The organism is Pseudomonas ekonensis (genome assembly GCF_019145435.1).
GTDB lineage: Bacteria > Pseudomonadota > Gammaproteobacteria > Pseudomonadales > Pseudomonadaceae > Aquipseudomonas > Aquipseudomonas ekonensis.
The window spans coordinates 445,474-556,245 of sequence record NZ_JAHSTS010000003.1 but is presented as its reverse complement, the minus strand read 5'-3'; the positions used below and the strand labels follow the sequence as shown (position 1 = coordinate 556,245).

Annotated in this window: 107 protein-coding genes and 1 riboswitch (2 of these 108 cut by a window edge); of the genes, 51 read left to right on the top strand and 56 right to left on the bottom strand. The window is 66.5% G+C overall.

All coding sequences use genetic code 11. The features are described 5' to 3' along the window. Positions 1 to 389: the beginning of an EamA family transporter gene (locus KVG96_RS26545; RefSeq protein WP_217894658.1), read on the bottom strand. 445 nt of this gene lie to the left of the window's left edge; 389 of the gene's 834 nt are visible here — the first part of the coding sequence; it begins with the start codon at positions 387 to 389; its stop codon lies beyond the left edge, outside the window. Between the two features lie 229 nt (positions 390 to 618). On the opposite strand from KVG96_RS26545, the gene KVG96_RS26540 reads away from it, so the two are divergent. Both KVG96_RS26540 and KVG96_RS26535 read left to right on the top strand, forming a co-directional pair. After that, positions 619 to 1,788, top strand: a complete 1,170-nt coding sequence (locus tag KVG96_RS26540; protein WP_217894657.1) for an MFS transporter — start codon at positions 619 to 621, stop codon at positions 1,786 to 1,788. A 191-nt stretch (positions 1,789 to 1,979) separates the two neighbouring features. Continuing rightward, positions 1,980 to 3,245: a cation:proton antiporter gene (locus tag KVG96_RS26535; protein ID WP_217894656.1), complete on the top strand. Its 1,266-nt coding sequence runs from the start codon at positions 1,980 to 1,982 to the stop codon at positions 3,243 to 3,245. Here the strand turns inward: KVG96_RS26535 and KVG96_RS26530 are convergent, their stop codons facing one another. Together KVG96_RS26530 and KVG96_RS26525 are read right to left on the bottom strand one after the other, a co-directional pair. Beyond that, complete coding sequence (locus KVG96_RS26530; RefSeq protein WP_217894655.1) at positions 3,246 to 4,133, bottom strand: formate/nitrite transporter family protein; 888 nt, start codon at positions 4,131 to 4,133, stop codon at positions 3,246 to 3,248. It lies immediately after the preceding gene. A gap of 175 nt (positions 4,134 to 4,308) precedes the next feature. Beyond that, a complete protein-coding gene (locus KVG96_RS26525) occupies positions 4,309 to 4,713 on the bottom strand; it encodes an acyl-CoA thioesterase (RefSeq protein WP_217894654.1) in 405 nt (134 codons plus the stop codon). A 198-nt stretch (positions 4,714 to 4,911) separates the two neighbouring features. Further along, positions 4,912 to 5,011: riboswitch (S-adenosyl-L-homocysteine riboswitch) on the top strand. Positions 5,012 to 5,034: 23 nt separating this feature from the next. On the opposite strand from KVG96_RS26525, the gene ahcY reads away from it, so the two are divergent. The 4 genes from ahcY (at position 5,035) to rhlE2 (ending at position 10,575) form a co-directional block, all read left to right on the top strand. Continuing rightward, positions 5,035 to 6,444 carry an adenosylhomocysteinase gene (gene ahcY / locus KVG96_RS26520; RefSeq protein WP_217894653.1) on the top strand — a complete coding sequence of 470 codons (1,410 nt, stop codon included), beginning with the start codon at positions 5,035 to 5,037 and terminating at the stop codon, positions 6,442 to 6,444. Positions 6,445 to 6,626: 182 nt separating this feature from the next. Continuing rightward, entirely contained in the window at positions 6,627 to 7,472 is an 846-nt protein-coding gene (gene metF / locus KVG96_RS26515) for a methylenetetrahydrofolate reductase [NAD(P)H] (protein ID WP_085580772.1), read from the top strand. 222 nt (positions 7,473 to 7,694) lie between these two features. Continuing rightward, complete coding sequence (locus KVG96_RS26510; RefSeq protein WP_217894652.1) at positions 7,695 to 8,507, top strand: substrate-binding periplasmic protein; 813 nt, start codon at positions 7,695 to 7,697, stop codon at positions 8,505 to 8,507. A 223-nt stretch (positions 8,508 to 8,730) separates the two neighbouring features. Beyond that, on the top strand, positions 8,731 to 10,575 hold the full coding sequence (rhlE2, locus tag KVG96_RS26505; protein WP_217894651.1) for an RNA helicase RhlE2: 1,845 nt from the start codon (positions 8,731 to 8,733) through the stop codon (positions 10,573 to 10,575). A gap of 253 nt (positions 10,576 to 10,828) precedes the next feature. Here rhlE2 and KVG96_RS26500 read toward each other — a convergent pair whose 3' ends face one another. The 3 genes from KVG96_RS26500 to KVG96_RS26490 all read right to left on the bottom strand — a co-directional run bounded on the left by KVG96_RS26500 (position 10,829) and on the right by KVG96_RS26490 (position 14,132). Beyond that, the gene (locus KVG96_RS26500) at positions 10,829 to 11,422 is read right to left on the bottom strand and encodes a YceI family protein (protein ID WP_085580779.1); all 594 of its coding nucleotides are present in this window, start codon (positions 11,420 to 11,422) and stop codon (positions 10,829 to 10,831) included. A 31-nt stretch (positions 11,423 to 11,453) separates the two neighbouring features. Then, positions 11,454 to 12,005: a cytochrome b gene (locus KVG96_RS26495; RefSeq protein ID WP_217894650.1), complete on the bottom strand. Its 552-nt coding sequence runs from the start codon at positions 12,003 to 12,005 to the stop codon at positions 11,454 to 11,456. 339 nt (positions 12,006 to 12,344) lie between these two features. Further along, on the bottom strand, positions 12,345 to 14,132 hold the full coding sequence (locus KVG96_RS26490; protein WP_217894649.1) for a flavin monoamine oxidase family protein: 1,788 nt from the start codon (positions 14,130 to 14,132) through the stop codon (positions 12,345 to 12,347). 223 nt (positions 14,133 to 14,355) lie between these two features. Here KVG96_RS26490 and KVG96_RS26485 point away from each other — a divergent pair, with 223 nt between their 5' ends. Both KVG96_RS26485 and KVG96_RS26480 read left to right on the top strand, forming a co-directional pair. After that, the gene (locus KVG96_RS26485) at positions 14,356 to 15,762 is read left to right on the top strand and encodes an adenosylmethionine--8-amino-7-oxononanoate transaminase (RefSeq protein ID WP_217894648.1); all 1,407 of its coding nucleotides are present in this window, start codon (positions 14,356 to 14,358) and stop codon (positions 15,760 to 15,762) included. Between the two features lie 43 nt (positions 15,763 to 15,805). Then, entirely contained in the window at positions 15,806 to 16,525 is a 720-nt protein-coding gene (locus tag KVG96_RS26480; RefSeq protein ID WP_217894647.1) for a 16S rRNA (uracil(1498)-N(3))-methyltransferase, read from the top strand. A gap of 122 nt (positions 16,526 to 16,647) precedes the next feature. On the opposite strand, the gene KVG96_RS26475 is transcribed toward KVG96_RS26480, so the two are convergent. Both KVG96_RS26475 and KVG96_RS26470 read right to left on the bottom strand, forming a co-directional pair. Further along, complete coding sequence (locus KVG96_RS26475) at positions 16,648 to 17,562, bottom strand: transporter substrate-binding domain-containing protein (protein ID WP_217894646.1); 915 nt, start codon at positions 17,560 to 17,562, stop codon at positions 16,648 to 16,650. A 29-nt stretch (positions 17,563 to 17,591) separates the two neighbouring features. Then, entirely contained in the window at positions 17,592 to 18,830 is a 1,239-nt protein-coding gene (locus tag KVG96_RS26470) for a D-amino acid dehydrogenase (protein ID WP_217894645.1), read from the bottom strand. 108 nt (positions 18,831 to 18,938) lie between these two features. Between KVG96_RS26470 and KVG96_RS26465 the strand changes: the two genes are divergently transcribed. After that, positions 18,939 to 19,856, top strand: coding sequence for a LysR family transcriptional regulator (locus KVG96_RS26465; RefSeq protein WP_217894644.1), 918 nt, complete (start codon positions 18,939 to 18,941; stop codon positions 19,854 to 19,856). 15 nt (positions 19,857 to 19,871) lie between these two features. Here the strand turns inward: KVG96_RS26465 and trhA are convergent, their stop codons facing one another. Continuing rightward, positions 19,872 to 20,489, bottom strand: coding sequence for a PAQR family membrane homeostasis protein TrhA (gene trhA, locus KVG96_RS26460; protein ID WP_217894643.1), 618 nt, complete (start codon positions 20,487 to 20,489; stop codon positions 19,872 to 19,874). A 141-nt stretch (positions 20,490 to 20,630) separates the two neighbouring features. Here trhA and KVG96_RS26455 point away from each other — a divergent pair, with 141 nt between their 5' ends. Beyond that, the gene (locus KVG96_RS26455) at positions 20,631 to 21,545 is read left to right on the top strand and encodes a LysR family transcriptional regulator (protein WP_217894642.1); all 915 of its coding nucleotides are present in this window, start codon (positions 20,631 to 20,633) and stop codon (positions 21,543 to 21,545) included. A 47-nt stretch (positions 21,546 to 21,592) separates the two neighbouring features. On the opposite strand, the gene madM is transcribed toward KVG96_RS26455, so the two are convergent. The 15 genes from madM to pilG all read right to left on the bottom strand — a co-directional run bounded on the left by madM (position 21,593) and on the right by pilG (position 38,934). Further along, the gene (gene madM, locus KVG96_RS26450) at positions 21,593 to 22,357 is read right to left on the bottom strand and encodes a malonate transporter subunit MadM (RefSeq protein ID WP_085580799.1); all 765 of its coding nucleotides are present in this window, start codon (positions 22,355 to 22,357) and stop codon (positions 21,593 to 21,595) included. A gap of 1 nt (position 22,358) precedes the next feature. Then, the gene (gene madL, locus KVG96_RS26445) at positions 22,359 to 22,775 is read right to left on the bottom strand and encodes a malonate transporter subunit MadL (protein WP_085580801.1); all 417 of its coding nucleotides are present in this window, start codon (positions 22,773 to 22,775) and stop codon (positions 22,359 to 22,361) included. A gap of 66 nt (positions 22,776 to 22,841) precedes the next feature. Beyond that, positions 22,842 to 23,762: a malonate decarboxylase subunit epsilon gene (gene mdcH / locus KVG96_RS26440; RefSeq protein ID WP_217894641.1), complete on the bottom strand. Its 921-nt coding sequence runs from the start codon at positions 23,760 to 23,762 to the stop codon at positions 22,842 to 22,844. Next, positions 23,759 to 24,382 carry a malonate decarboxylase holo-ACP synthase gene (locus tag KVG96_RS26435; protein ID WP_437180530.1) on the bottom strand — a complete coding sequence of 208 codons (624 nt, stop codon included), beginning with the start codon at positions 24,380 to 24,382 and terminating at the stop codon, positions 23,759 to 23,761. Before KVG96_RS26435 ends, mdcH begins: the two co-directional genes overlap by 4 nt. Beyond that, positions 24,379 to 25,164 (bottom strand): biotin-independent malonate decarboxylase subunit gamma, encoded by a 786-nt coding sequence (gene mdcE, locus KVG96_RS26430; protein WP_217894639.1) that lies wholly within the window; start codon positions 25,162 to 25,164, stop codon positions 24,379 to 24,381. Before mdcE ends, KVG96_RS26435 begins: the two co-directional genes overlap by 4 nt. Continuing rightward, positions 25,161 to 26,012, bottom strand: a complete 852-nt coding sequence (locus KVG96_RS26425; protein ID WP_217894638.1) for a biotin-independent malonate decarboxylase subunit beta — start codon at positions 26,010 to 26,012, stop codon at positions 25,161 to 25,163. The genes mdcE and KVG96_RS26425 overlap by 4 nt, the downstream gene beginning before the upstream one ends. After that, positions 26,005 to 26,304, bottom strand: coding sequence for a malonate decarboxylase subunit delta (locus KVG96_RS26420; RefSeq protein WP_217894637.1), 300 nt, complete (start codon positions 26,302 to 26,304; stop codon positions 26,005 to 26,007). The genes KVG96_RS26425 and KVG96_RS26420 overlap by 8 nt, the downstream gene beginning before the upstream one ends. Then, positions 26,304 to 27,176: a triphosphoribosyl-dephospho-CoA synthase gene (locus tag KVG96_RS26415; RefSeq protein ID WP_217894636.1), complete on the bottom strand. Its 873-nt coding sequence runs from the start codon at positions 27,174 to 27,176 to the stop codon at positions 26,304 to 26,306. Before KVG96_RS26415 ends, KVG96_RS26420 begins: the two co-directional genes overlap by 1 nt. Next, on the bottom strand, positions 27,176 to 28,846 hold the full coding sequence (gene mdcA, locus KVG96_RS26410; RefSeq protein WP_217894635.1) for a malonate decarboxylase subunit alpha: 1,671 nt from the start codon (positions 28,844 to 28,846) through the stop codon (positions 27,176 to 27,178). The genes KVG96_RS26415 and mdcA overlap by 1 nt, the downstream gene beginning before the upstream one ends. A gap of 131 nt (positions 28,847 to 28,977) precedes the next feature. Then, positions 28,978 to 29,448: a chemotaxis protein CheW gene (locus KVG96_RS26405; protein WP_217894634.1), complete on the bottom strand. Its 471-nt coding sequence runs from the start codon at positions 29,446 to 29,448 to the stop codon at positions 28,978 to 28,980. Beyond that, positions 29,441 to 35,332 (bottom strand): hybrid sensor histidine kinase/response regulator, encoded by a 5,892-nt coding sequence (locus KVG96_RS26400; protein WP_217894633.1) that lies wholly within the window; start codon positions 35,330 to 35,332, stop codon positions 29,441 to 29,443. Before KVG96_RS26400 ends, KVG96_RS26405 begins: the two co-directional genes overlap by 8 nt. A 20-nt stretch (positions 35,333 to 35,352) precedes the next feature. Continuing rightward, on the bottom strand, positions 35,353 to 37,413 hold the full coding sequence (locus tag KVG96_RS26395) for a methyl-accepting chemotaxis protein (RefSeq protein ID WP_217894632.1): 2,061 nt from the start codon (positions 37,411 to 37,413) through the stop codon (positions 35,353 to 35,355). A 143-nt stretch (positions 37,414 to 37,556) separates the two neighbouring features. Beyond that, the gene (locus KVG96_RS26390) at positions 37,557 to 38,096 is read right to left on the bottom strand and encodes a chemotaxis protein CheW (RefSeq protein ID WP_217894631.1); all 540 of its coding nucleotides are present in this window, start codon (positions 38,094 to 38,096) and stop codon (positions 37,557 to 37,559) included. Positions 38,097 to 38,106: 10 nt separating this feature from the next. After that, entirely contained in the window at positions 38,107 to 38,472 is a 366-nt protein-coding gene (gene pilH, locus KVG96_RS26385) for a twitching motility response regulator PilH (protein WP_003229091.1), read from the bottom strand. A gap of 60 nt (positions 38,473 to 38,532) precedes the next feature. Beyond that, the gene (gene pilG / locus KVG96_RS26380) at positions 38,533 to 38,934 is read right to left on the bottom strand and encodes a twitching motility response regulator PilG (RefSeq protein WP_085580825.1); all 402 of its coding nucleotides are present in this window, start codon (positions 38,932 to 38,934) and stop codon (positions 38,533 to 38,535) included. Between the two features lie 225 nt (positions 38,935 to 39,159). Here pilG and gshB point away from each other — a divergent pair, with 225 nt between their 5' ends. The 7 genes from gshB to KVG96_RS26345 all read left to right on the top strand — a co-directional run bounded on the left by gshB (position 39,160) and on the right by KVG96_RS26345 (position 45,217). Continuing rightward, on the top strand, positions 39,160 to 40,125 hold the full coding sequence (gshB, locus tag KVG96_RS26375; RefSeq protein ID WP_217894630.1) for a glutathione synthase: 966 nt from the start codon (positions 39,160 to 39,162) through the stop codon (positions 40,123 to 40,125). A gap of 188 nt (positions 40,126 to 40,313) precedes the next feature. Further along, positions 40,314 to 41,213 (top strand): energy transducer TonB, encoded by a 900-nt coding sequence (locus tag KVG96_RS26370; RefSeq protein ID WP_217894629.1) that lies wholly within the window; start codon positions 40,314 to 40,316, stop codon positions 41,211 to 41,213. A gap of 109 nt (positions 41,214 to 41,322) precedes the next feature. Further along, the gene (locus tag KVG96_RS26365) at positions 41,323 to 41,895 is read left to right on the top strand and encodes a YqgE/AlgH family protein (protein WP_217894628.1); all 573 of its coding nucleotides are present in this window, start codon (positions 41,323 to 41,325) and stop codon (positions 41,893 to 41,895) included. After that, positions 41,895 to 42,332, top strand: coding sequence for a Holliday junction resolvase RuvX (gene ruvX / locus KVG96_RS26360; RefSeq protein WP_085580833.1), 438 nt, complete (start codon positions 41,895 to 41,897; stop codon positions 42,330 to 42,332). Before KVG96_RS26365 ends, ruvX begins: the two co-directional genes overlap by 1 nt. A gap of 81 nt (positions 42,333 to 42,413) precedes the next feature. Beyond that, on the top strand, positions 42,414 to 42,917 hold the full coding sequence (pyrR, locus tag KVG96_RS26355) for a bifunctional pyr operon transcriptional regulator/uracil phosphoribosyltransferase PyrR (RefSeq protein ID WP_085580835.1): 504 nt from the start codon (positions 42,414 to 42,416) through the stop codon (positions 42,915 to 42,917). A 27-nt stretch (positions 42,918 to 42,944) separates the two neighbouring features. Continuing rightward, entirely contained in the window at positions 42,945 to 43,949 is a 1,005-nt protein-coding gene (locus KVG96_RS26350) for an aspartate carbamoyltransferase catalytic subunit (RefSeq protein ID WP_085580837.1), read from the top strand. Further along, complete coding sequence (locus KVG96_RS26345; protein WP_217894627.1) at positions 43,946 to 45,217, top strand: dihydroorotase; 1,272 nt, start codon at positions 43,946 to 43,948, stop codon at positions 45,215 to 45,217. The genes KVG96_RS26350 and KVG96_RS26345 overlap by 4 nt, the downstream gene beginning before the upstream one ends. Positions 45,218 to 45,257: 40 nt before the next feature. Here KVG96_RS26345 and KVG96_RS26340 read toward each other — a convergent pair whose 3' ends face one another. Continuing rightward, complete coding sequence (locus tag KVG96_RS26340) at positions 45,258 to 45,689, bottom strand: NINE protein (protein ID WP_217894626.1); 432 nt, start codon at positions 45,687 to 45,689, stop codon at positions 45,258 to 45,260. Positions 45,690 to 45,937: 248 nt separating this feature from the next. Between KVG96_RS26340 and KVG96_RS26335 the strand changes: the two genes are divergently transcribed. Beyond that, positions 45,938 to 46,555, top strand: coding sequence for a C40 family peptidase (locus KVG96_RS26335; protein WP_085580844.1), 618 nt, complete (start codon positions 45,938 to 45,940; stop codon positions 46,553 to 46,555). Between the two features lie 43 nt (positions 46,556 to 46,598). On the opposite strand, the gene KVG96_RS26330 is transcribed toward KVG96_RS26335, so the two are convergent. Beyond that, positions 46,599 to 47,633: a type IV pilus twitching motility protein PilT gene (locus KVG96_RS26330; protein WP_085580846.1), complete on the bottom strand. Its 1,035-nt coding sequence runs from the start codon at positions 47,631 to 47,633 to the stop codon at positions 46,599 to 46,601. Positions 47,634 to 47,689: 56 nt separating this feature from the next. Between KVG96_RS26330 and KVG96_RS26325 the strand changes: the two genes are divergently transcribed. The 10 genes from KVG96_RS26325 to KVG96_RS26280 all read left to right on the top strand — a co-directional run bounded on the left by KVG96_RS26325 (position 47,690) and on the right by KVG96_RS26280 (position 54,669). Continuing rightward, positions 47,690 to 48,382, top strand: a complete 693-nt coding sequence (locus KVG96_RS26325; RefSeq protein WP_217894625.1) for a YggS family pyridoxal phosphate-dependent enzyme — start codon at positions 47,690 to 47,692, stop codon at positions 48,380 to 48,382. Between the two features lie 9 nt (positions 48,383 to 48,391). Continuing rightward, positions 48,392 to 49,210: a pyrroline-5-carboxylate reductase gene (gene proC / locus KVG96_RS26320; RefSeq protein ID WP_217894624.1), complete on the top strand. Its 819-nt coding sequence runs from the start codon at positions 48,392 to 48,394 to the stop codon at positions 49,208 to 49,210. A gap of 24 nt (positions 49,211 to 49,234) precedes the next feature. Then, positions 49,235 to 49,822, top strand: a complete 588-nt coding sequence (locus KVG96_RS26315; protein WP_217894623.1) for a YggT family protein — start codon at positions 49,235 to 49,237, stop codon at positions 49,820 to 49,822. Continuing rightward, complete coding sequence (locus KVG96_RS26310) at positions 49,822 to 50,118, top strand: DUF167 domain-containing protein (RefSeq protein ID WP_217894622.1); 297 nt, start codon at positions 49,822 to 49,824, stop codon at positions 50,116 to 50,118. Before KVG96_RS26315 ends, KVG96_RS26310 begins: the two co-directional genes overlap by 1 nt. 181 nt (positions 50,119 to 50,299) lie before the next feature. Continuing rightward, positions 50,300 to 51,439, top strand: coding sequence for a homoserine O-succinyltransferase MetX (gene metX / locus KVG96_RS26305; protein WP_217894621.1), 1,140 nt, complete (start codon positions 50,300 to 50,302; stop codon positions 51,437 to 51,439). Positions 51,440 to 51,446: 7 nt separating this feature from the next. Continuing rightward, positions 51,447 to 52,067 carry a methionine biosynthesis protein MetW gene (gene metW, locus KVG96_RS26300; protein WP_217894620.1) on the top strand — a complete coding sequence of 207 codons (621 nt, stop codon included), beginning with the start codon at positions 51,447 to 51,449 and terminating at the stop codon, positions 52,065 to 52,067. A gap of 26 nt (positions 52,068 to 52,093) precedes the next feature. After that, positions 52,094 to 52,528, top strand: a complete 435-nt coding sequence (locus tag KVG96_RS26295; RefSeq protein ID WP_217894619.1) for a DUF4426 domain-containing protein — start codon at positions 52,094 to 52,096, stop codon at positions 52,526 to 52,528. Next, complete coding sequence (rdgB, locus tag KVG96_RS26290) at positions 52,525 to 53,121, top strand: RdgB/HAM1 family non-canonical purine NTP pyrophosphatase (RefSeq protein ID WP_217894618.1); 597 nt, start codon at positions 52,525 to 52,527, stop codon at positions 53,119 to 53,121. Before KVG96_RS26295 ends, rdgB begins: the two co-directional genes overlap by 4 nt. Then, positions 53,118 to 54,323 (top strand): radical SAM family heme chaperone HemW, encoded by a 1,206-nt coding sequence (gene hemW, locus KVG96_RS26285; RefSeq protein WP_225927571.1) that lies wholly within the window; start codon positions 53,118 to 53,120, stop codon positions 54,321 to 54,323. The genes rdgB and hemW overlap by 4 nt, the downstream gene beginning before the upstream one ends. 22 nt (positions 54,324 to 54,345) lie before the next feature. After that, positions 54,346 to 54,669 carry a DUF3392 domain-containing protein gene (locus KVG96_RS26280; protein WP_217894617.1) on the top strand — a complete coding sequence of 108 codons (324 nt, stop codon included), beginning with the start codon at positions 54,346 to 54,348 and terminating at the stop codon, positions 54,667 to 54,669. A 131-nt stretch (positions 54,670 to 54,800) separates the two neighbouring features. On the opposite strand, the gene trmB is transcribed toward KVG96_RS26280, so the two are convergent. From trmB to KVG96_RS26260, 4 genes are all read right to left on the bottom strand, one after another. Continuing rightward, positions 54,801 to 55,526 carry a tRNA (guanosine(46)-N7)-methyltransferase TrmB gene (gene trmB, locus KVG96_RS26275; RefSeq protein ID WP_085580866.1) on the bottom strand — a complete coding sequence of 242 codons (726 nt, stop codon included), beginning with the start codon at positions 55,524 to 55,526 and terminating at the stop codon, positions 54,801 to 54,803. A gap of 9 nt (positions 55,527 to 55,535) precedes the next feature. Beyond that, positions 55,536 to 56,330: a thiazole synthase gene (locus KVG96_RS26270; protein WP_217894616.1), complete on the bottom strand. Its 795-nt coding sequence runs from the start codon at positions 56,328 to 56,330 to the stop codon at positions 55,536 to 55,538. A gap of 60 nt (positions 56,331 to 56,390) precedes the next feature. After that, complete coding sequence (gene thiS / locus KVG96_RS26265; RefSeq protein ID WP_217894615.1) at positions 56,391 to 56,591, bottom strand: sulfur carrier protein ThiS; 201 nt, start codon at positions 56,589 to 56,591, stop codon at positions 56,391 to 56,393. 71 nt (positions 56,592 to 56,662) lie between these two features. Beyond that, complete coding sequence (locus KVG96_RS26260; RefSeq protein ID WP_217894614.1) at positions 56,663 to 57,043, bottom strand: DUF423 domain-containing protein; 381 nt, start codon at positions 57,041 to 57,043, stop codon at positions 56,663 to 56,665. Between the two features lie 74 nt (positions 57,044 to 57,117). On the opposite strand from KVG96_RS26260, the gene mtgA reads away from it, so the two are divergent. Next, on the top strand, positions 57,118 to 57,840 hold the full coding sequence (gene mtgA, locus KVG96_RS26255; RefSeq protein ID WP_085580872.1) for a monofunctional biosynthetic peptidoglycan transglycosylase: 723 nt from the start codon (positions 57,118 to 57,120) through the stop codon (positions 57,838 to 57,840). A gap of 103 nt (positions 57,841 to 57,943) precedes the next feature. On the opposite strand, the gene rpoH is transcribed toward mtgA, so the two are convergent. From rpoH to ftsY, 4 genes are all read right to left on the bottom strand, one after another. Then, positions 57,944 to 58,798 carry an RNA polymerase sigma factor RpoH gene (gene rpoH / locus KVG96_RS26250; protein ID WP_085580874.1) on the bottom strand — a complete coding sequence of 285 codons (855 nt, stop codon included), beginning with the start codon at positions 58,796 to 58,798 and terminating at the stop codon, positions 57,944 to 57,946. A gap of 112 nt (positions 58,799 to 58,910) precedes the next feature. After that, positions 58,911 to 59,936: a permease-like cell division protein FtsX gene (gene ftsX, locus KVG96_RS26245; RefSeq protein WP_217894613.1), complete on the bottom strand. Its 1,026-nt coding sequence runs from the start codon at positions 59,934 to 59,936 to the stop codon at positions 58,911 to 58,913. Then, on the bottom strand, positions 59,933 to 60,604 hold the full coding sequence (gene ftsE, locus KVG96_RS26240) for a cell division ATP-binding protein FtsE (RefSeq protein ID WP_085580878.1): 672 nt from the start codon (positions 60,602 to 60,604) through the stop codon (positions 59,933 to 59,935). The genes ftsX and ftsE overlap by 4 nt, the downstream gene beginning before the upstream one ends. Further along, complete coding sequence (ftsY, locus tag KVG96_RS26235; protein WP_217894612.1) at positions 60,601 to 62,223, bottom strand: signal recognition particle-docking protein FtsY; 1,623 nt, start codon at positions 62,221 to 62,223, stop codon at positions 60,601 to 60,603. Before ftsY ends, ftsE begins: the two co-directional genes overlap by 4 nt. A 344-nt stretch (positions 62,224 to 62,567) precedes the next feature. Between ftsY and KVG96_RS26230 the strand changes: the two genes are divergently transcribed. From KVG96_RS26230 to KVG96_RS26210, 5 genes are all read left to right on the top strand, one after another. After that, the gene (locus KVG96_RS26230; protein WP_217894611.1) at positions 62,568 to 63,923 is read left to right on the top strand and encodes a M16 family metallopeptidase; all 1,356 of its coding nucleotides are present in this window, start codon (positions 62,568 to 62,570) and stop codon (positions 63,921 to 63,923) included. Then, positions 63,916 to 65,403, top strand: coding sequence for a M16 family metallopeptidase (locus tag KVG96_RS26225; protein WP_217894610.1), 1,488 nt, complete (start codon positions 63,916 to 63,918; stop codon positions 65,401 to 65,403). The genes KVG96_RS26230 and KVG96_RS26225 overlap by 8 nt, the downstream gene beginning before the upstream one ends. Then, the gene (rsmD, locus tag KVG96_RS26220; protein ID WP_217894609.1) at positions 65,403 to 66,011 is read left to right on the top strand and encodes a 16S rRNA (guanine(966)-N(2))-methyltransferase RsmD; all 609 of its coding nucleotides are present in this window, start codon (positions 65,403 to 65,405) and stop codon (positions 66,009 to 66,011) included. Before KVG96_RS26225 ends, rsmD begins: the two co-directional genes overlap by 1 nt. A gap of 83 nt (positions 66,012 to 66,094) precedes the next feature. Continuing rightward, on the top strand, positions 66,095 to 67,093 hold the full coding sequence (locus KVG96_RS26215) for a hydrolase (protein ID WP_217894608.1): 999 nt from the start codon (positions 66,095 to 66,097) through the stop codon (positions 67,091 to 67,093). A 4-nt stretch (positions 67,094 to 67,097) separates the two neighbouring features. Further along, positions 67,098 to 67,934, top strand: a complete 837-nt coding sequence (locus tag KVG96_RS26210; RefSeq protein ID WP_217894607.1) for an AraC family transcriptional regulator — start codon at positions 67,098 to 67,100, stop codon at positions 67,932 to 67,934. 102 nt (positions 67,935 to 68,036) lie between these two features. Here KVG96_RS26210 and KVG96_RS26205 read toward each other — a convergent pair whose 3' ends face one another. Both KVG96_RS26205 and KVG96_RS26200 read right to left on the bottom strand, forming a co-directional pair. Beyond that, positions 68,037 to 68,891: a sulfurtransferase gene (locus tag KVG96_RS26205; RefSeq protein WP_217894606.1), complete on the bottom strand. Its 855-nt coding sequence runs from the start codon at positions 68,889 to 68,891 to the stop codon at positions 68,037 to 68,039. A gap of 30 nt (positions 68,892 to 68,921) precedes the next feature. Beyond that, positions 68,922 to 69,593, bottom strand: a complete 672-nt coding sequence (locus KVG96_RS26200; RefSeq protein WP_085580894.1) for a TetR/AcrR family transcriptional regulator — start codon at positions 69,591 to 69,593, stop codon at positions 68,922 to 68,924. Positions 69,594 to 69,739: 146 nt separating this feature from the next. On the opposite strand from KVG96_RS26200, the gene KVG96_RS26195 reads away from it, so the two are divergent. The 5 genes from KVG96_RS26195 (at position 69,740) to KVG96_RS26175 (ending at position 74,347) form a co-directional block, all read left to right on the top strand. Further along, positions 69,740 to 71,170, top strand: coding sequence for a coniferyl aldehyde dehydrogenase (locus KVG96_RS26195; protein ID WP_217894605.1), 1,431 nt, complete (start codon positions 69,740 to 69,742; stop codon positions 71,168 to 71,170). Positions 71,171 to 71,198: 28 nt separating this feature from the next. Continuing rightward, a complete protein-coding gene (locus KVG96_RS26190) occupies positions 71,199 to 71,744 on the top strand; it encodes a twin-arginine translocation pathway signal protein (RefSeq protein ID WP_217894604.1) in 546 nt (181 codons plus the stop codon). A gap of 58 nt (positions 71,745 to 71,802) precedes the next feature. Then, positions 71,803 to 73,398 carry a GMC family oxidoreductase gene (locus KVG96_RS26185; RefSeq protein WP_217894603.1) on the top strand — a complete coding sequence of 532 codons (1,596 nt, stop codon included), beginning with the start codon at positions 71,803 to 71,805 and terminating at the stop codon, positions 73,396 to 73,398. Between the two features lie 115 nt (positions 73,399 to 73,513). Then, positions 73,514 to 73,993 carry a pantetheine-phosphate adenylyltransferase gene (coaD, locus tag KVG96_RS26180; RefSeq protein WP_085580902.1) on the top strand — a complete coding sequence of 160 codons (480 nt, stop codon included), beginning with the start codon at positions 73,514 to 73,516 and terminating at the stop codon, positions 73,991 to 73,993. A gap of 102 nt (positions 73,994 to 74,095) precedes the next feature. After that, complete coding sequence (locus KVG96_RS26175; protein WP_009683359.1) at positions 74,096 to 74,347, top strand: YfhL family 4Fe-4S dicluster ferredoxin; 252 nt, start codon at positions 74,096 to 74,098, stop codon at positions 74,345 to 74,347. 123 nt (positions 74,348 to 74,470) lie between these two features. On the opposite strand, the gene KVG96_RS26170 is transcribed toward KVG96_RS26175, so the two are convergent. The 3 genes from KVG96_RS26170 to KVG96_RS26160 form a co-directional block, all read right to left on the bottom strand. Beyond that, positions 74,471 to 74,794: a multidrug transporter gene (locus tag KVG96_RS26170; protein WP_217894602.1), complete on the bottom strand. Its 324-nt coding sequence runs from the start codon at positions 74,792 to 74,794 to the stop codon at positions 74,471 to 74,473. 70 nt (positions 74,795 to 74,864) lie between these two features. Next, a complete protein-coding gene (mutM, locus tag KVG96_RS26165; protein ID WP_085655852.1) occupies positions 74,865 to 75,677 on the bottom strand; it encodes a bifunctional DNA-formamidopyrimidine glycosylase/DNA-(apurinic or apyrimidinic site) lyase in 813 nt (270 codons plus the stop codon). Between the two features lie 12 nt (positions 75,678 to 75,689). Continuing rightward, entirely contained in the window at positions 75,690 to 76,502 is an 813-nt protein-coding gene (locus KVG96_RS26160) for an HDOD domain-containing protein (protein ID WP_170929954.1), read from the bottom strand. Positions 76,503 to 76,784: 282 nt separating this feature from the next. Here KVG96_RS26160 and KVG96_RS26155 point away from each other — a divergent pair, with 282 nt between their 5' ends. The 5 genes from KVG96_RS26155 to ilvD all read left to right on the top strand — a co-directional run bounded on the left by KVG96_RS26155 (position 76,785) and on the right by ilvD (position 83,794). After that, a complete protein-coding gene (locus KVG96_RS26155; protein WP_085580910.1) occupies positions 76,785 to 77,981 on the top strand; it encodes a class I SAM-dependent rRNA methyltransferase in 1,197 nt (398 codons plus the stop codon). Positions 77,982 to 78,423: 442 nt separating this feature from the next. Continuing rightward, a complete protein-coding gene (locus tag KVG96_RS26150) occupies positions 78,424 to 79,497 on the top strand; it encodes a SagB family peptide dehydrogenase (protein ID WP_217894601.1) in 1,074 nt (357 codons plus the stop codon). Then, on the top strand, positions 79,494 to 80,471 hold the full coding sequence (locus tag KVG96_RS26145; protein WP_217894600.1) for a diiron oxygenase: 978 nt from the start codon (positions 79,494 to 79,496) through the stop codon (positions 80,469 to 80,471). The genes KVG96_RS26150 and KVG96_RS26145 overlap by 4 nt, the downstream gene beginning before the upstream one ends. Then, on the top strand, positions 80,464 to 81,696 hold the full coding sequence (locus tag KVG96_RS26140) for an MFS transporter (protein ID WP_217894599.1): 1,233 nt from the start codon (positions 80,464 to 80,466) through the stop codon (positions 81,694 to 81,696). The genes KVG96_RS26145 and KVG96_RS26140 overlap by 8 nt, the downstream gene beginning before the upstream one ends. A gap of 256 nt (positions 81,697 to 81,952) precedes the next feature. Further along, entirely contained in the window at positions 81,953 to 83,794 is a 1,842-nt protein-coding gene (gene ilvD, locus KVG96_RS26135; RefSeq protein ID WP_217894598.1) for a dihydroxy-acid dehydratase, read from the top strand. A 285-nt stretch (positions 83,795 to 84,079) separates the two neighbouring features. Here ilvD and KVG96_RS26130 read toward each other — a convergent pair whose 3' ends face one another. Then, positions 84,080 to 85,135 (bottom strand): HAD family hydrolase, encoded by a 1,056-nt coding sequence (locus KVG96_RS26130; RefSeq protein WP_217894597.1) that lies wholly within the window; start codon positions 85,133 to 85,135, stop codon positions 84,080 to 84,082. Positions 85,136 to 85,374: 239 nt separating this feature from the next. Here KVG96_RS26130 and KVG96_RS26125 point away from each other — a divergent pair, with 239 nt between their 5' ends. After that, positions 85,375 to 86,763, top strand: a complete 1,389-nt coding sequence (locus KVG96_RS26125) for an L-cystine transporter (RefSeq protein ID WP_217894596.1) — start codon at positions 85,375 to 85,377, stop codon at positions 86,761 to 86,763. 131 nt (positions 86,764 to 86,894) lie between these two features. Here the strand turns inward: KVG96_RS26125 and KVG96_RS26120 are convergent, their stop codons facing one another. Continuing rightward, entirely contained in the window at positions 86,895 to 87,407 is a 513-nt protein-coding gene (locus tag KVG96_RS26120; RefSeq protein ID WP_217894595.1) for a dihydrofolate reductase, read from the bottom strand. 85 nt (positions 87,408 to 87,492) lie between these two features. Here KVG96_RS26120 and KVG96_RS26115 point away from each other — a divergent pair, with 85 nt between their 5' ends. Continuing rightward, on the top strand, positions 87,493 to 88,872 hold the full coding sequence (locus KVG96_RS26115) for a DUF2868 domain-containing protein (RefSeq protein ID WP_217894594.1): 1,380 nt from the start codon (positions 87,493 to 87,495) through the stop codon (positions 88,870 to 88,872). Next, on the top strand, positions 88,865 to 90,244 hold the full coding sequence (locus KVG96_RS26110) for a GTPase/DUF3482 domain-containing protein (RefSeq protein ID WP_217894593.1): 1,380 nt from the start codon (positions 88,865 to 88,867) through the stop codon (positions 90,242 to 90,244). The genes KVG96_RS26115 and KVG96_RS26110 overlap by 8 nt, the downstream gene beginning before the upstream one ends. A 9-nt stretch (positions 90,245 to 90,253) precedes the next feature. Here the strand turns inward: KVG96_RS26110 and KVG96_RS26105 are convergent, their stop codons facing one another. From KVG96_RS26105 to KVG96_RS26070, 8 genes are all read right to left on the bottom strand, one after another. Then, positions 90,254 to 90,787, bottom strand: a complete 534-nt coding sequence (locus tag KVG96_RS26105) for a hypothetical protein (protein WP_217894592.1) — start codon at positions 90,785 to 90,787, stop codon at positions 90,254 to 90,256. Between the two features lie 94 nt (positions 90,788 to 90,881). Continuing rightward, a complete protein-coding gene (locus tag KVG96_RS26100) occupies positions 90,882 to 91,460 on the bottom strand; it encodes a phosphonate degradation HD-domain oxygenase (RefSeq protein ID WP_217894591.1) in 579 nt (192 codons plus the stop codon). Beyond that, positions 91,460 to 92,593 (bottom strand): TIGR03364 family FAD-dependent oxidoreductase, encoded by a 1,134-nt coding sequence (locus KVG96_RS26095; protein ID WP_217894590.1) that lies wholly within the window; start codon positions 92,591 to 92,593, stop codon positions 91,460 to 91,462. Before KVG96_RS26095 ends, KVG96_RS26100 begins: the two co-directional genes overlap by 1 nt. Before the next feature lie 157 nt (positions 92,594 to 92,750). Beyond that, positions 92,751 to 93,776 carry a putative 2-aminoethylphosphonate ABC transporter substrate-binding protein gene (locus KVG96_RS26090; RefSeq protein WP_217894589.1) on the bottom strand — a complete coding sequence of 342 codons (1,026 nt, stop codon included), beginning with the start codon at positions 93,774 to 93,776 and terminating at the stop codon, positions 92,751 to 92,753. 39 nt (positions 93,777 to 93,815) lie between these two features. Continuing rightward, entirely contained in the window at positions 93,816 to 95,540 is a 1,725-nt protein-coding gene (locus tag KVG96_RS26085) for a putative 2-aminoethylphosphonate ABC transporter permease subunit (protein WP_217894588.1), read from the bottom strand. Then, complete coding sequence (locus tag KVG96_RS26080) at positions 95,540 to 96,610, bottom strand: putative 2-aminoethylphosphonate ABC transporter ATP-binding protein (RefSeq protein ID WP_217894587.1); 1,071 nt, start codon at positions 96,608 to 96,610, stop codon at positions 95,540 to 95,542. Before KVG96_RS26080 ends, KVG96_RS26085 begins: the two co-directional genes overlap by 1 nt. A 273-nt stretch (positions 96,611 to 96,883) precedes the next feature. Further along, the gene (locus tag KVG96_RS26075; protein ID WP_217894586.1) at positions 96,884 to 97,747 is read right to left on the bottom strand and encodes a LysR family transcriptional regulator; all 864 of its coding nucleotides are present in this window, start codon (positions 97,745 to 97,747) and stop codon (positions 96,884 to 96,886) included. A 15-nt stretch (positions 97,748 to 97,762) separates the two neighbouring features. Next, positions 97,763 to 100,051 carry a heavy metal translocating P-type ATPase gene (locus KVG96_RS26070; protein ID WP_217894585.1) on the bottom strand — a complete coding sequence of 763 codons (2,289 nt, stop codon included), beginning with the start codon at positions 100,049 to 100,051 and terminating at the stop codon, positions 97,763 to 97,765. 84 nt (positions 100,052 to 100,135) lie between these two features. Between KVG96_RS26070 and cadR the strand changes: the two genes are divergently transcribed. Beyond that, positions 100,136 to 100,585, top strand: coding sequence for a Cd(II)/Pb(II)-responsive transcriptional regulator (gene cadR / locus KVG96_RS26065; RefSeq protein ID WP_085580945.1), 450 nt, complete (start codon positions 100,136 to 100,138; stop codon positions 100,583 to 100,585). A gap of 204 nt (positions 100,586 to 100,789) precedes the next feature. Here the strand turns inward: cadR and KVG96_RS26060 are convergent, their stop codons facing one another. The 3 genes from KVG96_RS26060 to KVG96_RS26050 all read right to left on the bottom strand — a co-directional run bounded on the left by KVG96_RS26060 (position 100,790) and on the right by KVG96_RS26050 (position 103,491). Further along, positions 100,790 to 101,761 carry a thymidylate synthase gene (locus KVG96_RS26060; protein ID WP_217894584.1) on the bottom strand — a complete coding sequence of 324 codons (972 nt, stop codon included), beginning with the start codon at positions 101,759 to 101,761 and terminating at the stop codon, positions 100,790 to 100,792. A 50-nt stretch (positions 101,762 to 101,811) separates the two neighbouring features. After that, positions 101,812 to 102,627 (bottom strand): prolipoprotein diacylglyceryl transferase, encoded by an 816-nt coding sequence (lgt, locus tag KVG96_RS26055; RefSeq protein WP_085580949.1) that lies wholly within the window; start codon positions 102,625 to 102,627, stop codon positions 101,812 to 101,814. 81 nt (positions 102,628 to 102,708) lie between these two features. Further along, a complete protein-coding gene (locus KVG96_RS26050) occupies positions 102,709 to 103,491 on the bottom strand; it encodes a sulfite exporter TauE/SafE family protein (RefSeq protein ID WP_085580951.1) in 783 nt (260 codons plus the stop codon). Between the two features lie 131 nt (positions 103,492 to 103,622). Here KVG96_RS26050 and KVG96_RS26045 point away from each other — a divergent pair, with 131 nt between their 5' ends. After that, positions 103,623 to 104,369 carry an NRDE family protein gene (locus KVG96_RS26045; protein ID WP_217894583.1) on the top strand — a complete coding sequence of 249 codons (747 nt, stop codon included), beginning with the start codon at positions 103,623 to 103,625 and terminating at the stop codon, positions 104,367 to 104,369. Between the two features lie 35 nt (positions 104,370 to 104,404). Here KVG96_RS26045 and ptsP read toward each other — a convergent pair whose 3' ends face one another. After that, positions 104,405 to 106,684 carry a phosphoenolpyruvate--protein phosphotransferase gene (gene ptsP, locus KVG96_RS26040; protein WP_217894582.1) on the bottom strand — a complete coding sequence of 760 codons (2,280 nt, stop codon included), beginning with the start codon at positions 106,682 to 106,684 and terminating at the stop codon, positions 104,405 to 104,407. Between the two features lie 22 nt (positions 106,685 to 106,706). Further along, a complete protein-coding gene (locus KVG96_RS26035) occupies positions 106,707 to 107,186 on the bottom strand; it encodes an RNA pyrophosphohydrolase (RefSeq protein WP_085580957.1) in 480 nt (159 codons plus the stop codon). Between the two features lie 143 nt (positions 107,187 to 107,329). Here KVG96_RS26035 and KVG96_RS26030 point away from each other — a divergent pair, with 143 nt between their 5' ends. Next, positions 107,330 to 107,986, top strand: coding sequence for a histidinol-phosphatase (locus KVG96_RS26030; protein WP_217894581.1), 657 nt, complete (start codon positions 107,330 to 107,332; stop codon positions 107,984 to 107,986). 121 nt (positions 107,987 to 108,107) lie between these two features. On the opposite strand, the gene KVG96_RS26025 is transcribed toward KVG96_RS26030, so the two are convergent. Both KVG96_RS26025 and ilvA read right to left on the bottom strand, forming a co-directional pair. Continuing rightward, positions 108,108 to 108,533: a DUF2269 family protein gene (locus tag KVG96_RS26025; RefSeq protein ID WP_217894580.1), complete on the bottom strand. Its 426-nt coding sequence runs from the start codon at positions 108,531 to 108,533 to the stop codon at positions 108,108 to 108,110. A gap of 39 nt (positions 108,534 to 108,572) precedes the next feature. Beyond that, the gene (gene ilvA / locus KVG96_RS26020; protein ID WP_217894579.1) at positions 108,573 to 110,087 is read right to left on the bottom strand and encodes a threonine ammonia-lyase, biosynthetic; all 1,515 of its coding nucleotides are present in this window, start codon (positions 110,085 to 110,087) and stop codon (positions 108,573 to 108,575) included. A gap of 148 nt (positions 110,088 to 110,235) precedes the next feature. On the opposite strand from ilvA, the gene rpiA reads away from it, so the two are divergent. After that, positions 110,236 to 110,772: the 5' portion of a ribose-5-phosphate isomerase RpiA gene (gene rpiA, locus KVG96_RS26015; RefSeq protein ID WP_217894578.1), read on the top strand. The gene runs 138 nt beyond the window's last position; only the first 537 of its 675 coding nucleotides appear in the window; the start codon lies at positions 110,236 to 110,238; the stop codon falls past the right edge of the window.

The following is a 110,772-nucleotide window of genomic DNA, read 5'->3' as shown; positions in this document are numbered from 1 at the left end:
CACAGCAGGCAGGCCATGCCGAACGGGATCAGCAGGATGCCGAAGATCTGCTGCGCCGTGAGCGCTTCCCCGGCGAAGACCAGGGTCAGCGCCAGCACCACCAGCGGCGACAGGCCCCGCATCAACGGATAGACCAGCCCGAGGTCGCCCGCCCGGTAGGCCTGGATCAACAGGTAGCGGTACAGCAGCTCGAACGCCGCCGAGGCGAGGATCCACGGCCAGATGTCCAGCGGCGGCACATTCGCGAAAGGCAACGCCACCGCGACGAACAGCAACGCCACCGTGTCCATGCAGGCCACCACCAGCAGGCGCTCGGCGCTGAACTTGATCAGGGTGTTCCACGCCGCATGCAGCAGGGCCGCCATCAACACCAGAGCCGTCGCCAGCACATTGCTCTCCTCGAGTTCGCCGGCGCTGCGCAAGGGCCGCCGGGCAATTAGTCATATTATTGATTCGCGATGTGTCCGCAGCTGTTTATACTGCACGCGACCACGCCGCACTCGGTTGCGCACAGACCTATTCCAACAATGACTGCCTGACCCGTTCTCCGCCCGAGACCGACCGTCGGCCTGCGCCTGCCTGAACGAAGCGTCAAGACTACAGACAGAGACCTTGCGCATGCCACTCGCCTTGCTTGCACTGGCCGCTGCCGCCTTCGGCATCGGCACCACCGAATTCGTCATCATGGGCCTGCTGCCCGATGTGGCCCGCGACCTCGCCGTGAGCATTCCCCACGCCGGCCTGCTGATCACCGGCTACGCGCTGGGTGTGGTGTTCGGCGCGCCGGTGCTGGCGGTCGGCACCGCCAACATGCCGCGCAAGGCGACGCTGCTGGGCATGACCCTGATGTTCATCCTCGGCAACGTGCTCTGCGCGCTGGCCCCGAACTACGCGACCCTGATGGCCGCCCGGGTGGTCACCGCGCTGTGCCACGGGGCGTTCTTCGGCATCGGGTCGGTGGTCGCCGCCGGCCTGGTGGCGCCGAACAAGCGCGCCCAGGCCATCGCGCTGATGTTCACCGGCCTGACCCTGGCCAACGTGCTCGGCGTACCGTTGGGCACCGCGCTCGGCCAGTTCGCCGGCTGGCGCTCGACCTTCTGGGCCGTGGCCGCCATCGGCGTGGTCGCCGCCCTCGCCCAGTGGCTGTGGCTGCCCAGGCACATCCCGATGGAGCGCGCCGACCTGGCCAGCGAATTCAAGGTGCTGGGCAAGGCCAACGTGCTGCTGGCGCTGGGCATGAGCGTGCTGGCGTCCACCAGCCTGTTCAGCGTGTACACCTACATCGCGCCGATCCTGCAGGACGTCACCGGCATCAGCCCCCACGGCGTGACGGTGATGCTGCTGTTGTTCGGCGTCGGCCTGACCGGCGGCAGCATGCTCGGCGGCCGCCTGGCCGACAGCCGCCTGCTGCCGTCGCTGGTGGGCGTGGCGCTGGCGGTGGTGGTGATTCTGGCGGCGTTCAGCCAGACCAGCCGTTCGGCGGTGCCCGCCGCCATCACCCTGGTGCTGTGGGGCGTGTTCGCCTTCGCCCTGTGCCCGATCCTGCAACTGCTGATCATCGACCAGGCCCATGAAGCGCCGAACCTCGGCTCGACCCTGAACCAAAGCGCCTTCAACCTCGGCAATGCGTCGGGCGCGTGGATCGGCGGGCTGGTGGTGGCCAGCGGCGCGGACCTGGCGGACCTGCCGTGGACCGGCGCCCTGGTGGGCGTGCTCACCGTGCTGACGGCGCTTTTCTTCATTTACCTGCAACGCCGGCGCATCGCTGCGGTCAATGCCTGCGGCTGAAGCACCGGCTGCCCTGTGGCGAGGGAGCGTGCTCCCGCCCGGCGGCAACCTGAATGCGCGGCCGCTGCGTACCCCGGAGCAAGCTCCCTCGCCACAGGGGACTCATGTGCCCCTGAGCGGCGCCGGCCCATCCAACCCTTGCGTCCAAGCATCGGACGCGCCTCTTCCATCCCCCATCCAAAGGACCCCGGATGCTTGAACTCGTTGCTGCGTTTATCTGCCTCACCACCCTCCTGACCTTCGTGAACTTCCGCTTCATCGGCTTGCCGCCGACCATCGGCGTGATGGTCACCGCACTGATGTTCTCCCTGCTGCTGCAAGGCCTGAGCTTTCTCGGCTACCCGGGCCTCGAAGAGCGCGTGCAGCAACTGATCGGCCAGATCGACTTCGGCGACCTGCTGATGAACTGGATGCTGTCGTTCCTGCTGTTCGCCGGCGCCCTGCACGTCAACCTCAACGACCTGCGCAGCTACCGCTGGCCCATCGGCCTGCTGGCCACGTTCGGCGTGCTGATCGCCACCGCCGTGATCGGCAGCCTCGCCTACTACATCTTCGCCCTGTTCGGCTGGCACGTGAGCTTCCTCTACTGCCTGCTGTTCGGCGCGCTGATTTCCCCCACCGACCCGATTGCGGTGCTCGGCGTGCTGCGTACCGCCAACGCCTCGAAACCGCTCAAGACCACCATCGTCGGCGAGTCGCTGTTCAACGACGGCACCGCCGTGGTGGTGTTCACCGTGCTGCTGGGCATCGCGCAACAGGGCGAGACCCCGACCCTCGGCGCCACGGCCCTGCTGTTCGCCCACGAGGCCATCGGCGGCGTGCTGTTCGGCGGCCTGATCGGCTACTTGGCGTACCTGATGATCAAGAGCATCGAGCAGCACCAGATCGAAGTGATGCTGACCCTGGCGCTGGTGATCGGCGGCTCGGCCATGGCCACCGAACTGCACGTCTCGGCGCCCATCGCGATGGTGGTGGCGGGCCTGATCATCGGCAACCTGGGGCGCAACCTGGCGATGAACGACATGACCCGCAAGTACCTGGACGGTTTCTGGGAGCTGCTCGACGACATGCTCAACGCCCTGCTGTTCGCGCTGATCGGCCTGGAGCTGTTGCTGCTGCCGTTCAACTGGCTGCACGTGGCGGCGGCGAGCCTGCTGGCGCTGGCGATCCTGCTGTCGCGCTTGCTCACCGTGGCCCCGGCCATCGTCCTGCTGCGGCGCTGGCGCACGGTGCCGCGCGGCACCATCCGGATCCTGACCTGGGGCGGCCTGCGCGGCGGCGTCTCGGTGGCGCTGGCCCTGGCCCTGCCGCTGGGCCCCGAGCGCGACCTGCTGCTGAGCATCACCTACATCGTGGTGCTGTCGTCGATCCTGCTGCAGGGCCTGAGCATCGGCCGGCTGGTGCGGCACGCGACCCGCGACGAACCGGCACCCGCCGCCGGCACGGCGCACCACTGATCACTTTTTGATCGCCTTCGGGCCGGGCCGCGCGTCCCGGTCCGCAGGCGCCTTCGGACCGCCGCTTTCGCTGCGGATCTGCGCGTGGCTGATCAGGGCGAAGATGCAACTGCCGCCGATGATGTTGCCCGCCAGCGTCGGCCCGGCGAACACCGCCCAGAAATCGCTCCACGGCAGTTCCCCGGCGAACACCAGGTACGACACTTCCGCCGATCCCACCACGATGTGAGTGAAGTCGCCCAAGGCCATGAGGTAGGTGATAAGGATGATGATCCACATCTTCGCGCTCTCCATGGACGGGATCATCCAGACCATGGTGGCGATCATCCAGCCGGAGACGATGCCCTTGGCGAACATCTGGCTGGCGTGGTTCTCCATGACCTTGCGCCCGATCTCGAGGAAGGCCTCGTCGGTCTTGCTGTCGAAGATCGGCAGTTCGAGCATCACGTAGGCCACCAGCAAGGTGCCGCACAGGTTGCCGGCAAGCACCACCGTCCACAGCCGGATCAGGCGGCCGACGTTGCCCACCGTCGGCCGGGTCATCACCGGCAGCACGGCGGTCAGGGTGTTTTCGGTGAACAGTTGCTGACGGGCGAGGATCACCGCGAGGAAGCCTGCGCAATAACCGAAACTGGCGATCACCTTGAACTCGTCGCCTTCGGGCAGGCGCGAGTTGAGCAGGCCCATCCCCATCAGCGACAGGCCCATGGTCAGGCCCGCCGCCAGCGCCGACCACCACAGCGCAGCGATGCTGCGCTCCAGTTCCTGGTCGCCTTGGGTGCGGATGATTTCGTGCAGCACGGCCGCGCGGGGCGGCTGGCTTTTCTCGACTTCGTGCCGTTCCTTGGGCGAAAGGTCTGGGGTCTTGCCGTCTGTCGGAGTGGTCATGGCAGGCAATCCGGTGGCGGGGTTATTTAGCTACGACCCGCGCCGTTCGGGACTGTTCACCGGCCTGGAGAATCTCCGCGGCTGTGCGGCCGCCCTCGCGGGCAAGCCCGCTCCCACAGGGAACATCGCTGTCCTTGCGCAAGCGGGCCTGCCCGCGATGGGAGCGATACCGGCCTTACCGGACCGGCACGTCGTCCTTGAACTGGTCTTTGACGTACTTGATCTCGGTGCGTCCGTGCGGCGCCGGCAGGCCGTCTTCGCCGAGGTTGACGAAGACCATCTTCTCGACGGTCAGGATGCTCTTGCGGGTGATCTTGTTGCGCACTTCGCAGGTGAGGGTGATCGAGGTGCGGCCGAACTCGGTGGCGGTGATGCCCAGTTCGATGATGTCGCCCTGGCGCGAGGCGCTGACGAAGTTGATCTCGGAGATGTACTTGGTCACCACACGCTGGTTGCCCAGCTGGACGATGGCGTAGATCGCCGCCTCTTCGTCGATCCAGCGCAGCAGGCTGCCGCCGAACAGGGTGCCGTTGGGGTTGAGGTCTTCGGGTTTTACCCACTTGCGGGTGTGGAAATTCATCTTCACTCCTGAGCGTCTTGCCGAATGATGGTCGCCATCATGTCAGACCGAACGGTCACGCTCCATGAGCCATCCGCTATGGCCATCATTGGCAATCTTCATTTGGCCGACAGAAACCCTTTGGAAGATCAGTCTAGACGGCTATAATCGCCCCCGTTTCAAAACGGTAACCTTCACGCGCTACCGTTTTCCCGCCACCTGTCCGAGGGGCGCTGCAGCAGGTTCCACCTGTCAGGCTCGGATGGGGCGTTGACCGGCCTTGCGCCGGACACCAAACGCACAACGGCGCCCATTCGCATACATTACGAATGGAGGCTCTTCATGAGCGCTGTAATCACGCCTGCAGATTTCACCGACTACAAGGTCGCCGACATGTCCCTGGCTGCCTGGGGCCGTCGCGAAACCATCATCGCCGAATCGGAAATGCCTGCCCTGATGGGTCTGCGCCGCAAGTACGCCGCCGAGCAGCCGCTCAAAGGCGCCAAGATCCTCGGCTGCATCCACATGACCATCCAGACCGCCGTGCTGATCGAGACCCTGGTCGCCCTGGGTGCCGAAGTGCGCTGGTCGTCCTGCAACATCTTCTCCACCCAGGACCAGGCCGCCGCGTCCATCGCCGCCGCCGGCATCCCGGTCTTCGCCTGGAAAGGCGAGACCGAAGAAGAGTACGAGTGGTGCCTGGAGCAGACCATCCTGAAGGATGGCCAGCCATGGGACGCCAACATGATCCTCGACGACGGCGGCGACCTGACCGAGCTGCTGCACAAGAAGTACCCGCAAGTGCTGGATCGCGTCCACGGCGTGACCGAAGAGACCACCACCGGCGTTCACCGTCTGCTGGACATGCTGGCCAAGGGCGAACTGCGCATCCCGGCCATCAACGTCAACGACTCGGTGACCAAGTCCAAGAACGACAACAAGTACGGCTGCCGTCACAGCCTGAACGACGCCATCAAGCGCGGCACCGACCACCTGCTGTCCGGCAAGCAAGCGCTGGTCATCGGCTACGGTGACGTGGGCAAGGGCTCGGCCCAGTCCCTGCGTCAGGAAGGCATGATCGTTAAAGTGTCCGAAGTCGACCCGATCTGCGCCATGCAGGCCTGCATGGACGGTTTCGAACTGGTTTCGCCGTTCATCGACGGCATCAACGACGGTTCCGAAGCGAGCATCGACAAGGCGCTGCTGGGCAAGATCGACCTGATCGTGACCACCACCGGCAACGTCAACGTGTGCGACGCCAACATGCTCAAGGCCCTGAAGAAGCGCGCCGTCGTCTGCAACATCGGCCACTTCGACAACGAAATCGACACCGCTTTCATGCGCAAGAACTGGGCATGGGAAGAAGTGAAGCCACAGGTACACAAGATCCACCGTACCGGCCCGGGCGCTTTCGACGCGCAGAACGACGACTACCTGATCCTGCTGGCCGAAGGCCGTCTGGTGAACCTGGGCAACGCCACCGGTCACCCGAGCCGCATCATGGACGGTTCGTTCGCCAACCAGGTGCTGGCGCAGATCTTCCTGTTCGGCCAGAAGTACGCCGACCTGTCGCCGGCCCAGAAAGCCGAGCGCCTGACCGTGGAAGTGCTGCCGAAGAAACTCGACGAAGAAGTGGCCCTGGAAATGGTGCGCGGCTTCGGCGGCGTGGTCACCCAGCTGACCAAGCAGCAGGCTGACTACATCGGCGTGACCGTCGAAGGCCCGTTCAAGCCGCACGCTTACCGCTACTAAGAGCGGCTGCGAGCTTCAAGCGGCAAGCAAGGCCACAAGCCGGGCTTGCCGCGCGAAGCCCGAAAGCGCTGCCCCTATTTGTCAAAACAGTGTCAGGCCGCAAGCTTCAGGCACGAGAGACCGGCGCACCTCCGCCGCTCTTACAGCTTGAAGCTTGCAGCTTGTAGCTGGAGGTTCCCTCCATGTCCCAAGAACGTCGCTACAGCTTCGAGTTCTTCCCGACCAAGACCGATGCTGGGCATGAAAAGCTCCTCGCCACTGCCCGCCAGTTGGCCACCTACAACCCCGACTTCTTTTCCTGCACCTACGGCGCGGGCGGCTCGACCCGTGACCGCACGCTCAACACCGTCCTGCAGCTGGAAAGCGAAGTCAAAGTCCCGGCCGCACCGCACCTGTCGTGCGTCGGCGACAGCAAGGCCGACCTGCGCGGCCTGTTGAGCCAGTACAAGGCAGCGGGCATCAACCGCATCGTCGCCCTGCGCGGCGACCTGCCGTCCGGCATGGGCATGGCCAGCGGCGAGCTGCGCCATGCCAACGAGCTGGTCGAATTCATCCGTGAAGAGACCGGCGACCACTTCCACATCGAAATCGCCGCCTACCCGGAGATGCATCCCCAGGCGCGCAACTTCGAGGACGACATCGCCAACTTCGTACGCAAGGCCAAGGCCGGCGCCGACAGCGCGATCACCCAGTACTTCTTCAACGCCGACAGCTACTTCTACTTCGTCGACCGCGTGAAGGCCCTGGGCGTGGACATCCCGGTCGTGCCGGGGATCATGCCGATCACCAACTACAGCAAGCTGGCGCGCTTCTCCGATGCCTGCGGCGCGGAAATCCCGCGCTGGATCCGCAAGCAGCTGGAAGCCTACGGCGACGACACCCAAAGCATTCAGGGCTTCGGCGAACAGGTCATCACCGACATGTGCGAACGCCTGCTGCAGGGCGGCGCGCCGGGGCTGCACTTCTACACCCTCAACCAGGCCGAACCGAGCCTGGCGGTGTGGAACAACCTGAAGCTGCCGCGCTAACGGTCGTCAGCTTCAAGCGGTAAGCGGTAAGCGGTAAGCGGTAAGCGGTAAGCGGTAAGCGGTAAGCGGTAAGCGGTAAGCGGTAAGCGTGACGGGAAATCGCAGTTCGGGAAAACGCCTACGGAAGTTTTCGCAACTGCGATTTTTTGCTTTCAATGCCCGAAACAGAGCTTCTGCCGCCGCTTTCTGGCTCTTTCCCGATTCTCGTCGTACTCTCCAGTCATGCCTTTGATCGCGCAGTTTTTCACCGTGCTGGTTTTCGCTTGCCTGAGCTTCGCCGCCCGGGGCGAGAAATTGCGTATTGTCACCGAGCCCTGGGCGCCCTACGTCTATGAGGACGGCGGCAAGAACCTGGGGCTGGACTACGAAACCACCGCCATCGTCTTCAAACGCCTGGGCATCGAGGTCGAATGGCAGTTCCTGCCCTGGAAGCGCTGCCTGTCGATGCTCGAGACCGGCCAGGCCGACGGCGCGCTGGACATCTTCCACAGCGACGAGCGCGACGCCACCCTGCTCTACCCCAGCGAACCGCTGTCGGTGGTGGAGTTCGTGATGTTCTACGCCAACGCGCGGCCGCACCCGTTCCGCACCCTCGACGAGCTCAAGGGCCTGACCGTCGGCACCTCCCCCGGCTACCTGTACAGCCAGGACTTCAGCGAATCGCCCTTGTTCACCCGGGAACCGGCCCCGACCCACGAGGCCAACTTCGGCAAACTGGTGCGCGGGCGCATCGACCTGCTGATCACCGACCGCCGGGTCGGCCAGCACCTGCTGGACCAGCTGGGCATCCGCGACCAGATCACCGAGAACCCGACGGTCATCAGCCGACAGAGCCAATACCTGGCCGTGCGGCGCAACGCCGGGATGGATCTGCTGGTGCAGCGCTTCGGCGCCGAGCTCAAGCGCTTCAAGCGCGAGCCGGCCTACGCCGAGCTCAGCGCACGCTACGGGGCCGCCCCTGCCGCCGCCGCGCCGCTGGAAAGCGCCAGCACCGCCGGCAAGGCCGTTGAGCAGCAGGAACGCAGCGCACAGTGATTGCTCTGTTATACTCCGGCGTTCCCGCCAGGCTCACGCCCGGACGCCCGGATCCGTAACAGGCCTCCCGACCCGCTACAGCGCAGCTTTTCAGCCCGCGCGAGCGCTCCGGACGAGCCTTCGGATGCGCCGCAGGACCGGACGGGACCGCGTCACCTTAAACGCGGTTCGCGCCAGGCAAGACTCCCATTGGGCCCAGCCCTAACTAAAAACAGGATTACTCATGTCCTTTGCTTCCCTCGGTCTCTCCGAGGCTTTGGTCCGCGCTATCGAAGACGCGGGCTATACCGAGCCTACTCCGGTGCAACAGCGGGCCATTCCCGCCGTGTTGCAAGGTCGCGACCTGATGGTCGCGGCACAGACAGGTACCGGTAAAACCGGCGGTTTCGCCCTCCCGATCCTGGAGCGGCTGTTCCCCAACGGTCACCCGGACAAGTCCCAGCGCCACGGCCCGCGCCAGCCGCGCGTGCTGGTGCTGACCCCGACCCGCGAACTCGCGGCCCAGGTGCACGACAGCTTCAAGATCTACGCCCGCGACCTCAAGTTCGTCAGCGCCTGCATCTTCGGCGGCGTCGGCATGAACCCGCAGGTCCAGGCCATGGCCCGTGGCGTGGACGTGCTGGTGGCGTGCCCCGGCCGTCTGCTCGACCTCGCCGGCCAGGGCAGCATCGACCTGTCCCACGTCGAGATCCTGGTGCTGGACGAAGCCGACCGCATGCTCGACATGGGCTTCGTGCACGATGTGAAGAAAGTCCTCGCCCGCCTGCCGGCCAAGCGCCAGAACCTGCTGTTCTCGGCGACCTTCTCCAAGGACATCACCGACCTTGCCGGCAAGCTGCTGCACAACCCTGAGCGCATCGAAGTCACGCCGCCGAACACCACCGTCGAGCGCATCGAACAGCGCGTGTTCCGCCTGCCGGCCAGCCACAAGCGTGCGCTGCTGGCCCACCTGATAACCGCCGGCGCGTGGGAACAGGTGCTGGTGTTCACCCGCACCAAGCACGGCGCCAACCGCCTGGCCGAGTACCTGGACAAGCACGGCCTGCCGGCCGTGGCGATCCACGGCAACAAGAGCCAGAACGCCCGCACCAAGGCCCTGGCCGACTTCAAGGCCAACGAAGTGCGCATCCTGGTGGCCACCGACATCGCCGCCCGTGGCCTGGACATCGACCAGCTGCCGCACGTGGTCAACTACGAGCTGCCGAACGTCGACGAAGACTACGTGCACCGCATCGGCCGCACCGGCCGGGCCGGCCGCTCGGGCGAGGCGATCTCGCTGGTCGCGCCGGACGAAGAGAAGCTGCTCAAGAGCATCGAGCGCATGACCAAGCAGAAGATCGCCGACGGCGACCTGATGGGCTTCGATGCCAGCGCCGTGGAAGCCGAGAAGCCGGAGGCCCGCGAGCGTCCCGACGGCCGCAACCCGCGCAACGCCCGCAGCCCGCGCGGCGAAGGCCAGAACGGCGGCGGCCGCAAGGACAAAGGCAAAGACAAGGGCAAGGAAAAGGACAAGTCCGCTTCCGGCGAGAAGTCCGAACGCGGCGAGCGTCCGGCCCGTCAGCGCAAGCCCCGCGAAGGCTCCCGCGAGCAGCGCGAACAGCGCCAACCGAGCCAGCCGCCACGGGCAGCGGCTGACCGTGCGCCGGACGAATTCCTCGACGACGACATCGACAACTTCGGCAACCGCGTCGACTACGTGCCGAAGCAGGCCCCGGCAACGGGCCGTGGCCGTCGTCCCGGCGGTTCCGGCCAAGGCCAGGGCTCCGGCGCACCGCGCAACGGCCAGTCCCAGGGCCGCCAGAACGGCCAGCCACGCAATGGCGGCGGCGGATCGCGCAGCGGTTCGTCCCGTGACGGCCAGGGCCGCCGCGACGAGTCGCGCAACCGCCGCCCGAACCGCGACGACGCCTCCCGCGCCGAACCCGCCGTGCAGAACCCGCGCAGCACCGGGCCGAAGATCATGCACAAGGAGTCCAAGGCCGACCGCTTCCCGACCCCTGAGCAGCTCGACCAACTGCCGAGCCGCCCCCGTGGCGAGAAACCGGCTTTGCTGACCCGCAACCGCTGATCTCGCGCCGCTGAAAAAATGCCCTGGTTCGCAAGAACCGGGGCATTTTTGCAAAAGCCATGGGCGATCCTGCCCCTTGAGGGAGCCAGCCTGCTGGCGATGGGGCCGGCATGTCCAAGGCATTTGCCGACTGACCCACCGCTATCGCCAGCAAGCTGGCTCCCACAGGGGTTCTGCGGCGACGGCAGTCATCCGCAAGGCAAAAAAAAGCCCCCGGCCGCGAGGCCGGGGGCTTTTTGCGTATCGGCGAAAGTTACTTCGCTTTCACGCCTTCGAACGAGATGTACAGGTCGACGTTGTCGGACTGCGGGCCCAGATCCATCATCTTGCCGAAATCGGAACGCTTGATGCTGGTGGTGCCTTCGAAGCCGGCGCGGTAGCCGCCCCACGGGTCCTTGCCCTCGCCCAGGAACACGGCCTTGACCACGATCGGCTTGGTCACGCCGTGCAAGGTCAGGTCGCCGGTCACGTCGGCGGTGTCTTTGCCGGCGGCGTTCTTGCCGGTGGACTTCACGCTGGTGGAGACGAACTTGGCGTCAGCGTACTTGCCCACGTCCAGGAAATCTTTGCTGGCGATGTGCTTGTCACGCTCGGCATGGTTGGTGAACACGCTGGCGGTCTTCACGTCGAACTCGATCTTGCTGTCTTCAGGCTTGGCGGCGTCGAAGCTGAACTTGCCGCTGATGTCCTTGAAGGTACCGGTGATGAAGCTGTAGCCCAGGTGGCTGATCTTGAAGTCGACGAAGGCGTGCTGGCCTTCCTTGTCGACGGTGTAGTCAGCGGCCATCACGTTGGCGGACAGCACAGCGGAGCCGATGGCCAGAGCGGCCAGAGTCTTTTTCAACATGCTTTCTTTTCCTTTGAGTCGAGGTTGAACTTCAGGCTTTGCGGCCCAGCATTCGGGTCAGGGTCGCATCACGATCGATAAAGTGGTGCTTCATTGCTGCCAACGCATGGAGGCCGGAAAAAATTACCAGCGCCCAGGCCAGGTACAGGTGAATCGCACCGGCGGTATCAGCCTGGTCCGGTAGTCCGGACACCAGGGCAGGCACTTCGAACAAACCAAACACCGGGATCCCGACACCGTCTGCGGTGGAAATCAGGTAACCGGCGAGCATCACAGCGAACAGACCGACGTACAGAAAGGCATGGCCGAACTTGGCGCCGAGGCGCGTCATGCGGCTGTAGCTTTGCAGCGTCGGCGGCGGAGGGCTGACGAAACGCCACAGCACCCGCAGCACCATCACGCCCAGCAGCACCAGGCCGATGCTCTTGTGCAGGTCCGGCGCGTCTTTGCGCCAGCTGCTGTAGTAATCCAGCCCCACCATCCACAAGCCCAGCGCGAACAGCCCGAAGACCGCCAGCGCCACACCCCAGTGCATGAAGATGCTGACCCAACCGTAGCGCGAAGAAGAGTTACGTAGCTGCATTGCCCAAATCCTGTGAGAACTGCGAACCAAGACTATCGACTTATCTATCGAATTAAAGCGGAAAATTTTGCTTTGAAATATCGAGAAATACGATCAAGAGTCTGTAAGTGGCGAGTTAAGGAAAGATTAAAGGCGAAAGTGTGACGGGATGTTGGCGGGGAGATCAGAGAATTTCACGGCCGGTGCTGGCCCGATCGCCAGCAGGCTGGCTCCCAGAGGGATTGCTGTTCAACTGAACAGATCCGTTCGACTGTAGGAACGAGCCTGCTCGCGATGACGCTCTGGCAGGCAAAAAAAAGCGCGGCCCATGAGCCGCGCTTCTTCATTCAGCTCAAGGCCTTACTGCGCCTTGGCCTCGGTGCTTGCCGCCGGTTTGGCCGCAGGCTTCTTGGCAGGCTCGGCCTTTTTCGCCGGAGCCTTGGCCGCAGGCTTTTTCGCCTCGGTCTTGGCTGCCGGCTTCTTCGCCGCCGGCTTGCTGGCGGCCTTCTTCGCCGGTTCGGCCTTCACGGGGGCCGCAGGCTTCGGCGCTTCCGCCGGAGCAGGCGCGGGTGCCGGGGTCGGCGCAGGTGCCGGAGCTGGAGCCGGGGCTGGCGCAGGCTCTGGGGCCTTCACCGGCTCAGGCTTCTTGTCGTCGTCCGAACCGCCGAACAGGTTGGTGAAGAAGTTGCCCTTCTTCGCCGCCACGGCGCCACCCGCCGCACCGGCCGCCACCGCGGCGGCTGCGGCTGTCGGGCCGACCTTGACCGGCGCGAAGGTTTTGCCCGCCGCGAGGTCTTCGACCTGGCCCGCTGCGCGCTGGCCGGTGCGCAGCGCACCTTCCAGGGTGCCCGGGTACAGGGTGTCGGTGTGCTCGCCGGCGAACGCCACGCGTTGCAGCGGTTGTTCCCACAGGCGCCAGAACTTGCTGATCTGACCCGGGCCGAAGGCCAGGTACGAACCGCCGGTGGACGGGTCGGTGCTGTAGCGGCGGATCTCATAGCCGGTGAACGAACCGCGGGCCTGCGGATAGAACGCATGCAGACGGATCAGCACCTGATCGACCATCTGCTTGTCGCCGAACGCCTGCATCACCCGCGCGTTGTCGCCGGACAGGTTGATCACCACGTTCGCCCCGCCCTTGAGCGCAGGCTCGACCCAGAGCATGCCCAGGCCGGTGTTGCTGTAGATCTCGCCGGACATCCGCGCCTTGCTTTCCCAGACCGGCGTCTTGAACTTGAGCATGATCTGGTCGCGCCAGCCGTAGTTGGTGCCCTTGATCGCCGCCTGATGCTGGGCGTCCAGCGCCGGGGTCAGCTGGATCTTGCTCAGGGCGCGCAGCGGCACCGCCAGCACCACGTAGTCGGCCTGGTAGCCGACCGCGCCGACCTTGACGGTCACGCCGTCCTTGTCCTGGGTGATGGCCGACACCGGCGAGTTGGTCTTGATGGTCTTCAGTTGCTTGACGAAGGCCTGGGCCAGCACCGGGCTGCCGCCGACCAGGCGCGAGGCGCGCAGGTCGCGGTCGGACACGCCGCGGTACACCCGGCTCTGCTGGGCGAAGTACAGCAGCGACAGGCGCGACGGCTCGTCGTAGCGGCTGCGGATCTGCTGGTTGATCAGCTGGCGCGCGGTGGCCGGCAGGTTCTGCTTGTCGAGCCAGCTGGACACGTTGATCTGGTCCAGGGCGTGCAGGGTGTTGGTGGACGCCGGGTTCTGCGGATCGTCGATCGAGCGCGCCAGGTCGTCCAGGGTCTTCTCGTAGCGCTTGAGCGCGTCGCCCGTGGCCGGCTGCTTGGCGGCGAGGTCGGCGGCGGAGAAGTACTCGCCGTCGATCAGGTAGCCCGGCGTGCGCACGAACTCAGGGGCCGGCGTGGTGCTCAGCTTGAAGGTCGACACGTACTTGTTCAGCACCGGCTGGGTCTTGTCGTTGCCGATCCACTCGCTGGTGGCCATGCCGGAACGGCCGCCGATGCTCGGCTTGGCTTCCAGCAGGGTGACCTGCCAACCCTTGTTCTGCAGCTCGTAGGCGGCGGTCAGGCCCGACAGGCCGCCGCCGATCACGATCGCGGTTTTATCCTTGGCCAGCGCCGAAACGCTGAACAGCCCCAACACCACCAGCGCACAGGCGCGCAGCCAACCGACAGACATTCAGCGAACTCCGGAAATACACGGGAAAAAAAGCGGTTTTGCGGGTCAGGCGACCCAGAGAACCGCGAAGAATACGTCAGCCATCAAAGCGCCGCCAGCGGCGTCTATCGCCCCAAGTAAAGTAGCTCAATCGACACAATGGGTTGTCCCGGCGCGACGCATTGCATAGGCTTGCGCGATTGTTTGCCCGCGCCAGGCGCGAGCCGCCCCGAGGAGACCGCAAATGGGCCTGAACGACCAGTGGATGCAGCGTGACCTCCAGGTCCTGTGGCACCCCTGCACCCAGATGAAAGACCACGAACAGCTGCCGCTGATCCCGATCCGGCGCGGCGAGGGCGTCTGGCTGGAAGACTTCGACGGCAAACGTTACCTCGACGCCGTCAGTTCCTGGTGGGTCAACGTGTTCGGCCACGCCAACCCGCGCATCAACCAGCGGATCAAGGATCAGGTCGATCAGCTGGAGCACGTGATCCTGGCCGGTTTCAGCCACCAGCCGGTGATCGAGCTGTCCGAACGCCTGGTGAAGATGACGCCGCAAGGGCTGGACCGGGTGTTCTACGCCGACAACGGTTCGTCCTGCATCGAAGTCGCGCTGAAGATGAGCTTCCACTACTGGCTCAACCGCGGGCAGCCGAACAAGAAGCGCTTCGTCACCCTGACCAACAGCTACCACGGCGAAACCGTGGCGGCGATGTCGGTCGGCGACGTGCCGCTGTTCACCGAGACCTACAAGGCGCTGCTGATGGACACCCTCAAGGTGCCCAGCCCCGATTGCTACCTGCGCCCCGAAGGCATGAGCTGGGAGGAGCACTCGCGCAACCTGTTCGCCGCGATGGAGCAGACCCTGGCCGAGCACCACGAAAGCGTCGCGGCGGTGATCGTCGAGCCGCTGATCCAGGGCGCCGGCGGCATGCGCATGTACCACCCGGTGTACCTCAAGCTGCTGCGCGAGGCCTGCGACCGTTACGGCGTGCACCTGATCCACGACGAGATCGCCGTCGGCTTCGGCCGCACCGGCACGATGTTCGCCTGCGAGCAGGCCGGCATCCGCCCGGACTTCCTCTGCCTGTCCAAGGCCCTGACCGGCGGCTACCTGCCGCTGGCGGCGTGCCTGACCACCCATGAGGTCTACGGCGCCTTCTACGACGACTACCCGACCCTGCGCGCCTTCCTCCACTCCCACAGCTACACCGGCAATCCGCTGGCCTGTGCGGCGGCGCTGGCGACCCTGGACATCTTCGAGCAGGACAACGTGATCGAGAACAACCAGGCGCTGGCCCGGCGCATGGCGTCGGCCACCGCGCACCTGGCCGATCACCCGCACGTCGCCGAAGTGCGCCAGACCGGCATGGTGCTGGCGGTCGAGATGGTCAAGGACAAGGCCTCGAAAGAGGCGTACCCCTGGCAGGAGCGCCGCGGCCTCAAGGTGTTCCGGCACGCGCTGGAGCGCGGCGCGCTGCTGCGGCCGCTCGGCAGCGTGGTGTATTTCCTGCCGCCGTACGTGATCACGCCGGAACAGATCGACTTCCTCGCCGAGGTCGCCGGCGAAGGCATCGACATCGCCACCCGCGACAGCGTCAGCGTGGCGGTGCCGAAGGACTTCCACCCCGGTTTCCGCGATCCGGGCTGACGCCTCGCCACAGGGCCAATATCCAATTTTCCAGAGATCCGACATGAGACTGTCCCGCTTCTTCATCGACGCCCCCCTGAGCCTCGGCGAGCACGAATTGCCCGAAGCCCAGGCGCACTACATCAGCCGCGTGCTGCGCATGACCGAGGGCGATGCGGTGCAACTGTTCGACGGTTCCGGCCAGGAGTTTCTCGGCGCGCTGGCGGAGGTCGGCAAAAAGCGCGTGACGGTGCGCATCGACGAGCAGTTCGCCGGCCAACCTGAATCGCCGCTGAGCATCCACCTCGGCCAGGGCCTGTCCCGTGGCGAGCGGATGGACTGGGCGATCCAGAAGGCCACCGAACTGGGCGTGAACGAGATCACCCCGATCTTCAGCGAGCGCTGCGAAGTGCGGCTCAAGGACGAACGCGCCGACAAGCGCCTGCTGCACTGGCGCCAGGTGGCGGTCAGCGCCTGCGAGCAGTGCGGCCGTTCGCGGGTGCCGGTGATCCATCCGCCGGTGCTGCTGGCCGACTGGCTGAAGCAGACCGAAGCCGACCTGAAACTGGTGCTGCACCCGGTGGCGGAGCCGCTGGTGAGCCACGCCAGGCCGGCGAGCCTGGCGTTCCTGATCGGGCCGGAGGGCGGGTTGTCCGAGGCCGAGGTCGAGCAGGCCAAGGCCGGCGGTTTCCATGCCGCCCGCCTCGGCCCGCGGGTGCTGCGCACCGAGACCGCGCCGGTGGTTGCATTGGCGGTGGCCCAGCAGCTTTGGGGGGACTTCTAAGGCGCCATCGCGGGCAAGCCCGCTCCCACAGTGTTCCCTGTCGTTCACAAGTGTTGCATACGCCACAAATAGCTGTGGGAGCGGGCTTGCCCGCGATGGGCGGCACACGGCCCTGAAGCCGGTCACTGCACCGGATCGCTCACCGGTCTGGCGATGATCGCCTTCAGCTCGCCGGTCATCGGGAACTCCAGGTTCAGGCCCTTGGGCGGGATCGGCTGTTCGAACCACTTGCGGTAGATCCCGTTGATCTCGCCCGACGCGTACAAGTCCCCCAACGTCCCGTTGACCAGCGCCAGGAACTGCGGATCGTCCTTGCGCACCATGCAGCTGTAGATCTCCCGCGACTGCTCCTCCCCCACCACTACCCAGTTGTGGGGATCCCGGGCCTTGGCCCGCTCGCCGTAGAGCAGCGCGTCGTCCATGTAGAACGCCGCCGCCCGGCCCGACTGCAGCATCTGGAACGCTTCGCCGTGATCCTTGGCGCTGATCACGAACATGTCGAGCTTGTGGTCGAGGTTGTAGTTCTTGAGGTAGCGCTCGTTGGTGGTGCCGGCGGTGGTCACCACGTTCTTGCCGCGCAGGTCGTCGAAGTGTTGGATGCCACTGTCCTTGGCCGTCAGCAGTTGGCCTTTGACATAGATGAAGCCGTAGGAGAACGCCACCTGCTTCTGCCGCTCGGCGGTCACCCCGGTGGAGCCGCACTCCAGGTCGACGGTGCCGTTCTGCACCAGCGGAATGCGGGTCTGCGAGGTCACCAGGTTGTACTTCGCGGCCAGGTCCGGCAGCGCCAGCCTCTGGCGGACGCGTTCGACGATCTTGTCCGCCAGCTCCACCGAATAACCCATCGGCTGGCCGGTGTGGTCGCCCACATAGGAAAACGGCACCGAAGCGTCGCGATAGCCCAAGGTGATGCTGTTGGCACCGGCGATCTTGGCCAGCGTGCCGGTCAGCGGCGCTTCGCCGGCGTGGGCCTGGGTTTGGGCTTGAGCGCCGAGCAACAGACCGAGGGTGCAGCCGAGCAACGTGATTTTTTGCATTGTTGTTCTCCGTTGTGGGTGTTCGGGGTTCAGGCGCGGGGATTGAAGCCGTGCAGGTCGATGGACGGCCGGCGCTGGCCGATCAGTTCGCTGAGCAGTTGCCCGCTGGCGCAGGCCAGGGTGAACCCGAGCGCGCCGTGGCCCAGGTTCAGCCACAGGTTGCGGTAGGCCGTGGCGCCCAGCAGCGGCACGCCGGTGGGGGTGGCCGGCCGCATGCCGGCCCACTCCACGGCGGCGTCATAGTCGCCGGCCTCGGGGAAGGTGTCGCGGGCCTGGCGCCGGATCAGGGCCAGCCGCGCGGGATCCACGGCCGGGTCGAAGCCGACGATGTCGACCATCGCCGCCACCCGCAGTTGCTCGCCGATCCGGGCGTAGACGATCTTGCGGTCGTAGTCGGTAATGCTCACGTCCGGCGCCCGGTGTCCCTCGCCGACCGGCACGGTCAGGCTGTAGCCCTTGAGCGGGTACAGCGGCAGGCGCAGCCCCGGCAGCGCCAGCAGCGGGCTGCGGTGGCCGGCGGCGATCACCAGTTGATCGACCGCCAGCGCCTCGTCGCCCAGTTCGATGGCCGTGACCTCTGCGTCGCGGTGACGGAGGCCGGTCACCGTCTGGCCCAAGCGAAACTCACACAGCCCGGACGCCTCCAGCCGCGCCGCCAGTTGCCGGCAAAAGCCGTGGCAATCGCCGACCTCCTCGTCCGGCGTATGGATCCCGCCCGCGAAAGGCCCGTCGGCCAGCGCCGGTTCCAGCTGCGCGCATTCGGCGGCGCTCAGCACCTGCTGCTGCCGGGGGTCGGCCAGGTGACGGCGGGCCTGGGCGAAACGTCCGGCATCGCGGAACGTCACCAGTTTGCCGTTGCGCCGCCAGTGGAACCCGGCGAGGCCATCCTCCTCGCGCCAGGCCTTCAGGGTGCGCTGGCTCAACAGCGCCAGGCGCAACAGGTGTGCGGCGTTTTCACGGTTGACCGAACTGCGGCAGGCGGCCAGGAACGCCGCCATCCAGCGCCACTGCTGCGGATCCAGGCGCGGGCGCAGCTTGAGCGGCGAGTCGCCGCGCAGCATCCAGCCAATGGCCTGCAACGGCACGCCGGCGTCGGCCAGCGGCGCGACGTAGCGGTAGGACAACTGGCCGCCGTTGGCGAAACTGGTCTCGGCGCCGAGGCTGTCGCGGGCTTCGACCACCGTCACCGGCAAACCGTCGCGCACCAACGCATAGGCCGTTGCCAGGCCGATCACGCCGCCGCCGATGATGCACACACGCTGAGCCATGTCCGTCCTTAACCGTTCGTGAAGACAAGGCCGAGGTTAGTGCCAGGTGACAGGCGCCGGACAATGAATAAAGATGCCAGGCCCATAAGCAAAGGTTATGGACTCGCCATGCGCCTACGCCACATCGAGGTTTTCCAGGCCATCCGCCAGACCGGCTCGGTCAGCGCCGCCGCGCAGCTGCTGCACGTCTCGCAGCCGGCGGTGACCAAAGTGCTGCGGCACGCCGAACAGCAATTGGGCTTCGCCCTGTTCCTGCGGGTGCGCGGCAAGCTGCAGCCGACCCCGGAGGCGCTGGAGCTGGAGCGCGAGGTCGACAAGGTCAGCGAAAGCCTGCAAGGCGTGCGGCGCCTGGCCCAGAGCCTGCGCCGCACGCCCGGCCGCAGCCTGCGGATCGGCGCGACCCCGGCCCTGGCGCTGTCGCTGCTGCCGCCGGCCATCGAGGAATGGACGGCGCGCAGTCCGGACATCGCTTGCGAGCTGTCCAGCGCCCACAGCCGCGAACTGACGCAGAACCTGCTGATGCGCGAAGTGGACGTGGCCCTGACCCTGCAACTGCCCGACCATCCGGGGCTCAAGGCCCAGGCGTTGGCGTCGGGGGTGCTGGTGGCGCTGGCGCCGAAGGGGTTCTGGCCGCCGGAGGACGCCGGCCGGCCGTTGCCGCTGACGGCGCTGGCGGACGCGCCGCTGATCGGCCTGTCCAGCGCCGACCCGCTGGCCGCCCGGCTCGACCGGTACCTGGAAGCGGTGGAGCCGCCGCCCCGGGTGCGCATCGCGGTGCAGACCTACTCGCTGGCGCGGGCGATGGTGGAGTCCGGCGCCGGCGTCGCGGTGATCGACCCGTTCACCGCGCTCGGCGCCTCTGCGGCGACCACGACGCTGCGCCCGCTGGCCCCGCCGCTGCCGATCACCCTGTACGCGGTGACCCGCGCCAGCGAACCGCCGCCCCATGCGCTGAGCGACTTGCTGGAGATCTTCAGCCGCCGGGCCCGGGAACAGCTCGGTGGCCCGGGCGCCGCACAAGACTGACCGGCAGGCCGGCGCCTACAGGACGTAGAACCAGATCGCCACGAAGTGCAAAAGGCTCCCGGCGATCACGAACAGGTGCCAGATCCCGTGGGCGTGCCGCAGCCGGTGGTCGAGGGCGAAGAAGATGATGCCCACGGTGTACAGAACGCCGCCCGAGGCCAGCCAGGCGAAACCCGCCGGACCCAGCGCATCGAGCAGCGGCTTGACCGCCACCAGCACGATCCAGCCCATCACCGCGTAGATCACGATGGACAGGATCCGCGCCTCCGAACGCGGCTTGATCTCCTGCAGGATGCCGATCAGCGCCAGCCCCCAGACGATGCCGAACAGCGTCCAGCCCCACGGCCCGCGCAGCGTCACCAGGCAGAACGGCGTGTAGCTGCCGGCGATCAGCAGGTAGATCGAAAAGTGATCGACCTTCTTCATGATCGCTTTCTTGCGCCCGCGCACGCTGTGGTACACCGTCGAGGCGCTGTACAGCACCAGCAAGGTGAAGGCGTAGACCGCCACGCTGACGATCTTCCACGGACTGCCGTCGAGGCTGGCGGTCACCACCAGCCAGATCCCGCCGATGAAGGCCGCCACCGCCCCGACCAGGTGCGTCCAGGCGTTGAGTTTTTCCCCGTGATACATGTGTCGCTGACCTCAGATTCATGACCGCCGCGCGCAAGGCTCGGGCCTTGAGCGTAAAAGCGCAATGTTTCGGTTCGACGCGGGCCTGCGCCTGTCCGGTTAATTGGGCACAATCGACCGATATCAAGAAGAGTCCGCGCCATGCTGATCGACGAAGAATTGACCCTGAAAAAACTCGAGGTGTTCCTCGCCTTCATGCGCACCGGCAACCTTGCCCGGGCCGCCGCCGAGCTGCAGACCAGCAACGTCAGCGTGCACCGCGCCATCCATTCGCTGGAGAGCGCCCTGCGCTGCCCGCTGTTCAAGCACGAGGGGCGCAACCTGACACCGCTGGAAAGCGCCTACGTGCTGGAGGAACGGGCGCAGAAGCTGATCCAGGACGTGGTCGAGAGCGTGCGCCTGACCCGCGAGGCCGCCGGGTTCTCCGCCGAACGCTTCAAGCTGGGCTCCCTCTACTCGCTGACGGTGAAGACCGTGCCGCAACTGATCATGGGCCTGAAGATCCGCCGCAGCGAACTCAACATCGACCTGATCCTGGGCTCGAACATCGACCTGCTCTACAAGCTCAAGAACATGGAGGTCGATGCGATCCTGGTGTCGCTGGACGACAGCGTCAGCGACCCGGACTGCGAACAGATCCCGCTGTTCTCCGACGACATTTTCCTGGCCACCCCGGCCGACTCGCGGTTCGCCCGCCGCAGCGAGGTCGACCTGGCCGACGTGCGCGACGAGACCTTCATCACCCTCACCCAAGGCTTCGCCACCCACCAGGACGGCATCCGGGTGTTCCGCCAGGCGGGGTTCGAGCCGAAGGTGGCGATGCAGGTCAACGACATCTTCACCCTGCTGAGCATGGTCAGCTCCGGGGTGGGCTATGCGCTGCTGCCGGGGAGGATCGCGGCGGTGTACGAAAACCGGGTGAAACTGATCCCGTTGCAGGAAAAGTACCGGTTGCAGCAGCACATCGGCGTGGTGTTCCTCAAGGCCAAGGAACGCGACCCGAACCTGCTGGCGTTGCTGGCGGAATGCCGGATGTACGCCAACCGCCAGGCCTGACACCCTGTGGCGAGGGAGCAAGCTCCCTCGCCACAAAAACAAGCCCGTCAGCCGACGATCCCGCGCACGATGAAGAACAGCACCGAAGGCCCCAGCAGGCAGCCCAGCCCGGTGTGGAACGTCGCCGTCAGCGCGCCGTAGGGCACCAGCCGCCGGTCCGTCGCCGCCAGTCCCGCGGTCACGCCGCTGACGGTGCCGGCCAGGCCGCCGAACACCATCGCCGAGCGCGGGTTGTCCAGGCCCATCCAGCGCGCCGCCACCGGGGTGCCGACCATCACCAGGATCGCCTTGATCAGCCCGGTGGCGATCGACAGCGCCATCACGTCGGACGTCGCGCCGATCGCCGCGCCGGTCACCGGCCCCACGATGTAGGTCACCGCCCCGGCGCCGATGGTGGTCATGCTCACCGCGTCGCGGTAGCCGAAGGCCCAGGCCATGCACGCACCGACGATGAACGGCAGCACCGTGCCCAGCAGCAGCGCGACCACGCCGATCAGCCCGGCCTTCCTCGCCTCGGTGGCCTGCACCTCGAACGCCGTGGCGACGATGGCGAAATCCCTCAGCATCGCCCCGCCCATCAGGCCGATGCCGGAGAACAGGGTCAGGTCCGCCAGCCCCTTCTGCCCGCCCGTCAGCGTGCCGCCGACCCAGGCCAGCACCAGGCCGATGACGATGGCGATGGCCGAACCGTGGATGCGCCCGAACGTCAGGCGCCTGGAGAGGATCACCGACACCCACATGATCACGCCGACGAAGGCGAACGCGGTGACCAGACCGTTGTGCTCCAGACCTTTCTCGATGAGATCCCACATGTCAGCGACCTCCCGCCGGGGCGGCCATCGGGGCAGGCTCTGCCGGCTCGTCGGGCAACGGCTCGCCCTTGTTCGTGCGGCTGATCAGGGCAATGGTGCAGCCGCAGACCACCACCGAGCCGATCGCCGCCAGCACCGCCACCGGGCCGCCGTGCAGTGCGGTGACGACGTTCTGCTGCGCGGCCATCGCCACCACCACCGGAATGTACATGGCGCCCCAGAAGCCGACGCCCATCTCGCAGTCCTTGGTCATGCCGCCGCGCCCGTGCATCCACAGCCGTGCGCAGATCAGCAGGATCATGGCGATCCCGACCCCGCCGACATTGGACTTGACCCCCAGCAGCACACCGAGCAGGTCACCCATGATGACCCCTGCCAGCGTACAGATCGCCAGCAGCGCCACACCGTAAATAATCATTGTCGCAGTCCTCAAGTTGCATCGTCGGATGTTGTTTTTGTTGTTCGAAGCCTGAAGTCGGGTGGTCTAGGGTCGGCGGTCCTCCTCCTCACGCAGCAGCGCCTGCAGGGTGTCGGGCCGGGCGCCGTCGAAGGCGATCACGGTGCCCTGCCCGAACACCCGGCGCGCCAGCCCGGTCAGCACCGCGCCGGGCGGCAGTTCGATCTGCAGCCGCACGCCGCGCTCGTAGGCGCCTTGCACGGTGCCGCGCCAGTCCACCACACGGCACATGTTGAAGGCCAGGTCGTCGCGCAGGGCTTCGGGCCGGAGGACCGGGCGCGCACGGCTGCCGCTCAGGTAAGCGATCTCCGGCGCGTGCACCGGTACGGCGGCGAACGCGTCGGCCAGCACTTGCGCGGGCCCCTCCAGCAGCGGGCAGTGCGACGGCACGCTCACCGCCAGCCGTTTCGCCAGGCCCGCCCCACGACGGCGCGCCAGCTCCGCCACCGTGTGCATCGCGGTGTCGCAGCCGGCGATCACCACTTGGCTGTCGGCGTTGATGTTGGCCAGGTAGACCGGGGATTCGCCGCTGTGCACCTGCGCGACCAAGGCTTCCACGACCTCCGGTTGCAGGCCGGTGATGGCGGTCATGCCGTAGCCCTGCGGATAGGCCTGCTGCATCAGTTCGCCGCGCAGGCTCACCAGGTGCAACGCATCGCCGAAGCTCAACGCCCGGGCCACCACCGCCGCCGGGTAGGCGCCGACGGACAGGCCGGCGACATAATCCACCTGCGCGCCGTCCTGCAACAGTTGCCGGGACGCCGCCACGCCGGCGATCAGCAGGCAGAGCTGAACCGCCCGCGTACTGCGCAGGGCCTGCGGCGAATCCAGCAACGTGACGTCTTCGCCCAGCGCATCGCTGGCCTCGGCCAGCGTTTGCCGAGGCAACGGCCGGAGCATGCCCGGCTGCTGCGCGCCCTGGCCGGGAAACACCAGCAGGCTGCTCACGCCGCCTGCTCCTGCGGGTTCCACGGATCGCTGACCAGGCACGCCCGCTGCGCCCCCTTGAGCAGCACCCGGGCCGAGGCCCCCGCCCACTCACGCAGGGCGACCGCACCGGACGGCGTCTGCAGCTGCAGGTCGACCCGGCAGGCCGCACGCTCGAGCAGCGCCAGCAACTGGCGCGCCTGATGACGGGGCAGCCGTTGCGGCGTGCGCAGGATCAGGTCGAGGTCGCTGCCGACGTGCATCGCGGCAAACCCGCTCGCCAGTTCGAACCCGGCGCTGCCGCTGACGCCCCAGGCCCAGCCGCCGTCGTCGAGCAGTGGCCGAAGCTGCCTGAGCGCCCGCATCGCCGGCAGGTCGCGGGGGCTGTCGAGGTGGCACAGCGCCTCCGGGCTGACCCGGCGCACAACCGCGCCGACCGCCATGAAGGCCGCCCAACGCTGCTCCCGCGCCGCACCGCGCAGGCCGACAGCGACCTGGCCGGGGTCGCCCTCTGCGCGCCGCACCACCACCGGGTGCCCGGCGCGCAGCGACTCGACCGCCCACAACGGCGCCTGCGCCGGCAGTTGCGCCGGGGTCATGCCCCAGAGCAGATCGTGGGGCAGCGGCCAGGACTGGCTCACCACTGCGCCCTCAGCAGCTCGCGCACCCGGCTCGACGCGGCGCGGTTGGCCGCACCGAGGCGCCCGCCCAGGCCTGCCGAGGACACATCGGCGATAGCCTGCTTCAGGCATTCGGTCACCCGCGCCAGATCCTCCGCCGTCGGCTGTTCGGTCTGCGCCACCGACAGGGTTTCCCACAGCAGGCCCAGGCTGGCGTAGCTGTCGATGTCGTAGGCCATCGGCGGCACGCTGGACGCCAGCGCCTCCAGCTCTTCGACGCTGCGCAAGGTCACCCGCGCCGCCGAAGCCTTGCCCATCGCGTGCACCATCACCCCCGGATCGCGCAGGGCGATCAGGCGGTTGGCCTGATAACCGTGGGCCAGGAACGCTCCGGACATGGCCTTGCCCACCAGCAGGGCGATCACCGGGTGCCCGGCCAGGCGCGCCCGGGCATAGCTGTCCGCCGCCCCGGCCAACGCCTGATGGATGCCGAGGGCCTCTTCGCGACGGCCGTAGGCCTGGCTCGGCACATCGACGATGGCGATCAAGGCCCGTTTGTGCGCCTGGTCGCGGTCGGCCACGACAGCGTCATCCACGGCCTTGGCCAGGCCCCAGCCTTCCAGCAGGCCGACCTCGCCCTGGCGGGCCCGGGGGAAACGGTTGTCCGGATCGGCCACCACCGTCAGCAGGCGGCCCAGCGCAATGTCCGCCACCCGCAGCGACGGCGGCAGCCCTGCAAACGCCGGCGCCCCGCCGCTCAATGCGTTGAACCAGTTCAGGCCCCGCAGGGATATTCCGCTCATGAACGCTCTCCTCGATACAGGTCGCGAACCACCGAAGGTTCGATCTGCGCCTCGGCGTCCAGGCTCGCCAGACGCTGCAAAAACCACTCGGCGCGCCGGCTGCGCGGTTGCGCCGGCAGGCCCTGGTGCAACAGGTCGGCGACCTGCCCGCGAATCTGCGCCACGTCATCGGCCACGTAGCGGTCCGCCAGCCCACTGGCGAAACGCTGCTCGCCGCCGGTCAGGCTCCAAATGAACGGCCGGTCCCGCGAGTCGTACTCCGCGATGCCGGCTTCCTGCTCGATCACCTGCGGCCCGTTCAGGCCCAGCCGGGCTTCCCGGGTCACCAGCAGATAGCTGCACAGGCCGGCGGCGATCGACATGCCACCGAAGCAGCCGACGCTGCCGGCCACCACGCCGACCACCGGCCGGTGCTGCTGCAGATCGACAATCGCCGCGTGGATGTCGGCGATCGCCGCCAGCCCCAGGTTGGCCTCCTGCAGACGCACGCCGCCGGTCTCCAGCAGCAGGACGGCGCGGGTCGGGATGCCGTGGCGGTTGTCCTCGGCGGCCAGCTCCAGCGCACCGGCGATCTTCGCCCCGCCGACCTCGCCGAGGCTGCCGCCCTGGAACGCGCCTTCGATGGCGGCGATGACCACCGGCAGGCCGTCGAGGCTGCCCTTGGCGATCACCACGCCGTCGTCGGCCTGGGGGACGACGCCCTGGCGCTCCAGCCACGGCGACATGACGCGCTGGAACGGGTCGAGCAGTTCGCGGAAAGTGCCGGCGTCGAGCAAGGCCTTCGCCCGTTGCCGCGCACCGAGCTCGACGAAGCTGTGCTTGTTCAGCAGCGTTGCGCTGTCAGTCATGGCCGATCTCCTCGAAGCCTTGTTCCAGACGCAGGCGCACTACACCGGGGGTGGCGCCGAAGTCGTGGATCTCGATGTTCATGGCCGGCGGCACCGTGCCGTCGAACATCCGCGCGAACAGATGCCGCCAGCGCTGCCCGCTGCCGTTGACCGAGGTCTGCACGCTGATCGACAGCGTGCCGGCCGGGCCCGGCTCGATCAGCACCTCCAGATCGCCGGAGCCGACGCAGCCCACCAATGCACGTCCGCGCGGCGGCTGACCGGCGGGGAACTCAAACGATAGGGTTTCCATCAATACGCTCCCTGAAGGATGCCGCCGTGACCGATCCGGTCGAGCAGCAAGGTGGCGGCGAGCAGATCGGCGGCGCCGCCGGGCGAGGCATTCAATGCGATGAGTTGCCGGTCCAGCGCCTGCAGATGGCGGCGGCCGGCCAGGCTGGCGCTGCCGCCGCCGTCGAGCACGGCCCGGGCCCCGCGCTGCATGGCGTGCAGGCCGGGTTCCCCGGCGCGGTACAGCACGCAGGTGTCGGCCAGGCCGGTCATGATCGCCAGCAAGGCGTCGAGCCTGGCGTTCTGCTCGCCATGGCCTGCGGCGCGGCTGCGTTCGAGCTGCGGCAGGCCGCGCCCGGTGACCGCCGGAAAGCCCAGCTGCGCTTCCTCGCGGGCACCGCGGGCGCCGTAGCGCAGGGCGACCTGGGCGCCATGGCTCAACGGACGCGGTGCATGGCGGTCCTCCAGCAGCGCCAGGCGCGCGGCGCGCAGGGCGACCGCACCGGAACCACTGGATTCAGGCGCCAGCGCTGCGGCCGTCACCAGCAGGCCCAACGCCCAGATCGCGCCGCGGTGGGTGTTGACGCCGCCGGTGGTCGCCAGCATCGCCTGTTCGCCTTCGCGGCCGATGCGGCCGACGGTTTCGCGCAACGCCAGGTCGATCGTTCCGGCCTCGGTGGCGGCTTCGGCCATTGCCTTGAACGCCGGCCACAGCGCCAGCGCCGAGGCGTGCATCAGCCCCAGGTGCAGATCGGTGTGGGCGCCGTTGCCGCGACGGTCGACCAGGGCCGGTTTCGGCGACAGGTCGGCCTCGTCGATCAGCGCATCCACCGCCAGGTCCGCCAGGCGCTCGGCCAGGCTGACGGGTTTCGCTTGCGGATTGAGTGCGTGCATCACCAGCTCCTGAACTTGGCGGGCGGGTTGTAGAGGCCGCCGGACCACTCGACCAGGTCGGCCACGCTCTTGGCCGCCAGCAGTTCGCGGGTGGCGTCCGTGCGGCGGATGCCGAGATCCTCGGGCAGGGCCACGAGGCCTTCGCGGCGCAGGCGCTCGGTGTCTTTCGGGTCATGGCGCAGGCCGATGGCGGTGACCCCGGCCACCGCCGCGATCATCGCCCGGCGCTCGTCGAGCGAACGGGCCTTGTACAGGTAGGCGATGCCTTCTTCGGTGAGCAGGTGGGTGACGTCGTCGCCGTAGATCATGACCGGCGCCAGCGGCATGCCGCTTTTCTTCGCCACGTCCACGGCGTCGAGGGTCTCGACGAAGGTCGGCTTGCCGCCCTCCTGGAACGTCTCGACCATCTGCACCACCAGTTTCTTGCCCCGCTCGAGCATCGGCTGCGCCGAATCGGTGTGGCGCATGTCCAGCCAGGCCGGGGTGCCGTGACGGCGGCCGCGGGGGTCGTGGCCCATGTTCGGCGCACCGCCGAAACCGGCCAGGCGCCCGCGGGTGACGGTGGAGGAATGGCCGTCGCCGTCGACCTGCAACGTGGCGCCGATGAACAGGTCCACCGCGTATTGCCCCGCCAGTTGGCTGAACATCCGGTTGGAGCGCAGCGAGCCGTCGCGGCCGGTGAAGAACACGTCCGGACGGGCGGCGATGTACTGCTCCATCCCCAGTTCAGTGCCGAAGCAATGCACGCTCTCGACCCAACCGCTTTCGATGGCCGGAATCAGGGTCGGGTGCGGGTTGAGCGTCCAGTTGCGGCAGATCTTGCCTTTAAGGCCCAGAGACTCGCCGTAGGTCGGCAGGATCAGCTCGATGGCGGCGGTGTTGAAGCCGATGCCGTGGTTGAGCGACTGCACGTTGTGTTTTTCGTAGATGCCGCGGATCGCCATCATCGCCATCAGCACGTGCACCGGTTTGATGTGCCGGGGGTCGCGGGTGAACAGCGGCTCGATGTAGAACGGCTTGTCCGCCACCACCACGAAATCCACCCAGGAGGCCGGAATGTCGACGCGGGGCAGTTCGCTGACGTCGTCCACCAACTGGTTGACCTGGACGATGACGATGCCGTCGCTGAACGCCGCCGGCTCGATCAGCGCCGGGGTGTCCTCGGTGCTGGGGCCGGTGTAGATGTTGCCGGCGCGGTCGGCCATGAAGCCGGCCGAGAGCACCACGTTGGGCGTCAGGTCCACCACCAGCCGTGCGTAGAGCTCGATGTAGGTGTGGATCGCGCCGATCTCCAGCAAGCCGTCTTCCAGCAGCTGGCTGATGCGCAGGCTCTGGGTGCCGGCGAAGGAGAAGTCCAGCTTGCGGGCGATGCCGCGCTCGAACAGGTCCAGGTGCTCGGAGCGGCCGACGCTGGGCATGATCATGTGCAGGTCGTGCAGCTTCGACGGGTCGGCCTTGGCCAGGGCCCGGGAGAGGAAGTCCGCCTGCTTCTGGTTGTTGCCCTCCAGCACCACCCGGTCGCCTGGCAGGATCAGCGCTTCGAGCGCCGCGACGATCCGGTCGGTCGGCAGCACCGCACCGTCGGCCAGGCCGCGCACCCGGTCGAGGCGGCGCCGCTTCTCGTCACGCCGCCGCGTCCAGCGCGGGTCGGGGGTCATTGTTGTTGTCATGCTCGCTCCACGGGGTTCGCTGTCGTGGAGCCAACCTTAGGAGCGGGCGGTGGGGAGCATCAATCAAGCAGCACGGCGAATCGTTACGGTCAGCGTAATGGTTGAGGCCGTGGGTGCCGCAAGCGTCCGGGTCAACCGGTGAGCCCGGCCTCCACCAGCAGCTTCTCCAGCCCCAGCAGATCCGGCACTTTCGCCACCTGGTCGCCCACCTGCACCGCCGCCTGTTCCAGCGCGCACAACGGCACATCCACATAGCTCAACTGGCTGTCGAGCTTGCACGAGCGCGGGATCCCCTGCACCAGCAGGGCCATGAAGCGCAGCTGCGGCAGGCCGCCCAGGGCGTTGAGGACCACGATCCGCGCCCGCTCGCCGATGACGATCCGGTTGCCGCAGGCCGACTCGAAGCTGAGCAGCGGAATCTGCCGCTCGCGCCAGGTCACCCGGCCCAGGTACCACGGTGGCGTGTCGAGGTCGAAGGCGCCGGCCTGGTAGTCGATCAGCTCGGCCACCGCCACGTTCGGCAGGATCAGGTTGCGGTCGGCCAGCGGCAGCAGCAGCCCGGTGAGCTGGCTGGTGCGCGGGTTATGACGCCGCTCATGCATGTCTCTTGCTCCATTGGGCGATGCTGTCGAGCAGCACCGACTCCTGATACGGCTTGCCGAGGTATTCGTTGACGCCGATGGCCATGGCGCGGTCGCGGTGCTTCTGCCCGGTGCGCGAGGTGATCATGATGATCGGCAGGTGCTGCAGGCGCTCGTCGCTGCGCACCCGGGTCGCCACTTCGAAGCCGTCCATGCGCGGCATTTCGATGTCCAGCAGCATGACGTCGGGCAGGTGCTCTTCCAGCAGCAGCATCGCATCGACCCCGTCCTTGGCGGTGAGCACGTTCATGCCGTGGCGCTCCAGCAGGCGGCTGGTGACCTTGCGCACGGTGACCGAGTCGTCCACCACCAGCACCAGCACCGGCCGCTGCGGTTCGCTGTCGATGTCCGGCTGCGCCGGCCGTTGCGGCAGGCGGGCCTGCATCGCGCGGATCGGCGCCAGCAGGTCGAGGATCAGCACCACCCGGCCGTCGCCGAGGATGGTCGCCCCGGACACCCCCTGCACCGCCGCGAACTGCGGGCCCAGGCTCTTGACCACGATCTCGCGGGTGCCGGCCATGGCGTCCACCTGCACCGCCACATGCCGCTCGTTGCACTGCACCAGCAGCACCGGCAGCGGCAGGCTCTGGCCCAGCAGCTTGGGCCGGGGGACGGTCTTGAGCAGTTCGCCCAGGTAGCACAGCTCGTAGCGCTGGCCGGCGTACTCGTACACCGGCGGGTCGAGCCGGAAGTGCCCTTCCAGTTCGTTCGGCGGCACCCGCACCATGCCGTCGATGGTGTTCAGCGGAATCGCGTACTGATCGTCGCCGCACTGCACCATCAGCGCCCGGTTGACCGACACCGTGAACGGCAGGCGGATGCGAAAGTGCACCCCCTGCCCCGGCACCGAATCGATGCTCATGGTGCCGCCCAACTGGCGCACCTCTTCGTGCACCACGTCCATGCCCACGCCGCGCCCGGAGATCTGGGTGATCTTCTCGGCAGTGGAGAACCCCGGCTGAAGGATGAACTGCAGCACGTCGCGGTCGCTGATCTCGGCGTCCGGCGCCAGCAGGCCGCGCTTGACCGCCTTGCGCCGCACCGCGTCCAGCGGCACCCCGGCGCCGTCGTCGCGGATGTCGAAAACGATGTCGCCGCCCTCCCGGGACAGATCGAGGGTGATTTGCCCCTGGGCCGGCTTGCCCGCCGCCAGCCGCACGTCGGCAGGTTCCAGACCGTGGTCGACGGCGTTGCGCAGCATGTGTTCCAGCGGCGCGGCCATGCGCTCCAGCACGTTGCGGTCCATCTCGCCCTCGGCGTTGCCGACGGTGAAGGCCACGTCCTTGTCCAGCTCCTCGGCCACCTGACGGACGATGCGCTTGAGGCGCGGCAGCATCCGTTCGAACGGCACCATGCGCGTGCGCATCAGCCCTTCTTGCAGTTCGGAGTTGATCCGGCCTTGCTGCTGCAGCAGGTTTTCCGCGTCACGGGTGCGCCGGTCGAGGGTCTCCTTCAGGTCCAGCAGGTCCGAGGCGGACTCGAACAGCGCCCGGGACAACTGCTGCAGCTGCGAATGGCGATCCATCTCCAGCGGGTCGAACTCTTCGTAGCCCAGCCGCTCGTTGTCCACCTGCTGACGGCTGAGGATGCGCCCCTGGGTCTCGGTGTCGAGGCGGCGCAACTGGTCGCGCATCCGTTCGATGGTGGTTTCCATCTCGTTGAGCGCCACCTGCGCATCGCTGACCTGCTGCTCGATCCGCCCGCGGACGATCGAGGTTTCGCCGGCCAGGTTGACCAGGTCGTCGAGCAGTTCGGCCGACACCTTGACCATGTCCGCGCCGCTGTCGGCGGCCGGAGCGGCGGGCTCGGCCTTCACCGGCGCGGCCGGCACCGGCGCAGTGGCCTGCGGCGCCGCCGGGTGGCTGAAGTCGCGGATCGCATTGATCAGCCGGTCCGCCGGCGGACACGGCTGCCCGGCGCGCACCGCGTCGAGCATCTGGGCCAGACGGTCGTGGCTGCGCTGCACCAGCGCGAACAGTTCGGCCCCCGGCTGCAAGGTGCCGGCGGACACGCGTTCGTAGAGGTTCTCCAGCTCATGGGCCAGGTCGCCGATGGGGCCGATTTCCACCATTCGCGCGCCGCCCTTGAGGGTGTGCAGGTCGCGCAGCAGGGTTTCGACCTCCTGGCGGTTGCCGGGGCCGGCCTGCCAACGGCTCAGGGCCGCGCCGGAGCTTTCGATGATGTCGGAACCTTCGTCGAGGAACACCTCCAGCAGCTCCGGGTCGTGCCCGGCGCCCTCCTCGTGGACGGCCGCCGGGGAGGCCTCGGGCTCGCCTTGGCGGAACCGGCGCAGCGCCTCGATCAGTTCCAGGGCCGGGCCCGGCGGCTGTCGGTCGTGCAGTTGGTCGAGCTGCAGCGCCAACCGCTCATGGCACTGGCGCAGCAGCTGCCCCAAGGCGTCGCTGTGGCTGTGACGGCGCTCCGCCAGGCCTTGGTAGACGGTTTCCAGTTCCTGGGCCAGATCACCGACCGCATCGACCTCGGCCATCCGCGCACCGCCCTTGAGGGTGTGCAGATCCCGTTGCAGCGACGGCAGCGGCGCCCCGTTGGCAGGATCCGCCAGCCAGCGGCGCAGGGCTTGCCCGGCGCTGTCGAGCAGGTCCACCGCCTCTTCCAGGAAGATCTCGACGATCTCGTCGTCCGGCCCGCTGACGGCGGCCTTGCTCAGTTCGGCGGTGGCGCTGCCCAGCTCGCGGATGCTCAGGGTACGGCTGCCGTCGCTGCGGATCAGGCCCATGGACGCCGGATCCAGGCTCTGGTCGAGCAATTCGTGCAAGGCGCGGATGCGCTGGGGTTGCGGGGTGATTTCCTGGCCGGCGGCCAGTTCGTCGAGCATGTTGATCAGTGCTTCGTGGGCCAGTTGCGCCTGCTCGAAGAACCCCTCGCTGACCGCCAGGCTGCTTTCCTCGACGGCGCCGTAGAGGTCGAGCAAGGCTTCGCACAGTACGTCCACCGGCAACAGGTCGGCCAGGTGCGCGGCCTCGCCCAGGGTGGTCAGCTCATCCAGCAGCGCGCTCAGTTCCTGGCGTTCGCCGGGGTGCTGCTGCCAGCGCTGCAGGAGGTTTTCGGCGTCGAGCAGGATGTCCATGCCCTGGGCCAGGAAGTCGTTGATCAGTTGCGGATCGCGCTTGACCCGCAGCCCGCCGCTGGGCCCGTCGAGGATCGACGCCAGCCGTTCGGCCAGCAAGGTCTCGGTGCGCTTGATCAGCGATTGCGCACCGACGATCGGCGCCAGCGGATCGCTGCCCAACTGGCGCAGGCCGATGCGCAGCAGCCCTTCGGCCTCCAGCAGCAGCTCCACTTCGTCCAGGTCCAGCGCCATCTGGTGGGCCTTGAACTCCCGGGCCAGGTGATCGAGCGGCGCCGCCAGTTCGGCGATCGGCAAGACGCCGGCCATCGACGCGCTGCCCTTGAGGGTGTGCAGCGCGCGCTGCAATTCGTCGCTGGCCGGCAGCGGCACATGCTCGGCCGCCTGGTCGAGGAAGCGGTTGAGGCTGGCCAGATGGGTTTCGGCCTCGTTGCGGAAGATCTCCAGCAGCAGCGGATCCGTCGCGGCGGTGTCCTTCACGCCCGGGGCGGCCGGCGGCGCATCACCCCTGGCCAGGGCATGGGCCCGGGCCGCGAGCCGGTCGACATCGCTGCGCTGGCGCTGGGCGTTGGCGGCGAATTCGGCGATCAGCTCCGGCAGCAGTTGCAGGCAGTCCGTCAGCACCTGGCCCACCGCAGGCGCGGGCTCGACGCTGTGCTCCAGCACGCGGTTGAGCAGGTTCTCCACGGCCCAGGCCAGTTCGCCGAGGATCAGCGCCCGCACCATGCGGCCACTGCCCTTGAGGGTGTGGAAAGCCCGGCGCAGTTCGCTCAGGGCCGCGCGGTCGCCGGGATCGGCCGACCAGCGCGGCAGGTACTCGCCCAGCACATCGAGCACCTCGCCGGTCTCCTCGAGGAACACCTCGCGCAGTTCGTCGTCCACCGGCGCTTCATCGGCGGGCGGCGGCAGCAGGCTTTCGGGGGTGGTCTGCGCCGGCGGGTTGACCGCCGACACCGGGCTGGCCAGCACCTCGGCCAGCGACTGGACGATCCCGGGATCCTCCAGGGCCTGGCGGTCCTGCAGCGCCTGCGCGTCAACGGGGCTGACCACGTCGGCCAGCACCGGCACATAGGGTTCGTCAGGGAAATAGCCGAGCTTGGCGAGGCTCTTCTGCGCCACGTCCAGCAAGGGTTCGGTGGCGGCCTGCGGGTCGTCGCCCAGGCGTTCGAGGCAGTATTCCAGGCTGGCGATGGCATCAGCCAGGCTGTCGAGCTGTTGCCAGCCGGGCTCGTGCGGGTCGAGCAGCAGGCGTTCGCGGATGAACCCGTTGCAGGCCTCCACCAGGCTCGCCGCCCGGCTGAGCGGGATCATCGCCAGTGCGCCGCGCACCTGGGTCAACAGCTCCGGCAGCGGCTGCAGCGGCTGGCGGTCCCAGTCGGCCTCGATGTAGTCGACGATCATGTCCTTGGCCTGCTGCAGGCAGATGCGCGCTTCCTTGATCACGATCTGGTGGATCTGCGTCAGGTCCGTGGTGGGCAGGCGGCTGTCGTCCGGATCCTGCGGCTCGACCGTGCCGACCATGCCGGCCAGGGTCGCCTCGACGTACAGCAGGGCGCCGGCGACGTCCATCAGCGTGGCGTCGTTCGGCGCGCGCTGGCCCTGGGCCAGGCCGAGCACCACCGCCAACTGGTCGATGATCACCTTGCGCGGCTGGCCGAAGCCGAGCACCGCCAGGGTGTCGGCGATCTGCCGCAGCGGCGCCAGCAGGCTGTCCAGGTCCGCGACGTGCTGGCGGTCGCTGCGCACGAACAGGTCGAGGCGCTCCTTGACCCGCACCAGCTCTTCGCACAGCGCCACCAGCACCGAGCGCATGGCATCGCGGTCGGGGCCGGCCAGGCGCGCGCGTTCTTCATCGACCATCGCGCTGTCGGGCAGCGCGTCGTCCAGGGAGTAGCGGTCTTTCATGGTCAGCATCTGCCCGGTGGGATGTTCGGCTTTGGCGATGTAGAACAGCAGGCTCTTGAGCAGCTCCGGCGGGGGCGGCCGGTTCAGGGCCGGCATGCCTTGGTCGAGCAGGCGCTTGAGCTGCTTGTCGGCGTCCTTGAACAGGCTGCGCAGGGCCGGGCTGTTGGCGATCCGCCCTTCGCGCATGCCCTCGACCAGCGCCGAGGCGACCTGCCACAACGGGCTGAGCGGCGCGGCGCCGCTCAGCGCCTCAAGACGCAGGAAGACCTTGGCCAGGTAACCCAGGTGCGTCTGGTCGTCCTGTTCGCGCAGCAGGCCGACCAGGGCCATCTGCAGCGTCTGGCGCAGTTTGCGCAGCACGTTGGGCAAGTCCGGCGGCTCGAGCGCTTTGAGGGTCTCGGCGTCCAGCGGCGGGCTGTCGGGCAACTGCGGGCTGAACAGGCTGGTCTCCGACAGCAGGCTTTCGCCCCGGGCGCTGCGCAGGTCGTTGAGCAACGGCAGCACCACCAGCGGCAAGTCGCGCCGGGCGCCTTGCACGCGGTCGAGGTAGAGCGGCAACTGGCCGATGGCTTGCAGCAGCAGGTGCAGGGCTTCTTCGCGGTGGCTGACGCGGCCCTCGCGCAGGGCTTCGACCAGTTGCTCCATCTCTTCGGCCAGCAGCGCCGCACCGTAGAACTCGATCATTTGAAGGCTGCCGTGCACCTGATGGATGCAGGCCAGGCACTCGTCCAGCCCGGGGACGGACGACGGTTCGTCGAGCACCGCCTCGACGGCCTGGTGCGCCAGCCTCAGGGTTTCGGCGATCTCGCCCTTGACCCATTCCAGGGCCACATAGTCGTGCCGGTCGCCCATGACCGCTCCGTCCGCCAGCCTCACGCTTTGTCCGTTGCCGGCGCCGGCGTCGCCGGCAAGGTGAAGCCGGACACCGAACGGCGCAGCTGGCTGGCCATTTTCGCCAGGTTGCCGATGCTGTCGGCGGTGGCGGTGGAGCCGGACGAGGTCTGCGAGGTGATCTGCTTGATCACGTTCATCGTCAGGGAGATCTGCCCGGCCGACGAAGTCTGCTGCTGCGCCGCGTTGGAAATGCTCTGGATCAGCGCGGCGAGGGTCTTGGACACGCCTTCGATCTCTTCCAGGGCCACCCCGGCGTCCTGCGCCAGGCGTGCGCCGCGCACCACTTCGGTGGTGGTCTGCTCCATGGAGATGACCGCTTCGTTGGTGTCGGCCTGGATCGCCCGCACCAGCGTCTCGATCTGCCGGGTGGCGGCGGAGGAACGCTCGGCCAGGCGCTGCACCTCATCGGCGACCACCGCGAAGCCGCGCCCGGCGTCACCGGCCATCGAGGCCTGGATCGCAGCGTTGAGCGCGAGGATGTTGGTCTGGTCGGCGATGTCGTCGATCAGGCTGACGATGTCGCCGATTTCCTGGGACGACTCGCCCAGGCGCTTGATCCGCTTGGCGGTGTCCTGGATCTGCTCGCGGATGTTGTCCATGCCGTGGATGGTGTTGTGCACCACCTCGTTGCCCTTGTTGGCGATGTCCACCGAACGCTCGGCCACCGCCGACGACTCGGCGGCGTTGGCCGACACCTGGTCGATGGACTGGGCCATGTCGCTGATCGCGTTGGAGGCTTCGGCGATCTGCTGGGCCTGATGTTCCGAGGCCTGGGCCAGGTGGATCGCGGTGGCCTGGGTCTCCTGCACCGCGGCGGCGACCTGGCCGGCGGTGAGGTTGATGGTCGCCACCAGGTCGCGCAACTGGTCGACGGAATAGTTGATGGAGTCGGCGATGGTGCCGGTGAAGTCCTCGGTCACCGAGGCGGTCACTGTGAGGTCGCCGTCGGCCAGGTCTTCGATCTCGTCGAGCAGGCGCATGATCGCGTTCTGGTTGCGTTCGTTCTTCTCGGCGGTCTCGCGCAACTGGCGGTTTGTCTCGCGCACCATGACCATGCCGATCAGGATGATCGAGGCCAGCGCCAGCAGGCCCAGCACATAGCCGCCGATGGTGTCGGTGCTGCGCCCGCCGGCCAGGTTCTCGAAGCGGCTGGCCAGGTGCGAGGCTTCGTCGAGCAGGGTCTGCGACAGGCTGAAGATGTTGGTGGCCGACTCGCGCACCTTGAACAGCTCCGGCGAGGTTTCGAGGATCTCGTCCACCGAGCCGGAAACGAACTGGAACAGCTCGGCGATCTCGCCCAGCCGCGCCCGGGCGTCGCGGTCCTCGACCTGGCTGATCTTCAGCGAAGGGTTGCCCTGGAGCATGCCGTTGAGCACCTGGCCGAACCGGGTGGCGTCGCGGCCGAAGGCATCGGCGGCCTGCTGCGAGTTCTCGTCGCCGGACAGCACGGTGTTGACCGCCCCCAGGATCCGCTCCGCCAGCAGCGACTGGCGCTGGGCCATCGCGACCTGCCCCGCCGGGGCGCCGCGCTGGAGCAGGATATCCACGACCTTTTCGTACTCGATCTGCAGTTGCGGCACGGTTTCGGCCAGGGTCGCCGCCACCTGGTGCAGGGACAGCACGGTCTGTTCGCTGGAAAGGATGGCGTCGGTGTTCTTCAGCAGGCGCTCCCAGTCCAGCTGCACGGCGCGCATCTCCGGGCGCACGGTAGACGGCGCGGGCGGCAGGCCGGTGGCGGCGTCGCCCTTCTTCAGGTAGCCCCAGCGCTGGGCGAAGTCGTTGCGCGCATCGCTCAGCAGCTTGAACGCGGCGGCCTTGCCGGCGGCGGCTTCGGTGGCGTTCTTGGCGATGCGCTGGGACAGCACCCGCAGCTCCCCGGCGTGGCCGATGTACTGCTTGTCGTAGTTGGCCTGGGTGTTGAGGTACGCGAAGTTGGCGAACAGCAGCATGATGAACACGATCAGCGCGATGAACAGCACGATGATCTGCGAGCGGCTGCGCGAGCCTTCTGCGGGCATGCCTGGTTTTGCTTTTGTCATCGGTCCTCGCCTGTCTGAAGCCCACCGAAGCCCCTGTGGGAGCGAGCCTGCTCGCGATTGATCGGTAACGCGGTGTGCCCGGCACACCGCGGCGGCTGAATCGCGAGCAGGCTCGCTCCTACATGGATTCTCTGTTGTTGCGGCTATATTGCGATGTTCATGAAACCCGGGGACTGCGCCAGGGCAAACAGGCTGAACACCCGCCAGTCCTGTTCGCGCCGGAAGTGCCCCTTGAGAAACCCGGCCTTGGCGCCCTGCCGCTCGCTGATCGGCAGCGGCTCGAAGCTGTCCTGCTCGAAATGCTGCAGCCCGAAGACCTCATCGACCAGCAGCCCGGCGAACACCTCCCGGTGCTCCACCACCAGCACCCGCCGCTGCTTGCGCAACGGCGACAGCTCGTGGCCGAAGAAACCGCACAGGTCCATGACCGGCAACAGCCGCCCGCGCAGGTTGGCGACGCCCTTGACCCACGGCTTGACCCCCGGCAACTGGGTGAAGCGCGGTTCGGGAAGCACTTCGCCGATCTCGCCCATGGGCGTCACGTACCAGTGCTCGCCCAGGCGGAAGCCGATGCCGCTCCACAGGTCCCGGCTGGGCGGCGGCGACGGCAACTGCGCCGCCAGCGACCGGCAGCGCTGATCCATCTGCCACAGCAGCTCGAACGCGGTCAGCGACCCGCTCATGGCTGCGCGCTCAACCGGCCAGCACGTTGTTCAGGGTCTTGATCAGGGTGTCTTCCTCGACCGGCTTGGTCAGGTAGTCCTTCGCGCCCTGGCGGGTGCCCCAGACCTTGTCGGTCTCCTGGTCCTTGGTGGTGATGATGATCACCGGGATATGGCTGGTCTCGGCATCCTTGGTCAACTGGCGGGTGGCCTGGAAGCCGTTGAGCCCGGGCATGACGATGTCCATCAGCACCGCGTCAGGCTTCTCCTGACGGGCCAGGGCCACGCCGTCGGCGCCGTTTTCGGCCTTGAGCACCTCATGGCCGTGCTTTTCCAGCATGCCGGTCAGTTTGTACATTTCGGTCGGCGAATCATCGACGATCAGGATACGAGCCATGGTCTTCCCCATTTTTCTTGTCGACGCCCGGCCCGCTGGCCGCGCGTCCTTGTACGTGTCTCACTGCAGCACTGCGGCAAAGCCCGGCACATGGGCCGCTATCGCGTCGAGCAGCTCTTCCTTGCTGAACGGCTTGGTCAGGAATTGGTCGGAGCCGACGATCCGCCCCTTGGCCTTGTCGAACAGCCCGTCGCGGGACGACAGCATGATCACCGGCGTCGCCTTGAACGCGCTGTTGTTCTTGATTAAAGCGCAGGTCTGATAACCATCCAGACGCGGCATCATGATGTCCACGAAAACGATGTCCGGATGGTTGTCGACGATCTTGGCCAATGCCTCGAAACCGTCGACCGCCGTGATGACGTCGCACCCTGCGTTTTTCAGCAAGGTCTCGGCGGTGCGGCGAATCGTTTTCGAGTCGTCGATCACCATGACCTTCAAGGCGCTGGACTGCTGTTCCATAAGGGGGCTCTACCGTCGCCTTTGCGAATCAATATGTCCGTTTTGCGATGACTGCCGGCTGCAAACCCTTGCCGTTCAAGGGCCAGCCCGGTATGGCAGCCTTTTTAGCACAGTCTCCCCATGCAATCTATCGACGGGTTTTCCCTTGACCGCAAACCCGCCCGGCGCCACTCTGACGCCACTTTTTGCGTACCGTTCCGGTAGCCCATTTTCGAGGAAAACCCCATGAGCGTTCGCGTCGGGATTGTGATGGACCCCATCGCCAGCATCTCCTATAAAAAGGATAGCTCGCTGGCCATGCTGCTGGCCGCGCAGAAACGCGGCTGGGAACTGTTCTACATGGAGCAGCGCGACCTGTACCAGGCCGAAGGCCAGGCCCGGGCGCGGATGAAGCCCCTGAAGGTGTTCGCCGACCCGCAGAAGTGGTTCGAGCTGGGCCAGGAGCAGGATTCGCTCCTCAGCGACCTGAACGTGATCCTGATGCGCAAGGATCCGCCGTTCGACATGGAGTTCGTCTACTCCACCTACCTGCTCGAGCAGGCCGAAAGCGCCGGCGTGCTGGTGGTCAACAAGCCGCAGAGCCTGCGCGACTGCAACGAGAAGCTGTTCGCCACGCTGTTCCCGCAGTGCACGCCGCCGACCGTGGTCAGCCGCCGCGCCGACGTGCTGCGCGAGTTCGCCGCCCGGCATGGCGACGTGATCCTCAAGCCGCTGGACGGCATGGGCGGCACGTCGATCTTCCGCCACCGCGCGGGCGACCCGAACCTGTCGGTGATCCTGGAGACCCTGACCGCCCTCGGCACCCAGCAGATCATGGGCCAGGCGTACCTTCCGGCCATCAAGGACGGCGACAAGCGCATCCTGATGATTGACGGCGAGCCGGTGGACTACTGCCTGGCGCGGATCCCGGCCCAGGGCGAGACCCGCGGCAACCTGGCGGCCGGCGGCCGGGGCGAAGCCCGCCCGTTGACCGACAAGGACCGCTGGATCGCCGCCCAGGTCGGCCCGACCCTGCGCGCCAAGGGCCTGCTGTTCGTCGGCCTGGACGTGATCGGCGAGCACCTGACCGAGATCAACGTCACCAGCCCGACCTGCATCCGCGAAATCGACAACGCCTTCGGCACCGACATCGGCGGGCTGCTGATGGAGGTGATCGAAGGTAAGCTGCAAGCGGTAAGCGGTAAGCGGTGAGCTGCAAGCGGTAAGCCGCAAGCGCCAAGCGCCAAGCGGTAGCGGTAAGCCGCAAGCACCAAGCGGTAGCGGCAAGCGGCAAGCGGCAAGCCATGCAGCTTGTCGCTTGAAGCTAGTAGCTTGCAGCTAAAAACCAACATTGCGTTATGATGCCGAGCCCGTAAAAACGCGATGTTGGTTTTTTTCGAATGACACTTCCGTCCGATCTGCCCGTAGAACTCGCCCACACCGGCGTGCGTCCGGTCGATCGCCTCGGATTTACCCTGTTCCTGGCGGCGCTGATCCATTTGGCGCTGCTGCTGGGCGTGGGCTTCACCATGGTCGAGCCCAAGCAGATCAGCAAGACCCTGGAAATCACCCTCGCCACCTTCAAGAGCGAGAAGAAGCCCGCCAAGGCGGATTTCCTCGCCCAGGAAAACCAGGAAGGCAGCGGTACGCTGGACAAGAAGGCGATTCCCAAGACCACCGAGGTCGCGCCGTTCCAGGACAACCAGGTCAAGAAGATCACCCCGCCGCCCGCCGCCAAGGCCGAGGTGAAGGAAGCCGCGCCCAAGGCCGCCGTGACCACGGTCGCGCCGAAACCGCAGAAGGCGCCGACCAAAAAGGAAGAGACCAGGACCGAGACCCGGCCGGCGGTCGACGCGCCGACGTTCGACAGCTCGCAGCTGTCCAGCGACATCGCCAGCCTGGAGGCGGAACTGGCCCACGAACAGCAGCTGTACGCCAAGCGCCCGCGGATCCACCGCCTGAGCGCCGCCTCGACCATGCGCGACAAGGGCGCCTGGTACAAGGACGAATGGCGCAAGAAGGTCGAGCGCATCGGCAACCTCAACTACCCCGACGAAGCACGGCGCCAGCAGATCTACGGCAACCTGCGGCTGATGGTGTCGATCAACCGCGACGGCTCGCTGTATGAGGTGATGGTGCTGGAGTCCTCCGGCCAGCCGCTGCTGGACCAGGCCGCCCAGCGCATCGTCCGCCTGGCCGCGCCGTTTGCGCCGTTCACCGGCGACCTGTCGGACATCGACCGGCTGGAAATCATCCGCACCTGGAAATTCGCCCGGGGCGACCGCCTGTCCAGCAACTGACCGTGGGCTTCACGGCCGCTGCGCAGCCGGGCGCAAGCAAGCGTCATCGCCACCGGGGATATGCATCCCCGGCTTGTCAGTTCGCCCCTTGACCGCCACACTAGCGCACATGAAAAACGTCAGCCCCAGCTACCTCAAGCATCACTTCCTGATCGCCATGCCGCACATGGCCGACCCCAACTTTGCCCACACCTTGACCTACATCGTCGAGCACACGGCCAATGGCGCCATGGGGCTGGTGGTGAACCGACCGCAGGAGCTGAACCTGGCCGACATCCTGGAGCAGTTGCGTCCGGACATCGAGCCGCCGGCGCGCTGCCAGCACGTGCCGATCTACATCGGCGGCCCGGTGCAGACCGACCGCGGCTTCGTCCTGCACCCGGCGGGCCAGACCTTCCAGGCCACGGTCGAGCTGGACGGCCACCTGGCGCTGTCCACCTCCCAGGACGTGCTGTTCGCCATCGCCGACGGCGTCGGCCCGCAACAGAGCCTGATCACCCTGGGCTACGCCGGCTGGGAAGCGGGGCAGCTTGAGGCCGAACTGGCCGACAACGCCTGGCTGACCTGCCCGTACGACGCCGACGTCCTGTTCAACACCCGCAGCGACCTGCGCCTGGAAGCCGCCGCCAAGCACCTGGGCATCAACCTGAGCCTGTTGACCAGCCAGGCGGGGCACGCCTGATGGCTTTGCGCCTTATCCTCGGCTTCGACTACGGCACCCGCTCGATCGGCGTGGCGGTCGGCCAGGTCATCACCGGCCAGGCCCGCGAGCTGTGCACCCTGAGGGCGCAGAACGGGGTGCCCGACTGGAACCAGGTCGAGGCCCTGATCAAGGAATGGAAACCCGACGCCGTGGTGGTCGGCCTGCCGCTGAACATGGACGGCACGCCCAGCGAGATGTGCGAGCGCGCCGAGAAGTTCGGCCGCCGCCTCAACGGCCGCTACAACCTGCCCTTCTATACCCACGACGAACGCCTGACCACCTTCGAGGCCAAGGGCGAGCGCATGGCCCGCGGCGGTCAGAAGGGCAGCTACCGCGACAACCCGGTGGACGCCATCGCCGCCGCCCTGCTGCTGCAGGGCTGGCTCGACGAAAACACCGCATTGTTTGAATCCTGACAAGCGCTTCGGCGCTTTTCTTTTGGCTACGACCCGGGCCGCCGTCCACACGCGCCGGCCCGCCCCCGAGAAGGAGCAACCATGAGCCTGCCCAATCCCGCCGATCTGATCAGCCAGATGGCGACCCGCCTCAAGGCGCACCTGGACGCGCGCGGCATCGGCGAGCCGCGTTTCATCGGCATCCGCACCGGCGGCGTCTGGGTCGCCCAGGCCCTGCTCAAGGAACTGGGCAGCGATGCGCCGCTCGGCACCCTGGACGTCTCCTTCTACCGCGACGACTTCAGCCAGAACGGCCTGCACCCGCAGGTGCGCCCCTCGGCCCTGCCCTTCGAGATCGAAGGCCAGCACCTGGTGCTGATCGACGACGTGCTGATGAGCGGGCGCACCATCCGCGCCGCCATGAACGAACTGTTCGACTACGGCCGCCCGGCCAGCGTGACCCTGGTCTGCCTGCTGGACCTGGACGCCGGCGAGCTGCCGATCCGCCCGAACGTGGTCGGCGCCACGCTGAAGCTGGCCGCCCACGAGCGGGTCAAGCTGTCCGGCCCCGAGCTGAACCTCGAACTGCAAGACCTTGCCTTTTAATCCGCCCTATTGAGAGTCCCCTTCGCGATGACGCCTCTAGACACCAAGCGCCCGCTGCAGCTCAATGACCAGGGCCAGCTGCGCCACTTCCTCTCGCTCGACGGCCTGCGCCGCGAGCTGCTGACGGAAATCCTCGACACCGCCGACTCGTTCCTCGAAGTCGGCGCCCGGGCGGTGAAGAAAGTCCCGCTGCTGCGCGGCAAGACCGTGTGCAACGTGTTCTTCGAAAACTCCACCCGCACCCGCACCACCTTCGAACTGGCGGCCCAGCGGCTGTCGGCGGACGTGATCACCCTGAACGTGTCGACCTCGTCGGCCAGCAAGGGCGAAACCCTGCTCGACACCCTGCGCAACCTGGAGGCCATGGCCGCCGACATGTTCGTCGTGCGCCACGGCGACTCCGGCGCCGCGCACTTCATCGCCGAGCACGTCTGCCCGCAGGTGGCGATCATCAACGGCGGCGACGGCCGCCACGCCCACCCGACCCAGGGCATGCTCGACATGCTGACCATCCGCCGGCACAAGGGCAGCTTCGAGAACCTCTCGGTGGCCATCGTCGGCGACATCCTGCACTCGCGGGTGGCGCGCTCGAACATGCTCGCCCTCAAGACCCTCGGCTGCCGGGACATCCGCGTGATCGCGCCCAAGACCCTGCTGCCGATCGGCATCGAGCAGTACGGCGTGAAGGTCTACACCGACATGGCCCAAGGCCTGAAGGACGTCGACGTGGTGATCATGCTGCGCCTGCAGCGCGAGCGCATGACCGGCGGCCTACTGCCGAGCGAGGGCGAGTTCTACCGCCTGTTCGGCCTGACCACCGCGCGCCTGGCCGGGGCCAAGCCCGACTGCATCGTCATGCACCCCGGACCGATCAACCGCGGGGTGGAGATCGAGTCGGCGGTGGCCGACGGCCCGCACTCGGTCATCCTCAACCAAGTCACCTACGGCATCGCGATCCGCATGGCCGTGCTGTCCATGGCCATGAGCGGACAGACCGCCCAGCGCCAATTCGAGCAGGAGAACGCCCAGTGAAGCTCAGCATTCTCGGCGCACGCGTCATCGACCCGGCCAGCGGCCTGGACCGCGTCACCGACATTCACGTCGAAGCCTGCAAGATCGTCGCCCTCGGCGCCGCGCCGGCGGGGTTCGCCGCCGTGGAAACCATCGACGCCCAAGGCCTGGTGGCCGCTCCGGGGCTGGTGGACCTCAACGTCGCCCTGCGCGAGCCGGGCTACAGCCGCAAAGGCACCATCGCCAGCGAAACCCGCGCGGCGGCGGCCGGCGGCGTGACCAGCCTGTGCTGCCCGCCGAAGACCAGACCGGTGCTCGACACCTCCGCCGTGGCCGAACTGATCCTCGACCGCGCCCGCGAGGCCGGCAACACCAAGGTGTTCCCCATCGGCGCCCTGAGCAAAGGCCTGGACGGCGAACAACTGGCCGAACTGGCGGCCCTGCGCGACGCCGGCTGCGTGGCGTTCGGCAACGGCCTCAAGAGCTTCGGCAACACCCGCACCCTGTGCCGGGCGCTGGACTACGCCGCGACCTTCGACCTGACGGTGATCTTCAACTCCCAGGACCACGACCTGGCCGACGGCGGCCTGGCCCACGAAGGCGCCACCGCCAGTTTCCTCGGCCTGCCGGGCATCCCGGAGACCGCCGAGACCGTGGCCCTGGCCCGGGACCTGCTGCTGGTGGAGCAGACCGGCGTGCGCGCGCACTTCAGCCAGCTCACCAGCGCCCGGGGCGTGGCGCTGATCGCCCAGGCCCAGGCCCGCGGCCTGAAGGTCACGGCGGATGTGGCGCTGTATCAGCTGATCCTCACCGACGAGGCGCTGATCGACTTCAGCAGCCTCTATCACGTCCAGCCGCCGCTGCGCACCCGCGCCGACCGCGACGGCCTGCGCGAAGCGGTGAAGTCCGGCGTGGTCACGGCGATCTCCAGCCATCACCAGCCCCACGAGCGCGACGCCAAACTGGCGCCGTTCGGCGCCACCGAACCGGGCATCAGCAGCGTCGAGCTGTTGCTGCCGCTGGCGATGACGTTGGTGGAGGACGGTCTGCTGGACCTGCCGACCCTGCTGGCGCGCCTGAGCGCCGGCCCTGCCGAGGCCCTGCGCCTGCCGGCGGGCAAACTTGAGGTGGGCGGCGCGGCGGACATCGTGCTGTTCGATCCGAAGGCGTCGACCGTGGCCGGCGAGGCCTGGCTGTCGAAGGGCGAGAACTGCCCGTTCATCGGCCACAGCCTGCCGGGCGTGGTGCGCTACACCCTGGTGGACGGCCGGGTCAGCCACCAGGCGTAACCCGGCGGCGAGGGAGCTTGCTCCCTCGCCGCCATTCGCTTCACTGGAACGCGCTGCGGTTTTGCTGGTTACGCAGCGAAACCTGATCGTTCAGCGTCCAGAAGTCATACAGCACCCCGACGAAGAACAGCCCGCCGGTCAGCAGGTACAGCAATCCGCTGATCCACTTGCCCTGGTACATGCGGTGCACGCCGAACACCCCGAGGAACGTCAGCAGGATCCACGCCACGTTGTATTCGATGGGGCCGGCGGTGAAACGCAGGTCGGCCTCGCGGTCCATCGCCGGGATCAGGAACACGTCGATCAGCCAGCCGATGCCGAGCAGGCCGAAGGTGAAGAACCAGATCGTCCCGGTCACGGGCTTGCCGTAATAGAAGCGGTGGGCGCCGGTGAAGCCGAAAATCCACAGCAGATAGCCGATCACTTTGCTGTGGGTGTCCTGGTTCGCACCAGGCGGTTGATAGCGGTTCATGAAGACCTCGATTCACGCAATAGATAAATATTCTTTAATTCTTTGTGACTTTTTTACAGGTAGCCGACGTACGGCAAATGCTACCGTGTTCCCCGTCAAAGCCTTATAGCACCTGACTTCTGTCCGACAATGGCGTCCATTTGCCGCTTGTTTGGTTCCGTTGCCCCCTGTTCGAATCGACCAACGGCCTCGGAAGGGACAAAAAAGCTGTTATAAAGTTGCGCGCTAACACACAAGAGCCCTGCCTAATGCGTCCATTTTTCAAGACATGGCTGACCATTTGCCTACTGATGCCACTGGCCGCCCACGCCACCAACCGTGAGCAACGACTTCCCAACGTCAACGGCTACACCCCCAAATCCCATGCGTCTGCTCCGTCGAACAAGGGCAAGCAGAGCAAGCACACCACGCTCAGCAGCAACGGCCACAGCAAGGTCGTGCCGCCGATGGCGAACAAGGAAAGCAGCAACGTCCTGAGCCGCGCGGTGAACGTCCTCGGCACGCCGTACCGCTGGGGCGGCAGCAGCCCGAGCAAGGGCTTCGACTGCAGCGGCCTGGTGAAGTACGCGTTCAACGACGCCACCTTCGACCTGCCCCGCACCTCCAACGCAATGGCCAGCGGCCATGGCGAGAAGGTCGAGCGCAAGGACCTGAAGCCGGGCGACCTGATCTTCTTCAACATCAAGAGCCGCCGGGTCAACCACGTCGCCATCTACCTGGGCAACGACCGCTTCATCCACGCCCCGCGCCGCGGCAAGGCCGTGAGCATCGACACGCTGAACAAGCCGTACTGGGAACAGCACTACGTGGTCGCCAAACGCGTACTGCCCAAAGAACCCAAGCAAATGCGCGTCGTCCAGCGCTGAGCCCTGTGGTGAGGGAGCCTGCTCCCTCACCACACACCGCCCCTCAGAAATTGTCCGGCGTGCGCGCCTTCTCCCGCGCATGCTCGCGACTGATCAACCCCTTGGTCACCAACTCCTTCAGGCACATGTCCAGGGTCTGCATCCCCAGCGACCCGCCGGTCTGGATCGCCGAATACATCTGCGCCACCTTGTCCTCGCGGATCAGGTTACGGATCGCCGAGGTGCCGAGCATGATCTCGTGGGCCGCCACCCGCCCGCCACCGATCTTCTTGATCAGCGTCTGCGACACCACCGCCAGCAACGACTCGGACAGCATCGAGCGCACCATCGATTTCTCGTCGCCGGGGAACACGTCCACCACCCGGTCGATGGTCTTCGCCGCCGAAGTGGTGTGCAGGGTGCCGAACACCAGGTGGCCGGTCTCGGCGGCGGTCAGCGCCAGGCGGATGGTTTCCAGGTCGCGCATCTCGCCCACCAGGATCACGTCCGGGTCTTCACGCAGCGCCGAACGCAGGGCCGTGGCGAAACTGCGGGTATCGCGATGGACTTCGCGCTGATTGATCAGGCATTTGCGCGATTCGTGGACGAACTCGATGGGATCTTCGATGGTCAGGATGTGATGGTGGCGGTGGGTGTTGAGGTAGTCGATCATCGCCGCCAGCGTGGTGGACTTGCCTGAACCGGTGGGCCCCGTCACCAGCACCAGGCCGCGCGGGGCGTCGGTGATCTTGCGGAACACGTCGCCCATGGCCAGGTCCTCCATGGTCAGCACCTTGGACGGGATGGTGCGGAACACCGCGCCGGCACCCCGGTTCTGGTTGAAGGCATTGACCCGGAACCGCGCGACGCCCGGCACTTCGAAGGAGAAGTCAGTTTCCAGATGTTTCTCGAAGTCCACCCGCTGGGTGTCGTTCATGATGTCGTAGATCAGCTCGTGCACCTGCTTGTGGTCCAGCGCCGGCAGATTGATCCGCCGCACGTCGCCGTCCACGCGGATCATCGGCGGCAGGCCGGCCGACAGGTGCAGGTCGGAAGCGCCCTGTTTGGCGCTGAAGGCCAGCAGTTCGGTGATATCCATAGCGTCCCCCAATTCCAGTAGAATGCCGCGAACCCTCAGACCGCCGGCGCCTCTTGATGTCCACGATAGCAGACAACATTTTCCACGTCGGATCGCGCATCCAGGCCGCGATCCAGGCCGCCGGGCGCGCCGAAGACAGCGTCCGGCTGCTGGCCGTGAGCAAGACCAAACCCGCCCAGGCCCTGCGCGACGCCTATGCCGCCGGCTTGCGGGACTTCGGCGAGAACTACCTGCAAGAAGCCCTGGGCAAGCAGCAGGAACTGGCCGACCTGCCCTTGATCTGGCACTTCATCGGCCCCATTCAGTCGAACAAGACCCGCTCGATCGCCGAGCATTTCGCCTGGGTGCACTCCGTGGACCGCCTGAAAATCGCCCAACGCCTGTCCGAGCAGCGCCCGGCCGACCTGCCGCCGCTGAACATCTGCATCCAGGTCAACGTCAGCGGCGAAGCCAGCAAGTCCGGCTGCGCCCCGGCCGACCTGCCCGCCCTGGCGCAGGCCATCAGCCAGTTGCCGCGCCTGAAGCTGCGCGGGCTGATGGCGATTCCCGAGCCGACCGAGGACCGGGACGCCCAGGACGCCGCCTTCGCCGCCGTGCAGCGCTTGCAGGCCAGCCTCGACCTGCCCCTCGACACCCTTTCCATGGGCATGAGCCACGACCTCGAGTCGGCCATCGCCCAGGGCGCCACCTGGGTCCGTATCGGCACCGCCCTGTTCGGCGCCCGCGACTACGGCCACATTTCTCAATAAGGACCTGACATGAGCGATACACGCATTGCCTTTATCGGTGCCGGCAACATGGCGGCCAGCCTGATCGGCGGCCTGCGGGCCAAGGGTCTGGAAGCGGCGCGGATCCGCGCCAGCGATCCGGGCGCAGAGACCCGCGCCCGGGTCGGCGCCGAACACGGCATCGAGACCTTCGCCGACAACGCCCAGGCCATCGACGGCGCCGACGTGGTGGTGCTGGCGGTCAAGCCCCAGGCCATGAAAGCCGTGTGCGAAGCGATCCGCCCGAGCCTCAAGCCGAACCAGCTGGTGGTGTCCATCGCCGCCGGCATCACCTGCGCCAGCATGACCGCCTGGCTCGGCGAGCAGCCGATCGTGCGCTGCATGCCCAACACCCCGGCGCTGCTGCGCCAGGGCGTGAGCGGCCTGTACGCCACCGCTGCCGTCAGCGCCGCGCAGCGCCGGCAGGCCGAGGAACTGCTGTCCGCCGTGGGCATCGCCCTGTGGCTGGAGCAGGAGCAGCAGCTGGACGCCGTCACCGCCGTGTCCGGCTCAGGCCCGGCCTATTTCTTCCTGCTGATCGAAGCCATGACCGCCGCCGGCGTCAAGCTCGGCCTGCCGAAGGAAACCGCCGAGCGCCTGACCCTGCAGACCGCCCTGGGCGCCGCGCACATGGCCGTGTCCAGCGACGTCGACGCCGCCGAACTGCGCCGCCGCGTGACCTCGCCGGCCGGCACCACCGAAGCCGCCATCAAATCGTTCCAGGCCGACGGCTTCGAAGCCCTGGTGGAAAAGGCCCTCGGCGCCGCCGCGCACCGTTCGGCCGAAATGGCCGAGCAACTGGGCCGCTGATCAGCACTTCATAAGGAATCAACAATGCTTGGACTCAACGACGCTGCCATTTTCGTGATCCAGACCCTGGGCAGCCTGTACCTGCTGGTCGTCCTGATGCGCTTCATCCTGCAACTGGTGCGGGCGAACTTCTACAACCCGCTTTGCCAGTTCGTGGTCAAGGCCACCCAACCGCTGCTCAAGCCGCTGCGCCGGTTCATTCCGAGCCTGTTCGGCCTGGACATGTCGTCGCTGGTGCTGGCCCTCGTGGTGCAGATGCTGCTGTTCGCCGTGATCCTGCTGCTCAGCGGCTACAAGGTCGATGTGCTGTTCCTGGCGCCGTGGGCGCTGATCGGCATCTTCGCGCTGTTCCTGAAGATCCTGTTCTGGGCCATGATCATCAGCGTGGTGCTGTCCTGGGTCGCGCCGGGCAGCCACAACCCCGGCGCCGAACTGGTGCAGCAGATCACCGAGCCGGTGCTCGCGCCGTTCCGCCGCCTGGTGCCGAACCTGGGCGGCCTGGACATCTCGCCGATCTTCGCCTTCATCGTCCTGCAACTGCTGCAGAGCTGGCTGATCCCGCGCCTGGCCTACTACGCCCTGATGCCGCGGGAACTGTTCGGCCTGATCTGATGGCCTGGTTCCGCTGGGACGGCGACGACCTGATCCTGGAGTGCCACTTGCAACCTGCGGCCCGCAGCGATGATTTCGCCGGGCTGCACGGCGACCGCCTGAAGATCCGCCTGACCGCGCCGCCGGTCGAAGGCAAGGCCAATGCGTACCTGATGGGGTTCCTGGCCAAGGCGTTCGGGGTCTCCAAGAGCCAGGTCAGCCTGGTCTCCGGCGAGCTGAACCGGCAGAAGCGGGTTCGGGTGCGCTCGCCCAAGACGTTGCCCGACTTGCCGGGGCTGGTGCGTCCGGCAGGCTGAGCGTGCCATCTTCATCCCAGGCAGGCTCGCTGCTACAGGGGCTCCCGTTCCCTTGTGCGAGCGAGCCTGCCCGCGATCGATGCACCACCGTTTCGACCGGGTGAAATCAGGCCCGACGGTTGCTTGCCGCTGACCCCACCGGTCTTTAGACTTACGCCTCATTTCAACGAGAGCAGGGTCGATGCCAGCTGCCTTTCCCCCCGATTCTGTTGGTCTGGTGACGCCGCAAACGGCGCACTTCAGCGAACCGCTGGCCCTGGCCTGCGGCCGTTCGCTGGCCGCCTACGACCTGATCTACGAAACCTACGGCACGCTGAACGCCCAAGCGAGCAACGCCGTGCTGATCTGCCACGCCCTGTCCGGCCACCATCACGCCGCCGGCTACCACAGCCCCGACGACCGCAAACCCGGTTGGTGGGACAGTTGCATCGGGCCCGGCAAGCCGGTCGACACCGACAAGTTCTTCGTGGTCAGCCTGAACAACCTCGGCGGCTGCAACGGCTCCACCGGCCCGAGCAGCGTCAACCCGGACACCGGCAAGCCGTTCGGCGCCGAATTCCCGGTGCTCACCGTCGAAGACTGGGTGCACAGCCAGGCGCGCCTGGCCGACCGCCTCGGCATCGCGCAGTGGGCGGCGGTGATCGGCGGCAGCCTCGGCGGCATGCAGGCGCTGCAATGGACCATCACCTACCCGGACCGCGTGCGCCACTGCCTGGCCATCGCCTCGGCGCCCAAGCTGTCGGCGCAGAACATCGCCTTCAACGAAGTGGCGCGCCAGGCGATCCTCACCGACCCGGAGTTCCACGGCGGCTCGTTCCAGGAACACAGCGTGATCCCCAAGCGCGGCCTGATGCTGGCGCGGATGGTCGGGCACATCACGTACCTGTCCGACGACTCCATGGGCGAGAAATTCGGCCGGGGCCTCAAGAGCGAAAAGCTCAACTACGACTTCCACAGCGTCGAGTTCCAGGTCGAAAGCTACCTGCGCTATCAGGGCGAAGAATTCTCCGGACGCTTCGACGCCAACACCTACCTGTTGATGACCAAGGCGCTGGACTACTTCGATCCGGCGGCGAACTTCGACGATAACCTGGCGAAAACCTTCGAAGGCGCGAAGGCCAAGTTCTGCGTGATGTCGTTCACCACCGACTGGCGTTTCTCCCCGGCCCGCTCGCGGGAACTGGTGGACGCGCTGATGGCGGCGCGCAAGGACGTCAGCTACCTGGAAATCGACGCGCCCCAGGGCCACGACGCCTTCCTGATTCCGATCCCGCGCTATCTGCAGGCGTTCGGCAACTACATGAACCGCATCACGCTTTGAGGAAGACATGAGAGCCGATCTGGAAATCATCCAGGAATGGATCCCCGCCGGCAGCCGCGTGCTCGACCTCGGCTGCGGCGACGGCGAACTGCTGACCTGGCTGCGCGACCACAAGCAGGTCACCGGCTACGGCCTGGAAAACGACCCGGACAACATCGCCGAGTGCGTGGCCAAGGGCATCAACGTCATCGAGCAGGACCTGGACAAGGGCCTGGGCAACTTCGCCAGCAACAGCTTCGACATCGTGGTGATGACCCAGGCCCTGCAGGCCGTGCACTACCCGGACAAGATCCTCGACGAAATGCTGCGGGTCGGCCGCCAGTGCATCATCACCTTCCCCAACTTCGGCCACTGGCGCTGCCGCTGGTACCTGGCGAGCAAGGGGCGGATGCCGGTGTCGGAGTTCCTGCCGTACACCTGGTACAACACGCCGAACATCCACTTCTGCACCTTCGAGGACTTTGAGGAACTTTGCCGCGAACGTGAGGCGAAGGTCATTGATCGGCTTGCCGTGGATCAACAGCACCGCCACGGGTGGGCCAGTAAGCTATGGCCTAATCTGTTAGGTGAGATCGGCATCTACCGCGTCAGCAGCCCGGGGCTGCAGGATCACAAAATCGCGGTCTGAACCACGACATTGCGAGGAGAACAAACATGGGACGCCTGATTACCACGCTGTTGGCCGCCTGCCTGAGCCTTTCTGCCGTGGCAGCCGATGCCATCAAGAGCGAGCGCCAGGAAACCTTCGGCGACGTGACGGTGCACTACAACACCTTCAACTCGACCTACCTGCAACCGGACATCGCCAAGGCTGCCGAACTGATCCGCAGCAAGAACCAGGGCGTGATCAATGTCTCGGTGATCAAGGACGGCAAGCCGTTGATCGCCAATGTCACCGGCACGGTCAAAGACCTGACCAGCCAGAGCGTGACGCTCAATTTCCGTCAGGTCACCGAACAGGGCGCGATCTATTACATCGCCCAGTACCCGGTGGAACAGCAGGAAACCCGCACCTTCGAAATCAAGGTGCAGAACGGCGACAAGATCAACACCATCAATTTCAACCAAGAGCTTTTCCCCGGCGAATGATGAACCTCAAGCAACTCGTGCTGGCCAGCCATAACGCCGGCAAACTCAAGGAACTCCAGGCCATGCTCGGCGAGTCGGTGCAATTGCGCTCGATCGGCGAGTTCAGCAGCGTGGAGCCGGAAGAAACCGGTCTGTCGTTCGTCGAGAACGCGATCCTCAAGGCCCGCAACGCCGCGCGCATCTCCGGCCTGCCGGCGCTGGCCGACGATTCGGGCCTGGCGGTGGATTTCCTCGGCGGTGCGCCGGGCATCTACTCGGCGCGCTATGCCGACGGCCAGGGCGACGCGGCGAACAACGCCAAGCTGCTCGACGCCTTGAAGGATGTGCCTGAGGCCGAACGCGGCGCCCAGTTCGTCTGCGTGCTGGCGCTGGTGCGCCACGCCGACGATCCGCTGCCGATCCTCTGCGAAGGTCTGTGGCACGGGCGCATCCTGACCGCCGCCAGCGGCGAGCACGGCTTCGGTTACGACCCACTGTTCTGGGTGCCGGAGCGCAACCTCTCCAGCGCCGAACTGACCCCGGCGGACAAGAACCGGATCAGCCACCGCGCCCGCGCAATGGATCTGCTGCGCCAGCGTCTGGGCCTGAAATGACCGACAGCCGTCCTGCGTCGCCGCTGATCTTCGGCGGCGGCGCCGTTTCGTCCCGGGCGCCGCTGCCGACGCTGCCGCCCCTGGCGCTGTACGTCCACATCCCGTGGTGCGTGCGCAAATGCCCCTACTGCGACTTCAACTCCCACACCGCCACCCAAGTGCTGCCGGAGCAGGAGTACGTCGATGCGATGCTGGCCGACCTCGATCAGGACTTGCACGCGGTGCATGGCCGCGAGCTGAGTTCGATCTTCTTCGGCGGCGGCACGCCGAGCCTGTTCAGCGCCGAGGCCTTGGGCCGTCTGCTGGAAGGCGTCAAGCAACGCATCCGCTTCGCCGACGACATCGAGATCACCCTGGAAGCCAACCCCGGCACCTTCGAGCAAGAGAAGTTCGTGGCTTACCGGGCCTTGGGGATCAATCGCCTGTCCATCGGCATCCAGAGCTTCCAGCAGCAGAAGCTTGAGGCCCTGGGGCGCATCCACAACGGCGACGAAGCGGTGCGCGCCGCCGGCATGGCCCGCCAGGCCGGGTTCGACAACTTCAACCTCGACCTGATGCACGGTTTGCCGGACCAGTCCCTGGACGACGCCCTGAGCGACCTGCGCCAGGCCATCGCCCTCAAGCCGACGCACATTTCCTGGTATCAGCTGACGCTGGAGCCGAACACGGTGTTCTGGAACCAGCCGCCGGTGCTGCCGGAAGACGACACCCTGTGGGACATCCAGGAAGCCGGGCAAGCGCTGCTGGCCGAGCACGGCTACGCGCAGTACGAGGTGTCGGCCTACGCCCAGCCCGGCCGGGCGGCGCGGCACAACCTCAACTACTGGAGCTTCGGCGACTTCATCGGCATCGGCGCCGGCGCCCACGGCAAGCTCAGCCATCCCGACGGGCGCATCGTGCGCACCTGGAAAACCCGCCTGCCGAAGGACTACCTCAACCCGGCCAAAAGCTTTCAGGCCGGCGAGAAGGCCCTGGCCGACGACGAAATGCCGTTCGAATTCCTGATGAACGCCCTGCGCCTGACCGCCGGGGTCGAATCGCGCCTGTACCCGGAACGCACCGGCCTGCCCCTGGAAACGCTGGCCGAGGGCCGGCGCGAAGCCGAACGAAGCGGCCTGCTGCAGGTCGAACCGTCACGTCTGGCGGCCACCGAGCGCGGACAACTCTTTCTCAACGACTTGCTGCAGACATTTCTGAGCTGATTTCAGCCCTAAGGAAACCCGCATGGATCTGATACTCGACCTGCTCGCCACCGTCTCCCGGTGGAGCCGCAGCAACCTTTCGGAAATCGCCCTGGCGCTGGTGGGTTGCCTGCTGGTGCTGTTCGGCGCCGACTTCAAGGGCTGGGTCGAGCAACGCCTGGGCAGCATCGCCGGCGCCTTGCGCGTCCCGCTGATGGCCCTGCTGTGCATGATCGGCAGCGGCGCGGCGCTGATCTACGCCACGCCGTGGATAGTGAAGGGGCTGAGCCAGTTCAACAACTACAGCCTGGCGCCGGTGCTGCTGGTGGTGCTCGTTTTGATCGGCGTGGTCGCGGATCGCCGCTGATTTTGAGTACGCCATAAATACTTGTGGGAGCTGGCTTGCCCGCGATGGGGGCGCAACAGTCGACGATAATGTTGAATGTTATGCCGTCATCGCTGGCAAGCCAGCTCCCACAGGTTTATCTACAGCCTGAATCAGGACTGCTTTTCGAACTTCAGATCCCACACGCCATGCCCAAGTCGTTCGCCACGGCGTTCGAACTTGGTGATCGGCCGCTCGGCCGGGCGCGGTACGCACTTGCCGTCTTCGGCGAGGTTGCGGTAGCCCGGGGCGACGTTCATCACTTCCAGCATGTACTCGGCATACGGCTCCCAGTCGGTGGCCATGTGCAGGATGCCGCCGACCTTCAGCTTGCTGCGCACCAGCTCCGCAAAGGAGGCCTGGACGATGCGGCGCTTGTGATGGCGGCTCTTGTGCCAAGGGTCCGGAAAGAACAGCATCAGGCGATCGAGGCTGTTGTCGGCCACGCAGCGGTTGAGCACTTCGATCGCATCGCAGTCGTAGACGCGGACGTTGCTCAGGCCTTGGGTCAGCACGCCGTTGAGCAGCGCGCCGACACCCGGACGGTGAACCTCCACGCCGATGAAATCCTGCTCCGGCGCCGCCGCGGCCATTTCCAGCAGCGAGTGGCCCATGCCGAAACCGATCTCCAGCGAGCGCGGCGCCGAGCGGCCGAACACCTGATCGTAATCCACCGGCGCGTCGGCCAGCGGCAGCACGAACTTCGGCGCGCCCTGCTCCAGGCCGCGCTGCTGGCCTTCGGTCATGCGCCCGGCGCGCATCACGAAACTCTTGATGCGGCGGTGTTGGCGCTCGTCGCCTTCTTCCGTCTGGATTGGCGTGTCGTTCGATTCAGTCATCAATGGCTCTTACTTGATCAGACCATCCAGCGGCGAAGAGGCGCTGGCATAGAGTTTTTTCGGCATGCGGCCGGCGAGGTAGGCCAGGCGGCCCGCGACGATCGCGTGTTTCATGGCTTCGGCCATCATGACCGGCTGCCGGGCGTGGGCGATGGCCGAGTTCATCAGCACGGCGTCGCAGCCCAGCTCCATGGCGATGGCGGCGTCGGAAGCAGTGCCGACACCGGCATCCACCAGCACCGGGATGTTCGCCTCTTCCAGGATGATCTGCAGGTTGTACGGGTTGCAGATCCCCAGGCCCGAGCCGATCAGGCCGGCCAGCGGCATGACCGCGATGCAGCCGGTTTCCGCCAGCTGGCGGGCGACGATCGGGTCGTCGCTGGTGTAGACCATCACGTCGAAGCCTTCCTTGACCAGCGTTTCGGCGGCCTTGAGGGTTTCGATCACGTTGGGGAACAGGGTCTTCTGGTCCGCCAGCACTTCCAGCTTCACCAGGTTGTGCCCGTCGAGCAGCTCACGGGCCAGGCGGCAGGTGCGCACGGCTTCGACCGCGTCATAGCAGCCGGCGGTGTTCGGCAGGAAGGTGTAGCGGTCCGGCGACAGCACGTCGAGCAGGTTCGGTTCGCCCTCGATCTGGCCGAGGTTGGTGCGGCGCACGGCGAAGGTGACGATCTCGGCGCCCGAGGCCTCGATGGCCAGACGGGTCTCTTCCATGTCACGGTACTTGCCGGTGCCGACCAGCAAACGCGACTGGTAGGTACGACCGGCCAGAACGAAAGGCTTGTCGCTGCGAACGATGCTCATGGGAAATCCTCTTCAAAGGTGAGGGTCTTGCAGGATGGCCGGGCCACGGGGCCGGCGGGACTAGCCGCCGCCGATGGCGTGCACCACTTCGACGCTGTCGCCGTCGTTGAGCGTGGTCTCGGCATGCTGGCTGCGCGGGACGATATCCAGATTGAGCTCGACCGCCACCCGGCGTCCGGTCAGTTCCAGACGGGTCAGCAGGGCCGCAACGGTCTCACCGTCGGGCAGTTCATAGGATTCGCCGTTCAACTGAATGCGCATGCGCGATGCCGCCATCATTTTTAGGGGCTGGCATTCTAGCCCGATCATGACCTAAAGGTCAGCACCAAGCGTCAAGCGGTCAGCGGCAGACGCCAGGCCGCCAGCCCCAGGCACACCCAGCCGGCCAGGAAAGCCAGGCCGCCGAACGGGGTAATAATGCCGAGCTTGCCGATGCCGACGGTGGTCAGCAGGTACAGGCTGCCGGAGAACAGCAGGATGCCGACGCTGAAGGAAACCCCGGCCCAGGCGACCAGACGCCCCGGCACCTGGGTGGCCAGCAGCGCCACGCCGAACAGCGCCAAGGCGTGAACCAGCTGATAGGTGACGCCGGTGTGGAAGATCGCCAGGTACTCGGGCGTCAGGCGGCTTTTCAGGCCGTGGGCGGCGAATGCGCCCAGGCCGACACCGGTGAAGCCGAAAAAAGCGGCCAGCATCAGAAAGCTACGCAGCATGAAGAACTCCAGTCAGACTCGGTCGGCAGGGTCTGTATAATGGCCCGCTCATCCGGTTCGGCCAAGCCATCTCTATGCTGCGTTCATTTTTCCGTCGCCTGTCGAAGGCGCTGCTCTGGTTCGCGGGCGGCAGTGTCTTGCTGGTCGTGCTGTTCCGCTTCGTGCCGCCGCCGGGCACGGCGCTGATGGTCGAACGCAAGGTCGAGTCCTGGGTCGACGGCGAGCCCATCGACCTGCAACGCACCTGGAAGCCGTGGGACGAGATCTCCGACGACCTCAAGGTCGCGGTGATCGCCGGGGAAGACCAGAAATTCCCCGAGCACTGGGGCTTCGACATCAGCGCGATCCGTGCGGCGCTGGCCCACAACGAACTGGGCGGCTCGATCCGCGGCGCCAGCACGCTGAGCCAGCAGGTCTCGAAGAACCTGTTCCTGTGGTCGGGCCGCAGCTATCTGCGCAAAGGGCTGGAGGCCTGGTTCACTGCGCTGATCGAAGTGCTCTGGCCCAAGCAGCGGATCCTTGAGGTGTACCTGAACAGCGCGGAATGGGGCGACGGCGTGTTCGGCGCCGAGGCGGCGGCACGGCACCATTTCGGCACCGGCGCCCGCTCGCTGTCGCGCCAGCAGTCCAGCCTGCTCGCTGCCGTGCTGCCCAACCCGCGGGCCTGGAGCGCCAGCCGCCCGAGCCCGTACGTCCTGCGCCGGGCGAGCTGGATCCGCCAGCAGATGAACCAGCTGGGCGGGGACAGCTATCTGCTGGGCCTGAACGATTCGCGCCGGGCGCCTTGGACCCAATAAGGCCGTCATCGCCAGCCGAGGCACCCTCCAACCCGAACAGGGCCACAAACGAAAACGCCCCGATCATCGCTGATCGGGGCGTTTTCTTGTGCCGGGCTGCCGGTCATGCGGCAATCGACGACTTGAGCTTGTTCATCGCGCTCTTCTCGAGCTGACGGATACGCTCGGCCGACACGTTGTACTTCTGCGCCAGGTCGTGCAGCGTGGCCTTCTCTTCCGCCAGCCAGCGCTGGTAGAGGATGTCACGGCTGCGTTCGTCCAGCACTTCCAACGCTTCGTGCAGGTTGTGGTTGGAGTTGTCGCTCCAGTCGGCGTCTTCCAGCTGACGGGCCGGGTCGTACCGGTGGTCTTCCAGATAGTTGGCCGGCGACTGGAAAGCGCTGTCGTCGTCCGCTTCCGCGGCCGGATCGAAGGCCATGTCGTGGCCGGTCAGACGGCTTTCCATCTCACGCACTTCCCGCGGCTCGACGCCGAGGCTTTCCGCCACGCGGTGGACTTCCTCGTTGTTCAGCCAGGCCAGACGCTTCTTCTGGCTGCGCAGGTTGAAGAACAGCTTGCGCTGGGCCTTGGTGGTCGCGACCTTCACGATCCGCCAGTTGCGCAGGATGAACTCGTGGATCTCGGCCTTGATCCAGTGCACCGCGAAGGACACCAGACGAACGCCCATTTCCGGGTTGAAACGCTTCACGGCCTTCATCAGGCCGACGTTGCCTTCCTGGATCAGGTCGGCCTGGGCCAGACCGTAGCCGGAATAGCTGCGGGCAATGTGTACGACAAACCGCAGGTGGGCGAGCACCATCTGCCGAGCCGCCTCAAGATCCTGCTCATAGTAGAGACTCTCGGCCAGTTCACGCTCCCGCTCCGGCGACAGCAACGGAATGCTGTTGACGGTGTGCACATAGGCTTCCAGGTTCGCACCCGGAACCAACGCGTACGCAGGCTGCAAAGAATTGGTCATGCGAAAAAACCTCCCACTTACATACTCGTGCCATTGGCACTGCGAAAATTGACCGGGAACCGCTGAACAAGTTCCCCTTGAAACCGTGAGGTCAATCACGCGCAAAAAGATTCTACTTCGGCGCCAGCTCCCTGAGATGACGTGCGACTGCAATCCATGCACCGATATAACCCAACAGCACCGCGCCAAGCAAGAGCGACAGACCGTCGGCCACCGGCACGCCGGCCAGCGCGAAATCGCTGCCGTACAGGCCGGCCAGCCCGACCACCGCGTCGTTCAGCCAGTCCAGGCCGAACGCCAGGACACCCCAGGACAGAATCCCCGCACCGAAGCCGTACAACGCCCCCATATAAAGGAAGGGACGCCGCACATAGCTGTCGGTGCCGCCGACGAGTTTAATCACTTCTATCTCTGTGCGGCGGTTTTCAATATGAAGACGAATGGTATTGCCTATCACCAAAAGTAATGCGGAAACCAGCAGCACCGTCAGCCCGAACACGAAACGGTCGCCCAGCTTGAGGATGGCGGCCAGACGCTCGACCCAGACTAGATCAAGTTGCGCCTGCTGTACCTTGGGCAGCTCGGAAAGTGTTTGTCTCAATGCTTCCAGGTTCGCCTTGTCGACTTCCTTCGGCGTCACCAGCACCACGCCAGGCAGCGGGTTTTCCGGCAGCTCGCGCAGGGCTTCGCCCAGGCCGGACTGCTGCTGGAACTCTTCCAGCGCCTGGTCGCGGCCGACGTACTCGGCCTCGGCAACGCCCGGCATGCGCTTGATCCGGTCACGCAGCGACTCGCCCTGCTCCGGGCTGGCGTCGAGCTGCAGGTACAGCGAGATCTGCGCCGCCCGTTGCCACGAGCCGCCCAGGCGTTCGATGTTGTTCAGCAGAAGTGACAGGCCCATCGGCAGGCTCAGCGCCACCGCCATCACCATGCAGGTGAAGAAGCTGCCGATCGGCTGCTTGCCCAGGCGGCGCAGGCTGTCGACCCAGCTGGCCCGGTGGCTTTCGAGCCAGGCGCGGAACAGCGTGGCGAAGTCCGGGCCGTCATCGTCGTGGCTGGCCTTTTTCTTCGGCGGTTGCGGATCGGCGGCCTTGGGGGCCACACGTTCGGAAACCTTCGGACTGCGAGTCGCGCTCATACGCCGGCCTCCCCGTCGCCGATCAATCGGCCGCGCTGCAAGGTGAGCATGCGGTGGCGCATGCGGGCGATCAGGGCCAGGTCGTGGCTGGCGATCAGCACACTGGTGCCCAAGCGGTTGATGTCCTCGAACACGCCCATGATCTCGGCCGCCAGACGCGGGTCGAGGTTACCGGTGGGTTCGTCCGCCAGCAGCAGGGCCGGCCGGTGGACGATGGCGCGGGCGATGCCCACGCGCTGCTGCTGACCGGTGGAGAGGTCGCCCGGGTACAGGTCGGCCTTGTCCGACAGCGCCACGCGCTCCAGCGCCGAGTCGACGCGCTTGGCGGTCTCGGCCTTGGACAGCCCGAGGATCTGCAGCGGCAGCGCGACGTTGTTGAACACCGTGCGGTCGAACAGCAACTGGTGGTTCTGGAACACCACGCCGATCTGCCGGCGCAGGAACGGGATCTGCGCGTTGCTGATGGTGCTCAGGTCTTGCCCGGCCAGCAGCAGCTTGCCGCTGGTCGGACGCTCCATCGCCAGCAGCAGGCGCAGCAAAGTGGACTTGCCGGCACCGGAGTGGCCGGTGACAAACAGGAATTCGCCACGGCGGACACGGAAGCTCAGCTCATGCAGGCCGACGTGACCGTTCGGGTAGCGCTTGCCGACCTGTTCGAATCGAATCATGAACGCTCCCGCTCGGCAAACAAGGCCTGGACAAAGGGTTCGGCTTCAAAGGTGCGCAGGTCGTCGATGCCCTCACCGACGCCGATGTAGCGGATCGGCAGGCCGAACTGCTTGGCCAGGGCGAAGATCACCCCGCCCTTGGCGGTGCCGTCGAGCTTGGTCAGGGCCAGGCCGGTCAACGCGACGGTCTGGTTGAACTGCTTGGCCTGGTTGATGGCGTTCTGGCCGGTGCCGGCGTCGAGCACCAGCAGCACTTCGTGCGGCGCGTCGGCGTCGAGCTTGCCGATCACCCGGCGAACCTTCTTCAGCTCTTCCATCAGATTGTCTTTGGTGTGCAGGCGACCGGCCGTGTCGGCGATCAGCACGTCGATGCCCCGGGCCTTGGCGGCCTGCACGGCGTCGAAGATCACCGAGGCCGAATCGGCGCCGGTGTGCTGGGCGATCACCGGGATCCGGTTGCGCTCACCCCAGACCTGCAACTGCTCCACCGCCGCGGCGCGGAAGGTGTCGCCGGCGGCCAGCATGACTTTCTTGCCTTCGAGCTGCAGCTTCTTGGCCAGCTTGCCGATGGTGGTGGTCTTGCCGGCGCCGTTGACGCCGACCACGAGGATCACGTACGGCCTGGCCTGCGAGGCGATCTTCAGCGGCTGCTCGACCGGTTTGAGCATCGCGGCCAGTTCGGCCTGCAGGGACTTGTACAGCGCATCGGCGTCGGCCAGCTCCTTGCGGGCGACCTTCTGGGTCAGGCGCTGGATGATCACCGAGGTGGCCTCGACGCCGACGTCGGCGGTCAGCAGGCGGGTCTCGATCTCGTCGAGCAGGTCGTCATCGATGGCTTTCTTGCCGAGGAACAGGCTGGCCATGCCCTCGCCGATGCTGGCGCTGGTCTTGGACAGGCCTTGCTTGAGGCGGGCGAAGAAACCGGCCTTGGCCTCTTCGGTGCGCGGCGGTTCGGCCGGAACCTCGACGGCGGCGGCCGGCGCAGCGACAACCGCTGCAGGTGCAGGTGCAGGTGCAGGTGCAGGTGCAGGTGCAGGTGCAGGTGCAGGTGCAGGTGCAGGTGCAGGTGCAGGTGCAGGTGCAGGTGCAGGTGCAGGTGCAGGTGCAGGTGCAGGTGCAGGTGCAGGCTCGGGCGTTTCGACGACCGGCGCAACCGGCGCGGCTACGTGAGAGGCTACGTGAGGGGCTGCGGGAGGAACGACACGAGCGGTCGGCTCGGCAACGACCGCAACCTCAGGAACGACCGGCGCCGCTGCCGGCTCCGGGGCGAAGGCAACAGGCGCCGCCGGGATCGGCGGCGTCACATGGGCCACCGCTTCCTCGACCAGCGCCACCGGTTCTTCCGCCACGGGCAGGGTCAACCAGGGTTCTTTGGCCGGGGTCAACGGCAGCTCAGGGGCAACCGCAGGCTCAGGCGCAGCGTGGGCAGCCGGCTGCGACAGGGGCTCGGCGACCGGCGGAACAACCGGCGTCTCTTGCGCAACGGGTGCAGGCGTCGGGGCCGGCTCAGGCGCGGCCGCCGGCTGTTCGGCGGCCGGCTTCTTGCGCAGCCATCCGAACAGGCTTTTCTTCTCGCCAGCGGCAGCTGGGTTCTTCTTGTCGTCGTTGGAACCAAACATGGAGGACGGCTATCTCACGGTAGCGACGCGCCATCAGGCGCCCCGGCAATTGAATATTCGATGCAGAACAGACTGTGTTTGATCCAGCTTGTTCACGCGCAACCTGTTGTCGAGGCGCCCGCGGCACCTCAAGGGAATCGTCTTAACGAAGGACTAAACCGGCAAAATCGGCGAAAAGGCAGAGTTTAGCTGACAAACCAAAGCCTTTTGCCGCGAACCCATACAGCCCGAACAAGTCTGCGGACCCGATAGGCGTGGCCGCCGGTAAAACGGATCAGTATCCTAGCACCTCCTCGCCCGCCTAGGCTAAGGCCAAGCGGGCAGCACAACAGGTTTGAAAATCAATGAACGCTCTCGCCCGCCGCGCCGCCGGCCTGCTGCTCGGCACCCTCTGCCTGCCCTTGTCGGCCCTGGCGGCCGACCCGCAACCGACCCATGAATTCACCCTCGACAACGGCCTGAAGGTCGTCGTGCGCGAAGACCACCGCGCGCCCGTGGTGGTGTCGCAGGTCTGGTACAAGGTCGGCTCCAGCTACGAGACCCCGGGCCAGACCGGCCTGTCCCACGCCCTCGAACACATGATGTTCAAGGGCAGCGAGAAAATCGGCCCCGGCGAAGCCTCGCTGATCCTGCGCGACCTGGGCGCCGAGGAGAACGCCTTCACCAGCGACGACTTCACCGCGTACTACCAGGTGCTGGCCCGCGACCGCCTGGGCGTGGCCTTCGAACTGGAAGCCGACCGCATGGCCAGCCTGCGCCTGCCGCCTGCGGAGTTCGCCAAGGAGATCGAGGTCATCAAGGAGGAGCGCCGCCTGCGCACCGACGACAAGCCGATGTCCAAGGCCTTCGAACGCTTCAAGGCCATGGCCTACCCGGCCAGCGGCTACCACACGCCGACCATCGGCTGGATGGCCGACCTCGACCGGATGACGGTCCAGGAGCTGCGCCACTGGTACGAGTCCTGGTACGTGCCGAACAACGCCACCCTGGTGGTGGTCGGCGACGTCACCCCAGACGAGGTGAAGGCTCTCGCCCAGCGCTACTTCGGGCCGATCCCCAAGCGTGATGTGCCGCCGGCGAAGAAGCCGCTGGAGCTGGCCGAGCCCGGCGAGCGCCAGATCACCCTGCATGTGCAGACGCAACTGCCCAGCCTGATGCTCGCCTTCAACGTGCCGAGCCTGTCCACCGCCGACGACAAGCGCTCGGTCAATGCCCTGCGCCTGATCTCGGCGTTGCTCGACGGCGGCTACAGCGGGCGCATCCCGACCCAGCTGGAGCGCGGCGAAGAGCTGGTGTCCGGCGGCGCGTCGGGCTACGACGCCTACACCCGCGGCGACAGCCTGTTCACCCTGTCCGCCACGCCCAACACCCAGAAGAAAAAGACCATGGCCCAGGCCGAGGCCGGCCTGTGGAAACTGCTGGAGCAGTTGAAGACCACCGCACCGTCCACCGAAGAGCTGGAGCGGGTGCGCGCCCAAGTGATCGCCGGCCTGGTGTTCGAACGCGACTCGATCACCAGCCAGGCCAGCGCCATCGGCCAGCTGGAGACCGTCGGCCTGTCGTGGAAACTGATGGACACCGAACTCGCCGACCTGGAAAGCGTCACCCCGCAAGACATCCAGAACGCCGCCAAACTGTATTTCACCCGCGAACGTCTCAGCGTCGCCCATGTCCTGCCCCTGGAGACGACTCATGAGTGAGCGCAAAACCCCACGCCTGATGCTCGGCCTGCTCGCCGTGGCGCTGATCGGCGCCAGCGCGCTGTACTTCGCCCCCGGCGACAAGACCGGCGCCAGCGAAGCGCTGGACAACGCCAAGTCCAGCCAGAAACTCCAGTCGCTGGCCGAACTGGACGGCAAGGCCCCGGCCAGCCGCAAGCTCGACGTGCAGACCTGGCACACCGCCGAAGGCGCCCGGGTGCTGTTCGTCGAGGCCCGCGAGCTGCCGATGTTCGACATGCGCCTGATCTTTTCCGCCGGCAGCAGCCAGGACGGCAACGCGCCGGGCCTGGCCGTGCTGACCAACGCCATGCTCAACGAAGGCGTGGCCGGCAAGGACGTCAGCGCCATCGCCCAGGGCTTTGAGGGCCTGGGCGCGGACTTCGGCAACGGCGCCTACAAGGACATGGCCATCGCCTCGCTGCGCAGCCTGAGCGCGGCGGACAAGCGCGAGCCGGCGCTCAAGCTGTTCTGCGAGGTGGTGGGCAAGCCGACCTTCCCCGCCGACTCCTTCGCCCGCATCAAGAACCAGATGCTCGCCGGTTTCGAATACCAGAAGCAGAGCCCCGGCAAGCTCGCCAGCCTGGAGCTGATGAAGCGCCTCTACGGCGACCATCCGTATGCCCACGCCAGCGACGGCGATGCCCGGAGCGTGCCGAAGGTCACCCTGGCGCAGCTGCGCGAGTTCCACGCCAAGGCCTACGCCGCCGGCAACGCGGTGATCGCCCTGGTGGGCGACCTGTCGCGCAGCGAGGCCGAGGCCATCGCCAACCAGGTGTCCGCCGCCCTGCCCAAGGGCCCGGCGCTGGCGAAGATCGCCCCGCCGCAGGAGCCCAAGGCCAGCGTCGGCCACATCGAGTTCCCGTCCAAGCAGACCAACCTGATGCTCGCGCAGCTGGGCATCGACCGTGACGACCCGGACTACGCGGCACTGTCGATGGGCAACCAGATCCTGGGCGGCGGCGGTTTCGGCACCCGGCTGATGAGTGAAGTGCGCGAAAAGCGCGGCCTGACCTACGGCGTGTACTCGGCGTTCAGCCCGATGCAGGCCCGGGGCCCGTTCATGATTAACCTGCAGACCCGCGCGGAAATGAGCGAGGGCACCCTGAAACTGGTGCAGGATGTGCTGGCCGACTACCTCAAGAGCGGCCCGACCCGGAAAGAACTCGACGACGCCAAGCGCGAACTGGCCGGCAGCTTCCCGCTGTCCACCGCCAGCAACGCCGACATCGTCGGCCAGCTCGGCGCCATGGGCTTCTACAACTTGCCCCTGAGCTACCTGGACGACTTCATGCGCCAGTCCCAGAGCCTGACCGTCGAGCAGGTCCGGGACGCCATGAACAGACACCTGAGCACGGACAAGCTGGTCATCGTCAGCGCTGGCCCGACCGTGCCGCAAAAGCCGTTACCGGCCCCATCTGACAAACCCGCCGAGCAGCCGCTCGGGGTTCCGGAGCATTAATGGCCCAGCAGAAGAAATCCCCCCAGCGCCAACACAACGGCGTGAACCAGCTGCGCATCATCGGCGGCGAATGGCGCAGCCGCAAACTGAGCTTCCCCGACGTCGAGGGCCTGCGCCCGACGCCGGACCGGGTGCGCGAGACCCTGTTCAACTGGCTCATGCCGTACGTGCCGGGGGCCAAGGTGCTCGACCCGTTCGCCGGCAGCGGCGCGCTGTTCCTTGAGGCCCTGTCCCGTGGCGCGGCCATGGGCCAGGCGCTGGACGCCAGCCATGTGGCCGTGTCCAGCCTCAAGGAGCACCTGGGCACCCTGCGCTGCACCACCGGCCAGGTGCAGACCGCCGACGCCCTGCGCTACCTGGAGACCCAGCCGGCCCGCGCGTTCGACCTGGTGTTCCTCGACCCGCCGTTCAACCAGAACCTGCTGCCGGCGGTGTGCGTCCTGCTGGAGGAACGGCAGTGGCTGGCCGCCGATGCGTGGATCTACACTGAAAGCGAAAGCGCACCGTCGACCCTCGGCCTGCCGGGCAACTGGCGCCTGCACCGCGAACAGAAATCCGGGCAGGTGCATTACGCGCTGTGGCAACGCATGGCCGCGACCGCCGGCTGACGAAGTGCTGAACACCTTGTGGCGAGGGAGCCTGCTCCCTCGCCACTGCAGGATTTGATCGCCACGCCGCATCGAGAACCATCGTGTCCGCCTCACCTGAACCGTTCACCCCCGCCTTCGGCCTCGGCAATCCGCACCTGCAGACCCTGTGGGGGCCGCTGTGGCGCAAGACCGTGCACCTTGACCGCCAGCGCGAACGGCTGTGGCTCGACGACGGCGACTTCCTCGACCTCGACTGGCACGGCCCCCACAGCGCCGAGGCGCCGTTGGTGCTGGTGCTGCACGGGCTGACCGGATCGTCCAACTCGCCATACGTCGCCGGGATCCAGGCGGCCCTCGCCGCGCAGGGCTGGGCCAGCGTCGCGCTGAACTGGCGCGGCTGCTCGGGCGAACCGAACCTGTTGGCGCGCAGCTACCATTCCGGCGCCAGCGAAGACCTGGCCGAAGCCATCCGCCACCTGAAGGCCAAGCGGCCCTTAGCGCCTTTGTATGCGGTCGGCTACTCCCTGGGCGGCAACGTGCTGCTCAAGCACCTGGGGGAGACCGGCAGCGCCAGCGGCGTGCTCGGCGCCGTGGCGGTGTCGGTGCCGTTTCGCCTCGACCAGTGCGCCGACCGCATCGGCCAAGGCTTCTCCAAGGTCTACCAGGCGCACTTCATGCGCGAGATGGTCGCCTACATCAAGAACAAGCAGCGAAGGTTCCAGCACGACGGCCGCGAAGACGGCCTGGCGACGCTGGCGGCCTTAGGCTCGCTGGAGAACATGCGCACCTTCTGGGACTTCGACGGCCGGGTGACCGCGCCGCTGAACGGCTTCGCCGATGCCCAGGACTACTACCGCCGCGCTTCCAGCCGCTACTTTCTCGGCGAGATCCGCACCCCGACCCTGATCATCCAGGCGGCGGACGACCCGTTCGTGTTCCCCCACAGCCTGCCGCAGGCCGGCGAGCTGTCCGCCTCGACCCGTTTCGAACTGCAGGCCCGGGGCGGCCACGTCGGCTTCGTCGACGGCACGCTGCGCCAGCCCGGCTATTACCTGGAACGGCGCATCCCGCAATGGCTGACCGCGGCCGGGCGCGGTTGACGGCATGAGCGGCCCGGGCGAGTCGATCCGTTTCTGGCAGACCGAGCCGCTGGCCGGGATCGAGCTGCTGTCGGCGCGCTACATCGACCACCGCTTCGCGCCCCATGTCCACGACGGCTACGTGATCGGCATGATCATGGCCGGCGCCCAGCGCTACCGCTACCGCGGCGCCGAACACCTGGCGGGCAGCGGCACCCTGGTGCTGATCAACCCGGACGAACTGCACACCGGCCACAAGGGCACCGACGACGGCTGGCTGTACCGGGCGTTCTATCCCGACACCGGCAAGATCCTGTCGCTGCTGGAAGAACTTGAGCTGCCGACCGCGCCGCTGCCGGCGTTCGGGGCGACGCTGTACCGCGACCCGGACCTGGTCGCCGGTTTCTGCCAGTTGCACCGCCTGCTGGAAAGCCCGGTCACCGCGCTGCAACAGCAAACGGCGTGGCGCGAGATGATGATGCAACTGCTGCAGCGGCACGCGGCGGTGCCGGACGCGGGCAAGCCGGGCAAGGAACACCGGGCGGTGGTGCACGCCAAAGAACTGCTGCGCGCGCAACTGGCGGCGCCGCCTTCACTGGAGGAACTGGCGGCAGCGGTGAACCTGTCGCCCTTCCACTTCGCCCGGGTGTTCCGCCGCGCCACCGGCATGCCGCCCCACACCTGGCTGATGCAGCAACGGATCGCCTGCGCCCGGGGCTTGCTGCAGAGCGGCTGCTTGCCGGTGGAGGTCGCCGCGCAACTGGGGTTTGCCGACCAGAGCCACCTCAGCCGGCAGTTCAAGCAGGTCTATGGCGTGGGGCCGGCGGCGTACCGCAGCGCGCGGCATTCGCTGGCGCGCTGACACGCACTGTTCTGCCTCGCCTTGCGGGAGCGGTGTTTCCGTCAGTGCGGCGTTGCCCGCAAAAGCGTCAGCAAGGCCGCCGCCGGGCGTCCGCTGCGCCTGTCACTCGCCGGTGGCGATGCCCCGGGCCGGGTCGTTGATCCATTCGCTCCAGGAACCGGCATACAGCTCGGCCAACGGATAGCCCGCCAGGCACAGGGCGAACAGGTTGTGGCACGCCGTCACCCCGGAGCCGCAGTAGGCCACCAGTTCGCCCGGCGAGCGGTCGCCGAGCAGCGCGGCGAAACGCTGCTTGAGCCGGTCGGCCGGCAGGAACCTGCCGTCGCTGCCCAGGTTGTCGGTGAACGCCGCGCATTGCGCGCCGGGGATGTGACCGGCGACCGGGTCGATCGGCTCCACCTCGCCCTTGAAGCGCGGCAGGGCCCGCGCGTCGAGCAGGGTCAGGCCGCTCTGGCCCAGGCGCTGCTGCAGCTGCGCGGCGCTCAGCAGCAAGCGCAGGTCCGGCTGACCGCTGAAGCTGCCGCGGACCGTCGACGGCGCATCCAGGCTCAGCGGCAACCCGGCGGCGTGCCAGGCCTTGAGCCCACCGTCGAGGATGAACACGCCGTCGCGCTTGCCCAGCCACGCCAGCAGCCACCAGGCCCGCGCCGCGTAGGCGCCGGGGCCGTCGTCGTAGAGCACGACGTCGCTGCCGGCACCGATGCCGAACGCTTGCAGGCGCTCCACCAGCGCCGCCGGCTCCGGCAGCGGGTGGCGACCGGTCACGCCCTTGACCACCGGGCCGCTGAGGTCGCGCTCAAGGTCGGCGAAATGCGCCCCGGCGATGTGCCCCTCGGCGTAGCTGCGCTGGCCGTAATCCGGATCCTCCAGGGCAAAGCGGCAATCGAGGATCACCAGTCCCGGCTGATCCTTGCGGGCATCCAGCGCTTGAGGGCTGATCAGTTGCGCAATCGGCATAGCGGACGACTCCTTGTTCAAAAGAAGGGGTTACGGCGTTTCTTCGAGGGCCTGGGCCAGCGGCACGTAGAACTCGTCGAACAGGGCGTTGACTTCGTCGCGCGCCTGCTCGGTGACGAACCCCGCCTCCAGCACCAGCACCTGGTACACGCCGCGTTTGACGGCCTGTTCGCTCAGGTGCTTGGCGTTCTCGCGGGTGGTGCACAGGAACCGCACCCAGGAGGTGAGGATGATCCAGGCGTTGAGGGTCAGGGATTCGATCTGCACCCGGTCCATCTTCAGGATCCCGGCGGCGACGAACCCCTCGTAGATGGCCGTGCCCTGGATCACGCAGCGCTGGGAAAAGCGCCGGTAGCGCGCCGCCAGGTCCGGGTCGCTGTCGAGCAGGTGCTCCAGGTCGCGGTGCAGGAACCGGTAGCGCCACATCGCCGACAGCAGCTCCTTGAGGTAGTAGCGCTTGTCCTCGACCGTGGCCGGGCGCCCCTGGGGCGGGCGCAGGAAGCTGTCCACCAGGGTCTCGTACTCACTGAACAGCACGGCGATGATCGCCTGCTTGTTGGGGAAGTGGTAGTACAGGTTGCCCGGAGAGATCTCCATGTGGGCGGCGATGTGGTTGGTGCTGATGCTGCGCTCGCCCTGCTGATTGAACAGCTCGAGGCTGTTCTGCACGATGCGCTCGCTGGTTTTGATCCGTGGGGCCATGGCTTGAGCTTTAATTCAGAGTGCGTTGAGGGGCATCTTACGACCTATCCGGAACGGGATAAAACCTTGCCGCGCCAGGAAGTGAATTGACTTTCTAGAGCATAGACTCTAAAAAGTTCCTCACGACAACAAAACCGGAGCCGACAATGACTGCCGATATCGCCTACCTGCAATCGCTGCAACAGCCGCTGGAAGAGCTCAACCGGCTGTTCGACGCGCAACGGGCCGCCTACGCCGCCAACCCGATGCCACCCGCCGCCCAGCGCCAGCAATGGCTCAAGGCCCTGCGCGACCTGCTGAGCGATGAACGGCAGGCGTTGATCGACGCGATCAGCTCCGACTTCAGCCACCGCAGCGCCGACGAGACCCTGATCGCCGAGCTGATGCCCAGCCTGCACGGCATCCACTACGCCAGCCGTCACCTCAAGGGCTGGATGAAGCCGTCGCGGCGCAAGGTCGGCCTCGCCTTCCAGCCGGCCTCGGCCAAGGTGGTGTACCAGCCGCTGGGCGTGGTCGGCGTGATCGTGCCGTGGAACTACCCGCTGTTCCTGGCCATCGGCCCACTCACCGGCGCGCTCGCGGCGGGCAACCGGGTGATGCTCAAGCTCAGTGAATCCACCCCCGCCACCGGCCTGCTGCTCAAGGCCCTGCTGGCGCGGATCTTCCCCGAAGACCTGGTGTGCGTGGTGCTGGGCGAGTCGGACGTCGGCGTCGCGTTCTCGAAACTGCGTTTCGACCACCTGCTGTTCACCGGCGCCACCAGCATCGGCAAGCACGTGATGCGCGCGGCGGCGGAGAACCTCACGCCGGTGACCCTGGAGCTGGGCGGCAAGTCCCCGGCCATCGTGTCCCGGGACGTGCCGCTCAAGGACGCCGCCGAACGCATCGCCTTCGGCAAGATGATCAACGCCGGCCAGACCTGCGTTGCCCCGGACTACGTGCTGGTGCCGGAAGACCGGGTCGGCGCCTTCGTCGAGGCCTATCGCCAGGTCGCGCACCGGTTCTACCCGACCCTGGCCGACAACCCGGACTACACCGCGATCATCAACGAGCGCCAATTGGCGCGGCTCAACGGTTACCTCAGCGACGCCACCGGCAAAGGCGCGCTGCTGATTCCGCTGTTCGAGCAGGGCCAGGGCCGGCGCATGCCCCACAGCCTGCTGCTCAACGTCAGCGACGACATGACCGTGATGCAGGACGAGATCTTCGGCCCGCTGCTGCCGATCGTGCCGTACCGGGACGTGGATCAGGCATTCTCCTACATCAACCAACGCCCCCGTCCTCTGGCCCTTTACTACTTCGGCTACGACAAGCGCGAACAGGAACGCGTGCTGCACGAGACCCACTCCGGCGGCGTCTGCCTCAACGACACGTTGCTGCACGTGGCCCAGGACGACATGCCGTTCGGCGGCATCGGCCCGTCCGGCATGGGCCACTACCACGGGCACGAGGGGTTCCTGACGTTCAGCAAGGCCAAGGGCGTGCTGGTCAAGCAGCGCTTCAACGCGGCGAAGCTGATCTACCCGCCCTACGGCACAGCGATCCAGAAACTGATCCAGAAACTGTTCATTCGCTGACCACCGTCACCGCCGGGTAATAACAACAATGCACCCAAGCCTGACCGAAACACCTGCGCTGTCGCGCCGCGGCCTGCTGAAGTTCAGCCTCGGCGCCACGGCGTTCCTTGCCACCGCCGGCCTGGGCGCCAGCCTCAGCGGCTGTTCGTCCAGCGTGCCGGCCGGCGGCTATGCCGCGCTGCGCAGCAACGACCTGCCGTTCCTGCGCGCCCTGATCCCGGTGATGCTCGACGGCGCCGTGGCCGCCGACAAAATGGCCGCCGCCGTCGAGGGCACCCTCCAGTCACTCGACCAAGGCCTCGACCACCTCTCGCCGGAAATGCTCAAGCTCAGCCGGCAACTGTTCGACGTGCTGGGCATGGCCGTGACCCGGGGCCCGCTGACCGGGATCTGGGGCAGTTGGGAAAACGCCGACCCCGACGCCGTCCGGCACTTCCTCGAACGCTGGCGGAACAGCTCGCTGAGCCTGCTGCGCATGGGCCACAGCTCCCTGCTGCAGATGGTGATGATGGCCTGGTACAAGCGCGTCGAGTCCTGGGCCCATTGCGGCTATCCCGGCCCGCCCTCTGTCTGAACCGCGTCGCGGCCGCCGCCCCCTGCCGTCCGGCAGTCAACAATAAGAGAGCCTGAACATGCCCGTACCCGACCCGTTCCGCGAAGGCCTCGCCCGCGGCTGGAAGACCCACAACGGCGCGCAGCTGACCGAAGACCTGACCCTGGAAGCCGACGTGGCGATCATCGGCAGCGGCGCCGGCGGCGGCACCACTGCGGAAATCCTCAGCGCCGCCGGCTACAAGGTGCTGCTGATCGAAGAAGGGCCGCTCAAGACCAGCAGCGACTTCAAGCTGCTGGAGGACCAGGCCTACAGCAGCCTCTACCAGGAAGGCATCGGCCGCATGAGCAAGGACGGCGCGATCACCATCCTTCAGGGCCGGGCGGTGGGCGGCACCACGCTGGTCAACTGGACCTCGAGCTTCCGCACCCCGGAGCCGACCCTGGAGCACTGGGCCAAAGAGCACAACGTCAAGGGCCACAGCCCCGCCGACATGGCGCCGTGGTTCGAGAAAATGGAGCAGCGCCTCGGCATCGCCCCGTGGAGGGTGCCGCCCAACGCCAACAACGACGTGATCCGCAAGGGTTGCGAGGCGCTCGGCTACAGCTGGCACGTGATCCCGCGCAACGTGCGCGGCTGCTGGAACCTGGGCTACTGCGGCATGGGCTGCCCGACCAACGCCAAGCAGTCGATGATGGTCACGACCATTCCCGCGTCCCTGGAAAAGGGGGCAGAACTGCTCTACCTGGCCCGAGCGGAAAAACTGCTGATGAGCGGCGACAAGGTCTGCGCCCTGCAATGCGTGGCGATGGACGAACGCTGCGTGGCGCCGACCGGGCGTACGGTCACGGTCAAGGCGCGGCACTACGTGCTGGCCGGCGGCGGCATCAACAGCCCGGCGCTGCTGATGCGCTCGCAGGCGCCGGATCCGCACCGGCGCCTGGGCCAGCGCACGTTCCTGCACCTGGTGAACATGTCCGCCGGGCGCTTCGACGAGGTGATCAACCCGTTCTACGGCGCACCGCAGTCGATCTACTCCGACCATTTCCAGTGGAAGGACGGCACCACCGGCCCCATGGGCTACAAGCTCGAAGTGCCGCCGCTGCACCCGGCGCTGGCCGCGACCCTGCTCGGCGGCTTCGGCCGGGACAACGCGCAGCACATGGCCGACCTGCCGAAGACCCATGCGATGCTCGCCCTGCTGCGCGACGGCTTCCACCCGGACAGCCCCGGCGGCACGGTCGAACTGCGCGGCGACGGCTCGCCGGTGCTCGACTACCCGGTCTCGCCCCACACCTGGGAAGGCCTGCGCCGGGCGTTCCACAGCATGGCCGAAATCCAGTTCGCCGGCGGCGCCAAGGCCGTGATGCCGATGCACGCCGATGCGCGCTACGTGAACAGCCTGGCCGAGGCCCGCGCAATGATCGACGGCCTGGACCTTGCGCTGTACCGCACGCGTCTGGGCAGCGCCCATGTCATGGGCGGCTGCGCGATGGGCGAAGACCCGAAGGCCGCCGTCGCCGACAGCCTCGGCCGGCATCACCAGCTGGGCAACCTGTCGATCCATGACGGCTCGCTGTTCCCCACCAGCATCGGCGCCAACCCGCAGCTGTCGGTGTACGGCCTGACCGCGCAACTGGCGACGGCCCTGGCCGAGCGGCTGAAGAACCCATGAAAGGGCGCCGTTTCCCCGACGTCTATAGTGCTTTCTTACCCAACAGGCGACTTGGCCGACCGGGACGGCTGCGATACCATCCGACTCCCCAACGGATTCCCGCCAGGACGACGCGATGAACCGAGTGTTGTACCCAGGAACCTTCGACCCTATCACCAAGGGCCATGGCGACCTGGTCGAACGCGCCTCGCGCCTGTTCGACCATGTGGTCATCGCCGTGGCCGCCAGCCCGAAGAAAAACCCGCTGTTCCCGCTGGAGCAACGGGTCGAGCTGGCCCGCGAGGTCACCAAGCACCTGCCGAACGTGGAAGTGGTCGGTTTCTCGACGCTGCTGGCGCACTTCGCCAAAGAGCAGAACGCCAACGTATTCCTGCGCGGCCTGCGGGCGGTCTCGGACTTCGAATACGAATTCCAGCTGGCCAACATGAACCGCCAGCTGGCCCCGGACGTGGAAAGCCTGTTCCTCACCCCGTCCGAGCGCTATTCGTTCATTTCCTCGACCTTGGTGCGCGAGATCGCGGCCCTGGGCGGCGACATCAGCAAGTTCGTCCACCCGGCCGTGGCCGAGGCCCTGACCCTGCGCTTCAAGAAGTGACGACCGTTCAAACGGCGCCTGCGTGCACTGCAGGCGCCAATGCGGCACAATTGCGCGCACTGATAGATAGCGCCCGGGCCTGCCGCCCCGGCTGGAGTTAGCATGTCCCTGATCATCACCGACGATTGCATCAACTGCGACGTCTGCGAACCCGAGTGCCCGAACGAAGCCATTTCCCAAGGCGAAGAGATCTACGTGATCGACCCGAACCTGTGCACCCAGTGCGTGGGCCACTACGACGAGCCGCAGTGCCAGCAGGTCTGCCCGGTGGACTGCATCCCGCTGGACGAAGCCCATCCGGAAACCGAAGAGCAACTGATGGCCAAGTACCGCCGGATCACCGGCAAGGCCTGATCCCCCTGAAGCGCGGGCAAGCATCCTGTGACGTGGGAGCTCGCTCCCGCCGGGTGCGCAGCGCCCCCCGGCAAAGGAATGGCCTGCTGCGCAATCCAGCGCGAGCAAGCGCCCTCGCCACCGTCACTCGCGCTGTTCGAACCCCTCCCCCGTGCACCCCAGGCACCGCGCGAACGCCGCTTTTGCCGGCGCCACCACCAGCGCCTCGCCGGCATCGCCGATCCCGCCGCCCAGGGCGGTGAACGGCAACGACACGACAAACACCCCCGCCCCGATCACCGTCGCCACCGTCAGCAACGGCCGGGCGATCAGCAGGTCGCCGATCATGGCGTAGGCCGGCGGGTTCTGGATGGCGTAGCGCGGATCGCCGCTGCCGCCCTCCGTCGCCCGGGCGGGCAGGCTGGAACACAGCGACAGTGCGATGAGCAGGGCAGGAAGGGATTTCATGGCACGATCCTTCGGGCTGAACAGTGAGACACCTCACTATAGACCGTAGGATCCTTTCAGCCGTCTTGCCTCAGGTCTGGCAGCGCGGGCACCAGACGCTGGCGCGCTGGCCGAGCTTGATTTCCCGCAGCCCGGTGCCGCACACCTTGCAGTGCTCGCCGCCGCGGCCGTAGACGAACAGCTCCTGCTGGAAATACCCCGGCTGGCCATCGCCGCCGATGAAGTCGCGCAGCGTGGTGCCGCCGCGCTCGATGGCGGCGGCGAGGATGCGTTTGATCTCGATGGCCAGCTTCAGGTAGCGCGCCCGGGAAATGCCCCCGGCCTCGCGGCGCGGATCGATGCCGGCGGCGAACAGCGCTTCGGTCGCGTAAATGTTGCCCACGCCCACCACCACCGCGTTGTCCATGATGAACGGCTTGACCGCCATCGACCGTCCCCGCGACAGCTGGAACAGCCGCTCGCCGTCGAACAGGTCGGTCAACGGCTCAGGCCCCAGGCGGATCAGCAGCTCGTGGTGCAGCGGATCGGTGCTCCAGAGCATGGCGCCGAACCGGCGCGGATCGGTGTAGCGCAGGGCCAGGCCCGATTCGAGCTCGATGTCGACATGCTCATGCCGGCCCGCCGGCAACCCGGCCTCCACCAGCCGCAGGTTGCCCGACATGCCCAGGTGGCTGATCAGCGTGCCGACCTCGGCGTTGATCAGCAGGTACTTGGCCCGCCGGTCGACCTGCACGATGCGCTGGCCGGACAGCCGTACATCGAGGTCTTCGGGGATCGGCCAGCGCAGGCGCCGCTCGCGCACGATCACCCGGCTGACCCGCTGGCCCTCCAGGTGCGGGGCGATGCCCCGGCGGGTGGTCTCGACTTCCGGCAGTTCAGGCATGTCGTTCTCGAATCAATGGGCGCCGAGTTCGCGGATCGTCTGCTTCAGGGTCTCGAAGTCGTACTCCGACAGGCCGACGTAGTCGAGCACCAGGGGGCCGACGCAGTTCCACTCGTGGTCTTCGGCCTGGTTGCCCAGCACCCGGTAGGAGGCGCAGATGTGCTCGGCCATCTTGAGGATCGCCAGCAGGTTCTTCATCTGGTTGTTGCGCGACGACTCGTCGCTGAAGATCGCCAGCGCGTTGTGGTGGTTGGCGATGGCGTTGCTGACGTGCTCCGGCAGGCGCCAGGACTTGGCGGTGTAGTAGCCGACCACCGAATGGTTGGTGTTGTAGACACGGTTCTCGGTGTCCACCACCCGGCATTCGGCGCTGGCGCTGGCGTAGGCCTCTTCGAGCGTCGACATGTAGTCGGGGAAGCGCTGCAGCATCAGCGGCACGCCGCAGTCATGGAACAGGCCCAGCGCATAGGCCTCGTCGCACGCCTCGGTGCCGACGCGCTTGGCCAGGGTCAGGCAGGTCATCGCCACGTCCTGGGCGGTGTCCCAGAAACGGTTGAGGGTGACGATGGTGTCGTCGTTCATCTCGCCCTTGATCGACTGCGCGTTGATCAGGTTGATGATCGAGCGGCTGCCCAGCAGGTTCACCGCGCGCTTGATCGAGGTGATCTTGTTGCTCAGGCCGTAGTACGGCGAATTGACGATCTTCAGCAGCGAGCCGGACATGCCGGGATCCTGGGAGATCAGCTTGGCGATCGTCTCCAGGTCCGGGTCGGGCATGTACTGCTCCATTTGCAGATCCACCATGATCTGCGGCTGCGCGGGCACGCTGATGCCCTGCAGGGACTGTTGAATCTGTTCGGTGGTCAGCTCTTGGGACATAAGTACACACTCTGGGACAGGCGGCGATTCTAACCCCTAAAAACCGACGAACGACACATCGCAGGGCAGATCGGCCAAATCTTTCATTGAAGACCACCCCGGCGACTGCGTCTGGCGGCCTGCGCAAAATGCGCGGCAGACCCGCCGGCGGCGGGTGATTCATCGCTCCTGCGGCCCGCGTCGCGCGCAACACGGTATACTCCCGCTCTTTTTTTCCGGAGCGACGTCATGTCCCTGCCTAGCTTGCGCCTCAAAGCCAACGCCGACCGTCGCCTGCGCGCCGGCCACCTGTGGGTCTACAGCAACGAAATCGACGTGGCCGCCACCCCGCTGCACGGCTTCAAGGCCGGCGACCAGGCCCTGCTCGAAGCCGCCGGCGGCAAGGCGCTGGGCATCGTGGCGATGAGCCCGAACAACCTGATCTGCGCCCGCCTGCTGTCCCGCGACGCCAAGCTCGCCCTGGACAAGTCGCTGCTGGTGCACCGCCTGAACGTGGCCCTGTCCCTGCGCGAGCGCCTGTTCGACAAGCCGTTCTACCGCCTGGTCTACGGCGACTCCGACCTGCTGCCGGGCCTGGTGGTCGACCGTTTCGGCGACATCCTCGTGGTGCAGCTCGCCTCGGCCACCATGGAAGCCCACAAGGCCGACGTGATCGCCGCGCTGACCCAGGTGCTCAAGCCGAGCGGCATCCTGTTCAAGAACGACTCGGCCGCCCGCGATGCCGAGGGCCTGGAGCGCTACGTCGAAACCGTGTTCGGCGTGGTGCCGGAGTGGGTGCCGCTGGAAGAGAACGGCGTGAAGTTCGAAGCCCCGGTCATCGGCGGCCAGAAGACCGGCTGGTTCTACGACCACCGCATGAACCGCGCGCGCCTGGCGCCGTACGTCAAGGGCAAGCGCGTGCTGGACCTGTACAGCTACATCGGCGGCTGGGGCGTGCAGGCCGGCGCGTTCGGCGCCAGTGAAGTGTTCTGCGTCGACGCCTCGGGCTTCGCCCTCGACGGCGTGGAGCGCAACGCCGCGCTGAACGGCTTCGCCGACAAGATGACCTGCATCGAAGGCGACGTCTTCGAAGCCCTGAAGGAACTCAAGGCCAGCGAAGAGCGTTTCGACGTCATCGTCGCCGACCCGCCGGCGTTCATCAAACGCAAGAAAGACCTGAAGAACGGCGAAGGCGCCTACCGCCGCCTGAACGAGCAGGCCATGCGCCTGCTGACCAAGGACGGCATCCTCGTCAGCGCGTCGTGCTCGATGCACCTGCCGGAAGACGATCTGCAGAACATCCTGCTGACCAGCGCCCGCCACCTGGACCGCAACATCCAGCTGCTGGAGCGCGGCGCCCAGGGCCCGGACCACCCGGTGCACCCGGCCATCCCGGAAACCCGCTACATCAAGAGCATCACCTGCCGCCTGCTGCCCAACAGCTGATACGCGGCCGGACAGCAAAACGGGGAGCCCATGGGCTCCCCGTTTTGCTTTTGGCCTGCGCCCCGCCCTGTTTCATAGAACTTCCTACATGTTCCTTCCTACAGGCTTGCAGGATATTTCATTAAAAGAAACATCCAGCAAGAAACAACTTACAAGTCCAAAAACAATCGGTAAGCACTCCGACAAAATTACTGGAACATTCCTACCAAATATCCGCTTGCCAACAATCCATTACAAACTATGATTGAGTTGTCACCACGAGGTGACTTCAATTACCAATGAACAAGGAGTTCATCAAATGAAAGCAATCACTCTGGAAACCAACAAAATCGCAAACCTGGCTTTTCTGGTCGCCCCTAAAGCCCGCTAAGTAAATGAAGGCGCCGGAGCACGCCGGCACTCCGGCGCCTTCAAAGGCTCACAGCACAGAGTGAATCGCCTCATGCACATCAACCCTTATGTTTTCATACTGCCCAAGCCGCCTACCCAGATAGTCTGGAACTATAAAGACCACACGCAATACGAACTCGACGCCCGTTATTCGACTCGTCTTGCGCAACTTATAGAAAACCCGAACAACTTTGACGACAACAACATCATAGACGCACAACTTCTGGCAGCCGGAATATTAACCGCTTCAAAAAGCGACATGCCAGAATGGGGATGGGACGAACTTTCAAAGATCTTTCATATCGGCACCCAAAACATCCCTTTTGAACACCCCCCACAGAACATTCAAGAATGGTCCAGGCAATACCTGGAACATTGCACCGACGTACTGGCCACGCCAGCGCCCGTCGACACCCGGACACCGCCGGACACCCAAACGCACATCGCCCTGCCCGAACCGTCCCGGCTGACCGGCGCCGACCTGCACGCCACGCTGCTTGGCCGCAAGACCTGCCGCTCCTTCACCCAGGCCCCCGTTGCGCTCACCGACCTGAGCACCCTGCTGTACCTGACGCTCGGCCACCTGCGCGAACGCAGCCCCGACGACAACGCCGCCCCGGGCCTCACTGCACGGCGCAGCAGCCCGTCCGGCGGCGGGCTCAACGCCTGCGAAGGCCTCTTGCTGGTACAGAACGTCAGCGGCCTGGCGCCCGGCGTCTATGCCTACCATTCGGCGCAGCACGCCTTGAGCCTCACAAACCCGCTGCCTGACTCGGCACTGGGCAACCTCTTGTGCGGCCAGCACTTCATCAACGATCTGCCGCTGGGCCTGTTCATCACCGCCCGGTTCGACCGGCTCTGGTGGAAGTACCCCCACTCACGGGCTTACCGGATGGCATTCGTCGAGGCAGGGCATCTGTCCCAGACCTTTCAGCTGGTGGCCACGGCATTGGGCCTCAACACCTGGCTGACCGGTGCGTTCGCCGACGGCCCGGTCGAAACCCTGCTCGACCTCGAGGGCAGCCCCGAACAGCCCTTGTTCTTCGTCGGCTGCGGCAAAAGCGATGGTCAGGCCATGTGCCGGGAACTGAGGGATCTGCTGGAACGACAGGCGGTGACGTCATGACCCGACTGCTCGATGTCCCGGCCGAACCGCCGGTGTCCTGGGCGCTGCGCTTCACGCTGGGAGAATGGGACACCCGCGCCTCGGTGCGGGTCAGCCGCCACGACTACCCATTGCCTGCGGACCTTGCGCAGCAACTGGAGTCCCGTCACTGGTTCCCGCCGGGTTTCCTGCCTTACCTGTCCCATCCGGCCATCGAAGCGGCGGGGCGCGAGGTCATCCACCGCCTGACCGCCAACCACCTGGTGCATTTTCTCGACTACACCACGCTGCTCGAACACCGCATCGTCAACCGGTCGGTGGAGACCATCGTCCATGGCGAGATCCCCGCCTATGTGCCCCCGCGCATGAAGACCGCCGCCCTCCAGCTCTACACGGACGAGGGGTATCACGCGCTGTTCTCCAACCAGTTGGCCGAACAGATCGCCGCGCACTACGGCTTCACCCAGCGTCCGGCCATGCCCCGACGGATCACCCGGCTCAACGCCCTGATCGAGCGCACGCCGCAGCACAGCCGGCCGCTGGCGTGGTTCCTGCTCGGCTTCGTCTCGGAGACCCTCATCGCCCGCGAACTGCTCGACGTCTGCCGTGACAGCCTGGTGTCCTGCGTCGCCGACATGCTGCGCGACCATCTGGGCGACGAGGCCCGTCACAGCCGCTACTTCGCCGAGGTGTTCCATTACCTCTGGCTGACCATGAACACCCGCAAAAGGACGTTCACGGCCAGAACGCTTTTGGAGGCCATCGGCATCTTCTTCGAGGTCGACGAGGCCTGGCTGCTCCAGAGCCTGCGCGGTGCCGGGATCGATGAAGGATCGGCCACGGACATCGTCGCCGAATCGGCCACCGCGCAGGCCAACCGGCGCCGCGCCCGGGCAGGCGCCGTCGCCACCCTCGCTGCGCTGACCAAGGCCGGATTCTTCGCCTTGCCCCACAACCGCAGACTCTTCGCCAAGGCAGGACTGATCGATGAATGAAGGAACTGTGGCGGCGACCGCCCGCCAACGTCGCGGGGCCGTGGGCCTGTTGCTGGCGATGGTGCTGCTCGGCGTGTTTCCGCTGGATGTCCTGCTGCCGTCGTTTCCGGCCCTGGCCGAGCACTTCCGGCGCACGCCCACGGACATCGCGCTGTCGATCAGCGTGTTCGCCGTGGGCATCGCCTTCTCTCAGTTGCTGATAGGCCCATTGTCGGACGTGATCGGGCGCAAGTGCCTGCTGCTGGCCGGGATCGCGGTCTCGATCCTCGGCGCCGTCGGTTGCCTGCTGTCCCGCGACTACGCGCTGTTCCTGGCGTTCCGGGTGGTGCAGGCAGCGGGCTGCGGCTGCTTCGTGCTGTCCCAGGCCCTGGTGCAGGACCTGTTCGACGGGGAAGAACGTGACCGGTTGCGGATCCTGATGGTCACCGCAGGCGGCCTCTTCATCTCGGTGTCGCCGTTGGCCGGCACCCTGCTGCAATCCGCCTTCGGCTGGCGCGCCAGCTTCTGGGCATTCGCGGCCCTGGCCTCGGTGGTGCTGCTCAAGGCCGGGCTGTTCCTGCCAGGCGGCCGGCCGGCGGCCGCAGGCGCCCCGGCGCACTTCCTCCTGACCTACCGCCGGGTGCTGGGCGACTTCGACTTCCTCGGTTACTGGCTGATATCGGCCTTCGCCTTCGCCTGCCACTTCTCGTTCATCGTGATTTCGCCGCTGATCTTCATGGATCGCCTGCAACTGTCCGCCTACGAGTTCTCCCTTGTCCTGCTGGTCTACGGCGCCGCCTATGTGCTGGGGGGGATCGTCGCCACCGTGCTGAGCCGACGGATCACCCCCGCCCGCCAGATCAGCGCAGGGCTGGGCCTGATCCTGCTGGCGGGCCTGGCCTTGCTGTGCCTGCCTTCGGGTTTTGCGCTGACCCCGGCGACGGTGCTGGTGCCGATGCTGATCTGCACCGCCGGCACCACCATCGTCCGGCCGGCGGCCACCTCCCGGGCCATGGACCTGTACCCCGAACACGCGGGCACGTCGGCCTCGGCCGGCAGCACCCTGGTCTTCATCTGCGGCGGCGCGATCAGTGCCTTGATCAGCCTGAGCCCGGCCGACCTGCAGCCCACCCTCGGCGGCTGCTTCCTGATCCTCGGCGGCGTGGCGCTGGGGTTGAACGCCCGCATCAACCGTCGGGCCGCAGGCCTTCGTCACGGCACCGTCGCGCAGCCGGGCCGCGACTGAAACCGCCGGCCGTCATCCCGCAGGCGCCCTCGGCGGCCGAACAGCGTTTTGCGCCATTCCCTCCAGACGCCAGCGGTGTAGAATCGCGGGATTCATCGCCATTCATCCCCGGCGGGTTTATGAGCTCAGGCTGAGGCAAGCGGCGATCCCGCAAAGTCATCGGCAACATCAGGACACACGGCCATTTTCGGGTGTTCCGGACGTCAACAGAAGCTCACTCCCCTTTAGTACCTGATTAGCCGCCCGGAGTGCTCCAATGCCTGATTACCGTTCAAAGACTTCCACCCACGGCCGCAACATGGCCGGCGCCCGCGCACTGTGGCGCGCCACCGGGATGAAGGATGACGACTTCAAGAAGCCGATCATCGCCGTCGCCAACTCCTTCACCCAGTTCGTGCCGGGCCACGTCCACCTCAAGGACCTGGGCCAACTGGTGGCCCGCGAAATCGAACGGGCCGGTGGCGTCGCCAAGGAATTCAACACCATCGCCGTGGACGACGGCATCGCCATGGGCCACGACGGCATGCTCTATTCGCTGCCGAGCCGCGAGATCATCGCCGACTCCGTCGAGTACATGGTCAACGCCCACTGCGCCGACGCCATCGTCTGCATCTCCAACTGCGACAAGATCACCCCCGGCATGCTGATGGCCGCCCTGCGCCTGAACATCCCGGTGATCTTCGTCTCCGGCGGCCCGATGGAAGCCGGCAAGACCAAACTGGCCAGCCACGGCCTCGACCTCGTCGACGCCATGGTGATCGCCGCCGACTCCAGCGCCTCTGACGAGAAGGTCGCCGAGTACGAGCGCAGCGCCTGCCCGACCTGCGGTTCGTGCTCCGGCATGTTCACCGCCAACTCGATGAACTGCCTGACCGAGGCCCTGGGCCTGGCGCTGCCGGGCAACGGTTCGACACTGGCCACCCACAGCGACCGCGAACAGCTGTTCCTCGAGGCCGGCCGCACCATCGTCGAGCTGTGCAAGCGCTACTACGGCGAGAACGACGAGTCGGTGCTGCCGCGCAACATCGCCAACTTCAAGGCGTTCGAGAACGCCATGATGCTCGACATCGCCATGGGCGGTTCGACCAACACCATCCTGCACCTGCTGGCCGCCGCCCAGGAAGCCGAGATCGCCTTCGACCTGCGCGACATCGATCGCCTGTCGCGCAAGGTGCCGCAGCTGTGCAAGGTCGCGCCGAACATCCAGAAGTACCACATGGAAGACGTGCACCGCGCCGGCGGCATCTTCAGCATCCTCGGTTCGCTGGCCCGCGGCGGCCTGCTGCACACCGACCTGCCGACCGTGCACAGCCGCAGCATGGAAGAAGCCATCGCCAAGTGGGACATCACCCAGACGAACGACGAGGCCGTGCACCACTTCTTCAAGGCAGGCCCTGCCGGCATTCCGACCCAGACCGCGTTCAGCCAGTCCACCCGCTGGCCTTCCCTGGACGACGACCGTGAGAACGGCTGCATCCGCAGCGTCGAGCACGCCTACTCGAAAGAGGGCGGCCTGGCCGTGCTGTACGGCAACATCGCCCTGGACGGCTGCGTGGTGAAGACCGCCGGCGTCGACGAGTCGATCCTGGTCTTCGAAGGCAACGCGAAGATCTTCGAAAGCCAGGACAGCGCCGTGCGCGGCATCCTCGCCGACGAAGTGAAGGAAGGCGACATCGTCATCATCCGCTACGAAGGCCCGAAAGGCGGCCCGGGCATGCAGGAAATGCTCTACCCGACCTCCTACCTGAAGTCCAAGGGCCTGGGCAAAGCCTGCGCCCTGCTCACCGACGGCCGCTTCTCCGGCGGCACCTCGGGCCTGTCCATCGGCCACGCTTCGCCGGAAGCGGCGGCGGGCGGCGCCATAGGCCTGGTGCAGGACGGCGACAAGGTGCTGATCGACATCCCGAACCGCTCGATCAACCTGTTGATCAGCGACGAAGAACTGGCCGCGCGCCGGGTCGAGCAGGACAAGAAAGGCTGGAAACCGGTCGAACAGCGTCCGCGCAAAGTCACCACCGCCCTGAAGGCCTACGCCCTGCTGGCCACCAGCGCCGACAAGGGCGCGGTGCGCAACAAGGCGATGCTCGACGGAATGTGAAAAAGCGGCAAGCGGCTAGCTACAAGCGGCAAGTAGAAGCTCGACGGCTTTTACTTGAAGCTTGCAGCTAGCTCGACGCCTTTTACTTGCAGCTTGCAGCTTGTCACTTGCAGCTGCTTTTATCGGATCTCTTCGGGCTTGACGATCACCCAGTTCTTGTCCGCCGTCACCGGCAAGCCTTCCTTGGCTTGAATGTAAAAAAGCTGCGAGCGGCTAGCTACAAGCGGCAAGTAGAAGCTCGACAGCTTTTACTTGAAGCTTGCAGCTTGTCACTTGCAGCTGCCTTTATTGGATCTCTTCGGGCTTGACGATCACCCAGTTCTTGTCCGCCGTCACCGGCAAGCCTTCCTTGGCCTGGGCCGCGGCGTGCTTGGCCATCATGCCGTTGAGCTGGGTCATGTACTTGTCCTTGCGGTTGACCCACAAGTGGATGCCGCCCTTGGCCACGTCGACATCGTGGAACAGCATGTAGCCGTCGCTGCTCGGGGTGTCGCCGCCCACCAGCACCGGTTTCTTCCATTCGTCGATGTAGGTCAGGATCGCCGCGTGCTTGCCGGCCATCCAGGTGGCCGGGGTCCACAGGTACGGGGTCAGCTCCAGGCCGAGGTTGGCCTTCTCGTCATACTTGCCGGCGGTGATCTGCTTGCGGGCGGTGGTCAGCTCGCCGGTCTTGGGGTCCTTGAGCAACAGCGACACGCCAATGACGTTCTGCGGCTTGACGTTGTAGCCGTACTTCGGATCCGCCGCGACCATGCGCACCAGCTCCTCCGAGGCGGCAGTCATCACGTAGACCTCGATGCCGTTCTCCATCAGCTTGTTGTACAGCTCTTGCTGGCCGGTGAAGAGCTTCGGCGGATTGACGTCGAGTTTCTTGACCACGTCGCCTTCGTAATAGGTGGCCGGCACCGGCTTGCCCGAGGCCATCATTTCGTCGACGTAGCCCTTGAGCTCCTTGAGGGTGAAGCCGGAGAACACTTGCGCCACCCACGGGTAGCAGACCATGTCGTCGACTTCGCAGAGGCGATAGTAGTAGCTGAACAGGCTTTCCTTGTGGTCGGCGGTGTCCTTGAACGGCATCAGCTTCAGGGAGGGGTCGAGCTTGTCGCGGGTGATCAGGCCCTTGTTTTCCATGAACGGCAGCAGCGATTCTTCAAGGTCGTAGCGGTAACTGGTGTTGTCCATGTCGAACACCGCGTAGTTGCCCTTGTTGGCGTTGGCCGCGATCATCGCGTCCAGGGCCTTGGCCTGATCCGCCGGCCAGTGCTTCAAGTCGGTGGCGAGCGCCTGGCCAGCGAGGCCAAGGCAAAGTGCGGCAGCCAGAAATGTCGGTGCGAATTTCATCAGCGTTTCTCCCCGGTTGAAAAGAATCGACGCTAACAAATCAGTGTGACAGTTCCCGTCTGTCAGCGACCGTGCGCGTCTTTTTTGCGCCAGTTGCATCGCGGATGCGACACGCGCTTATTCCAAAAACGACGGTCGCCCTGCGATTTCGGTATTAATTCATTGCAAATCAAGCTGTTAGGCTTTCCGGTTCGCAGCGGCCCCGGAAGGCTGCTGGCAACGTCTTTTCGGGAGTCCTCATGAATCTGCCGCTGATCCTCAATCTGCTGGTGTTCCTCGCCCTGCTCTTCGGCCTGGCGCAAACCCGCCATACCGCCTGGAGCCTGGCGAAAAAAGTCCTGCTCGCGCTGGTGCTCGGCGTGGGCTTCGGCGTGGCGCTGCACACCGTCTACGGTGCCGGCGACCCGGTGCTCAAAGCCTCGATCGGCTGGTTCGACCTGGTGGGCAACGGTTACGTGCAGTTGCTGCAAATGATCGTGATCCCGCTGGTGTTCGCCTCGATCCTCAGCGCCGTGGCCCGCCTGCACAACGCCTCGTCGCTGGGCAAGATCAGCTTCCTGACCCTCGGCACGCTGCTGTTCACCACCGCGATCGCGGCGCTGATCGGCATCGGCCTGACCAACCTGTTCGGCCTCACCGCCGAAGGCCTGGTGGCCGGCACCCAGGAAATGGCCCGTCTGCAAACCATCCAGACCGACTACGCCGGCAAGGTCGCCGACCTCAACGTGCCGCAGCTGCTGCTGTCGTTCATCCCGCAGAACCCCTTCGCCGACCTTGCGCGGGCCAAGCCGACCTCGATCATCAGCGTGGTGATCTTCGCCGCGTTCCTGGGCATGGCTGCGCTGCAATTGCTCAAGGATGACGCCGACAAAGGCCAGAAAGTGATCAACGCCATCGACACCCTGCAAGCCTGGGTGACGCGCCTGGTGCGCCTGGTGATGAAGCTGACCCCCTACGGCGTGCTGGCGCTGATGACCAAAGTGGTCGCCGGCTCCAACCTGCAGGACATCATCAAGCTGGGCAGCTTCGTGGTCGTGTCGTACCTGGGCCTTGGCCTGATGTTCGTGGTGCACGGCGTGCTGGTGTCGGCGGCCGGGATCAACCCGCTGCGCTTCTTCCGCAAGATCTGGCCGGTGCTGACCTTCGCCTTCACCAGCCGTTCCAGCGCGGCGACCATCCCGCTGAGCATCGAGGCGCAGACCAGCCGCCTGGGCATCCCGCAGTCGGTGGCCAGCTTCGCCGCCTCGTTCGGCGCGACCATCGGCCAGAACGGCTGCGCCGGCCTGTACCCGGCCATGCTGGCGGTGATGGTGGCGCCGACCGTGGGCATCAACCCGCTGGATCCGCTGTGGATCGCCACGCTGGTGGCCATCGTGACCCTGAGTTCGGCCGGTGTGGCGGGCGTGGGCGGCGGCGCGACGTTCGCGGCGCTGATCGTGCTGCCGGCCATGGGCTTGCCGGTGTCATTGGTGGCGTTGCTGATTTCGGTCGAGCCGCTGATCGACATGGGTCGCACGGCGCTGAACGTGAGCGGTTCGATCACCGCTGGCGCGATCACCAGCCAAGTGATGCAGCAGACCGACAAGGCGCTGCTGGAGGCCGATGTGCATGCGGAGCTAGCGAGCTAGCTGCAAGCTGCAAGCTGCAAGCTGCAAGCTGCAAGCTGCAAGCTGCAAGCTGCAAGCTGCAAGCTGCAAGCTGCAAGCTGCAAGAAGAGCGTTCCGGCTTTTACTTGCGGCTTGCAGCTCGAAGCTTGTAGCTATCTTTTCTCCCAGACTTCGAAGTTGTAGGCCGGCTTGTCGCCTTCAGCCGGATTCGGCACGTTCGATACCAGTTTCCACTGGTTCAGATCGAACTCCGGAAACCACGCATCCCCTACCGGGCTCAGTGCCACGCGAGTCAGATACAAACGATCCGCCTGCGCCAGCCCCTGCGCATACAACTGCGCCCCGCCGATCAGCATCAGCTCACCGACGCCCTGCTCTTTCGCCCACGCTTCGGCACGCGAAACGGCGGCCTCCAGCGACGGATAGACCTCTGCGCCTTCCAGCGCCAGGCCGGCCTGGCGGCTGACCACGATGTTCAGGCGCCCCGGCAGCGGACGGCCGAGGGAGTCCCAGGTCTTGCGGCCCATGATGATCGGCTTGCCGAGCGTCGTGGCCTTGAAGTATTTGAAGTCCCCCGGCAGGTGCCAGGGCATGCTGTTGTCGATGCCGATCACACGGTTTTCGCCGAGGGCTGCGATCAGGCTCAGGGGGAGTGATTTAGTCATGCCGGCGAGGATACCAGAGCCCCGCTTGCCCCGATAAGCGCCGCAGCGGTTATGCTCACCCTTCAATCAAGCAACGGGACGCCGCGTGACTGAACTGACTCCACTGCAAAACCTCTGGCTGACCGAAGCCGTGCGCCTGCGCGAAGAACACGCAGGTCCCTTGGACGACCTGGAAGCCAATCGCCTGGCCCGCGCCGCCGGCGGCGATCTGGCGGGGCGCATCCAGCGCCGGGCGCTGTGGCTGGCCGAACGCGACGGGCTGACCGCCGCGCTCAGGCACTGGCTGCAAGGCGCACGCCTGGCGGTGCTGCTGATGGCGGCGCTGGCCTGCATCACCGGGGCGGGCATGGCGTTTTCCGCGCTGGGCAACGGCCTCGGGCCGGTCAACATCTTCTGGGCCCTGGGCACGCTGCTCGGGCTGAACCTGATTCTGCTGCTGAGCTGGGCGGTCGGCCTGGTGTTCGCCGGGGAGCACGGCGCGGCGCTGGGCCGCCTGTGGCTGTGGCTCAGCGAGAAACTCGCCCGGGACGCCAAGGCCGCCCAGCTGCCGCCGGCGCTGATGCTGCTCCTGCAACGGCACAGGCTCAACCGCTGGGCCATCGGCACGCTGGTCAACGGGCTCTGGCTGCTGATCATGCTCAGCGCCCTGATTATGCTGGTGCTGCTGATGGCGACCCGGCAATACGACTTCATCTGGGAAAGCACCCTCTTGGGCGCCGACTTCTTCGCGGCGCTGACCGATGCCCTGACCGCCGTTCCCCATGCCCTGGGCTGGAGCGCGCCGCGGGTCGACATGATCCGCGTCGGCCTGGACAGCGACTACAACCGGGCGCTGGTGCGCCAGGCCTGGGCCATCTGGCTGGTCGGGGCGGTGCTGATCTACGGCGTGCTGCCGCGGCTGATCCTGATGCTGCTGTGCCGCTGGCGCTGGAACCGCGGACGCGCCCGCCTGCACCTGGACCTGAACCTGCCCGGCTACGCCCAGCTGCGTGAACGCCTGATGCCCAGCAGCGAACGCTTAGGGATCAACGACGCGGCGCCGGAGCACCTGCACCGGGTGGAAAGCGCCGTCGGCGCAGAGGTCAGCGAAGGGGCGCTGCTGGTGGCGATCGAGCTGGACGAGCAGCGCCCATGGCCGCCGGCACTGCCCAAAGGCGTCAGCGACGCCGGCATCCTCGACAGCCGCGAGTCCCGGCACCGCCTGCTCGAACAGCTGACCCGCTTCCCGCCCGCACGCCTGGCCATCGCCTGCGATCCCCGGCGCTCGCCGGACCGCGGCAGCCTGGCGCTGGTCGCCGAGCTGGCGCGCAACGCCGCCGCCACCCGCGTCTGGCTGTTGCAGGCGCCTCAAGGGCAGGCGCTGGACGCCGAACGCCTCGGCGATTGGCACGTGGCGCTGCAACGGCTGGAGCTGCCGTTCGCCGATTGCGCCCCGATGGGCTGGCTGGAGAACGGTCATGACTGAAGCCTGGAAAGTGCCGCTGAAACTGGCGGTGGTCGGCCACACCAACGTCGGCAAGACTTCGCTGCTGCGCACCCTGACCCGCGACGTCGGCTTCGGCGAAGTCTCGCACCGCCCCAGCACCACCCGGCATGTCGAGGGCGCGCGGCTGTCGGTGGAGGGCGAGCCGCTGCTCGATCTCTACGACACGCCGGGCCTGGAAGACGCCATCGCCCTGCTGGATTTTCTCGAGCGGCTGGAGCGCCCCGGCGAACGCCTCGACGGCCCGGCGCGGCTGGCGCGGTTCCTCGACGGCAGCGAAGCGCGCCAACGTTTCGAGCAAGAGGCCAAGGTGCTGCGGCAACTGCTCGCCTCCGACGCCGGGCTGTATGTGATCGACGCCCGGGAGCCGGTGCTGGCCAAGTACCGGGACGAGCTGGAAGTGCTGGCCGGCTGCGGCAAGCCACTGCTGCCGGTGCTGAATTTCGTCCGCAGCGCCGACCACCGCGAACCGCAGTGGCGCGAGGCGCTGGCGCGTCTTGGCCTGCATGCGCTGGTGCGCTTCGACAGCGTCGCCCCGCCGGAGGACGGCGAGCGGCGGCTGTACGAAAGCCTGGCGCTGCTGCTGGAGAATGCCCGGCCGCAACTGGAACGCCTGATCGCCGACCAGCAGGCCCAACGCCTCGCCCGCCAACAGGGCGCCGTGCGCCTGATCGCCGAGCTGCTGATCGACTGCGCCGCGTGCCGGCGCAGCGTGGCCAGCGAGGCAGCGCAGGAGCGACAGGCCATGGAAGACCTGCGCAAAGCGGTGCGCCAACGCGAGCAACGCTGCGTCGAATCCCTGCTCAAGCTCTACGCCTTCCGCCCCCAGGACGCGGCCGCCAGCGACCTGCCGTTGCTGGACGGACGTTGGGGCGATGACCTGTTCAACCCCGAGACCCTCAAGCAACTCGGCGTACGGGTCGGCGGCGGAATCGCCGCCGGCGCCGCTGCCGGGGCCGGGGTCGATCTGCTGGTGGGCGGCATCACCCTCGGTGCCGCCGCGCTGGCCGGTGCGATCGCCGGCGGTGCGCTGCAGACCGCCCGCGGTTATGGCAACCGCCTGCTGGGCAAACTCAGGGGCCAGCGTGAGCTGACCGTCGACGACAACGTGCTGCGCCTGCTGGCGTTGCGGCAACGGCAGTTGCTGCAAGCCCTGAACGCACGCGGGCATGCGGCGCTGGACAGCATTCAGGTGACCGATCCGCACGACACGGCCTGGCGCGAAGGCAAGCTGCCGGAAGCGTTGGGCAAGGCTCGCGGCCATCCGCAGTGGTCATCGCTCAACCCAAAGGCAAGCCTCAGTCAGGCTGCGCGTCAGGAGCAGATCGAGTCCCTGGCATCGCAGCTGCTGTGACCGGGCGATTCAGCGCCAGTTGAATTTGAGGAATGCCCTGGCCAATTGCAGCACCAGGGCCTGATCCACCCGGTCGACCTGACCGTCACGATTGACGTCGCCCTGCACGCTGCCGTCGAGCCTGCCGTCGTTGTCCGCGTCGAACGCCACACTCCAGGCGCCCCGCATGCAGTCCGAGGCCAGCCCTTGGCCTTCGTGCCATTGCAGCCGCACCACGTTCGGCGTGCCGTCGCGATGGAAATCCTCGGCAAACAGCTTGATGAAACGCGTCCACGTCGCTCCGCGATTGAACCAATGGAGCTTGAGGCAGGCGTTGGCGAAGCTTTCCAGCAAGCGTTGGTCGACGTTGTTCTCCCGGCCGTTGCCGGTGACGTCGCCCATCTTGTAATCGACGCGGCCATCGGCGTCGAAGTCCAGGGCGAAGGCCTTGTCGATCACCTGATCCTCGCCCGGTTTGCCGACCTGCTCGCAGAACTGCAGCAGAACCGAATCCGCCCGCCCGTTGCCGGTTCGATCCTGGACGGTGACTTTCAAATAGCGCATTGGGCATTCCTTGCCTGGTCAAAAAAACACACGCTACGCCTTCCTGGCCGCCGGTTCTGTCGCCGCGGATCGCTCCTGTGCGTCAGGGAATTCGTTATGGCTCGTGGGCCTTGTTGACTTGCTCCAGCACCCTTTGCGCCTTCTCCTTGAGCAGCGCCAGATCCATCACCGGCACGTTCATTTCCTTGGCCCGCTCGTCCCAGTGGCGCATGCGCAGGCTCACCCCGCACAGTGGATCCCGCTCGAACGCATCCGCCTCGGCGTCGGTCATCACCCCGCCCTGATAGGCCAACGTGCGCCGGCTGGCCTCGCTCAGGCGCTCGTCGTAACCCGGCTCGCGCAACGTCAGGTAACGCTTGGCCTGCACGTGGTACTCCACCAGCCGCGCCAGCCGCTCGCCGAAGCCGGCACGACGCAGGTACTGCGCCCCCAGGTGCTCGTGGCTGACCACGCCGTAACCGCCCATGTTCGCCGCGCCTTCGGCACACAGGTGGCCGATGTCATGGAAGAACGCCGCCAGCACGACCTCATCGTCGAAGCCTTCGGCCATGGCCAACTGCGCCGCCTGGGACATGTGCTCGATCTGCGACACCGGTTCGCCGATGTAGTCGCTGGCGCCGAAACGCTCATATAGCCCGAACACCCGGTCGATGACTTGCTCGTGACTCGACATCAGTTCTCTCCGAAAAGCTGTGCGACATTGCGCTCGGCCATGGCCGGGCCGACGCTCATGCCCACCCCGGTGTGCATCAGCGCCACGCCTAGCCCCGGCGCCGGCCGCAGGAACGAAGACGGCCCCGGCCCGCGGGAGCCGTAGACACCTTGCCAACGCTCGACCACCTGCACCTTGCAGCCAAGGGTGTGCTCGGCCAGGCCGATCATCCAGTCGTCCACCTGTTCGGCGTTGAACGGCGACGGATCCCTACCGTAATGGTGCGAATCGCCGATGATCAGCTCGCCATGGGGCGTGGGGCTGATCAGCAGGTGAATGCCGTTGTCGTGCAGGTGTGGCGTCTCGCGCAGGATCTGCGCCTGCACTGCCGCCGCTTCCGGCAGGTCGGCGAAGGCGCCGTAGTGCACGCAGCTGAGGCCGGTGAGCAGCGCGTGCTGCAGGTCGAGGCTGGCCTGCGGCCGGGCGCGCAGCATCTGCAGGCGGCAGACCTGCGGGTCGAGGGCGGCGATGGGCTCGGCCAGCAAGGTCTGATAGTCGTGGCCGGAGCAGACGATGATCTGCCCGGCCGTGAACGTTCCGGCGGTGCTGTGCAGGCGCCCCGGTTCGACGTCGCGCACCAGGGTCGAGAAATGGAACTCGACGCCCAGCTCGCGGCGCAGCCAGTCGATCAGCGCCGGGATCGCTTCGCGCGAGTACAGCTGCTGGTCGTCCAGGCCGTGCAGCGCGGCGCGGTGACGGCTGAACCGGCCGCCGTACAGATCACGCAGTGCGGCGCCGCGCAGCAGCTCCACGCGATAGCCGTGCTCGACGGCGCGGCCGGCGCAAAAGGCTTCCAGCAACTGTTCTTCCGCCTCGGTGCGGGCGAACAGGTACGAGCCGTTGCGCTTGAGTTGCAGGCCGGCGAGCTGCGCCCACTGGCCCCAGATCTCGCGGCTGGCCTTGGCCAGCTCCAGCATCGGCCCCGGCGGCTGGCCGGTGACCAGCGCCTGGCCGAAGTTGCGCACCGACGCGCCGAGTGGCGTGGCGGTGCGCTCGAAAACCGTGACCTTGAGGCCGCGCCGGGCGGCGGCATAGGCGTGGGACAGGCCCAGGATGCCGGCGCCGACGATCAGCAAGTCTTTGTGTTGTGTCATCTAGAGGTGCTCTGAAAGAGAGACCGCCATCGCTGCAAGTCGATTCGTCGAACCGCAGCTCCCAAAGGTTTGGTGGTGTCCACACAATGTGTGTTCCACACCGGCCAATGTGGGAGCTGGCTTGCCAGCGATGGGGCCCTGTCAGTCGATGAAGGTCTTACTTGGCGGCGACTTTCTCGGACTTGCCGTCATAGCGCTTGCGCCATTCGGTCAGGATCTCGTCGCGGTTTTTCGAAGCCCAGGCGAAGTCGTTCTTGATCAGGCGCTGCTCGTAGTCCGCCGGCAGTTCGGTCTGCGGCTTGGCGATGCCCGGCTGGGCGAGCACGGCGAAGTTTTCCTTGTACAGCTCCATGGCCGCCGGGCTTGCGGAGAAGTCGGCGAGCTTTTTGGCCGCCTCTTCGTGGGCGGTGCCCTTGATCACGGCGGTGGCTTCGATCTCCCAGCCCAGGCCTTCCTTCGGCAGGATGATGTCAAGCGGCGCGCCCTGACGCTTCAGTTGAACGGCCGGGTACTCGAAGGAAATGCCGATCGGGAATTCACCCGCCGCCGCCAGCTTGCACGGCTTGGAGCCGGAATGGACGTACTGGCCGATGTTCTGGTGCAGGCCGTCCATGTAGGCCCAGCCCTGCTTCTCGCCGAAGGTCTGCAGCCAGGCGCTGACGTCGAGGAAACCGGTGCCGGACGAGGCCGGGTTCGGCATCACGATCTTGCCTTTGTACTCAGGTTTGGTCAGGTCCTGCCAGCTCACCGGTTTGCTCAGGCCCTGCTTTTCGGCCTCGACGGTGTTGAAGCAGATGGTTGCCGCCCACACGTCCATGCCCACCCAGGCCGGCGGGTTGGCGGCGTCGCGGTAGTTGCCGCCGATCTTGCCCAGGTCTTTCGGCGCATAGCTTTGCAGCATGCCCTGCTGGTCGAGGATCGCCAGGCTGGACGCCGCCAGGCCCCAGACCGCGTCGGCCTGCGGACGCTCCTTCTCGGCCAGGAGCTTGGCGGTGATGATCCCGGTGGAGTCGCGCACCCACTTGATCTCGACGTCCGGGTTGGCCTTCTCGAAGGCTTCCTTGTAGGTCTTCAGCTGTTCGGCTTCGAGGGCGGTGTACACCGTCAACTCGGTTTTCGCCGCGAAGGCATTCAGGCTGAAAGCGGCGAGCGCGGCGGCGGCCAGGGCCATAGGCTTGAACATGATCTTTTCCTGTCTTGAGTTGAGGGGATGGGACGACAATCAATGGCCGGGCGCGGTCTGCCGCCAGGCCTGGGAACGGCGCAGCAAGCCGCGCGAAGCCCACGCCAGCAGCAAGGACACGCCTGCCGAGGTGAACAGAATCAGGGTCGACATCGCCGCTGCGCCGCCGACGTTGCCGGCGTCGTCCATGTTCAGCACCGCCACCGCCGCGAGGATGGTGTCGGGGCTGTAGAGGAAGATCGCGGCGGACACGGTGGTCATCGCCGAAACGAACAGGTAGCGCACGATGTCCAGCAGCGCCGGCAGGCAGATCGGCACGGTCACCCGCAGGTAATGGCGGTACAGCGGCGCCTTCAGCGACAGTGCGGCGGCTTCGAATTCGGCGTCGAGCTGGCGCAGCGCGGTGGTGGCGGTCATCTGCGCAGTGGTCAAATAGTGCGCAATGGTGCAGACGATCAGCAGGGTCATGGTTCCGTACAACACGTGCAGCGGGTTGCCGGTCAGGTTGAAGAAGAAGACGTAACCCAGACCGAGCACCAGCCCCGGCACCGCCATCGGCACGAAACTGAGCATCCGCAGCGTCAGATTCAGCCCGCGCTGGCTGCGGGTCTTTTCCATCAGGTAGGCGCCGGTGAAGATCAGCACACTGCCGATCAACGCCGTGCCCAGCGCCATCTTCAAACTGTTGCCGTAGGCCAGCCAGCCACCGCCGGCGGTCTCGTCGAACTGGTAGTGGTTGAGCGACAGCGACAGGTTGTACGGCCAGAACTTCACCAGCGACGAGAACACGGCCATGCCGAACACCAGCAGCAACGCTGCGCTGATCAGCAGGACCACGCTGAGATAAAAGGCATCGCGCTTCTTCGACGGTGCCGGTTTGAACACCTGGGCGCGACCGTTCATGGCGTCGCCATGACGGCGACGCAGCCACGCATCGACACCAAAACTGAACAGCGCCGGCAGCAGCAGAACCATGCCGATCAACGCGCCGCGACCGAATTGCTGCTGGCCGACCACCGCTTTGTAGGCTTCCAGCGCCAGCACCTGATAGTCGCCACCCACCACCACCGGCACACCGAAATCGGTGATGGTCAGGGTGAACACCAGACAGAACGCGGCGAACACGGCCTGACGGGTCGCGGGCCAGGTGATGCTGCGAAAGGCCTTCGCAGGACTGGCACCCATGCTCGACGCAGCGTCGAACAGACGCGCATCCGCCAACGACAGTGCTGACAGCAAGATCATCAAAGCGTGTGGGAAGGTGTAGATCACCTCACCCAGAACAATCCCCCAGAAACCATAGATGTTGTCCGACAGCAGCCCGCGCAACAGGCCCTGATTGCCGAACAGATAGACCAGGGCAATCCCCGGCAGCATCGATGGCGCCATCAGCGGCAGCAACGAAATCCCGCGCCAGATGCCTTTGCCGGGAATCAACGTGCGCTGCAAGGCGTAGGCAAACAGGTAGGCCAGCGGTACGACGATGGCCGCGACGCTGAGGGAAACCTTCAGGCTATTGCCGAGCAGCCAATGGAAATTGTCGCTGCTCACCAGCTCCTTCGCGGCGAGCCAGCCACCGCCCTGCCCGGCTTCGCTGCTGTAGCCGCGCCAGAAGATCGCCAGCAACGGCAGCAACACCGCAATACCGAGCAGCACCAGCAGCAGGAGCTTGCCGCCGAGCACGAAGACCCGGTCGCCGATCTCGGCCCCGGACACCTGCCGCGCCTGCTTGTGCGGCAGCGGCAGCGCCATGTTTGCGCCCATCAGGCAAACACCTGCAGGCTGCGCGGCGGCAGGGCCACCATGATCTGCTGCGCGCCCAGGCGCGGCATGGCTTCCGGGGCCAGTTCGGCGAGCAGCGCGTGGCCGGGCAACTGGTCGAGCTCGAAGCTCATGCGGCAGCGGTTGCCGAGGAACGTGATCTCACGCACCTTGGCCGGGAACAGGTTTTCCTCGTGCACCAGCGGATTGACGCTGATCGCTTCCGGACGGCAGAACAGGCGGCCGGAAGGGCTGTGGACGCTGCCGTCGGCCAGGCGCAGGTTCATCCCGCCGACCCGCGCATGGCTGTCGCTGCTGCGCTGGAACGGCAGCCAGTTGCCCTGGCCGACGAATTCGGCGACGAACGGCGTGGCCGGACGGTCGTAGATCTCCTGGGGCGTGGCGTACTGCTCGACCTTGCCGTTGTGCATCACGGCGATGCGGTCGGCCATCAGCATGGCTTCGTCCTGGTTGTGGGTGACCATCAGGGTGGTGATGCCGAGGTTGCGCTGCAGTTGGCGCAGTTCGGTGCACAGGTGCTCGCGCACCCGGGCGTCGAGGGCCGACATCGGCTCGTCGAGCAGCAGCAGCGACGGCGACGGCGCCAGGGCCCGGGCCAGGGCGACCCGTTGCTGCTGACCGCCGGACAGTTGGCCGGGGTACTTTTTCTCGCTGCCGACCAGGCCCACCAGTTCCAGCATCTGACCGACCCGGCGGCGCACTTCGTCGCGGCCGCTGCCGGCCAGGCCGTAGGCGATGTTCGCTTCGACGGTCAGGTTGGGGAACAAGGCGTAGGACTGGAACAGAATGCCGTAGTCCCGGGCCTGGGGCGCCAGGTGGGACACGTCGCGCTCGCCGAGGTACAGCTCGCCGCTGTCCTGCTTCTCCAGGCCGGCGATGCAGCGCAGCAAGGTGGTCTTGCCGCAGCCCGACGGGCCGAGCAGGCACACCAGCTCGCCGGCGGCCACGTCGAGGGAGACGTTGTCCAGCGCCGTGAACGCGCCGAAGCGCTTTTGCACGTTGCGCACTTTCATCGGTGCGCCGGGAGTGGTCAGGACGGTTGCAGGGTTCATGGGCAGGCCTCATCGAGCAGATGAGGGCCATCCTAGGGTTGTAATGCGTCCGTCATATGGCAGTCGGGCAAAAACGGCCGATAGTGGTATTCATGGATTTGGGTTCAGGACTTCAGATCATGTGTTGTTTGATCTGTCCCCATCGCTGGCAAGCCGGCTCCCACAGGGAGCTTCAGTGGATACCTATTTTGTGAGCACCAAGGACAACTGCGGGAGCTGCGGTGCGACGACTCGACTTGCCAGCGATGAGGCCGGCACAGGCACCGAAAAGTCTCAGGCTGGGGACATTTCCTGCGCCAGGCCGAGGAAAGCCGCCGGCAACCGGGCGCCTTTGCGCTCTTTGAGGCAGTAGAGGTATTCGGGGATCTGCGGCGCGTTCTCCAGGGTCAGCACCCGCAGCTGCGGATCGTGGGGCACTTCCTGGCGGGCGATGATGCTGATGCCGATGTTGCGCAGCACCGCCTCGCGGATCGATTCGCGGCTGCCGATCTCCAGCAGCGGGCCGAAGCCCACGCCGGCGCCGGCCAGCAGTTCTTCGGTCAGGCGGCGGGTGGTGGAGCCGGACTCGCGCATCAGCAGGGTATGCCCGGCCAGCGCGCTCAGCGCCACATGGTCATGCGCCGCCAGCGGATGGTTGCGGTGCACCGCCAGCACCAGCGGGTCGCTGCCGAGCACCCGGCGGATCAGCCGGGCATCCTCCAGCAACTGCGACGAGGCCGCGACGTCCACCCGGTAGTCCTCCAGCGCTTCGAGCACTTGCTGGGAGTTGCCGATCTCCATCGACACCTCCACCTGGGGCAGCCGCTCGCGGAACGCCTTCACCAGGTCGAGGATGTAGTACGGCGCGGTGGCGGCGATGCGCAACGTACCCTGCACCTGGCCGCTGTTGCGCAGGAAGAACTCGATGTCCGCCTCCTGCTGCAACAGCGCCTTGACCATCGGCAGCAGCCGCGCGCCTTCGTCGCTGACGGTGAGGCGGCGGCCGCCGCGGTAGAACAGCTCCACCGAATACTGGCTCTCCAGGTGGCGGATCTGGGTGGTCACGGTCGGTTGGCTCAGGCCCAGCTTCTTTGCCGCCAGCGTGATGCTGCCCAACCGGGCCACCATGTAAAACGCCTTCAGCTCGGCACTCAGCACAACCGCCCCTCTCTCTTACTTGCGCAGCAGGCGCAAACCGTTGAACACCACCAGCAGGCTGACGCCCATGTCGGCGAACACCGCCATCCACATGGTGGCGACCCCGGCGAAGGTTACCCCAAGAAAGATCGCTTTGATCACCAGCGCCAACGCGATGTTCTGCTTGAGGATAGCCGCCGTGTGGCGCGACAGGCTGATGAACGCCGGAATCTTGCGCAGATCGTCGTCCATCAGGGCGACATCGGCGGTTTCGATGGCGGTGTCGGTGCCGGCCGCCGCCATGGCGAAGCCGATCTCGGCCCGGGCCAGCGCCGGGGCGTCGTTGATGCCGTCGCCGACCATGCCGACCCGGTGGCCTTGGGCATACAGGCCTTCGATGGCTTGCAGCTTGTCGGTGGGCAACAGGTCGCCCTTGGCCTGGTCGATGCCGACCTGCGCCGCGATCGCCTGGGCGGTGTGGACGTTGTCGCCGGTGAGCATCAGGGTCTTCACGCCCAGATCGTGCAATTGGCGAATGGCTTCGCGGCTGGTGTCCTTGACCGTGTCGGCCACGGCGAACAGCGCCAGCGGGCCCGAGCGGTCGAGCAGCAGCACCACGGACTTGCCCTGTTTCTCCAGCGCGAACAGTTTTTCTTCCAGCTGCGGCGAGCACAGCCCCAGCTCTTCCACCAGACGGTGGTTGCCCAGGTGGTAGGTCTGGCCGTCCACTTCGCCCTTCACCCCGCGACCGGTCAGCGCGGTGAAGTTATCCACAACCGGCAGGGTCAGGTTCTTATCCACAGCGGCATTGGCGATGGCCAGCGACACCGGGTGGTCGGAACGCCCGGCCAGGGCGGCGGCGATGGCCGGGGCCAGGGCTTCGGCGGTCGGGTCGAGGGCCAGGTAGTCGGTCTGCACCGGTTTGCCGTGGGTGATGGTGCCGGTCTTGTCCAGCGCCACATAGTCGAGCTTGAAACCGCCCTCCAGGTACACGCCGCCCTTGACCAGGATGCCCTTGCGCGCCGCCGCGGCCAGGCCGCTGACGATGGTCACCGGGGTGGAGATCACCAGGGCGCACGGGCATGCCACCACCAGCAGCACCAGTGCGCGGTAGATCCAGTCGAACCATGCCGCGCCCATGAACAGCGGCGGGATCACCGCCACGGCCAGCGCGAGGATGAACACCGCCGGGGTGTAGACCTTCGAGAACCGGTCGACGAAGCGCTGGGTCGGCGCCCGCGCGCCCTGGGCCTGCTCGACGGCGTTGATGATCCGCGCCAGGGTCGAATGGTTCGCCGCCGCGGTCACGGTGTACTCAAGGGAACCGGCCTGGTTGATGGTGCCGGCGAACACCTTGTCGCCAACGGTTTTCTCCACCGGCAGGCTTTCCCCGGTGATCGGCGCCTGGTCGATGGTCGAGCGGCCGCTCACGACTTCACCGTCGAGGGCGATGCGCTCGCCGGGCTTGACCCGCACCCGGGCACCGAGATCGATGCCTTTGACCTCGCGTTCGACCCAGTTGCCGTCAGCCTGCAATACAGTGGCTTGCTCCGGCGTCATCTGCATCAGGCCGCTGATGGCGTTGCGCGCCCGGTCCAGCGAACGGGCCTCGATCAGCTCGGCCACGGTGAACAGGAACATCACCATCGCCGCTTCCGGCCATTGGCCGATCAGCACGGCGCCGGTCACGGCGATGCTCATCAGGGCGTTGATGTTGAGGTTGCGGTTCTTCAGGGCGATCCAGCCCTTTTTGTAGGTGCCAAGGCCACCGCTGAGGATCGACACCAGCGCGACGATCGCCACCACCCAGGTCGGCGCGGCGTTGGTGAAATGGATGACCTCCGCCGCCAGCGCACCGACTCCGGACAGCGCCAGCGGCCACCAGTGCTTCTTCGCCGGTGCCGGGGCTGGCGTCTCGACGCCGGCCTCCAGCGGTTCGGCCTGCATGCCCAGGGACTTGATCGCCTCAGTGATCGGCGCGGTGTCCGCCAGCGTATGGGTCACGCCGAGCACGCGGTTGATCAGGTTGAATTCCAGTTGCTGAATGCCGGCCAGTTTGCCGAGCTTGTTCTGGATCAGGGTCTGCTCGGTCGGGCAGTCCATCGCCTCGATGCGGAAGCTGCTCAACCGGGCGTCGGCGCTCGGCGCCTCGCTCAGCCGGATCAGTGCCGGTGCGGCGGTTTTCGCCGAGCAGCAGGCGTCGCCGCCATGGGCGTGCTTGTGCACAGGCTGCAGTTTCGGGCTGTGGCCATGTTCGTGATCATGCTCGTGGCTGTGATCGTGCTCGCCAGGTTTGTGGCTGTGGGTGTGCAGGGAATCGCTCATCGGTCGCGTCCATGAAGGTGCCTGTTGCCAAGTAAAGACCCTGTAGCCACTATAGGGTCAAGCACCCTTTTGGAGATTGCCGTCATGAAGATCGGAGAACTGGCAAAACTCACCGACTGCGCCGTGGAGACCATCCGCTACTACGAGCGCGAAAACCTGCTGCCGGAACCGGCCCGCAGCGACGGCAACTACCGGGTCTACACCCAGGCCCACGCCGAACGGCTGACCTTCATCCGCAACTGCCGCACCCTGGACATGACCCTCGAAGAGATCCGCGCATTGCTCACCCTGCGCGACAGTCCGCAGGACCAGTGCGAGAGCGTGAACGCCCTGATCGACGAACACATCCAGCACGTCAAGGCGCGGATCGACGGCTTGCTGGCCTTGCAGGCGCAACTGCTCGACCTGCGCCAGCGTTGTGGCGAGGGGCCGGAAGCGGATCAGTGCGGGATCCTGCAACGGCTGGAAGTGAGCGGCGGGGTTACGGCGACGGAAGTCGAGCATTCCCACGTGGGCCGGAGCCACGGCCATTAAGAACACCCCAAAACAAATGTGGGAGCGAACCCGCCGGCGAAAGCGTTGCGTCAGCCGATCCATCCTTGGCTGACACACCGTCATCGCGAGCAGGCTCGCTCCCACATTGTCTTGCAGTGACCGCCGCCCCAGCATCCAACCGAACGCCCTGTGGGAGCCAGCCTGCTGGCGATGGCGTCAGCCCAGGCTCTGCGGAGCCGGGCTTCAGACCGCCATCGGCGCGGTCATCGGCGCATGGTGCTCGTAGCCTTCCAGGGAGAAGTCACCAGGCTCCACCAATTCCAGCCACTCCGGCTGGTACACGCCGGTCTTGGCGAATTCCGGCACGCGGTCGGAGATCTTCAGTTTCGGCATGGCGAACGGCTCGCGCTTGAGCTGTTCGTTGAGCATGTCCAGGTGGTTCTCATAGACGTGCGCATCGCCGATGAAATAGGTGAACCAGCGCGGCGTGTAGCCGGTCAGGCGGCCGATCAGGCTCAGCAGCGCGGCGCCTTCGGTGAGGTTGAACGGCGTGCCCAGGCCCAGGTCGTTGGAGCGGATGTAGAGCGTCAGGGAGATTTCCCGGGTCTCGACGTTCGGGTGGAACTGGTACAGCAGGTGGCACGGCGGCAGGGCCATCTCGTCGAGCTGGGCGCAGTTCCAGCCGTGGAACAGGATGCGCCGGCTGCCCGGATCCTTGATGATCGTGTCGACGCACTGGCGCACCTGGTCGATGGCCTTGTACAGCACCACGTAGGCCTGGCCGTCCTCTTCGCCCTCGGCGATCTGCCGGTAGCCCTGGCTCAGGGTCTGTTCGATGGCGGCGGCGTTGCTCAGCGGGATCTGCTTGTACGCCGGCCACTTGCGCCACTGCACGCCGTAGATCTCGCCCAGGTCGTCTTCGCCCTGACGGAACGGGTTGGCCAGCCACTGGGCGTTTTCGTTGGCGTTCTGGTCCCAGACCTTGCAGCCCAGCGCCCGGAACTCGGCGGCGTTGTTCACCCCGCGCAGAAAACCGCACATCTCGCCGATGGCCGACTTGAAGGCCATCTTGCGGGTGGTGATCGCCGGAAAGCCTTCCTGCAGGTCGAAGCGCAGCATGGCGCCCGGAAAGCTGATGGTGTTCACGCCGGTGCGGTTGGCCTGCTTGGTGCCGTTGTTGATGACGTGGGACACCAGATCAAGATATTGCTTCATGGGTTACCTGTTTCCTTTGAGCCCCGGCGTCCGGCGCCGGGGTCCGTATGTTAAGCCGTCGGAGCGACCGGCGCCGCCGGCGCGCGACGGTAGGCCAGCCAGATCAGGAACAGCCCGCCGACGATCATCGGCACGCACAGCACCTGGCCCATGGTCAGCCAGTTCCAGGCCAAGTAGCCCAACTGCGCGTCCGGCACGCGGACGAACTCGACGATGAACCGGAAGATCCCGTAGAACAGCGCGAACATGCCCGAAACGGCCATGGTCGGACGCGGCTTGCGCGAGAACAGCCAGAGGATCAGGAACAGCGCCACGCCTTCGAGGGCGAACTGGTAAAGCTGCGACGGGTGGCGCGGCAGCTGCGCCGGATCGCTGAACGGCGGGAAGATCATCGCCCACGGCACGTCGGTCGGCTTGCCCCACAGCTCGGCGTTGATGAAGTTGCCGATGCGCCCGGCCCCCAGGCCGATCGGCACCATCGGCGCGACGAAGTCCATCAGCTGGAAGAACGACTTGTTGTTGCGCTTGCCGAACCACAGCGCCGCCAGCATCACGCCGATGAAGCCGCCGTGGAACGACATGCCGCCCTTCCACACCTCGAAGATCAGCGTCGGGTTGGCCAGGTAGGCGCTCAGGTCATAGAACAGCACGTAGCCCAGGCGCCCGCCGACGATCACGCCCATGGACAGCCAGAACACCAGGTCGGAGAGCTTCTCCTTCGTCCAGGTCGGGTCGAAACGGTTGAGCCGGCGCGACGCCAGCAGCCACGCGCCGCCGATGCCGATCAGGTACATCAGGCCGTACCAGTGGATTTTCAACGGACCGATGGCAACCGCCACCGGGTCGATCTGCGGGTAAGGCAGCATTGCGACTCCTCGTTAGAGTTCAGGTCTTCAACATTCCCGGGGGACGCTGCCACCTCAGGATTAAGTCAGGATTGCGCCGGCTCACAACAGAAAGTTCAGGCCCACGCAGAACAGCAAAGCGGCGAACAGGCGTTTGAGCAACTTCGGCGACAGCTTGTGGGCCAGGCGCGCGCCGAGGCGGGCGAAGACCATGCTGGTCAGGGCGATCCCCAACAGCGCCGGCAGGTACACGAAACCGAGACTATGGGCCGGCAACAGCGGATCGTGCCAGCCCAGAATCATGAAACTTATCGCACTGGCCACCGCGATCGGCAAACCGCAGGCCGACGACGTCGCCACCGCCTGCTGCATCGGCACGCTGCGCCAGGTCAGGAACGGCACGGTCAGCGAGCCGCCGCCGATGCCGAAGATCGCCGAGGCCCAGCCGATCACGCTGCCGGCCACGGTCAGGCCGAGCTTGCCCGGCACCGTCCGGCTGGCCTTGGGCTTGGCCTCCAGGGCCAGTTGCGCGGCGATCACCAGGGCGAACACGCCGATGATCTTTTGCAGGTGAGGGCCCGAGATCGCTTCGGCGGTCAGTGCGCCCAGCCCGGCGCCGACCAGGATGCCGACCGTCATCCAGACGAAGATCGGCCAGCGCACCGCGCCCCGGCGATGGTGTTCGCGCACGGCGTTGACCGAGGTGAAGATGATCGTCGCCAGCGACGTGCCCACCGCCAGGTGGGTCAGGATCGACGGGTCGAAGCCTTGCAAGGTGAAACTGAACACCAGCACCGGGACGATGATGATCCCGCCGCCGACCCCGAACAGCCCAGCCAGTACGCCTGCGCAGGCGCCCAACGCCAGATAGAGCAGAAATTCCATGACCGCCTCCCCCGACGCGTCCCCAAAACCGGAGCGGCATGGTAACGGATGCATGGCCTCAGGCTCCACTTGCGATGGATGCGCGGGCGATGACTGCGTAGAGTGGGCAAAAAACGCACAAGGACAACCTTATGTGCCTGATCGTTTTCGCCTGGCGGCCGGATCATGCCCAACCGCTGATCGTCGCGGCCAACCGCGACGAGTTCTACGCCCGGCCCAGCCTGCCGCTGGCCCCGTGGCCGGAGGCGCCCCACGTCCACGCCGGGCGGGACCTGGAGGCGGGCGGCACCTGGCTGGGCCTGGGCGCCCACGGCCGGTTCGCGGCGCTGACCAACATCCGCGACCCCGGCCAGCCGCCGGCGCAGCGTTCGCGGGGCGGGCTGGTGGCCGGGTTCCTGACCGGGGAGCTGTCGATCGACGACTATCTGGCCGACGTCGTCGAACGCTCGGCGCAGTACGCCGGGTTCAACCTGCTGCTGGGCAACGCCAACGAACTGTGGCACTTCAACGCCCGCGACCCGGAGCCGGTGATGCTGCCGCCGGGGGTCTACGGACTGTCCAACGCCGGGCTGGACACACCCTGGCCGAAACTGCTCAAGGCCAAGGCGGCCTTGAATGCGGTGCTGGACGATCCGCAGCCCGAACGGTTGCTGGCGCTGCTGGCCGACGCGCAACCGGCGCCGGAGGCGGAGTTGCCGGACACCGGCGTGGGACGGGCGACCGAGTCGCTGCTGTCGAGCGTGTTCATCGCCAGCCAGAGCTACGGGACGCGGGCGAGCACGGCGCTGATCGTGCAGGCGGACGGCACGCGCCGGATCGTGGAGCGCAGCTTCGGCCCGTTCGGCGGGCATCTCGGGGAGGTGGACTTGAGCGTCTGACGTGGCGAGGGCGCTTGCTCCCTCGCCACACGTGTTCAGGCGGTCTTGACCGGCGCCGGGTTGATCATCCGCGACAGCCCCAGGTTCTTCAGGGCCAGTTGCAGCGAGCTGTGGATGACCTGCGGGTTGTCGATGGTCATCAGTTCCGCCAACAGGTCCCTGGACTTGCTCAGGTTGATCTGACGCAGCATCCACTTCACCTTCGGCAGGTTGGTGGCGTTCATCGACAGGCTGTCGAAGCCCATCGCCATCAACAGCACCGCGGCCGCCGGGTCGCCGGCCATTTCGCCGCAGATGCTCACCGGCTTGCCTTCGGCGTGGGCGTCGCGCACCACAATCTGCAAGGCCTGCAGCACCGCCGGGTGCAGGTAGTCGTAGAGGTCGGCCACCCGCGGGTTGTTGCGGTCCACCGCCAGCAGGTACTGGGTCAGGTCGTTGGAGCCGACGGACAGGAAGTCCACCATCCGTGCCAGTTCCCTGGTCTGGTAGACCGCCGCCGGAATCTCGATCATCACCCCCACCGGCGGCATCGGCACGTCGGTGCCCTCGTCGCGCACCTCGCCCCAGGCCCGGTGGATCAGGTGCAGCGCCTCTTCCAGCTCGTGGATGCCGGAGATCATCGGCAGCAGGATCCGCAGGTTGTTCAGGCCTTCGCTGGCCTTGAGCATCGCGCGGGTCTGCACCAGGAAGATTTCCGGGTGGTCGAGGGTGACGCGGATGCCGCGCCAGCCCAGGAACGGGTTGTCTTCCTTGATCGGGAAGTACGACAGCGCCTTGTCGCCGCCGATGTCCAGGGTCCGCATGGTCACCGGCTGCGGGTGGAACGCGGCGAGCTGCTCGCGGTAGATCGCCAGTTGCTCCTTTTCGCTGGGGAAGCGCTGGTTGATCATGAACGGCACTTCGGTGCGGTACAGGCCGACGCCTTCGGCGCCGCGCTTCTGGGCGCGGGCCACGTCCGCCAGCAGGCCGGTGTTGACCCACAGCGGCATGCGGTGCCCGTCGAGGGTCACGCACGGCAGGTCGCGCAGCGCGTCGAGGCCCAGGGCCAGCTGCTTCTCTTCTTCCACCACTTCGGCGAACTGCTTGCGCAGCACTTCGCCGGGGTTGGTGTAGACCTCGCCGCGGTGGCCGTCGACGATTATTTCGATGCCGTCGACCTTGGCGTACGGCAGGTCGACCAGGCCCATCACCGTCGGGATGCCCATGGCCCGGGCCAGGATCGCGACGTGGGAGTTGCCCGAGCCCAGCACCGAGACCAGGCCGACCAGCGTGCCTTCCGGCACCTCGCCGAGCATGGCCGGCGTCAGTTCTTCGCTGACCAGGATGGTCTTTTCCGGGTAGACCAGGTTCTGCTGACGCTCTTCCTGCAGGTAGGCGAGCAGGCGGCGGCCCAGGTCCTTGACGTCCGACGCCCGCTCACGCAGGTAGGCGTCGTCCATCAGTTCGAAACGGTTGACGTGATCGGTGACCACCTGGCGCAACGCGCCCTGGGCCCATTGGCCGGTCTTGATCACGGTGGTGACTTCGCTGCCCAGCGAGGCATCGTCGAGCATCATCAGGTAGACGTCGAACAGCGCGCGCTCTTCGGGGCGCAGCTGGGTCGCCAGCTTGGCCGACAAGGCGCGCATGTCGGCGCGCACGCCTTCGAGGGCGTTCTTGAACAGCGCCAGCTCGGCGTCGATGTCGGCGACGGCCTTGTCCGGCACCACGTCCAGGTCCGCCGGCGGCAGCATGACCACGGCGGTGCCGACCGCCGCGCCCGGCGAGCCCGGAACGCCGACGAACTTGGCTTCCTGGATGCCCTTGCCCTGACGGCCCAGGCCGCGGATCGAGCCGGTGGCCTCGGCGTGGGCGATCACGCCCGCGAGCTGGGCGCTCATGGTCACGAGGAAGGCCTCTTCGCCTTCGTCGAACTGGCGGCGTTCTTTCTGCTGGATGACCAACACGCCGACGACGCGGCGGTGGTGGATGATCGGCGCCCCGAGGAACGAGGCGTAGCGCTCCTCGCCGGTCTCGGCGAAGTAGCGGTAGCGCGGGTGGTCCGCGGCGTTTTCGAGGTTCAGGGGTTCTTCACGCGTGCCGACCAGGCCGACCAGACCTTCGTTGGGCGCCATGCTGACCTTGCCGATCGAGCGCTTGTTCAAGCCCTCGGTGGCCATCAGCACGAAGCGGTTGGTCTCGGGGTCGAGCAGGTAGACCGAGCAGACCTGGCTGCCCATGGCCTCTTTGACGCGCAACACAATAATCCCCAACGCCGCCTTGAGATCCTTGGCGGAGTTAACTTCCTGGACGATCTTGCGCAGCGTATTGAGCATGGCTCGGGGTCGAACTCCGTCGTCAGTCGCGCGCCAGCAGGCGCGGGGCAAGCTCTTTGAGGGCGCGCCGGTACACCTCGCGCTTGAATGTCACCACCTGGCCCAGCGGATACCAATAGCTGACCCAACGCCAGCCATCGAACTCCGGTTTACCGGTCAAATCCATCCGCACCCGCTGCTCGTTGGAGATCAGGCGCAGGAGAAACCACTTCTGCTTCTGGCCGATGCACAGCGGCTGGCTGTGGGTACGCACCAGACGCTGCGGCAAACGATAGCGCAACCAGCCCCGGGTACAGGCGAGAATTTCAACATCTTCGCGCTCCAGGCCCACTTCTTCGTTCAGCTCGCGGTACAAGGCGTCTTCCGGCGTCTCGTCGGGGTTGATCCCCCCTTGCGGAAACTGCCAGGCGTCCTGATTGATACGGCGGGCCCATAGCACCTGGCCGGCGTCATTCGTCAGAATGATCCCGACATTGGGGCGGAAACCATCGGGGTCGATCACGGCAACAACCTCGCAAACGCATGTCGCCGCATTGTTCCACAAAGGTCGTGAAGGCGGCAACGAAGGTTCCCAGCTTATGTGCACTCTTGTGAAAAGACCGTATTCTTGTCCCCTTTTCACTGACTTTTCAGCGGGTAACTGCAATGCGCCTGGCACTCTTCGATTTGGACAACACCCTTCTGGGCGGCGACAGCGATCACGCCTGGGGCGACTACCTGTGCGAACGCGGCTTCCTCGACCCGGTCGCCTACAAGGCGCGCAACGACGAGTTCTACCAGGACTATCTGGCCGGCAAGCTGGACAACGCCGCGTACCTGAACTTCTGCCTGGAGATCCTCGGCCGCACCGAAATGGCCGTGCTCGACCAATGGCACAGCGACTACATGCGCGACTGCATCGAACCGATCGTGCTGCCCAAGGCGCTGGCGCTGCTCAAGCAGCACCGCGACGCCGGCGACAAGCTGGTGATCATCACCGCCACCAACCGTTTCGTCACCGCGCCGATTGCCGTGCGCCTGGGCGTCGAGACCCTGATCGCCACCGAGTGCGAGATGCAGGACGGCCGCTACACCGGGCGCAGCACCGACGTGCCGTGTTTCCGTGAAGGCAAGGTGACGCGGTTGAACCGCTGGCTGGAAGAGACCGGGCATTCGCTGGAAGGCAGTTACTTCTACAGCGACTCGATGAATGACCTGCCGCTGCTGGAGCAGGTGGCGAACCCGGTGGCGGTGGATCCGGATCCGAACCTGTTGGCCGAGGCCGAGAAGCGAGGCTGGCCGGTGCTCAGCCTGCGCGGCTGATGCCGCTATCGCCGGCAAGCCGGCTCCCACAAGGTTCTGCGGCGAGCACAGGCACTGTGAACGCTAGAGAGCCCTGTGGGAGCTGGCTTGCCAGCGATTGGCTCACCACGGGTTCAAGCCCTCAGACAGGCTTGGCCCCCATCAATCCGGCAATCGCCACAAGACAGACCAGGCCGAACAGCGCCAAGGCCAGGCTGAACCGCCCCACCCCGCCCGGCGCCTTGCGCAGCCGGTTCAGCCGCACCAGCAGCCAGAACCACGCCAGCGCCGCCACGGTGTAGAGCACGCTGGAGGCCAGCAGCCACGTCTGCCCCAGCGGCCAGCCCACCAGATGCACCATCCACCAGCCGGTGAACGGCATGCTCAGCAGCGCCAGCGCCATCAGCAGCCAGACGAACACCCGCGGCCGCTGCAGCGTGCGGCTGCCTGCGGTGGCGTCACCCTTGCGCCGCGCCAGGAAGACCCAGGCGCCCAAGCCCAGCGCGCCGAGCAACAGCACCGCCGTCGCCGCCGTGTGCGCCACCTTGAGGGCAGTCAACGTTTCCATGATCCGGTTTCCTTATGGCCTGCCCATCAGCGTAGCCGCTCAGCCGAGAAACAGCTGATAGGCCGGGTTGTCGCTTTCGTCCCAGTACGGATAGCCGATCGCCTCGAGCGCCGCAGGCACCAGGTGACGCTCTTCGTGCGGCACCTGCAGGCCCGCCACCACCCGGCCGTCCGCCGCGCCGTGGTTGCGGTAGTGGAACATCGAGATGTTCCAGCGCCCGCCGAGCTTGTTGAGAAAGTTGAACAGCGCCCCCGGACGCTCCGGGAACTCGAAGCGCAGCACCACCTCGTCGACCACCTGCGCCGCGCGCCCGCCGACCATGTGGCGGATGTGCAGCTTGGCCAGTTCGTTGTCGGTCAGGTCGATCACCGGGAAGCCCTGTTCGGTCAGGCTCGCCAGCAGGGCGCTGCGCGGGTCGCTGTCGGGGTGGGTCTGCACGCCGACGAAGATGTGCGCTTCGCTGCCGGTGCTGTAGCGGTAGTTGAATTCGGTGATCTGGCGCTTGCCGATGGCTTCGCAGAACGCCTTGAAGCTGCCGGCCTTCTCCGGGATGGTCACGGCGATGATCGCTTCGCGGCCCTCGCCCAGTTCGGCGCGCTCGGCCACGTGGCGCAGGCGGTCGAAGTTGACGTTGGCGCCGGAGTCGATGGCGACGAAGGTCTTGCCGACCACGCCGCGCTGCTCAACGTACTTCTTGATCCCGGCCACGCCCAGGGCGCCGGCGGGTTCGGTGATCGAACGGGTATCGTCGTAGATGTCCTTGATCGCCGCGCAGATTTCGTCGGTGCTGACGGTGATCACCTCATCGACGTAATCCTTGCAGATGTCGAAGGTGTGCTGGCCGATCTGGGCCACCGCCACGCCGTCGGCGAAAATGCCCACCGTCGGCAGCACCACCCGCTCGCCCGCCGCCATCGCCGCTTGCAGGCAGTTGGAGTCGTCGGGCTCGACGCCGATGACCTTGATGTCGGGACGCAGGTACTTCACGTAGGCCGCGATGCCGGCGATCAGCCCGCCGCCGCCGACCGGCACGAAGATCGCGTCCAGCGGCTGCGGGTGCTGGCGCAGGATCTCCATCGCCACGGTGCCCTGCCCGGCGATGGTGTGCGGATCATCGTAAGGGTGGATGTAGACGTAGCCCTTCTCATCGACCAGCTTCAGCGAATAGGCCAGGGCCTCCGGGAACGAGTCGCCGTGCAGCACCACCTTGCCGCCCCGGGAACGCACGCCTTCGACCTTGATCTCCGGGGTGGTCTTGGGCATCACGATGGTGGCCTTCACCCCCAGCACCTTCGCCGCCAGGGCCAGGCCCTGGGCATGGTTGCCCGCCGAGGCGGTGACCACGCCGCGGGCGCGCTCTTCGTCGGTCAGCTGGGTCAGCTTGTTGTAGGCCCCGCGGATCTTGAACGAGAACACCGGCTGCAGGTCTTCGCGCTTGAGCCAGATGTCGTTGCCCAGCCGCTCGGAGAGCTGGCGGGCGTTCTGCAGCGGGGTTTCTACGGCAACGTCGTAAACGCGCGAGGTGAGGATCTTTTTGACGTACTGTTCGAGCATCGGAAGGCATCACTGGGCGGGTTGGGCAGGGCCAAGGAGTCTAACCCGGCTTTTGGCCGCACGACCACACGAATCCCGAGGTTTTACCCCGGCTTGGGGCTATAATGCCGGCCTTTCCGTTCTCACCTTGCCCGCTTCCGGAGCCCGCATGACCCAGGATCAACTCAAACAGGCCGTGGCCCAGGCCGCCGTCGACTTCATCCTTCCGAAACTCGACGACAAGAGCATCGTCGGGGTCGGCACCGGCTCCACCGCCAACTGCTTCATCGATGCCCTGGCCCTGCACAAGGGTGCGTTCGACGGTGCGGTCGCCAGCTCCGAAGCCACCGCCGCGCGCCTGAAGGGCCACGGGATTCCGGTGTACGAGCTCAACACCGTGAGCAACCTGGAGTTCTACGTCGACGGCGCCGACGAAAGCGATGCCCGCCTGAACCTGATCAAGGGCGGCGGCGCGGCCCTGACCCGCGAGAAGATCGTCGCCGCCGTGGCGCAGACCTTCATCTGCATCGCCGACGCCAGCAAGCTGGTGCCGGTGCTCGGCGCGTTCCCGCTGCCGGTGGAAGTCATCCCGATGGCACGCAGCCACGTCGCCCGCCAACTGGTGAAGCTCGGCGGCGACCCGGTCTACCGCGAAGGCGTGCTGACCGACAACGGCAACATCATCCTCGACGTGCACAACCTGCAG

Bases quoted from the DNA above. Each gene is read 5' to 3' on its own strand.
- ftsE (WP_085580878.1), bottom strand. From the start codon at position 60,604: ATGATTCGATTCGAACAGGTCGGCAAGCGCTACCCGAACGGTCACGTC.
- KVG96_RS26540 (WP_217894657.1), top strand. From the start codon at position 619: ATGCCACTCGCCTTGCTTGCACTGGCCGCTGCCGCCTTCGGCATCGGC.
- KVG96_RS26085 (WP_217894588.1), bottom strand. From the start codon at position 95,540: ATGGGCGCAAACATGGCGCTGCCGCTGCCGCACAAGCAGGCGCGGCAG.
- KVG96_RS26390 (WP_217894631.1), bottom strand. From the start codon at position 38,096: ATGAGCGGGTCGCTGACCGCGTTCGAGCTGCTGTGGCAGATGGATCAG.
- pilH (WP_003229091.1), bottom strand. From the start codon at position 38,472: ATGGCTCGTATCCTGATCGTCGATGATTCGCCGACCGAAATGTACAAA.
- KVG96_RS26315 (WP_217894623.1), top strand. From the start codon at position 49,235: ATGCTTGGACTCAACGACGCTGCCATTTTCGTGATCCAGACCCTGGGC.
- ftsY (WP_217894612.1), bottom strand. From the start codon at position 62,223: ATGTTTGGTTCCAACGACGACAAGAAGAACCCAGCTGCCGCTGGCGAG.
- coaD (WP_085580902.1), top strand. From the start codon at position 73,514: ATGAACCGAGTGTTGTACCCAGGAACCTTCGACCCTATCACCAAGGGC.
- ftsX (WP_217894613.1), bottom strand. From the start codon at position 59,936: ATGAGCGCGACTCGCAGTCCGAAGGTTTCCGAACGTGTGGCCCCCAAG.
- KVG96_RS26500 (WP_085580779.1), bottom strand. From the start codon at position 11,422: ATGTTGAAAAAGACTCTGGCCGCTCTGGCCATCGGCTCCGCTGTGCTG.
- KVG96_RS26270 (WP_217894616.1), bottom strand. From the start codon at position 56,330: ATGAGCATCGTTCGCAGCGACAAGCCTTTCGTTCTGGCCGGTCGTACC.
- lgt (WP_085580949.1), bottom strand. From the start codon at position 102,627: ATGCTGCCTTACCCGCAGATCGACCCGGTGGCGGTTGCCATCGGTCCG.
- KVG96_RS26470 (WP_217894645.1), bottom strand. From the start codon at position 18,830: ATGGCTCAGCGTGTGTGCATCATCGGCGGCGGCGTGATCGGCCTGGCA.
- KVG96_RS26420 (WP_217894637.1), bottom strand. From the start codon at position 26,304: ATGGAAACCCTATCGTTTGAGTTCCCCGCCGGTCAGCCGCCGCGCGGA.
- KVG96_RS26295 (WP_217894619.1), top strand. From the start codon at position 52,094: ATGGGACGCCTGATTACCACGCTGTTGGCCGCCTGCCTGAGCCTTTCT.
- ptsP (WP_217894582.1), bottom strand. From the start codon at position 106,684: ATGCTCAATACGCTGCGCAAGATCGTCCAGGAAGTTAACTCCGCCAAG.
- KVG96_RS26535 (WP_217894656.1), top strand. From the start codon at position 1,980: ATGCTTGAACTCGTTGCTGCGTTTATCTGCCTCACCACCCTCCTGACC.
- thiS (WP_217894615.1), bottom strand. From the start codon at position 56,591: ATGCGCATTCAGTTGAACGGCGAATCCTATGAACTGCCCGACGGTGAG.
- ilvA (WP_217894579.1), bottom strand. From the start codon at position 110,087: ATGCTCGAACAGTACGTCAAAAAGATCCTCACCTCGCGCGTTTACGAC.
- KVG96_RS26190 (WP_217894604.1), top strand. From the start codon at position 71,199: ATGCACCCAAGCCTGACCGAAACACCTGCGCTGTCGCGCCGCGGCCTG.
- KVG96_RS26480 (WP_217894647.1), top strand. From the start codon at position 15,806: ATGAGACTGTCCCGCTTCTTCATCGACGCCCCCCTGAGCCTCGGCGAG.
- KVG96_RS26175 (WP_009683359.1), top strand. From the start codon at position 74,096: ATGTCCCTGATCATCACCGACGATTGCATCAACTGCGACGTCTGCGAA.
- pilG (WP_085580825.1), bottom strand. From the start codon at position 38,934: ATGGAACAGCAGTCCAGCGCCTTGAAGGTCATGGTGATCGACGACTCG.
- KVG96_RS26490 (WP_217894649.1), bottom strand. From the start codon at position 14,132: ATGTCTGTCGGTTGGCTGCGCGCCTGTGCGCTGGTGGTGTTGGGGCTG.
- ahcY (WP_217894653.1), top strand. From the start codon at position 5,035: ATGAGCGCTGTAATCACGCCTGCAGATTTCACCGACTACAAGGTCGCC.
- KVG96_RS26130 (WP_217894597.1), bottom strand. From the start codon at position 85,135: ATGAAATTCGCACCGACATTTCTGGCTGCCGCACTTTGCCTTGGCCTC.
- KVG96_RS26100 (WP_217894591.1), bottom strand. From the start codon at position 91,460: ATGTCGAGTCACGAGCAAGTCATCGACCGGGTGTTCGGGCTATATGAG.
- KVG96_RS26105 (WP_217894592.1), bottom strand. From the start codon at position 90,787: ATGCGCTATTTGAAAGTCACCGTCCAGGATCGAACCGGCAACGGGCGG.
- KVG96_RS26415 (WP_217894636.1), bottom strand. From the start codon at position 27,176: ATGCACGCACTCAATCCGCAAGCGAAACCCGTCAGCCTGGCCGAGCGC.
- KVG96_RS26280 (WP_217894617.1), top strand. From the start codon at position 54,346: ATGGATCTGATACTCGACCTGCTCGCCACCGTCTCCCGGTGGAGCCGC.
- KVG96_RS26030 (WP_217894581.1), top strand. From the start codon at position 107,330: ATGCGCCTGGCACTCTTCGATTTGGACAACACCCTTCTGGGCGGCGAC.
- KVG96_RS26060 (WP_217894584.1), bottom strand. From the start codon at position 101,761: ATGAAGCAATATCTTGATCTGGTGTCCCACGTCATCAACAACGGCACC.
- madL (WP_085580801.1), bottom strand. From the start codon at position 22,775: ATGATTATTTACGGTGTGGCGCTGCTGGCGATCTGTACGCTGGCAGGG.
- mtgA (WP_085580872.1), top strand. From the start codon at position 57,118: ATGCTGCGTTCATTTTTCCGTCGCCTGTCGAAGGCGCTGCTCTGGTTC.
- KVG96_RS26340 (WP_217894626.1), bottom strand. From the start codon at position 45,689: ATGAACCGCTATCAACCGCCTGGTGCGAACCAGGACACCCACAGCAAA.
- KVG96_RS26335 (WP_085580844.1), top strand. From the start codon at position 45,938: ATGCGTCCATTTTTCAAGACATGGCTGACCATTTGCCTACTGATGCCA.
- KVG96_RS26400 (WP_217894633.1), bottom strand. From the start codon at position 35,332: ATGGGCGACCGGCACGACTATGTGGCCCTGGAATGGGTCAAGGGCGAG.
- KVG96_RS26350 (WP_085580837.1), top strand. From the start codon at position 42,945: ATGACGCCTCTAGACACCAAGCGCCCGCTGCAGCTCAATGACCAGGGC.
- KVG96_RS26530 (WP_217894655.1), bottom strand. From the start codon at position 4,133: ATGACCACTCCGACAGACGGCAAGACCCCAGACCTTTCGCCCAAGGAA.
- KVG96_RS26045 (WP_217894583.1), top strand. From the start codon at position 103,623: ATGTGCCTGATCGTTTTCGCCTGGCGGCCGGATCATGCCCAACCGCTG.
- KVG96_RS26365 (WP_217894628.1), top strand. From the start codon at position 41,323: ATGAAAAACGTCAGCCCCAGCTACCTCAAGCATCACTTCCTGATCGCC.
- KVG96_RS26510 (WP_217894652.1), top strand. From the start codon at position 7,695: ATGCCTTTGATCGCGCAGTTTTTCACCGTGCTGGTTTTCGCTTGCCTG.
- KVG96_RS26125 (WP_217894596.1), top strand. From the start codon at position 85,375: ATGAATCTGCCGCTGATCCTCAATCTGCTGGTGTTCCTCGCCCTGCTC.
- metX (WP_217894621.1), top strand. From the start codon at position 50,300: ATGCCAGCTGCCTTTCCCCCCGATTCTGTTGGTCTGGTGACGCCGCAA.
- KVG96_RS26150 (WP_217894601.1), top strand. From the start codon at position 78,424: ATGCACATCAACCCTTATGTTTTCATACTGCCCAAGCCGCCTACCCAG.
- rdgB (WP_217894618.1), top strand. From the start codon at position 52,525: ATGATGAACCTCAAGCAACTCGTGCTGGCCAGCCATAACGCCGGCAAA.
- KVG96_RS26525 (WP_217894654.1), bottom strand. From the start codon at position 4,713: ATGAATTTCCACACCCGCAAGTGGGTAAAACCCGAAGACCTCAACCCC.
- KVG96_RS26120 (WP_217894595.1), bottom strand. From the start codon at position 87,407: ATGACTAAATCACTCCCCCTGAGCCTGATCGCAGCCCTCGGCGAAAAC.
- KVG96_RS26370 (WP_217894629.1), top strand. From the start codon at position 40,314: ATGACACTTCCGTCCGATCTGCCCGTAGAACTCGCCCACACCGGCGTG.
- trhA (WP_217894643.1), bottom strand. From the start codon at position 20,489: ATGTATCACGGGGAAAAACTCAACGCCTGGACGCACCTGGTCGGGGCG.
- mutM (WP_085655852.1), bottom strand. From the start codon at position 75,677: ATGCCTGAACTGCCGGAAGTCGAGACCACCCGCCGGGGCATCGCCCCG.
- trmB (WP_085580866.1), bottom strand. From the start codon at position 55,526: ATGACTGAATCGAACGACACGCCAATCCAGACGGAAGAAGGCGACGAG.
- KVG96_RS26200 (WP_085580894.1), bottom strand. From the start codon at position 69,593: ATGGCCCCACGGATCAAAACCAGCGAGCGCATCGTGCAGAACAGCCTC.
- KVG96_RS26230 (WP_217894611.1), top strand. From the start codon at position 62,568: ATGAACGCTCTCGCCCGCCGCGCCGCCGGCCTGCTGCTCGGCACCCTC.
- KVG96_RS26465 (WP_217894644.1), top strand. From the start codon at position 18,939: ATGCGCCTACGCCACATCGAGGTTTTCCAGGCCATCCGCCAGACCGGC.
- KVG96_RS26145 (WP_217894600.1), top strand. From the start codon at position 79,494: ATGACCCGACTGCTCGATGTCCCGGCCGAACCGCCGGTGTCCTGGGCG.
- KVG96_RS26025 (WP_217894580.1), bottom strand. From the start codon at position 108,533: ATGGAAACGTTGACTGCCCTCAAGGTGGCGCACACGGCGGCGACGGCG.
- KVG96_RS26325 (WP_217894625.1), top strand. From the start codon at position 47,690: ATGTCCACGATAGCAGACAACATTTTCCACGTCGGATCGCGCATCCAG.
- KVG96_RS26050 (WP_085580951.1), bottom strand. From the start codon at position 103,491: ATGGAATTTCTGCTCTATCTGGCGTTGGGCGCCTGCGCAGGCGTACTG.
- KVG96_RS26425 (WP_217894638.1), bottom strand. From the start codon at position 26,012: ATGACTGACAGCGCAACGCTGCTGAACAAGCACAGCTTCGTCGAGCTC.
- KVG96_RS26185 (WP_217894603.1), top strand. From the start codon at position 71,803: ATGCCCGTACCCGACCCGTTCCGCGAAGGCCTCGCCCGCGGCTGGAAG.
- KVG96_RS26170 (WP_217894602.1), bottom strand. From the start codon at position 74,794: ATGAAATCCCTTCCTGCCCTGCTCATCGCACTGTCGCTGTGTTCCAGC.
- ruvX (WP_085580833.1), top strand. From the start codon at position 41,895: ATGGCTTTGCGCCTTATCCTCGGCTTCGACTACGGCACCCGCTCGATC.
- KVG96_RS26455 (WP_217894642.1), top strand. From the start codon at position 20,631: ATGCTGATCGACGAAGAATTGACCCTGAAAAAACTCGAGGTGTTCCTC.
- KVG96_RS26095 (WP_217894590.1), bottom strand. From the start codon at position 92,593: ATGACACAACACAAAGACTTGCTGATCGTCGGCGCCGGCATCCTGGGC.
- mdcE (WP_217894639.1), bottom strand. From the start codon at position 25,164: ATGAGCGGAATATCCCTGCGGGGCCTGAACTGGTTCAACGCATTGAGC.
- KVG96_RS26070 (WP_217894585.1), bottom strand. From the start codon at position 100,051: ATGAGCGATTCCCTGCACACCCACAGCCACAAACCTGGCGAGCACGAT.
- metF (WP_085580772.1), top strand. From the start codon at position 6,627: ATGTCCCAAGAACGTCGCTACAGCTTCGAGTTCTTCCCGACCAAGACC.
- KVG96_RS26140 (WP_217894599.1), top strand. From the start codon at position 80,464: ATGAATGAAGGAACTGTGGCGGCGACCGCCCGCCAACGTCGCGGGGCC.
- rsmD (WP_217894609.1), top strand. From the start codon at position 65,403: ATGGCCCAGCAGAAGAAATCCCCCCAGCGCCAACACAACGGCGTGAAC.
- KVG96_RS26080 (WP_217894587.1), bottom strand. From the start codon at position 96,610: ATGAACCCTGCAACCGTCCTGACCACTCCCGGCGCACCGATGAAAGTG.
- KVG96_RS26495 (WP_217894650.1), bottom strand. From the start codon at position 12,005: ATGCAGCTACGTAACTCTTCTTCGCGCTACGGTTGGGTCAGCATCTTC.
- KVG96_RS26330 (WP_085580846.1), bottom strand. From the start codon at position 47,633: ATGGATATCACCGAACTGCTGGCCTTCAGCGCCAAACAGGGCGCTTCC.
- KVG96_RS26155 (WP_085580910.1), top strand. From the start codon at position 76,785: ATGTCCCTGCCTAGCTTGCGCCTCAAAGCCAACGCCGACCGTCGCCTG.
- KVG96_RS26260 (WP_217894614.1), bottom strand. From the start codon at position 57,043: ATGCTGCGTAGCTTTCTGATGCTGGCCGCTTTTTTCGGCTTCACCGGT.
- KVG96_RS26405 (WP_217894634.1), bottom strand. From the start codon at position 29,448: ATGCATGAGCGGCGTCATAACCCGCGCACCAGCCAGCTCACCGGGCTG.
- KVG96_RS26225 (WP_217894610.1), top strand. From the start codon at position 63,916: ATGAGTGAGCGCAAAACCCCACGCCTGATGCTCGGCCTGCTCGCCGTG.
- proC (WP_217894624.1), top strand. From the start codon at position 48,392: ATGAGCGATACACGCATTGCCTTTATCGGTGCCGGCAACATGGCGGCC.
- madM (WP_085580799.1), bottom strand. From the start codon at position 22,357: ATGTGGGATCTCATCGAGAAAGGTCTGGAGCACAACGGTCTGGTCACC.
- pyrR (WP_085580835.1), top strand. From the start codon at position 42,414: ATGAGCCTGCCCAATCCCGCCGATCTGATCAGCCAGATGGCGACCCGC.
- KVG96_RS26110 (WP_217894593.1), top strand. From the start codon at position 88,865: ATGACTGAAGCCTGGAAAGTGCCGCTGAAACTGGCGGTGGTCGGCCAC.
- KVG96_RS26475 (WP_217894646.1), bottom strand. From the start codon at position 17,562: ATGCAAAAAATCACGTTGCTCGGCTGCACCCTCGGTCTGTTGCTCGGC.
- KVG96_RS26205 (WP_217894606.1), bottom strand. From the start codon at position 68,891: ATGCCGATTGCGCAACTGATCAGCCCTCAAGCGCTGGATGCCCGCAAG.
- rpoH (WP_085580874.1), bottom strand. From the start codon at position 58,798: ATGACCAATTCTTTGCAGCCTGCGTACGCGTTGGTTCCGGGTGCGAAC.
- mdcA (WP_217894635.1), bottom strand. From the start codon at position 28,846: ATGACAACAACAATGACCCCCGACCCGCGCTGGACGCGGCGGCGTGAC.
- KVG96_RS26090 (WP_217894589.1), bottom strand. From the start codon at position 93,776: ATGTTCAAGCCTATGGCCCTGGCCGCCGCCGCGCTCGCCGCTTTCAGC.
- metW (WP_217894620.1), top strand. From the start codon at position 51,447: ATGAGAGCCGATCTGGAAATCATCCAGGAATGGATCCCCGCCGGCAGC.
- hemW (WP_225927571.1), top strand. From the start codon at position 53,118: ATGACCGACAGCCGTCCTGCGTCGCCGCTGATCTTCGGCGGCGGCGCC.
- ilvD (WP_217894598.1), top strand. From the start codon at position 81,953: ATGCCTGATTACCGTTCAAAGACTTCCACCCACGGCCGCAACATGGCC.
- rhlE2 (WP_217894651.1), top strand. From the start codon at position 8,731: ATGTCCTTTGCTTCCCTCGGTCTCTCCGAGGCTTTGGTCCGCGCTATC.
- KVG96_RS26210 (WP_217894607.1), top strand. From the start codon at position 67,098: ATGAGCGGCCCGGGCGAGTCGATCCGTTTCTGGCAGACCGAGCCGCTG.
- KVG96_RS26485 (WP_217894648.1), top strand. From the start codon at position 14,356: ATGGGCCTGAACGACCAGTGGATGCAGCGTGACCTCCAGGTCCTGTGG.
- KVG96_RS26395 (WP_217894632.1), bottom strand. From the start codon at position 37,413: ATGACAAAAGCAAAACCAGGCATGCCCGCAGAAGGCTCGCGCAGCCGC.
- KVG96_RS26195 (WP_217894605.1), top strand. From the start codon at position 69,740: ATGACTGCCGATATCGCCTACCTGCAATCGCTGCAACAGCCGCTGGAA.
- KVG96_RS26310 (WP_217894622.1), top strand. From the start codon at position 49,822: ATGGCCTGGTTCCGCTGGGACGGCGACGACCTGATCCTGGAGTGCCAC.
- gshB (WP_217894630.1), top strand. From the start codon at position 39,160: ATGAGCGTTCGCGTCGGGATTGTGATGGACCCCATCGCCAGCATCTCC.
- cadR (WP_085580945.1), top strand. From the start codon at position 100,136: ATGAAGATCGGAGAACTGGCAAAACTCACCGACTGCGCCGTGGAGACC.